The organism is Dyella sp. 2YAF14, assembly GCF_052114725.1.
GTDB lineage: Bacteria > Pseudomonadota > Gammaproteobacteria > Xanthomonadales > Rhodanobacteraceae > Dyella.
Window position 1 is genome coordinate 55,987 of sequence record NZ_JBFRFH010000001.1, and the last position, 112,739, is coordinate 168,725.

General features: G+C 64.5%; 108 protein-coding genes and 1 pseudogene (2 of these 109 only partly in view). 53 read left to right on the top strand and 56 right to left on the bottom strand.

All coding sequences use genetic code 11. The features are described 5' to 3' along the window. Positions 1-96, bottom strand: the start of a protein-coding gene (locus AB4Y82_RS00275) for an acyltransferase family protein (RefSeq protein WP_441603413.1). It extends 1,023 nt beyond the left edge of the window; 96 of the gene's 1,119 nt are visible here — the first part of the coding sequence; its start codon is at positions 94-96; its stop codon lies off the left edge, out of view. 472 nt (positions 97-568) lie between these two features. Between AB4Y82_RS00275 and AB4Y82_RS00280 the strand changes: the two genes are divergently transcribed. From AB4Y82_RS00280 to AB4Y82_RS00295, 4 genes are all read left to right on the top strand, one after another. After that, positions 569-1,654: a catalase family peroxidase gene (locus AB4Y82_RS00280; protein ID WP_441603414.1), complete on the top strand. Its 1,086-nt coding sequence runs from the start codon at positions 569-571 to the stop codon at positions 1,652-1,654. Next, positions 1,654-2,280, top strand: coding sequence for a cytochrome b (locus AB4Y82_RS00285; RefSeq protein ID WP_441603415.1), 627 nt, complete (start codon positions 1,654-1,656; stop codon positions 2,278-2,280). Before AB4Y82_RS00280 ends, AB4Y82_RS00285 begins: the two co-directional genes overlap by 1 nt. Before the next feature lie 83 nt (positions 2,281-2,363). Next, positions 2,364-2,957: a TetR/AcrR family transcriptional regulator gene (locus tag AB4Y82_RS00290; protein WP_441603416.1), complete on the top strand. Its 594-nt coding sequence runs from the start codon at positions 2,364-2,366 to the stop codon at positions 2,955-2,957. 2 nt (positions 2,958-2,959) lie between these two features. Next, positions 2,960-3,403, top strand: coding sequence for a PaaI family thioesterase (locus AB4Y82_RS00295; RefSeq protein WP_441603576.1), 444 nt, complete (start codon positions 2,960-2,962; stop codon positions 3,401-3,403). Between the two features lie 3 nt (positions 3,404-3,406). Here AB4Y82_RS00295 and AB4Y82_RS00300 read toward each other — a convergent pair whose 3' ends face one another. Both AB4Y82_RS00300 and AB4Y82_RS00305 read right to left on the bottom strand, forming a co-directional pair. Then, positions 3,407-3,934, bottom strand: coding sequence for a DUF6496 domain-containing protein (locus AB4Y82_RS00300; protein WP_441603417.1), 528 nt, complete (start codon positions 3,932-3,934; stop codon positions 3,407-3,409). A gap of 131 nt (positions 3,935-4,065) precedes the next feature. Then, positions 4,066-5,922: an ABC transporter ATP-binding protein gene (locus AB4Y82_RS00305; RefSeq protein ID WP_441603577.1), complete on the bottom strand. Its 1,857-nt coding sequence runs from the start codon at positions 5,920-5,922 to the stop codon at positions 4,066-4,068. 302 nt (positions 5,923-6,224) lie between these two features. Here AB4Y82_RS00305 and AB4Y82_RS00310 point away from each other — a divergent pair, with 302 nt between their 5' ends. Further along, positions 6,225-6,869 carry a PadR family transcriptional regulator gene (locus tag AB4Y82_RS00310; RefSeq protein ID WP_441603418.1) on the top strand — a complete coding sequence of 215 codons (645 nt, stop codon included), beginning with the start codon at positions 6,225-6,227 and terminating at the stop codon, positions 6,867-6,869. Between the two features lie 4 nt (positions 6,870-6,873). Then, positions 6,874-7,230 carry a Fur family transcriptional regulator gene (locus AB4Y82_RS00315; protein ID WP_441603419.1) on the top strand — a complete coding sequence of 119 codons (357 nt, stop codon included), beginning with the start codon at positions 6,874-6,876 and terminating at the stop codon, positions 7,228-7,230. Between the two features lie 3 nt (positions 7,231-7,233). Here the strand turns inward: AB4Y82_RS00315 and nfi are convergent, their stop codons facing one another. Continuing rightward, positions 7,234-7,923, bottom strand: a complete 690-nt coding sequence (nfi, locus tag AB4Y82_RS00320) for a deoxyribonuclease V (protein ID WP_441603420.1) — start codon at positions 7,921-7,923, stop codon at positions 7,234-7,236. An 86-nt stretch (positions 7,924-8,009) separates the two neighbouring features. Between nfi and AB4Y82_RS00325 the strand changes: the two genes are divergently transcribed. From AB4Y82_RS00325 to AB4Y82_RS00350, 6 genes are all read left to right on the top strand, one after another. Beyond that, entirely contained in the window at positions 8,010-10,445 is a 2,436-nt protein-coding gene (locus AB4Y82_RS00325) for a DUF3772 domain-containing protein (RefSeq protein ID WP_441603421.1), read from the top strand. 49 nt (positions 10,446-10,494) lie between these two features. Further along, entirely contained in the window at positions 10,495-11,310 is an 816-nt protein-coding gene (locus AB4Y82_RS00330) for a helix-turn-helix domain-containing protein (protein ID WP_441603422.1), read from the top strand. Positions 11,311-11,397: 87 nt separating this feature from the next. After that, positions 11,398-12,240, top strand: coding sequence for a DUF72 domain-containing protein (locus AB4Y82_RS00335; protein ID WP_441603423.1), 843 nt, complete (start codon positions 11,398-11,400; stop codon positions 12,238-12,240). Positions 12,241-12,303: 63 nt separating this feature from the next. Then, positions 12,304-12,729 (top strand): ribonuclease domain-containing protein, encoded by a 426-nt coding sequence (locus tag AB4Y82_RS00340; RefSeq protein ID WP_441611062.1) that lies wholly within the window; start codon positions 12,304-12,306, stop codon positions 12,727-12,729. Beyond that, positions 12,726-13,160 (top strand): barstar family protein, encoded by a 435-nt coding sequence (locus AB4Y82_RS00345; protein ID WP_441603425.1) that lies wholly within the window; start codon positions 12,726-12,728, stop codon positions 13,158-13,160. The genes AB4Y82_RS00340 and AB4Y82_RS00345 overlap by 4 nt, the downstream gene beginning before the upstream one ends. A gap of 14 nt (positions 13,161-13,174) precedes the next feature. Then, positions 13,175-13,396 carry an RNA-binding S4 domain-containing protein gene (locus tag AB4Y82_RS00350; RefSeq protein WP_441603426.1) on the top strand — a complete coding sequence of 74 codons (222 nt, stop codon included), beginning with the start codon at positions 13,175-13,177 and terminating at the stop codon, positions 13,394-13,396. Here AB4Y82_RS00350 and AB4Y82_RS00355 read toward each other — a convergent pair whose 3' ends face one another. Continuing rightward, a complete protein-coding gene (locus AB4Y82_RS00355; protein ID WP_441603427.1) occupies positions 13,397-14,221 on the bottom strand; it encodes an arylamine N-acetyltransferase family protein in 825 nt (274 codons plus the stop codon). It lies immediately after the preceding gene. A 176-nt stretch (positions 14,222-14,397) separates the two neighbouring features. Between AB4Y82_RS00355 and msrA the strand changes: the two genes are divergently transcribed. Continuing rightward, on the top strand, positions 14,398-15,102 hold the full coding sequence (msrA, locus tag AB4Y82_RS00360; RefSeq protein ID WP_441603428.1) for a peptide-methionine (S)-S-oxide reductase MsrA: 705 nt from the start codon (positions 14,398-14,400) through the stop codon (positions 15,100-15,102). Positions 15,103-15,105: 3 nt separating this feature from the next. Here the strand turns inward: msrA and AB4Y82_RS00365 are convergent, their stop codons facing one another. From AB4Y82_RS00365 to hutU, 5 genes are all read right to left on the bottom strand, one after another. Further along, on the bottom strand, positions 15,106-17,856 hold the full coding sequence (locus AB4Y82_RS00365) for a putative bifunctional diguanylate cyclase/phosphodiesterase (protein ID WP_441603429.1): 2,751 nt from the start codon (positions 17,854-17,856) through the stop codon (positions 15,106-15,108). 71 nt (positions 17,857-17,927) lie between these two features. After that, a complete protein-coding gene (locus AB4Y82_RS00370; RefSeq protein WP_441603430.1) occupies positions 17,928-18,701 on the bottom strand; it encodes a TenA family transcriptional regulator in 774 nt (257 codons plus the stop codon). 340 nt (positions 18,702-19,041) lie between these two features. Then, the gene (locus AB4Y82_RS00375) at positions 19,042-19,437 is read right to left on the bottom strand and encodes an MAPEG family protein (RefSeq protein WP_441603431.1); all 396 of its coding nucleotides are present in this window, start codon (positions 19,435-19,437) and stop codon (positions 19,042-19,044) included. A 69-nt stretch (positions 19,438-19,506) separates the two neighbouring features. Then, positions 19,507-20,529 (bottom strand): class A beta-lactamase, encoded by a 1,023-nt coding sequence (gene bla / locus AB4Y82_RS00380; RefSeq protein ID WP_441603432.1) that lies wholly within the window; start codon positions 20,527-20,529, stop codon positions 19,507-19,509. 124 nt (positions 20,530-20,653) lie between these two features. Next, positions 20,654-22,324: a urocanate hydratase gene (gene hutU / locus AB4Y82_RS00385; protein WP_441603433.1), complete on the bottom strand. Its 1,671-nt coding sequence runs from the start codon at positions 22,322-22,324 to the stop codon at positions 20,654-20,656. A gap of 157 nt (positions 22,325-22,481) precedes the next feature. Here hutU and AB4Y82_RS00390 point away from each other — a divergent pair, with 157 nt between their 5' ends. Further along, a complete protein-coding gene (locus AB4Y82_RS00390) occupies positions 22,482-23,021 on the top strand; it encodes a YybH family protein (RefSeq protein WP_441603434.1) in 540 nt (179 codons plus the stop codon). A gap of 14 nt (positions 23,022-23,035) precedes the next feature. On the opposite strand, the gene AB4Y82_RS00395 is transcribed toward AB4Y82_RS00390, so the two are convergent. Next, entirely contained in the window at positions 23,036-24,697 is a 1,662-nt protein-coding gene (locus AB4Y82_RS00395; protein WP_441603435.1) for a tetratricopeptide repeat protein, read from the bottom strand. A gap of 144 nt (positions 24,698-24,841) precedes the next feature. On the opposite strand from AB4Y82_RS00395, the gene AB4Y82_RS00400 reads away from it, so the two are divergent. Then, entirely contained in the window at positions 24,842-26,332 is a 1,491-nt protein-coding gene (locus AB4Y82_RS00400; RefSeq protein ID WP_441603436.1) for an AlkA N-terminal domain-containing protein, read from the top strand. Next, positions 26,332-26,859 carry a methylated-DNA--[protein]-cysteine S-methyltransferase gene (locus tag AB4Y82_RS00405; protein WP_441603437.1) on the top strand — a complete coding sequence of 176 codons (528 nt, stop codon included), beginning with the start codon at positions 26,332-26,334 and terminating at the stop codon, positions 26,857-26,859. The genes AB4Y82_RS00400 and AB4Y82_RS00405 overlap by 1 nt, the downstream gene beginning before the upstream one ends. Positions 26,860-26,882: 23 nt before the next feature. On the opposite strand, the gene AB4Y82_RS00410 is transcribed toward AB4Y82_RS00405, so the two are convergent. Beyond that, entirely contained in the window at positions 26,883-27,155 is a 273-nt protein-coding gene (locus AB4Y82_RS00410) for a hypothetical protein (RefSeq protein WP_441603438.1), read from the bottom strand. 108 nt (positions 27,156-27,263) lie between these two features. Between AB4Y82_RS00410 and AB4Y82_RS00415 the strand changes: the two genes are divergently transcribed. After that, positions 27,264-28,553, top strand: a complete 1,290-nt coding sequence (locus tag AB4Y82_RS00415) for an alkaline phosphatase family protein (RefSeq protein WP_441603578.1) — start codon at positions 27,264-27,266, stop codon at positions 28,551-28,553. A gap of 45 nt (positions 28,554-28,598) precedes the next feature. On the opposite strand, the gene AB4Y82_RS00420 is transcribed toward AB4Y82_RS00415, so the two are convergent. Next, a complete protein-coding gene (locus AB4Y82_RS00420) occupies positions 28,599-29,816 on the bottom strand; it encodes an MFS transporter (protein WP_441603579.1) in 1,218 nt (405 codons plus the stop codon). A 303-nt stretch (positions 29,817-30,119) separates the two neighbouring features. On the opposite strand from AB4Y82_RS00420, the gene AB4Y82_RS00425 reads away from it, so the two are divergent. Further along, positions 30,120-31,832 (top strand): sensor domain-containing diguanylate cyclase, encoded by a 1,713-nt coding sequence (locus AB4Y82_RS00425; RefSeq protein ID WP_441603439.1) that lies wholly within the window; start codon positions 30,120-30,122, stop codon positions 31,830-31,832. A 6-nt stretch (positions 31,833-31,838) separates the two neighbouring features. On the opposite strand, the gene AB4Y82_RS00430 is transcribed toward AB4Y82_RS00425, so the two are convergent. The 4 genes from AB4Y82_RS00430 to AB4Y82_RS00445 all read right to left on the bottom strand — a co-directional run bounded on the left by AB4Y82_RS00430 (position 31,839) and on the right by AB4Y82_RS00445 (position 35,956). Continuing rightward, complete coding sequence (locus AB4Y82_RS00430; protein WP_441603440.1) at positions 31,839-32,846, bottom strand: alpha/beta hydrolase; 1,008 nt, start codon at positions 32,844-32,846, stop codon at positions 31,839-31,841. Further along, positions 32,843-33,829, bottom strand: coding sequence for a multidrug resistance efflux transporter family protein (locus AB4Y82_RS00435; RefSeq protein ID WP_441603441.1), 987 nt, complete (start codon positions 33,827-33,829; stop codon positions 32,843-32,845). Before AB4Y82_RS00435 ends, AB4Y82_RS00430 begins: the two co-directional genes overlap by 4 nt. 79 nt (positions 33,830-33,908) lie before the next feature. Then, the gene (locus AB4Y82_RS00440; protein WP_441603442.1) at positions 33,909-35,273 is read right to left on the bottom strand and encodes a sensor histidine kinase; all 1,365 of its coding nucleotides are present in this window, start codon (positions 35,271-35,273) and stop codon (positions 33,909-33,911) included. Further along, positions 35,270-35,956, bottom strand: a complete 687-nt coding sequence (locus AB4Y82_RS00445) for a response regulator (RefSeq protein ID WP_441603443.1) — start codon at positions 35,954-35,956, stop codon at positions 35,270-35,272. The genes AB4Y82_RS00440 and AB4Y82_RS00445 overlap by 4 nt, the downstream gene beginning before the upstream one ends. A gap of 161 nt (positions 35,957-36,117) precedes the next feature. On the opposite strand from AB4Y82_RS00445, the gene AB4Y82_RS00450 reads away from it, so the two are divergent. Further along, positions 36,118-36,609, top strand: a complete 492-nt coding sequence (locus AB4Y82_RS00450) for a Spy/CpxP family protein refolding chaperone (RefSeq protein WP_441603444.1) — start codon at positions 36,118-36,120, stop codon at positions 36,607-36,609. Between the two features lie 206 nt (positions 36,610-36,815). Here AB4Y82_RS00450 and AB4Y82_RS00455 read toward each other — a convergent pair whose 3' ends face one another. Next, the gene (locus tag AB4Y82_RS00455) at positions 36,816-37,922 is read right to left on the bottom strand and encodes an aldo/keto reductase (RefSeq protein ID WP_441603445.1); all 1,107 of its coding nucleotides are present in this window, start codon (positions 37,920-37,922) and stop codon (positions 36,816-36,818) included. A gap of 106 nt (positions 37,923-38,028) precedes the next feature. On the opposite strand from AB4Y82_RS00455, the pseudogene AB4Y82_RS00460 reads away from it, so the two are divergent. Next, positions 38,029-38,162 (top strand): annotated as a pseudogene (locus AB4Y82_RS00460) (LysR family transcriptional regulator); the annotation flags it as partial. Continuing rightward, the gene (locus tag AB4Y82_RS00465; RefSeq protein WP_441611131.1) at positions 38,163-38,963 is read left to right on the top strand and encodes a LysR substrate-binding domain-containing protein; all 801 of its coding nucleotides are present in this window, start codon (positions 38,163-38,165) and stop codon (positions 38,961-38,963) included. Here the strand turns inward: AB4Y82_RS00465 and AB4Y82_RS00470 are convergent. Together AB4Y82_RS00470 and AB4Y82_RS00475 are read right to left on the bottom strand one after the other, a co-directional pair. Beyond that, on the bottom strand, positions 38,948-39,118 hold the full coding sequence (locus AB4Y82_RS00470) for a hypothetical protein (RefSeq protein ID WP_441603447.1): 171 nt from the start codon (positions 39,116-39,118) through the stop codon (positions 38,948-38,950). The two genes, AB4Y82_RS00465 and AB4Y82_RS00470, sit on opposite strands and share 16 nt — an antisense overlap. Positions 39,119-39,251: 133 nt before the next feature. After that, entirely contained in the window at positions 39,252-40,622 is a 1,371-nt protein-coding gene (locus AB4Y82_RS00475; protein ID WP_441603448.1) for a formimidoylglutamate deiminase, read from the bottom strand. A gap of 81 nt (positions 40,623-40,703) precedes the next feature. Here AB4Y82_RS00475 and AB4Y82_RS00480 point away from each other — a divergent pair, with 81 nt between their 5' ends. The 3 genes from AB4Y82_RS00480 to hutI are packed head-to-tail and all read left to right on the top strand — an operon-like array spanning position 40,704 to position 44,988. After that, positions 40,704-42,278, top strand: coding sequence for a GNAT family N-acetyltransferase (locus AB4Y82_RS00480; RefSeq protein WP_441603449.1), 1,575 nt, complete (start codon positions 40,704-40,706; stop codon positions 42,276-42,278). Beyond that, complete coding sequence (locus AB4Y82_RS00485) at positions 42,275-43,759, top strand: chloride channel protein (RefSeq protein WP_441603450.1); 1,485 nt, start codon at positions 42,275-42,277, stop codon at positions 43,757-43,759. Before AB4Y82_RS00480 ends, AB4Y82_RS00485 begins: the two co-directional genes overlap by 4 nt. Continuing rightward, entirely contained in the window at positions 43,756-44,988 is a 1,233-nt protein-coding gene (hutI, locus tag AB4Y82_RS00490; RefSeq protein WP_441603451.1) for an imidazolonepropionase, read from the top strand. Before AB4Y82_RS00485 ends, hutI begins: the two co-directional genes overlap by 4 nt. A 60-nt stretch (positions 44,989-45,048) precedes the next feature. Here the strand turns inward: hutI and AB4Y82_RS00495 are convergent, their stop codons facing one another. From AB4Y82_RS00495 to AB4Y82_RS00515, 5 genes are all read right to left on the bottom strand, one after another. After that, positions 45,049-45,210, bottom strand: coding sequence for a 30S ribosomal protein THX (locus AB4Y82_RS00495; protein ID WP_121879330.1), 162 nt, complete (start codon positions 45,208-45,210; stop codon positions 45,049-45,051). Between the two features lie 71 nt (positions 45,211-45,281). Continuing rightward, positions 45,282-46,256 (bottom strand): cation diffusion facilitator family transporter, encoded by a 975-nt coding sequence (locus tag AB4Y82_RS00500; RefSeq protein ID WP_441603452.1) that lies wholly within the window; start codon positions 46,254-46,256, stop codon positions 45,282-45,284. Positions 46,257-46,316: 60 nt separating this feature from the next. Continuing rightward, entirely contained in the window at positions 46,317-46,742 is a 426-nt protein-coding gene (locus tag AB4Y82_RS00505) for a MerC domain-containing protein (RefSeq protein ID WP_441603453.1), read from the bottom strand. Between the two features lie 114 nt (positions 46,743-46,856). Continuing rightward, the gene (locus AB4Y82_RS00510) at positions 46,857-47,363 is read right to left on the bottom strand and encodes a transcriptional repressor (RefSeq protein ID WP_441603454.1); all 507 of its coding nucleotides are present in this window, start codon (positions 47,361-47,363) and stop codon (positions 46,857-46,859) included. A 46-nt stretch (positions 47,364-47,409) separates the two neighbouring features. Next, entirely contained in the window at positions 47,410-47,694 is a 285-nt protein-coding gene (locus AB4Y82_RS00515; protein ID WP_441603455.1) for a hypothetical protein, read from the bottom strand. A 269-nt stretch (positions 47,695-47,963) separates the two neighbouring features. Here AB4Y82_RS00515 and AB4Y82_RS00520 point away from each other — a divergent pair, with 269 nt between their 5' ends. Next, positions 47,964-48,194 carry a hypothetical protein gene (locus AB4Y82_RS00520; RefSeq protein WP_441603456.1) on the top strand — a complete coding sequence of 77 codons (231 nt, stop codon included), beginning with the start codon at positions 47,964-47,966 and terminating at the stop codon, positions 48,192-48,194. 26 nt (positions 48,195-48,220) lie between these two features. Here AB4Y82_RS00520 and AB4Y82_RS00525 read toward each other — a convergent pair whose 3' ends face one another. From AB4Y82_RS00525 to AB4Y82_RS00535, 3 genes are all read right to left on the bottom strand, one after another. Further along, a complete protein-coding gene (locus AB4Y82_RS00525; RefSeq protein ID WP_441603457.1) occupies positions 48,221-48,484 on the bottom strand; it encodes a PAAR domain-containing protein in 264 nt (87 codons plus the stop codon). 58 nt (positions 48,485-48,542) lie between these two features. Further along, positions 48,543-49,862, bottom strand: coding sequence for a type VI lipase adapter Tla3 domain-containing protein (locus AB4Y82_RS00530; protein WP_441611063.1), 1,320 nt, complete (start codon positions 49,860-49,862; stop codon positions 48,543-48,545). 161 nt (positions 49,863-50,023) lie between these two features. Next, the gene (locus AB4Y82_RS00535) at positions 50,024-52,189 is read right to left on the bottom strand and encodes a T6SS effector phospholipase Tle3 domain-containing protein (protein ID WP_441611064.1); all 2,166 of its coding nucleotides are present in this window, start codon (positions 52,187-52,189) and stop codon (positions 50,024-50,026) included. Positions 52,190-52,216: 27 nt separating this feature from the next. Between AB4Y82_RS00535 and AB4Y82_RS00540 the strand changes: the two genes are divergently transcribed. The 3 genes from AB4Y82_RS00540 (at position 52,217) to tssM (ending at position 57,404) form a co-directional block, all read left to right on the top strand. Then, the gene (locus AB4Y82_RS00540) at positions 52,217-52,831 is read left to right on the top strand and encodes a DUF2931 family protein (RefSeq protein ID WP_441611065.1); all 615 of its coding nucleotides are present in this window, start codon (positions 52,217-52,219) and stop codon (positions 52,829-52,831) included. A 118-nt stretch (positions 52,832-52,949) separates the two neighbouring features. Next, positions 52,950-53,588 carry a DUF2931 family protein gene (locus AB4Y82_RS00545; RefSeq protein ID WP_441611066.1) on the top strand — a complete coding sequence of 213 codons (639 nt, stop codon included), beginning with the start codon at positions 52,950-52,952 and terminating at the stop codon, positions 53,586-53,588. Between the two features lie 105 nt (positions 53,589-53,693). Continuing rightward, entirely contained in the window at positions 53,694-57,404 is a 3,711-nt protein-coding gene (gene tssM / locus AB4Y82_RS00550; protein WP_441611067.1) for a type VI secretion system membrane subunit TssM, read from the top strand. 149 nt (positions 57,405-57,553) lie between these two features. Here tssM and gltX read toward each other — a convergent pair whose 3' ends face one another. After that, the gene (gene gltX / locus AB4Y82_RS00555) at positions 57,554-58,954 is read right to left on the bottom strand and encodes a glutamate--tRNA ligase (RefSeq protein ID WP_441603460.1); all 1,401 of its coding nucleotides are present in this window, start codon (positions 58,952-58,954) and stop codon (positions 57,554-57,556) included. A 118-nt stretch (positions 58,955-59,072) separates the two neighbouring features. Here gltX and AB4Y82_RS00560 point away from each other — a divergent pair, with 118 nt between their 5' ends. After that, on the top strand, positions 59,073-59,816 hold the full coding sequence (locus AB4Y82_RS00560) for a transporter (RefSeq protein WP_441603461.1): 744 nt from the start codon (positions 59,073-59,075) through the stop codon (positions 59,814-59,816). Here AB4Y82_RS00560 and AB4Y82_RS00565 read toward each other — a convergent pair. Continuing rightward, positions 59,803-60,237 carry a DUF4399 domain-containing protein gene (locus tag AB4Y82_RS00565; RefSeq protein ID WP_441611068.1) on the bottom strand — a complete coding sequence of 145 codons (435 nt, stop codon included), beginning with the start codon at positions 60,235-60,237 and terminating at the stop codon, positions 59,803-59,805. The two genes, AB4Y82_RS00560 and AB4Y82_RS00565, sit on opposite strands and share 14 nt — an antisense overlap. A gap of 170 nt (positions 60,238-60,407) precedes the next feature. On the opposite strand from AB4Y82_RS00565, the gene AB4Y82_RS00570 reads away from it, so the two are divergent. Together AB4Y82_RS00570 and AB4Y82_RS00575 are read left to right on the top strand one after the other, a co-directional pair. Continuing rightward, positions 60,408-61,568, top strand: a complete 1,161-nt coding sequence (locus AB4Y82_RS00570) for a glycosyltransferase family 4 protein (RefSeq protein WP_441603463.1) — start codon at positions 60,408-60,410, stop codon at positions 61,566-61,568. Further along, positions 61,537-62,109: a phosphatase PAP2 family protein gene (locus AB4Y82_RS00575; protein WP_441603464.1), complete on the top strand. Its 573-nt coding sequence runs from the start codon at positions 61,537-61,539 to the stop codon at positions 62,107-62,109. Before AB4Y82_RS00570 ends, AB4Y82_RS00575 begins: the two co-directional genes overlap by 32 nt. A 616-nt stretch (positions 62,110-62,725) precedes the next feature. Here the strand turns inward: AB4Y82_RS00575 and accD are convergent. Genes accD through trpB form a run of 3 tightly spaced genes read right to left on the bottom strand, consistent with a single transcriptional unit; the run spans position 62,726 to position 65,658 of the window. Continuing rightward, positions 62,726-63,598, bottom strand: a complete 873-nt coding sequence (gene accD, locus AB4Y82_RS00580) for an acetyl-CoA carboxylase, carboxyltransferase subunit beta (protein WP_441603465.1) — start codon at positions 63,596-63,598, stop codon at positions 62,726-62,728. Between the two features lie 54 nt (positions 63,599-63,652). Then, complete coding sequence (gene trpA / locus AB4Y82_RS00585) at positions 63,653-64,453, bottom strand: tryptophan synthase subunit alpha (RefSeq protein ID WP_441603466.1); 801 nt, start codon at positions 64,451-64,453, stop codon at positions 63,653-63,655. Then, complete coding sequence (gene trpB / locus AB4Y82_RS00590; protein WP_204635509.1) at positions 64,450-65,658, bottom strand: tryptophan synthase subunit beta; 1,209 nt, start codon at positions 65,656-65,658, stop codon at positions 64,450-64,452. The genes trpA and trpB overlap by 4 nt, the downstream gene beginning before the upstream one ends. Before the next feature lie 109 nt (positions 65,659-65,767). Between trpB and AB4Y82_RS00595 the strand changes: the two genes are divergently transcribed. Next, on the top strand, positions 65,768-66,664 hold the full coding sequence (locus tag AB4Y82_RS00595; protein ID WP_441603467.1) for a LysR family transcriptional regulator: 897 nt from the start codon (positions 65,768-65,770) through the stop codon (positions 66,662-66,664). Between the two features lie 245 nt (positions 66,665-66,909). Here AB4Y82_RS00595 and AB4Y82_RS00600 read toward each other — a convergent pair whose 3' ends face one another. The 10 genes from AB4Y82_RS00600 to prmB form a co-directional block, all read right to left on the bottom strand. Next, positions 66,910-67,914, bottom strand: a complete 1,005-nt coding sequence (locus AB4Y82_RS00600) for a cupin-like domain-containing protein (protein WP_441603468.1) — start codon at positions 67,912-67,914, stop codon at positions 66,910-66,912. A 50-nt stretch (positions 67,915-67,964) separates the two neighbouring features. Then, positions 67,965-68,594, bottom strand: a complete 630-nt coding sequence (locus tag AB4Y82_RS00605; protein WP_441603469.1) for a phosphoribosylanthranilate isomerase — start codon at positions 68,592-68,594, stop codon at positions 67,965-67,967. Continuing rightward, a complete protein-coding gene (truA, locus tag AB4Y82_RS00610) occupies positions 68,591-69,358 on the bottom strand; it encodes a tRNA pseudouridine(38-40) synthase TruA (RefSeq protein WP_441603470.1) in 768 nt (255 codons plus the stop codon). Before truA ends, AB4Y82_RS00605 begins: the two co-directional genes overlap by 4 nt. Positions 69,359-69,475: 117 nt before the next feature. Continuing rightward, complete coding sequence (locus tag AB4Y82_RS00615) at positions 69,476-71,836, bottom strand: FimV/HubP family polar landmark protein (protein WP_441603471.1); 2,361 nt, start codon at positions 71,834-71,836, stop codon at positions 69,476-69,478. 182 nt (positions 71,837-72,018) lie between these two features. Further along, positions 72,019-72,309: a hypothetical protein gene (locus AB4Y82_RS00620; protein ID WP_441603472.1), complete on the bottom strand. Its 291-nt coding sequence runs from the start codon at positions 72,307-72,309 to the stop codon at positions 72,019-72,021. Continuing rightward, positions 72,309-73,337 carry an aspartate-semialdehyde dehydrogenase gene (locus tag AB4Y82_RS00625; RefSeq protein WP_441603473.1) on the bottom strand — a complete coding sequence of 343 codons (1,029 nt, stop codon included), beginning with the start codon at positions 73,335-73,337 and terminating at the stop codon, positions 72,309-72,311. Before AB4Y82_RS00625 ends, AB4Y82_RS00620 begins: the two co-directional genes overlap by 1 nt. 113 nt (positions 73,338-73,450) lie before the next feature. After that, entirely contained in the window at positions 73,451-74,470 is a 1,020-nt protein-coding gene (locus tag AB4Y82_RS00630) for a 2-hydroxyacid dehydrogenase (protein WP_441603474.1), read from the bottom strand. Positions 74,471-74,519: 49 nt separating this feature from the next. Continuing rightward, on the bottom strand, positions 74,520-75,608 hold the full coding sequence (aroC, locus tag AB4Y82_RS00635) for a chorismate synthase (RefSeq protein WP_441603475.1): 1,089 nt from the start codon (positions 75,606-75,608) through the stop codon (positions 74,520-74,522). Between the two features lie 34 nt (positions 75,609-75,642). Then, a complete protein-coding gene (locus tag AB4Y82_RS00640; RefSeq protein ID WP_441603476.1) occupies positions 75,643-76,206 on the bottom strand; it encodes a GNAT family N-acetyltransferase in 564 nt (187 codons plus the stop codon). A 6-nt stretch (positions 76,207-76,212) separates the two neighbouring features. Next, a complete protein-coding gene (gene prmB, locus AB4Y82_RS00645; RefSeq protein WP_441603477.1) occupies positions 76,213-77,139 on the bottom strand; it encodes a 50S ribosomal protein L3 N(5)-glutamine methyltransferase in 927 nt (308 codons plus the stop codon). Positions 77,140-77,372: 233 nt separating this feature from the next. On the opposite strand from prmB, the gene AB4Y82_RS00650 reads away from it, so the two are divergent. From AB4Y82_RS00650 to AB4Y82_RS00660, 3 genes are all read left to right on the top strand, one after another. Continuing rightward, positions 77,373-78,503, top strand: coding sequence for an FG-GAP repeat domain-containing protein (locus AB4Y82_RS00650; RefSeq protein ID WP_441603478.1), 1,131 nt, complete (start codon positions 77,373-77,375; stop codon positions 78,501-78,503). Between the two features lie 92 nt (positions 78,504-78,595). After that, positions 78,596-79,441 (top strand): archaetidylserine decarboxylase, encoded by an 846-nt coding sequence (asd, locus tag AB4Y82_RS00655; RefSeq protein ID WP_441603479.1) that lies wholly within the window; start codon positions 78,596-78,598, stop codon positions 79,439-79,441. A gap of 152 nt (positions 79,442-79,593) precedes the next feature. Continuing rightward, entirely contained in the window at positions 79,594-80,028 is a 435-nt protein-coding gene (locus AB4Y82_RS00660; protein ID WP_441603480.1) for a hypothetical protein, read from the top strand. Positions 80,029-80,106: 78 nt separating this feature from the next. Here the strand turns inward: AB4Y82_RS00660 and AB4Y82_RS00665 are convergent, their stop codons facing one another. Next, complete coding sequence (locus AB4Y82_RS00665; RefSeq protein ID WP_441603481.1) at positions 80,107-81,615, bottom strand: transglycosylase SLT domain-containing protein; 1,509 nt, start codon at positions 81,613-81,615, stop codon at positions 80,107-80,109. 141 nt (positions 81,616-81,756) lie between these two features. Here AB4Y82_RS00665 and AB4Y82_RS00670 point away from each other — a divergent pair, with 141 nt between their 5' ends. From AB4Y82_RS00670 to greB, 5 genes are all read left to right on the top strand, one after another. Beyond that, positions 81,757-83,262, top strand: coding sequence for a helicase HerA-like domain-containing protein (locus AB4Y82_RS00670; protein ID WP_441603482.1), 1,506 nt, complete (start codon positions 81,757-81,759; stop codon positions 83,260-83,262). Positions 83,263-83,272: 10 nt separating this feature from the next. Beyond that, positions 83,273-83,431: a hypothetical protein gene (locus AB4Y82_RS00675; RefSeq protein ID WP_441603483.1), complete on the top strand. Its 159-nt coding sequence runs from the start codon at positions 83,273-83,275 to the stop codon at positions 83,429-83,431. A gap of 39 nt (positions 83,432-83,470) precedes the next feature. Beyond that, positions 83,471-84,745 carry a hypothetical protein gene (locus AB4Y82_RS00680; RefSeq protein ID WP_441603484.1) on the top strand — a complete coding sequence of 425 codons (1,275 nt, stop codon included), beginning with the start codon at positions 83,471-83,473 and terminating at the stop codon, positions 84,743-84,745. Positions 84,746-84,890: 145 nt separating this feature from the next. After that, on the top strand, positions 84,891-85,322 hold the full coding sequence (locus AB4Y82_RS00685; protein ID WP_441603485.1) for a hypothetical protein: 432 nt from the start codon (positions 84,891-84,893) through the stop codon (positions 85,320-85,322). Positions 85,323-85,421: 99 nt separating this feature from the next. Then, positions 85,422-85,919, top strand: coding sequence for a transcription elongation factor GreB (gene greB, locus AB4Y82_RS00690; RefSeq protein WP_441603486.1), 498 nt, complete (start codon positions 85,422-85,424; stop codon positions 85,917-85,919). Here greB and AB4Y82_RS00695 read toward each other — a convergent pair whose 3' ends face one another. The 4 genes from AB4Y82_RS00695 to rimO form a co-directional block, all read right to left on the bottom strand. After that, positions 85,920-86,411 (bottom strand): hypothetical protein, encoded by a 492-nt coding sequence (locus AB4Y82_RS00695; protein ID WP_441603487.1) that lies wholly within the window; start codon positions 86,409-86,411, stop codon positions 85,920-85,922. Positions 86,412-86,482: 71 nt separating this feature from the next. Beyond that, the gene (gene phnD, locus AB4Y82_RS00700; protein ID WP_441603488.1) at positions 86,483-87,526 is read right to left on the bottom strand and encodes a phosphate/phosphite/phosphonate ABC transporter substrate-binding protein; all 1,044 of its coding nucleotides are present in this window, start codon (positions 87,524-87,526) and stop codon (positions 86,483-86,485) included. Positions 87,527-87,606: 80 nt separating this feature from the next. Next, a complete protein-coding gene (locus AB4Y82_RS00705) occupies positions 87,607-88,410 on the bottom strand; it encodes a DUF3025 domain-containing protein (protein ID WP_441603489.1) in 804 nt (267 codons plus the stop codon). 13 nt (positions 88,411-88,423) lie between these two features. Continuing rightward, positions 88,424-89,743 carry a 30S ribosomal protein S12 methylthiotransferase RimO gene (gene rimO, locus AB4Y82_RS00710; protein WP_441603490.1) on the bottom strand — a complete coding sequence of 440 codons (1,320 nt, stop codon included), beginning with the start codon at positions 89,741-89,743 and terminating at the stop codon, positions 88,424-88,426. 117 nt (positions 89,744-89,860) lie between these two features. On the opposite strand from rimO, the gene AB4Y82_RS00715 reads away from it, so the two are divergent. Then, positions 89,861-90,532, top strand: a complete 672-nt coding sequence (locus AB4Y82_RS00715; protein WP_441603491.1) for a dienelactone hydrolase family protein — start codon at positions 89,861-89,863, stop codon at positions 90,530-90,532. Further along, positions 90,529-90,945, top strand: a complete 417-nt coding sequence (locus AB4Y82_RS00720) for an HIT domain-containing protein (RefSeq protein ID WP_441603492.1) — start codon at positions 90,529-90,531, stop codon at positions 90,943-90,945. The genes AB4Y82_RS00715 and AB4Y82_RS00720 overlap by 4 nt, the downstream gene beginning before the upstream one ends. A gap of 67 nt (positions 90,946-91,012) precedes the next feature. Here AB4Y82_RS00720 and AB4Y82_RS00725 read toward each other — a convergent pair whose 3' ends face one another. From AB4Y82_RS00725 to apbC, 3 genes are all read right to left on the bottom strand, one after another. Beyond that, on the bottom strand, positions 91,013-91,474 hold the full coding sequence (locus AB4Y82_RS00725; protein ID WP_441603493.1) for a hypothetical protein: 462 nt from the start codon (positions 91,472-91,474) through the stop codon (positions 91,013-91,015). A gap of 131 nt (positions 91,475-91,605) precedes the next feature. Further along, entirely contained in the window at positions 91,606-92,172 is a 567-nt protein-coding gene (gene dcd / locus AB4Y82_RS00730) for a dCTP deaminase (protein ID WP_441603494.1), read from the bottom strand. 675 nt (positions 92,173-92,847) lie between these two features. Next, complete coding sequence (gene apbC, locus AB4Y82_RS00735; RefSeq protein WP_441603495.1) at positions 92,848-93,936, bottom strand: iron-sulfur cluster carrier protein ApbC; 1,089 nt, start codon at positions 93,934-93,936, stop codon at positions 92,848-92,850. A 148-nt stretch (positions 93,937-94,084) separates the two neighbouring features. Here apbC and AB4Y82_RS00740 point away from each other — a divergent pair, with 148 nt between their 5' ends. Continuing rightward, positions 94,085-94,531 carry a DUF2147 domain-containing protein gene (locus tag AB4Y82_RS00740; RefSeq protein WP_441603496.1) on the top strand — a complete coding sequence of 149 codons (447 nt, stop codon included), beginning with the start codon at positions 94,085-94,087 and terminating at the stop codon, positions 94,529-94,531. Positions 94,532-94,643: 112 nt separating this feature from the next. Here AB4Y82_RS00740 and AB4Y82_RS00745 read toward each other — a convergent pair whose 3' ends face one another. The 3 genes from AB4Y82_RS00745 to AB4Y82_RS00755 are packed head-to-tail and all read right to left on the bottom strand — an operon-like array spanning position 94,644 to position 97,256. Next, a complete protein-coding gene (locus tag AB4Y82_RS00745) occupies positions 94,644-95,450 on the bottom strand; it encodes a DeoR/GlpR family DNA-binding transcription regulator (RefSeq protein ID WP_441603497.1) in 807 nt (268 codons plus the stop codon). Continuing rightward, positions 95,443-96,087, bottom strand: coding sequence for an HAD family hydrolase (locus AB4Y82_RS00750; protein WP_441603498.1), 645 nt, complete (start codon positions 96,085-96,087; stop codon positions 95,443-95,445). Before AB4Y82_RS00750 ends, AB4Y82_RS00745 begins: the two co-directional genes overlap by 8 nt. Further along, positions 96,084-97,256, bottom strand: coding sequence for an MFS transporter (locus AB4Y82_RS00755; protein ID WP_441603499.1), 1,173 nt, complete (start codon positions 97,254-97,256; stop codon positions 96,084-96,086). Before AB4Y82_RS00755 ends, AB4Y82_RS00750 begins: the two co-directional genes overlap by 4 nt. 250 nt (positions 97,257-97,506) lie before the next feature. On the opposite strand from AB4Y82_RS00755, the gene metG reads away from it, so the two are divergent. The 10 genes from metG (at position 97,507) to AB4Y82_RS00805 (ending at position 110,789) form a co-directional block, all read left to right on the top strand. Continuing rightward, positions 97,507-99,606: a methionine--tRNA ligase gene (metG, locus tag AB4Y82_RS00760; protein WP_441611069.1), complete on the top strand. Its 2,100-nt coding sequence runs from the start codon at positions 97,507-97,509 to the stop codon at positions 99,604-99,606. A 33-nt stretch (positions 99,607-99,639) separates the two neighbouring features. Beyond that, entirely contained in the window at positions 99,640-100,338 is a 699-nt protein-coding gene (locus tag AB4Y82_RS00765) for an alpha/beta fold hydrolase (protein WP_441603501.1), read from the top strand. A gap of 9 nt (positions 100,339-100,347) precedes the next feature. Continuing rightward, positions 100,348-100,971 carry an electron transport complex subunit RsxB gene (locus AB4Y82_RS00770; protein ID WP_441603502.1) on the top strand — a complete coding sequence of 208 codons (624 nt, stop codon included), beginning with the start codon at positions 100,348-100,350 and terminating at the stop codon, positions 100,969-100,971. After that, positions 100,968-101,603: an endonuclease III gene (nth, locus tag AB4Y82_RS00775; RefSeq protein WP_441603503.1), complete on the top strand. Its 636-nt coding sequence runs from the start codon at positions 100,968-100,970 to the stop codon at positions 101,601-101,603. Before AB4Y82_RS00770 ends, nth begins: the two co-directional genes overlap by 4 nt. A gap of 512 nt (positions 101,604-102,115) precedes the next feature. Continuing rightward, entirely contained in the window at positions 102,116-102,424 is a 309-nt protein-coding gene (locus tag AB4Y82_RS00780) for a hypothetical protein (protein WP_441603504.1), read from the top strand. Positions 102,425-102,678: 254 nt separating this feature from the next. After that, on the top strand, positions 102,679-103,344 hold the full coding sequence (locus AB4Y82_RS00785; RefSeq protein ID WP_441603505.1) for a response regulator: 666 nt from the start codon (positions 102,679-102,681) through the stop codon (positions 103,342-103,344). Beyond that, the gene (locus AB4Y82_RS00790; protein WP_441603506.1) at positions 103,341-104,741 is read left to right on the top strand and encodes an ATP-binding protein; all 1,401 of its coding nucleotides are present in this window, start codon (positions 103,341-103,343) and stop codon (positions 104,739-104,741) included. Before AB4Y82_RS00785 ends, AB4Y82_RS00790 begins: the two co-directional genes overlap by 4 nt. Before the next feature lie 148 nt (positions 104,742-104,889). Further along, on the top strand, positions 104,890-108,129 hold the full coding sequence (locus tag AB4Y82_RS00795; RefSeq protein WP_441603507.1) for an efflux RND transporter permease subunit: 3,240 nt from the start codon (positions 104,890-104,892) through the stop codon (positions 108,127-108,129). Beyond that, the gene (locus AB4Y82_RS00800; protein WP_441603508.1) at positions 108,119-109,300 is read left to right on the top strand and encodes an efflux RND transporter periplasmic adaptor subunit; all 1,182 of its coding nucleotides are present in this window, start codon (positions 108,119-108,121) and stop codon (positions 109,298-109,300) included. The genes AB4Y82_RS00795 and AB4Y82_RS00800 overlap by 11 nt, the downstream gene beginning before the upstream one ends. Before the next feature lie 4 nt (positions 109,301-109,304). Beyond that, on the top strand, positions 109,305-110,789 hold the full coding sequence (locus AB4Y82_RS00805) for an efflux transporter outer membrane subunit (protein ID WP_441603509.1): 1,485 nt from the start codon (positions 109,305-109,307) through the stop codon (positions 110,787-110,789). Positions 110,790-110,886: 97 nt separating this feature from the next. Here AB4Y82_RS00805 and AB4Y82_RS00810 read toward each other — a convergent pair whose 3' ends face one another. Both AB4Y82_RS00810 and AB4Y82_RS00815 read right to left on the bottom strand, forming a co-directional pair. Next, positions 110,887-112,449, bottom strand: coding sequence for a SulP family inorganic anion transporter (locus tag AB4Y82_RS00810; protein ID WP_441603510.1), 1,563 nt, complete (start codon positions 112,447-112,449; stop codon positions 110,887-110,889). Next, positions 112,412-112,739: the 3' portion of a carbonic anhydrase gene (locus AB4Y82_RS00815; RefSeq protein WP_441603511.1), read on the bottom strand. The gene runs 356 nt beyond the window's last position; 328 of the gene's 684 nt are visible here — the last part of the coding sequence; its start codon lies beyond the right edge, outside the window — the gene reads right to left on this strand; its stop codon occupies positions 112,412-112,414. The genes AB4Y82_RS00810 and AB4Y82_RS00815 overlap by 38 nt, the downstream gene beginning before the upstream one ends.

Genomic DNA, 112,739 nt, shown 5'->3' on the forward strand with positions numbered 1-112,739 from the left:
GCGCACGCCGGGCGCAAAGAAGATGCCCCAATAGTGGTTGATGACCACCGATAGCGCCGCAATCGCGCGCAGCTGATGGGCAAACCTGACCTTCATGCGGGCTGCCGATGGCTCGACGCGTTCAACATGTCGCTATCCGAACGGCGAGCTTGAAACCCGGTTGAGCCGGCATTTTCGGCTTCCTCCCAATGTGGGCACGCACACTGGGCGTCACCATACATCGGTGCTGCTCGCGACGGTGGGACTGCTTCATCGCTACGCTGAGTGAGTGCCCGGCACGATCGAATGCGTTGCCATGCCGCTACCCCACGATGGGCGGTAGCTCGGTCATTGGACTTCAAATGGCTCTTGGCCGCGGCACTGAGGCTCCGACTCGGACGTTCACTCGGCCAAAATTCCTCGCTTTGACATCAACTTGCAACCGGTGGCAGGTTTTAACCACTACGACCCCTTCACTGCCCCGGAGCCTATGCTCAGCCGGCGTGGAGACGCCGCGTGGCACCGAGGTAACCGGCTGCTGCCGTCCGACGAAGTGAGGATATCCAACCTGCGATCCCGGGAGCGCCGCATGACCGATCCATCTCGTCAGCCACCTTCACATCAACCCTTGAGGTGGCTGGTTATCGGCCTTGCAGTGGCCGTGCTCGCCGGCGCGTTTGCCTATGTGGCCGGCTGGCTGACGCCGCAAAGACTGACGTCGCGTCGATTGGTGGATACGCTGCAGGAAGGCGGTGGCGTGCATCCCGGCTTCCGGCGCAATCACGCCAAGGGTGTGTGCGTGGCGGGTTATTTCGAAAGCAATGGTGAGGCCGCGGCGTATTCCACGGCCAGCGTGTTTACGGCCGGTAGTCGCACGCCCGTGGTGGGCCGTTTTGCCCTGCCCGGCGGCAATCCTTATGCGCCCGACAGCAGCGTGCCGATCCGCAGCTTTGCGCTGCGCTTTGCGTTACCCAATGGCCAGCAGTGGCGCACTGGCATGAACAGCATGCCGGTGTTCCCGGTGGCGACGCCGCAGGCGTTTTACGAGCAACTGGTGGCCACCCTGCCCGACCCGGCAACCGGCAAGCCCGATCCCAAGAAGGTTGGCGCCTTCTTCGCCTCACACCCGGAGACCGGTGCATTTCTCGCCTGGGTGAAAACGGCCAAGCCCTCGGCGAGTTTTGTCACCGAGACCTACGAGGGGCTCAACGCGTTCTATTTCGTCGATGGCACCGGCAAGCGCCACGCGGTGCGCTGGAAAGTCACCCCTGTCGCGAACGACGATGCCGGCACCGGCCCGCAAGCCGGCGACCCGGATTATCTGGCCAAGGACTTGCAGCAGCGATTGGCGCAAGGACCACAGCGTTGGCAGCTGCGCGTAACCCTGGCCGAGCCCGGCGATCCCACCAATGACGCGACCAAGCAATGGCCCGCCGATCGCCACACGATCGACGCGGGCACGCTGGTGATCGAAAGCGAGCAGCCGCAGGACAGCGGCCCCTGCCGCGATGTGAATTACGACCCGACCATCGTTCCCGCAGGCATCGAAATCTCCGACGACCCGCTGCTGCCAGCGCGCTCCGCGGCCTATGCCGTGTCCTATCTGCGCCGCACCAGCGAAGAAGCGCATGTCCCCGGCGCCGCGCGCGCGACCACGCCCTCGGAGCACCCGTGATGAATGCCAAGCACGCTACCTATCCCGGCGCGTTTCATCCGCTCGCGCGCCTGCTGCACTGGCTGATGGCCTTGCTGATCCTCACCATGCTGTTCGTTGGCGTGGGCATGGTGTCGACCGTGTCGGAAAAACACCAATGGCTGCTCGCCCTCCACAAGCCGCTGGGCGCCACCATCTTCGTGCTGGCGCTGATCCGCCTTGCCGTGCGCTGGCGCCACCCGCCGCCGCCCTTGCCGGCCGATATGCCGCCGTTGATGCAGTGGGTGGCGCATGCCTCGCATTGGGTGCTGTATGCGCTGATGCTCACGCTGCCGCTGGTGGGCTGGGCGATGCTTTCGGCGGGCGGTTACCCGATTTCGCTCGGTGGTTCGTTGCATCTGCCGCCGCTGCTTTCGTTCGACGGCGAAACCTATGCGTGGCTACGAGTCACGCATCGATGGTTGGCCTATCTGCTGTTCGTCACCGTACTCGGACATATGGGCGCCGCGCTCTACCACGGGCTGATCCGACGCGACGACGTGCTGCCCAGCATGACCTTCCCGCGGCGTGAAACGGTGATCGTGGAACCGGTGGTCGTGGCCCCTGCCGCGACCGAACCGCCGTCGAACGAGCCGCCCCGTGCGTGATTCGGCGGCGTCTCAGGCGCTGCCACTTGCGATGTCCGCTGTCAATAGTATGATTGAAATCATACAAACTACGTGGAGCGGCCATGCGTTACGACGCCGAACACAAACAGAAAACCCGCAGCAAAGTACTGGAAGTGGCGGCCAAGGCGATCCGTCAGGACGGTCCTGACCGCATTGGCGTCGCCGGCGTAATGGCCGAGGCCGGTCTCACCCACGGCGGCTTCTATGCCCACTTCAAGTCCAAGGATGAACTGGTCACGGCGGCGATCGAGCAGATGTTCGAGGAGTCGCGTGCGCGCCTGAAGCATGAGATGGAAGGCCACGCCCCCGCCCAGGGGCTGGCCAACTACATCGATTTCTATCTGTCGAAAAAGCATCGCGACGCGCGCGCCAGCGGCTGTCCCATGGCTGCGCTGGCCTCTGATCTGCCGCGCCTCCCCGAGCAGACCCGTGCGCTGTTTGCCGACGGCGCGCGCCGTCTCACCGACGCCATGGCGGAGCGATTCACCGCCTTGGGCTATAGCGATCCGCAGACCCTGGCTCGTTCCACCGTGTCCGAATTGGTCGGCGCCTTGTCGCTGGCCAGGGTGGAGACGGACGCCAAGCGTTCTGATGCGATCCTGGCCGATTCGCGGCACCTGCTGAAACAGCGCCTGGGCCTGGAGTCCGCATCGTGAGCATGATTACCGAGATCGGCCAGGGCCTTAGCGGGCTGGAGCAATTGCGCGCATTCATCGCCTCGGGCCAGCGCCCGGGCATCGGCGACTCGCTGGATTTCGATCTCGTGGACGTGGGTGAAGGCTACGCGGCATTCGAAGGTGTGCCCGGCGTGCATGCGTACAACCCGATGGGCATCGTCCATGGCGGCTATTTCGCCACGCTGCTGGATTCGGCATGCGGCTGCGCGGTGCATTCGCGGCTCACCGCGGAGCAGGCGTATACGTCGCTGGAGCTCAAGGTCACCTTCCAAAAAGCGATGACACGCGATACGGGTCGCGTCCGCGCCGAGGGCCGCGTGCGCACCATGGGGCGCCGCGTGGCCTTCGCGGAAGCCAGCCTGATGGACGCCCAGGGCCGCCTGTACGGTACGGCCACCTCAACCCTGTTGGTCTTCGACCGCTAGCAGTCAGCGCGCGCGTGAGCGCATGGCGCGCGTACGTGCTGCACGCACGGCGCCCGCCGCTCGGCTGCTGGTCGCAGCGGCCTTCTTCGCCGCGGCCTTGCGTACTGCAGGCCCCTTGGTTCGCGAGGCCTTCTTGGCCGCGGCGGAACGTTCGGCTGGGGTGCGGGCAGCGGCGGCCTTGCGCGCGTGCTTGGACAGCGCGGCATGCGAAGCCGACGCCGTGCTCTCGCGCTTGAGCGCCTGTAATGTCGCTCGACTGCGCTTGGCTGAGGCGGCCTTTGTCATCGCGCGCTTCTTGGCGACCGGTTTCTTGCGGGTGCTCTTGGCGCCCTTCTGCGCCGGCACATCGATGCCCGCGCGGCGCGCCTGCGACAGGCCAATCGCAATGGCCTGTTCCGGCGAACGCGCGCCATGCACACCTTCGCGGATGCGCTCAATTTCCTCGCGCACGAACTCGCCGGCCTGGGTGCTGGCCGACTTGCCCTGGCGTTGATCTTTGCGGGCGCGAGCCAAAGCGCGTTCGGTAGGCATGTCGAAACTCCACTGCGTGTGCACCGACCATGCTGCGGTGATGCCCGTGAAATGCAGAACAAAATAAAGCTCAGGCCACTGGCGAATATTCACAGCGATGGCAGCAGTGGCTGCGACATGCTCGCCCGCTTTCACGCCAGCGCGTTGTCCTCGGCCGGATCCTCCGCCGCCACGAAACCACCGGTCTGGCGCTGCCAGAGACGCGCATAGAGGCCGCCACGCATGATCAGTTCCGCATGTGTGCCGGTTTCCACGATCTCACCCTTGTCCATCACCACCAGGCGATCCATGCGCGCAATGGTGGACAGGCGGTGGGCGATGGCGATGACGGTCTTGCCGCGCATCAGCACTTCCAGACTGTCCTGGATCGCCGCTTCGGCATCCGAATCCAGTGCCGAGGTCGCTTCGTCCAGGATCAGGATCGGCGCATCTTTCAGCAGCACGCGAGCGATGGCGATGCGCTGGCGCTGGCCGCCGCTGAGCTTCACGCCGCGCTCGCCCACGTGCGCGTCGTAACCCACGCGGCCTTCGCCATCGACCAGTTGCGGAATGAATTCCTCGGCGCGCGCCTTGCGCACGGCTTCGATCACCTGCGGCTCGGTGGCATCGGGTCGGCCGTACAGCAGGTTGTCGCGTATCGGGCGATGCAGCAGCGAGGTGTCCTGCGTGACCACGCCGATCTGCGCGCGCAGGCTTTCCTGCGCCACCTGGGCGATGTCCTGGCCATCGATCAGGATGCGCCCCGCTTCAAGGTCGTACAGGCGCAACAGCACATTCACGAGAGTCGATTTGCCGGCGCCGGAGGGGCCGACCACGCCGATCTTCTCGCCACCGCGCACCTTGAGATCAAGGCCGGCGATCACGCCGCCCTTCTTGCCGTAGTGGAAGTGGATGTCTTCGAAGTGCACGGCGCCTTCAGTCACTTCCAGCGGCATGGCGCCGTCGCGGTCCTGCACGGTGCGGGGCTTGGAGATGGTCTCGATGCCGTCCTGCACGGTGCCGACGTTTTCAAAGATGCCGTTGATCACCCACATGATCCAGCCGGACATGTTGTTGATGCGGATGACCAGGCCGGTGCTCAGCGCAATCGCGCCCACGGTGACCTTGCCCTGGCTCCATAGCCATAGCGCCAGCGCCGAGGTGCCGACGATCAGAAAACCGTTCAAGGTGGTGATGGTCGCGTCCATGGCCGTGGTCAGGCGCGTCATCGCGCGCATGCGCCTGATCTGTTCGCCCATCGCATCGGCCACATAGGCCTCCTCGCGCTGCGTATGCGCAAACAACTTCAGCGTGAGGATGTTGCTGTAGCCATCGACGATGCGCCCCATCAGGCGCGAACGCGCCTCTGACTGGCGCCATGAGCGCTCCTTGGTGCGCGGCACGAAATAGCGCAGCGTGGCCACATAGGCGATGAGCCACACCACCAGCGGCACGGCGAGCCACACATCGGCCTTGGCGAACATGAAAATGGCGCTGCCGGTGTAAATCGCCACGTACCAGATCGCATCCACGATCTGCACCGCCGATTCACGCAGCGCGCCTGAGGTCTGCATGATGCGGTTGGCGATGCGACCGGCATAGTCGTTCTGGAAAAAGCCCAGGCTCTGGCGGATCACATAGCGATGGTTCTGCCAGCGGATGCGGTTGGTGAGGTTGGGCACGATGGCCTGGTTCACCAGCAGGTCGTGCGCGCCGATCAGGATCGGGCGTGCGATCAGCGCCACGAAACCCATCCACAGCAGTTCGTTGCCGTGCAGGTGGAAGAAGTCGGCGACCGGCGCACCCTTGGCCATATCCACGATGCTGCCGATGAAGCCGAACAGCGACACCTCCACCAGCGCCACGCCAAAGCCCACCACCAGCGCGGCGGCGAACACCGGCCACACCTGGCGCAGATAAAACACGTAGAAGCGCCAGACCGACGACGGCGGCATGCCGTCGACGGGTTCGCGGAACGCGTCGATCAGCGATTCGAACCAGCGGAACAGCATGGGGAGGTCGTCCTTGGGAGGCGGCGGCGCGGGAGGAGGCGCTTGATAGCACTTGGGTGAAGGCAAGTCACGGGAGTTTCAAGGCGCGGCGCCCTCCAGGCCCGCCGTGCCTTTGTGGGAGCGCACCCTGTGCGCGACTGCGGCGGCGGGTCGATCGGGGCGGCGCTCTCGCGCCGCGTTCGCGCACAGGGTGCGCTCCCACAAGGGGGGACAGGGGCGCCGTCATGGGCGCGCACTTGCATTTTTCGAAACTCACGATATATCTTAAGACTGTTACTTACGATATATCGGAGTTAGTCATGGGATTTCGTCATTTGTTCGATCGGCACCACGCGCACCATCACCACCACTGCCACGAAGGCCGCGATGCCTGGGCTCGCGAGGCCATCGGCATGGGCCGTGGCCGGGGACGCGGTCGGGGCTTCGGGGACGACGAGGGTGAAGGCGGCTGGGGTGGCATGGGTGGACGTTTCCGCGGGGGCCGCGTGTTTGGCCACGGCGACCTCAAGCTGATCCTGCTCGCCTTGATCGCCGAACAGCCGCGTCATGGCTACGAACTGATCCGCACCATCGAGGAGATGTTCGACGGCGCCTACTCGCCCAGCCCCGGCGCGGTCTATCCCACCCTCACCCTGCTCGAGGAGCTGGGTCACGCGAGCGTGGAAAACGACGGCGGCAAGAAGCTCTACACCATCACGGCCGAAGGCAAGGCGTTTCTCGCCGAAAACAAGGAAGCCGTGGACACGGTGATGTCGCGCATGGAGCAGACCGCCAAGATGTTTGCCCGCGCTGCCGCCCCGATGGCCTTGCGCGAGGCCATGCACAGCCTCAAGCGTGCGCTGTTCATGCACGGCGGCCCGTGGAACGCGGATGAAGTGAAGCGCATCGGCGACATCATCCGCAAGGCCGCGGAAGAGATCGCCAAGGGCAACAAGGATGCCTGACGCCATGTCCACTGCGCCGGCCGACGTTCATCAGCTGCTGGCGCAGGCGGGCATGCGTGCCACGCCACCGCGCCTGGCGATCTGGCGGGTGCTGCACGAGGCGAGTGACGAGCCGGATGCGGTGGAACTGATGTGTCGCGCGCAGGCGCTGGAGCCACACACCAGTCTCGGCACGGTGTATCGCTTTCTGCGCGAACTGGAGCAGCACGGGTTGGCCAGTTCGCGTGCCGTGGCGCACGAGCGAGCGCGTTGGCGACTGGGCGCATCGAGCGGATCAGTGTCGCGGCAGCCCGAAGCGATCGCTGCCGTAGCCCGGCTGGCGGCGGCGTTTGGTTATCGCCTGGTTCGCGCGACCAGCTGAAAGTCAGCGGCGCACGGTTCCTCGCCGCGACGCCAGCCGATCAGCCAGCCTCGTAGGCTCGGGCAACCGATACTTCGTACCAAACGCCAGCACCAGTTCCGGCGCAGTGGCCATGCTCACTCTATGCCCCGGCGAAATGATCAAGGGCCGGATGCGATCCTTGCTGCGCAGGACGCAGCCGATCACTTCGCCCTTGTACTCCAGCGGCTGACGGTCGCCACGGTGCGGCCCCACTTCCTCGTGCACACCCACCAAGATCGATTTCGCCACGCCGATGGTCGGCAGGCCGGTGACCACGCCCAGGTGCGCGGCGATGCCGAGTCGTCGCGGATGCGCGATGCCGTGGCCGTCGACGAACACCAGATCCGGCGATTCCGGCAGTTCCGACAAAGCTTGCAGCAAGGCAGGCAGCTCGCGAAACGAGAGCAGCCCGGGGATATAGGGCATGCGCGTCGGCTGTCGCGCGACCACTTCGGCGATCGGCGCCAGCGTCTGCGCATCGATCAACACCGCCGCCGCGCGCGTCACCGCACCGCTCTCTTCAAAGCCCACATCGACGCCGGCGACATGGCGCAGTGGCGGATAGTCGTCCACCAGCCGCACCTGCGCGGCCAGTTCGGACTGAAGCAGGCGTGCCTTGGCGACGTTTCCGTCCCAGGGCGGCATGGTGTTGGCGAGGTCGAAGGCGCTCATCAAGAGAGCGTGAATGCCCGGGCCTGAACACACCGTCAAAACATTTATTCATTGACCGGTTCAGGACCGGTCGGGATCATGCCCGCATGCCTATCCTGTCTCGTCTGCTGCTGATCCTTCTATTCGCCGTCGCTGGCGCCTCTCCCGTCTTGGCCCAGGACACCCAGAACAACGGGCAGATCCAGCAGACCGTGCTCGCCACGCCTGACCAGTTGAGCACACAGCTCGACCAGATCAAGAAGACGCTGACCGACAAGACCAAGCTCACCGACGACATCCTCACCGACGCGCGCAGCAAGACGCAGGCGATCCAGCAGCAAGCCGACCAGTTGACCACCAGCCTCGCTCCGCAGGCTGATGCGCTCAAAGCCAAGCTCGATGTGCTCGGCCCGGCGCCGGCCAAAGGCGCCCCGGCGGAAACGCCGGAAGTGGCGGCCCAGCGCAAACAACTGAGCAAGGACCAGACCGACCTCACCGGCCAGCTCACCCAGTCCAAGCTGCTCAGTCGCGAGAGCCAGCAGCTGCTCACCGAAATCGCCGCGCTGCGCCGCAACTTGTTCCAGGCGCAGATCAGCCAGCGCAGCGCATCGCCGCTGAGCATGGCGTTCTGGAGCCGCTTCGCGCAGAACCTGCCTGATGACAGCGGCAACTTCCGGCAGCTCTCACAGTCCGTGCAGGGCGCGCTCGCCCAGGCCTGGCAGCCGGGCAATCGCCTGCCCTTCATCCTGTGCCTGACTGCCGCCGTCGCGCTGCTCGCGGGTGGGCGGCGCGTCTTCGAATACAAGATGCTGGACATCGCGGCGCGTTACCTGCCGTCGGGTCATCTGCGCCGCAGCGCCATGGCGGTGGTGGTCACCGTCGGCACGACCCTGATCTATGGCATCGCCGCGTGGCTGATCTATCTGGCGGTGAACTGGAACGGCGTGTTCGACGAGGAACTGGACGAGCTGGTGCGCCCCATTGTTCGCCTGATGTTCTACGTCGCGACCATGGCGGGCCTGGGCCGTGCCCTGTTGATGGTGAAGCATCCATCCTGGCGCCTGCCGCCGATCTCCGACAACCTCGCGACCCGGCTGTGGCCCTTCCCCAGCCTGATGGCGTACAGCGCCTTGCTGCTGGGCGTGATCGAACGCGTCACCAACGACATCAGCGCCAGCCTCTCCACCGCCATGGCCGCCAATGCGCTGGCGGCCACGCTGATCGGCGGCCTGGTGGCCTATGCGCTGGTGCTGATGAGCCGCGCGCGCCGTGCCCTGCTCACCAGCGGCGCCACACCCGCAGCCCGGCCGCTGTGGGTGGGTGTGCTGGTGCTGTGCGCGTTCCTGGGCATGTTGATCACCCTGATCTCGGTGTTCACGGGCTATATCGCGCTCGCCTTCTATGTGGCGCGGCAGATGCTGCGCGCGGGTTTCTTGATCGCCGCGCTGTATGTGGTCATGCACCTGATCAACGATCTGTGCGAATCGGTGCTCTCGCCCGACTCCCGCACCGGTGTACGACTGCAGGAAAATTTCGGCATCGCGCCGGCCCGCCTCGAACAGACCGCGACCGTACTCTCCGGCGTCGGCCGCGCCTTCCTGTTGATGTTCGCCATCCCCTTGATCCTGGCGCCCTATGGTGCGGGCGCCAACGAACTGATGGATCGCGGCACGCGCATCTTCAATGGCCTCTCGCTGGGCACGCTTACCATCAATCCCACCAGCATCTTCAATGCGATGGTGGTGCTGGTGGTCGGTTACGTCGTCGTGCGCCTGATCAAGCGCTGGCTGAGCAAGCAGCTGCTGCCGAAAACGTCGCTGGATGTGGGCATGCAGATGTCCATCGTGACCTTGCTCGGTTACGTGGGCGGCATCCTGGTGTTCGTGCTGGTGCTGGGCGCGCTCAAAGTGGACGTGCAAAGCATCGCCTGGGTGGCCAGTGCGCTGTCCGTGGGTATCGGTTTTGGCCTGCAGGCGATCGTGCAGAACTTCATCTCCGGCCTGATCCTGCTGGCCGAGCGACCGGTGAAGGTCGGCGACTGGGTGAGCATCAGCGGCGTGGAAGGCGACATCAAGCGCATCAATGTGCGCGCCACCGAGATCCAGCAAGGCGATCGCTCCACCGTGATCGTGCCGAACTCGCAGCTGATCACGCAGAACGTGCGCAATGTGACGCTCGCCAATGCGCAAGGCCGCGTTCAGATCCGCCTGCCGATGCCGCTGGGCACCGATCCGAACAAGGTGCGGCAGATCATCTTCGACATCCTGCGCAATCACTCGGTGACGCTCAACACGCCGGCGCCCACCGTGCAGCTGGACAGCATCGATTCCGGTTCGATGATGTTCGTGTGCACCGCCTACGTGAACAATCCGCGCGACTCGGGCACGGTCAAGAGCGACCTGCTGTTCGAGATCCTCGATCGCCTGCGCAAGGCCGATCTGCCGCTCACCACGCCGCAGGACATGGTGGTACGCACCATGCAGCACGATCCGGCGACGGCGCCGAGTCCGTCGACCACCGTCTTTCCCGGCAAGCCATCCTGACAGCCATGCCGCATCGGCCTAAACTCCGGGCGTCACCCGGAGTCAGCCGATGGGACACCACGTCGTCGTACCTGCGCCGCCGCTCAACGCCCTGATTTCCCGCCTGTGGGATTGGGACATGCCGCCGGCTGCGCATCATTTCGAACGCGTGCTGCCGGTGCCGGGCGCGGCGCTGATCATCAACCTCCATGAGAACGAGACCCGCGTCTACAGCGACGACGCGGATCGCCGCTGCCTGCGCGCCGCCGCCTCGGTGATCGGCGGACCGTGCCTGCGCAGCCAGATCATCGACACTGCCGAACAGGTACGCGTGATGGGCGCGGTGTTCCATCCCGGTGGCGCGCATGCCTTCACCGGCGAAGACCACGAAGCGCTGGTCGGCCAGGACATCGGCCTGGAAGACATCTTCGGCCACAGCGCCCACCGCCTGCGCGAGCAGTTGCTGGACACGCCCTGCCCGCACGAGCGACTCGCTCTGCTGGAGCAATGGCTGCTCGCCCATATGCGCAAACCACAACTCGCCCCCGAGGTGTTGCATGCGCTGGACCAGATCAGCGCACGGCCGCAAGTGGCACGCATTGGTCCGCTGGTGCGCGATGTCGGGCTGTCGGAATATCGCTTTGGCCGTCTATTTCGCCGGCAGGTGGGCATGGGGCCGAAGCGCTATGCGCGACTGATGCGTTTTCGCCACGTGGTGGATGCGGTCTATCGATCGACCGCCGTGGACTGGAGCGGCGTGGCGATCGACGGCGGCTACGGCGACCAGGCGCATTTGGTGCACGAGTTCCGCGACTTTGCCGGCATGACGCCAACGGCATTCATGGCGGCACGCGGACCGTATCCCAATCACCTGCCCCTGGACTGAAGGCGGTATCCGCTACCATCACGGCGGATTGATGCCTCTCTTCATCTCGCCCGTGGCATGATCGGCCATCCCCTCCGAGTCCCCGCCATGTCTGCCGACCTGTTCTCGCCTGCTCCCGCGCAGGGCCTTGCATCGCGTATCCGCGTCGGCATCGGCGGCTGGAACTTCGCCCCGTGGCGCAACAACTTCTATCCCACCGGCCTGGTGCAGCGCCGTGAACTGGAATACGCCAGCCGCCATCTGCGCGCCATCGAGATCAACGGCACGTATTACGGCGCGCAAAAGCCCACGACGTACGCCAAGTGGGCGGCTGAAACGCCGGCAGGTTTCGTGTTCTCGCTGAAGGCGCCGCGCTACGTCACCGAAGGCAAGCGACTGGCCGATGCCGGTCGCGGTATCGATGGCTTCGTATTTGGCGGCCTGGCCGAGTTCGGCGATCGCCTGGGACCGGTGCTGTGGCAGCTCAGGCCGACGCGCCCGTTCGATGCCAACGACCTGGCCGCCTTCCTCGATCTGTTACCGCGCGAACTCAATGGCCAGCCGATGCGCCATGTGCTGGAGGTGCGCCACCCCAGTTTTCTCGACGAGCGCTACGTGGAACTGGCGCGTTCGTATCGCATCCCTACCGTATTCACCGATTCGCCGGAGCATCCGTCGCTGGCCGACCTGACCGGCGACTTCGCCTATGCGCGGCTGATGCGCAGCGAAGCGCAGCTGGAGACGGGCTATCCATCGGGCGACCTGGATATCTGGACCACGCGCGCACGTGCCTGGGCCGAGGGCCACGACCTGCCGGATCTGCCGCACGTGTCGGCGCCCTTGAAAGCTCAGGCGCCGCGCGATGTATTCATCTACTTCATCAGCAGCGCGAAGGAACGCAATCCCGCCGCGGCCATGTCGCTGCAGCGGCGGGTGGACAAAAAGGGCTGATGCCCGCGTGCCTGGGCACGCCGAAGGATCTACACTCGCGCCACTCTGACCAGGCGTTTCGTGATGCGCGCACTCAAACCATTGCTTCTGCTGGTCGTGCTGGCCGTGGCGGCGCTGCTGTGGGGTCGCCACACCTCGGAACCCGCGCCCCCCGGCAGCGTGGCGTCGCAAAGCGCGGCCGCGCCAGGCGCCGCACCGACGCGCAGCGACTCGCTGCCTTCGTTCCTGCCGCCGGAAGCGGCCGACATCCTGCGGCGCATCGCCAACGGCGGTCCGTACGAGCATCGCCAGGACGGCGTGGTGTTCCAGAATCGCGAAGGGCGCCTGCCGGCCAGGCCCCAGGGGTATTACCACGAGTACACGGTGGACACGCCGGGACTCGATTACCGCGGCGCGCGGCGCATCATCACCGGCGGCACGCCGCCGCAGACCTACTACTACACCGACGACCACTACCGTACGTTCCGCCAGTTCGAGGTATCCCGATGAGCGCGCAATTTGATCTCGATTTCGGCGATGCCGAAGACGGCGGCATCTTCTTCGTCACCAGCGAGGATCTGGAGCCCCTGGCCGAAGCGGCCGGCATGCAGGGTCTGCGCGTATGCCGCATCAGCCTGGCTGACTACACCGATCACGAGGCGCTGTTCGATCGCCTGACCCGGGCGCTGCAGCTGCCCGCCGACTTTGGCCGCAACTGGGATGCACTGGCCGACAGCATGCGCGACCTGTCCTGGCTCAAGGCCAGCGGCTATATCCTGCTGTTCGACCACGCCGAACAGATGCGCAGCCGCAACGAGGACGACTTCGACACCTTGCTGGATATTCTCGAGGAAGCGGTCGACTACTGGCAGGACGCCGGCGCCCCGTTCTTCGTGTTCTTCGCGCTGCCCGAAAGCGCTTTCGACGATACCGACGACTGAGTAAGCACATCACCATGCAAGACATCGATTTCGACCTGGACCGCGACTACGTGGAACTCAACCAACTGCTGAAGCTGGTCGGCCTGTGCGACAGCGGCGGCGCGGGCAAGGCCATCGTGGCGTCGGGCGTGGTCTATGTGGACGGCCAGCAGGAGCTGCGCAAGACCTGCAAGATCCACGCGGGCCAGGTGGTGCAGCTGGAAGACTTCGTCATCCACGTGAACGCGCTGGACTGATCACGCCTCCGGCATCGGCAGCGCGGCGAGCCTGGCATCGAGCAGCGACGATGCCGGCAGGCGGATGCCAAATTGCTCCGCGATCACTCGCTTGATCTCGTCCGTCGTCTGCAGCGTGCGGCGTACCGATTCGTGCCCCAGGGCATGCACGGCGAACTCGCGGTTGCGCAGGGCGAGCCGGCGATCGGCGAGGGTGCGCGCCACGATGAGATTGTGCCGGAACAGCGACGAGGGATAAGTCGAGGTGAAGTGGTTGCCGACCACATAATCGATCGGCTCCGCGGGCTGCAGGCGAAACCGGTACAGCGTGCGCCACTGTTCGCCCACCCGTGCCTGCATGCGCCACTGCACGCCGTCGGTGATGAGCCGGAACGGCTCCAGCGAGGTGGGTTGCGCCTCATCGACCACCAGGCGCAGCGCGCCGCCCAGCGCCATGCTGCCGAAGCCCACATCGGCCAGCCAGCTCTCGCCCTCCACTTCCACACGCAACAACATATGCGTTTGCGGGCTCTCGGCATCCTCTGGCTGGTTCCACAGCACGCGGGCGATCAGCCCGGTGACATCGAAGCCCACCGCCTTCAGCACGGCGGTGAACAACGCATTCTGTTCAAAGCAGTAGCCGCCGCGCTGGCCGTTCACCAGCTTGTCTTCGATCGCCGCCAGCTCCAGCGACACCGGCGCGTCCAGCAGCGGATCGAGATTCTCGAACGGGATGGCCGCGATATGCGCCGTAGCGAGCGCGCGCAGGGTCGCTACATCTGCCCTGGGCTCGCCGACAAACCCGATGCGTTGCAGGTAGCCCTCGAGATCAAGCTGGTGCGGCATGGCGGCCTCCATGGCGAGAAAGCCGCACGATAACACCGCCTTGGCGAGGCCTTTGCACCCGGCCGGACGCAAGCTGTCAGGATGCAGGTAACCGGAAGCGACCCGGCGGCGAATAAGGAAGCAAGGCCCGCGATCCTACGGGCATGCCGTCCCCCTCCTCGATGGAGCGTTCGTTCATGAGCATCCGCCGATTCAAGCTGTTCCCCACCCTCGCTGGGCTAGTTCTGATGGCAGGCCTCGGCGCCTGCACGCTGGCCGCCGCCGGCGACAACACCGTGATTCCCGACCCGGCGGTCGATGCCGCGCCCGCCCAGGGCGATCAGGTGGCCGTGTTGGCCGGCGGCTGTTTCTGGGGCCTGCAGGCCGTGTTCGAGCACGTCAAAGGCGTGAAGAAAGTGTGGGCCGGTTATTCCGGCGGCGCCGCCAATACCGCCGACTACGATCGCGTGAGCGACGGCGACACCGGCCACGCCGAGTCCGTGAAGATCGTCTACGACCCCAGCAAGGTCAGCTATGGCCAGTTGCTGAAGGTGTACTTCTCGGTGGCCACCGATCCGACCCAGCTCAATCGCCAGGGCCCGGACGTGGGCACGCAGTATCGTTCGGCGATCTTCTATGGCAACGACGACCAAAAGCGCGTTGCCACCGCGTACATCGCCCAGCTGAGCGCCGCGCATGCCTATGCCGATCCCATCGTGACGCAGGTGGTGCCGCTGAAGGGTTTCTATGTCGCCGAGTCCTATCACCAGGACTATGCGAAGCGTCATCCGAACGAACCGTACATCGTGTTCAACGATGCACCGAAGGTCACGCATCTTCAGCAACAGTTTCCGACGCTTTATCAGCCTGACCGCGAAATAGTCAGCGTCACGCTGCACTGACGATCAGCCAGCCTCGGGCGGCACCAGGCGCAGGTGGGAATTGCCCTGGCGCCGGCCGGGGCTGAGCAACTGGGCGATCACATCGGGTTCGACCGGACGCGAATACAGGAAGCCCTGCCCTTCGGTGCATCCGGCACGCAGCAGGAAGCGATGTTGTTCTTCGGTTTCGATGCCTTCGGCGATCGGGCTGATATCCAGACGGCGGCACAACGTCAGCATGGACTCGACGATGGCGCCATCGCTGACGTCGTCAGGCAGGCCGGCGACGAAGCTCTGGTCGATCTTCAGATAATCGATGGCGCGCAGTTTCAGATAGCTCATCGACGAATAGCCCGTACCGAAATCGTCGATCGCCACGCCCACACCCAACGAGTGCAACGCGTGCAGGGTGCGCTCCATCTCCTCGCCCAGGCGAAGAATGGCGCCTTCGGTGATCTCCAGCATCAGCCGCTCGGGCGCGAGGCGGCGCGCTTCAAGGAGCATGCGGATTTCGTCGACGAAGTTGGCCTGTCCAAACCAGTTCGCCGACACATTCACCGCCATGCGCAAGGGCGGCAGTCCGGCCTTGTCCCACGCGGACATCTGCTCGCAGGCAGCCTGCAGCACCCATTGGTCGATGCGCCGGATCAGGCCGAGCTTCTCCGCCATCGGGATGAATTCGCCCGGCGCGATGAGCCCGCGCTGCGGGTGATACCAGCGCAACAGCGCCTCGACCGCCACGATGCGGCCTGTGCGCATTTCCACCGTGGGCTGGTACATCAGGCGGAACTCGTTCTCCGACAGCGCCTTGCGCAGTTCCGAGGCCAGCGCGATACGGCGCCGTGCGTCGGCCTGCATGCGCGGCGAGTAGAAGCGGAACGCATTGCGCTCCTCGGTCTTGGCCGCGTACATGGCGGCATCGGCATTGGTGATCAGGGTGGGCACGTCGGTGCCGTCGAGCGGGAAGCAGGCAATGCCGATACTGGCGCTGAGCGCAAGCTCGTAGTCGCCCACCGCAAACGGCGTCGACAGCACCGTCAGCAGGCGACCCGCCAGCGCGCTCGCCTGCTCGCGCGAATGCAGGTCCGACAGCAGTACGGTGAACTCATCGCCGCCGATGCGGCCCGCCACGCCGCGATCGCCCAGCTCATAGACGATGCGCTCGGCCACCTTCACCAGCAGGTGATCGCCGATGGCATGGGTGTAGCTGTCGTTGACCGCCTTGAACGCATCCAGGTCGATGAACACGACGGCCGCCATGCCACGCTCCCGCTCGGCAGTCGTCACCGCCTGCACGCAGCGACGCTCGAACTCGGCCCGGTTGGGCAGGCCGGTGAGCGTGTCGTGCGCGGCCATGTATTGCAGGCGCTGCTCGTTCGCCTTGGCGGTGCTGATGTTGTTGATGACTGCCACGTAATGCTGCACCTCGCCTTCCGGGTTGCGGATGGCGCTGATGCTGAGCAGCTCGGGATAGCTGGTGCCATCCATGCGGCGGCTGCGTACCTCGCCGACCCAGTTGCCCTCGGCCTCGATCACGTCCCACACCGAGTTGGGCAGCGGCGAACCGTCGGCCAGGCAGCGCAGGTCGTCGAAACGCAGCCCCTGCAGGGCCTGCACGGTGAAGCCGGTCATGCGGATATGCGCGGCGTTGACGCGCGTCACGCGCCGATCCGCCTCGGCGATGATCACGCCCTCGGCAATGCTGGCCAGCGCCTCCGACGCGATGCGTCGCTGCTGCTCCAGGTTCACCCGTTCGGTGATATCGCGCAGGATCGATTGGCGAACGCTCTGCGCCCCCCAGTGGGTCACGCTGCTGCGCATCTCCACCGGGCGCAATTCGCCGTCCGCCATGCGCAGCTCGCCGGTGATGGCGCCATCGGCGCGGTGCAGCAGCGGCGTAAAGAACGTGGACAGGGCTTCGCCGGTGAGCTTGTCCTCGTCACGACCGGTCCATTGCAAGGCCGTGCGGTTCGCCTCCAGGATGCGGCCGCTTTCTTCGTCCACCATCAGGATGGCATCGGCGGCGCTGTTGAACAGCATGCTGTAGCGCTCCTCGGTGCCGCGGATCCGCGACAGGATGCGCTGGGCCATGCGCAGCCACAGCAAGGAGGCGATGCACGCGGTGAGGAACACCGCCGCGAACAGCACCTTGCCGAGCCAGATCGCGCCCTGCGCCACTTCCAGCGAGAAACCGTTGGTGAGCGGCTCCAGATCGTTGTTGAGCCCGTTGATCCGATCGAGCTGCCACTGCAGCCATGCCGGCTCGGGCTGGCCGCGCGCATAGGCTTCGCTCAATTCCTTGGCCACGCCATCGAGCTGGCCCAGCGGACCATCGGCGGCACGCCATAGCGAAACGGCTTCGTGCATGTGCTGCACATCGGTGCAGCAGCGCAGCATGAAGATCATACCGGGCTCGGCCTGCGGCAGGATCTTGCCGCGCTGGAACGCATCGTGGATGAGCTTGCGGTCGTAATGGCCCGAGGCGATCGCGTCGCGCGCCCAGCCATCGGACGTCAATAGTCCGTAGTTTCGGCGAAAGGCCGCCAGCCGGGCCGCATCGCCGGACTGGGCATAACCGAGCAGGTCCACCACCGCCTGCTTCTGCGCCTTGCTCCAGACACTCTCGCCGTTGAGGAAACCGGCGAGAGTGACCTGGACCTGGAGGGCTCCCCAGGTAAGCATGAGAATCAGGCCGATGACGGCCACCAGCCCATAGGCCAATGGCCTCAAGCGCCGGGACAGCGGTCTTGGAGAGGTGCTACGGATCAAATCCATGGCGTCCTTTTACACGACCACTCCATAAAGCTACATCTCGTCCCGTCACGCTGTCGACGACGAGATCCCCGTTATGCCGCTTGCTCTGCCACTTCGTTCATCGTGTGCTGCACCAGACAACGCTCCAGACCGTAGTGCAGACTCACGTAGCTACGCTCGATGCATTCGCGCAGATGCTCCACTTCCTCCTCTGCGGGCTGGCTGCCCATCAGGGTGCAAACGATCTCCAGCGCCTCCCACGGATGAGTATCGTCATAAGCGGCGTGTAGCTGAAGCCAACGCAGGGTGGACTTGCGACCGGCAGCCGGCAGGCTGTTGGCGTAGGCCACGCTGTCGAACACCTTCTGGGACCACTCGCCGGTGACGCCTTCGATGGCGTAGTTGGTGGCGGCGATGCCGGCGGCCAGCGTGTCGCGGGCACAGACGTCATGGCACCACTCCGCGGCAGTCTGGGTGCCGCGCGGCGGCATGCCGTCGAGCACCTCCTCACGCGACACACCCGAGCCCTCGGCCCAATCCAGCCAGTACTCGGCATGGTTCTGCTCCACGCGGATGTTGCGGACCAGCCAGCGTCGAGCCATGTTGTCGCCGGCACTGCGTCCATAACGCGTCTTGAGCAGGCTCAATGCCATGAAGCCCGGGAAGCGCTCGATCAGCGACCAGGTGCCGACCATGAAGTTGCGCACGGTAGCCAAGTCGATACTACCTTCGCTCATCATGTCCCACATCACGTGGTCGCGGACGCTCCGGCGGGCGGGTTCGCAGGCTTCGATCATTTCGCGCGCCCATTTGGGGTAGCTCGACAGTTCGGTCAGCGAGCCGGTGCGTACAGTGTTGGTGTTCATGCAGTTTCTCCAGTCGTCAATCAAGGAAACCGCCGGACCCTGCCCGGCGGCCCGACACAAGCCGTGCCGGACCACCAGTGTGGTCACGCCTCGAATGGCTTGCGAACGCCCGTTGCGAAGCAACCTGGAAAAACCTGCGCAAGTGATTGACTAAAAGAGGAAAAGCGAAAATAAGCCAGCTGGCTGCCGACCCGGAACTGGCGGAAAACTGACGTCGGAATTCCGGCGCACGCCAAGTCTTTGACGCTAAAGCGGGAGCCATGAGCAGCACGACCCGATAGACACGCGCACACAAACGTGGCCCGCCATTGGGCGGGCCGCGGCATCAAGCGCCGTTCCGTTAGTGCGAACCCAATACGCCGGACAAGACCATCAACAGGCCTGCGATCGACACCGCCCACACCAGGGTGCGCAGATAGGGAATGCCGGCCGCATAGATCGGCAGGTAGACCACGCGCGCCCAGAAGTAGATCTCGGCGCCAAGCGCGGTCGTGCCACTCGCGCATTGCCCCACCACGACCACCAGCACGGCGGCCGCGAAGAACGCAAAGGTCTCGAGGAAATTGCGGCTGGCGCGGCTGGCCCGATCGGCGACGCCGGTCAGCGGGGCTTCGCCGGAGCGATTGCCGGCATTCCAGGCCATGCCTCGCTGCATGGTGGCCAGCGTCACCGCAAACACCACATAGACCAGGCCCAACACAATCGACCACGCCAACATCTTCAGTTCGACCGGCATGTCGCCACTCCTCGTTGGATGTGGCGACATGATGCGCCCGGGCGCGGCCCTGCACCACCGGTGGGCGTCTTATGGATGTACCGAGGACGCCACGCTACGCGCGATATCGGCGAACAGCGCGGCGCGCTGCTGATCGCTGGCCGACGAGTCCATCAGAAACGCGGCCACCAGCACAGTGTGCCCATCGGGCCAGCGGATGATGCCGATATCGTTGAATGCAGCCGTGCGCTTGCCCAGCGCGCCGGACGTGCCGGTCTTGTCGGCAAAAGTCAGGCCTGCCGGCAAACCCGCGCGCAGGCGGTTCGGGATGGTTTGCGCTTCCATCAGCGCGAGCAGGCGCTGGGTCGATACCGGCGACAGCAGCTCGCCCTGGACCAACTTTCCAAGGAACGCGATCGCCGCATGCGGCGTGCTGCGATTGCGCGGGTCGGCGAGAAAGGCCTGATAGCCCGACTGGTAGCGCAGGTCCGCGGCCGCACTGCTTTCGTGCGCCGGCGCCTGTTCGCCCGGACGCAGACCGTGGAACACCTGCGCGATGTCTGCCTCGTCCACGTCCACGCGCATGCCATCGATGCCGTGCGCATGCAAATACGTCGTCACCACGACAGCACCACCGACGGCGCGGATCAAGGCATTCACGGCCGTGTTGTCGCTTTCGGTCACCGCGGCTTTCAACAGCTGCTCGATGGTGAAGCTCATGCGCTCGCCGTGGAAGTGTGCGCCGATGGACGGTATCGCCGAGCCGCCCATCACCTGATCGCGCGTGACCGTCACTGTCTGCTGCAAGGACAGCGATCCATCGTCAATCCGCGACAGCACCGCAGCGGCGACCGGCGCCTTGAACACGCTCATCATCGGGAATGCGCGATCCGCGTCGACGCCGGTGGTAGCGCCCGACTTCAAATCGAGCACGGCCACGCCCAACGTGCCCGGTTGCGCGCGCTGCGCCAAGGCATCCAATGCGTGTTGGAGCGCCTCGTTGGTTGAGGCTGACGGTTGTGGGCTGGCCGCGGGCGAGACGCCCGAGACAGCCGAGCATGCGATCGCGAACATCGCCGTGCACCATGCACGGCGGGCAGTCGAAAAAGCCATGGAGAGTCCTTTCGAGTGGGGTGACCCGGGCACTTTCTCAGCCGACTATGGCAAATCTCGGGCGCTCACCTGTCCTTGGCGCGACAGCAGTGCCCTGCGCCGTCCGCAAGGCACCGCGATTCGATCAGATCATCGGCAGGTTGAGGCCTTGCTCTTTCGCGCACTCGATGGCGATCTCATAACCCGCATCGGCATGACGCATCACGCCGGTGCCCGGGTCATTCCACAGCACGCGCGCAAGGCGCTGGTCGGCCGCTTCGCTGCCATCACATACGATCACCACGCCCGAATGCTGCGAGTAACCCATGCCCACGCCGCCCCCATGGTGCAGCGACACCCAGGTCGCGCCGCCGGCGACATTGAGCATCGCGTTCAGCAGCGGCCAATCGCTCACCGCATCCGAACCGTCGCGCATCGCTTCGGTCTCGCGATTGGGGCTGGCCACCGAACCCGAATCCAGATGATCGCGGCCAATCACCACCGGCGCCTTCAGCTCGCCATTGCGCACCATCTCGTTGAACGCGAGGCCCAGCTTGTGGCGCACGCCCAGACCCACCCAGCAGATGCGCGCCGGCAGGCCCTGGAAATTGATGCGTTCCTTCGCCATGTCCAGCCAGCGATGCAGGTGCGGATCATCGGGGATCAGCTCCTTCACCTTCTGGTCGGTCTTGTAGATGTCTTCCGGATCGCCCGACAGCGCCACCCAGCGGAACGGGCCCACGCCACGGCAGAACAGCGGACGCACGAAGGCCGGCACGAAACCCGGGAACGCGAACGCATCCGCGCAGCCTTCGTCCTTCGCCATCTGGCGGATGTTGTTGCCGTAATCGAACGTCGGTACGCCCTGCTGGTGAAACGCGAGCATCGCTTCCACGTGCGTCTTCATCGACTGCTTGGCCGCCTTGGACGTGCCGGCCGGATCGCTCTTGCGGCGCTCGAACCACTGCTCGACCGTCCAGCCCTGCGGCAGGTAACCATTGACCGGATCGTGCGCGCTGGTCTGGTCGGTGACGGCGTCCGGACGCACGCCGCGGCGCACGAGTTCCGGCAGCACATCGGCGGCGTTGCCAAGCAGCGCGATCGACTTTGCTTCACCGGCCGCGGTGTATTTCGCGATGCGCGCGAGCGCGTCGTCCAGATCGGTTGCCTGCTCGTCGACGTAACGCGTCTTCAGGCGGAAATCGATGCGGCTCTGCTGGCATTCGATGTTGAGCGAGCACGCACCAGCCAGCGATGCAGCCAGCGGTTGCGCGCCGCCCATGCCGCCCAGACCCGCGGTGAGGATCCACTTGCCCTTGAGGCTGCCGCCGTAGTGCTGGCGACCCATTTCCACAAAGGTCTCGTAAGTGCCCTGCACGATGCCTTGCGAGCCGATATAGATCCACGAGCCGGCCGTCATCTGGCCGTACATCATCAAGCCCTTCTTATCGAGCTCGTTGAAGTGCTCCCAGTTCGCCCACGCCGGCACCAGGTTGGAATTGGCGAGCAGGACGCGCGGCGCATCCGGATGGCTGGGAAACACGCCGACCGGCTTGCCGGACTGGATCAGCAGCGTCTCGTTGTCGTTGAGCTCGCGCAGGGCGCGCAGGATTGCGTCGAAGCATTCCCAGTTGCGCGCCGCCCGCCCGATGCCGCCGTAAACCACCAGTTCCGCCGGATTTTCCGCCACTTCCGGATCGAGGTTGTTCTGCAGCATGCGGAACGGCGCCTCGGTCAGCCAGCTCTTGCAACTCAACTCGGTGCCGCGCGGCGCGCGGATGGTACGGGTGGTGTCGATGCGGGTGGGAGCGTTCATGGGAAGCGTCACAGCCAGGGGAAAGTGCCATTGTGACGAGGCTGGCCGGCGCCCGCAAACCGCATTGCGGCAAAGTCCCGCCCATCCACCTTTCGGCACTTTCGCGACGCGCAAGGCGAAATCATGCTTGCCGCACTCCCCCCCTGAGGTTGCGCCCATGCAGCGTTTCCTGATTCTGGCCGTGCTGGGTGTGGCCGCGTTCGTTGGTCATGCGCAGGCTGCTGAAACATCGCGTTGCGCGGTGTGGCAACGAGAACTCTCGTTCGCCGCGTCAGTGGATCGGCACGACGAGAAGGCGTTTGCCGAGCATATCGACAGCGATGCCGTCTTCGCGGCGAACACTGCCCATCCGCAGCGCGGCCGGGCGGCGATCGTCAAGCAGTGGAAGACGTTGCTCGAAGGCAAGAGCATGCGCGTGCGCTGGTACCCCGCCTGGGTGGTGCAGGCAGGCGATCCATCGACCGTGCTGTCGAGCGGACCGGCCCTGCTGGAAAACCTCGCGCCGAACGCGAATCCGCGCTACACGCTGATCGCATTCAGCACGGTATGGCATCGCGGCAATGACGGCGTATGGCGCGTGATGTTCGACGGCGGCGACGAAGGACGCGCAGCGAGCGCCCAGGACGTGGCGAATTTCGAGTCAGGGCGCCGTGCGGAGTGCGCGCCCGATCTCGTGTCGCTTGCCATCGTCCGCTGAGCACCCCGCACCTTTCATTGCAATGATGCGTGGTGGGGTGATGGCGCCGATTTCGCGGAAGCCTTGGCGGCGCCGTCCTGCAGTGCCTGCTCTGCCCTCATTCGCAACAGCGCGCGATGCATCTCGGGCGTGGTATCGAAGTGGGCCGCGAAATAGTCCGCGGTATCCTTCAAGCCCTTCCTTGGCTGGCGCATCTGAATCTCGGCGCGCAACCACCAACCATAAGGCTCGCTGGGCGCTGCCTGCACCAAACGCTCGTCCAGCGCCCAGGCCTTGTCCCAGTCATGCGTCTGGTTCATATAGAGGTTTGCCAGTGCGGCAACTGCCTGCCTATGGTTTGGCGACAAAGCGAGCGTGGCCAGATAGTCCTGCTCGGCATGCGGATAGTCGTTCAACATCTCATAGGCGTTGCCGCGCGCAACCACATAGTCGGCATTGCCGGGCTCCTCACGCATCAGCTGGCTGGCCTGCGCGACCGCCCATGCTGATTCATCGAATTCGTTGAGGTTGTATACCCGACGCGCGCGGGCGCTGCGGTCTTCGGGATAGAAGCGCAAATCCTCGGAGAAATACACGGTCGACAGATCCAGGTGGTTGCATGCCTCGGCGGACTCGGCGGCCGTGGACAGCTGCGAGGCTACGGCAACCTGGTCGAATACGAGACGGAACTGCTCGAACCGGCCCGGTACGTTGCAGTCATCGCCATCGAGATCCACTTCCTCCGCAACCGCCTTTTCCGGCAGCAGCATAAGCAAGGGATTGTCGGATGCATGCTTCAGCGCCGCCTGCCCGTTCTGCTTCATCTGCTGGATCGAGCCGCCCCAGCGGGGTTGCAGGGCGCGCATCATTTCGCTGTAGATCGCAAAGTTTGCCGGATCGGTGTGCAAGCCGGCATCGGCCGCGTTTCTTACATAGGCCGAGCCCAGGCTGAGTTGCCCTGCGTCGATCATGGCGACGTACGCAGGCGTCATGCGCGGATCGAGTGATACGGCATGGCGCAGGTCCGCATCCGCGAGCGCCAGCAAGCGTTCCATCGCGTCGATGTTGCTGCGCGGCGTGTCCTGTATGTATTCCTTTCCGCGTGCATGCCACGCCATGGCGACGTAGGAGACGCCACTGGCGGTGTATGCAAACGCACTGTGCGGGGACGCCTGCTTCCAGTGTTCCAGCAGGGGACGCAAATCAAGGTCGCTGCGGTTGAACCAAGTTTCGAACGCATGATCCATCACGCCTGCCACGTCCGGCTTGTGCAACTTGTCGTCGAGCATCCCCGCCAATCGCCGGTCCAGCTCGACGTACTGGCCCTGCTCAAGCAGTGCATGTACCTGTTCAAACGACATCGACGGATACGTTCGATAGCGGCAATACGCCGCGACGGCGGCCGGCGACCAATGGCTGCCGGGTGGATCCGGATATGCGAGACAGCGCTGCAGCGGATCGGTGATCGCTTCGGCACGTTTGGCGCCGGCGAGGAATCTGTAGACGCTGTTGCGGTCGAACACATGCGCATTGGCTCTGTTCGGCAGAGCCACGGTCGGCGCCAGCTTGGGCGCGGGCCGATTGATGCGAGCGACCATTGCATGCTGCCAGCTCGCAGCCATTGCCCAGACGCCGCCGCCAACGGCCAAACCGAGTCCGGCCGCCGCGGCGAGCCACCACTTGTTTCCGACGTTCATTCCCTGGCCCCCCAGTGATTGCGCAAAACCCTAACATTGACGCCCATGTTCGCCAATCACGGGGCGGCCGTGCAGGCTGAACCTCCCGGCATTGATGTCCGAAAACGGCCAGTTTGAGCCTGCCCCCGGTGCTAATCTCGCCGCATGGCCCCCCAGACCGCCCCCTTGCCCGACGACCGCACCTGCGAGCAGGCGCGCCTCAGCCGCGATGCACGCTTCGACGGACTGTTCTTCACCGCCGTCACCAGCACACGCATCTACTGCCGCCCGGTATGCCCTGCCCCGTCGCCGAAACCACAGAACGTGCGCTATTACGCGAGTGCCGCGGCGGCGGAAGCGGCCGGGTTTCGTCCATGCCTGCGTTGCCGGCCCGAACTGTCGCCTGGCAATGACGCGTGGCAACGCGGCGACCACGTCATTGCACGCACGTTGAAACTGATGGACAGCGGCGCGTTCGACGAATTATCCGTGGATGCGATGGCTGAGCGCGTTGGCGTCGGCGCGCGACAGCTGCGCCGGCTGTTCGTGGAACGTCTTGGTGCGCCGCCGATCAGCGTCCATACGACGCGACGCCTGTTGTTCGCCAAGCAGCTGCTCACTGAAACGACGATGCCTGTCACGGAAGTCGCGCTCGCATCCGGCTTCGGCAGCCTGCGCCGTTTCAATGCGGCGTTCCTGCAAGCGAACCGCATGGCGCCACGCGACTTGCGTCGCCACCCCGGCGCGGCGACCGGCGATGCGATCACGCTGCGGCTCGCGTATCGGCCGCCTTATGACTTCGAAGCGATCCTCGCGTTCCTGCGCGGACGCGCGCTGCCCGGCGTGGAGCACGTAGACGAGCACAGCTACGCGCGTGTATTCGGTACGCCTGAGGCACCGGGCTGGCTGCGCCTGAGCGCATGGCCCGGCCACGATCATGCGCTGCGACTGCAACTGCACTGCCCGCAGCCGGCGCAGATGCTCGGCGTGGTGAACAAGCTGCGTCGCATGTTCGACCTCGACGCGAGCCCGCAATCGATCAGCGATGCACTGAAGGAAAGTCCGGTGCTGCGACCGCTGCTGCGCAAGCGCCCGGGTTTGCGCCTGCCCGGCGGCTGGGACGGCTTTGAAATCGCGGTGCGCGCGATCCTCGGGCAACAAGTTAGCGTGGCCGCCGCGCGTACCCTGGCGACGCGCATCGTGCAGCACTTCGGTACGCCGGTTGTGTCGCCGGTGGCCGAACTGCAACGCTTGTTCCCGGGCCCGGCATTGTTGGTCGATGCAGATCTCCGCTCGATTGGCCTCACCACTGCCCGTGCGGCGACGGTGCGCGGCGTCGCACAGGCGCTGCTGGACGGGCGCATCGATTTTCGCAGCGAGCAGCCGCTGGAAGAATTCGTCGAACGCTGGGTCGCGCTGCCAGGCATCGGCGAATGGACTGCGCATTACATGGCGATGCGCGCGCTCAGCCACCCGGATGCCTTCCCTGCGGCCGATCTTATTCTTCGTCGCGTGGCCGCCGGTGACGGTCCTGAATTGTCGACGAAAGCGCTGACCTCGCTCGCCGAGGGCTGGCGACCGTGGCGCGCCTATTCCGTCATGCATTTGTGGCGCAGCGCCAGCGACGCTGCTGCATCGAGCAAGAAGGTGGCCTGATGAACGAGATGATCTGGCACGACGAGATGGACACGCCGATCGGCCTGTTGCGTTTGGTCGCGGACGAAGCGGGCTTGCGCGAGATCTGGTTTTCCACCGGCCGCCATCAACGCGCGCCGAACCCGGCCTGGATACGCGCACGCGAACCACTCGCCCAGGCAAGACAGCAGCTCGAAGAATACTTCGCCGGCGTACGACAGCAATTCGATCTAAAACTGCATCCCCTCGGCACGCCGTTCCAGCAGGAGGTGTGGTGGGAGCTGGCGCGCATTCCTTACGGCGCCACCATCAGCTACGGCGAACTCGCGCGTCGCATCCAGCATCCGCAGGCCGTGCGCGCCGTGGGCGCTGCGAACGGACGCAATCCGTTGCCGATCGTGCTGCCCTGTCATCGCGTGATCGGTGCGAACGGCAGCCTCACGGGGTTCGGTGGCGGCCTGCCGACCAAGCAGTTTCTGTTGTCGATGGAAAGCCGCATTGCCGAAGGCGACCTGTTCGGCGCCCAGTTGCATCTCGCGGCACACTAGGTGCCGCGCAGGCACCCTATCGATCAGCGCTCGTTCGCCGCCGGCGGCGGCGTCAACGCGTTCTGGTAGGAATCGAGCTGATGCGGCCGATGCGATAGATGATACGTATCCGTCGTGGACGGCGCCGGCGTCGGCTTGGTCTTGCTGGCCTTAGGCGCGGGCGTGGCATTCGCATCAACATGCGATGCTTTCGTATTCGCCTGCGATGCCGGCTTGTACGCCGACATTGCCGCGGGCGCGGCAACGGTGGAAGCACTCGCAGGCGCACCACCCGTTTCCGGATGCGCCGCTGCCATACCGGCCCAGCACGAGCAAGTGACGAAAGTTGCGCAAAGAAAAAGACGTGTAATGGTCATACGCCTGGGCGATCATACGGACTTTGTACCCATGATAAGTCCTTGCGCATGAAGATCCTGTTTCGCCCGCTGCTCTGTGCGCTAGTCGCGCTCGGAGCAGCTTGTGCCACGCCTCACCCGCAACCGGTTTCCACGCCAGCGCCGCAGCCTGCTGTCGCAGCAAAGCCCGCTCCCGTGCCCGCACCGCTGCTGCTGATCTCGATCGACGGTTATCGCACCGATTACATCGAACGCGGACTGAGCCCCACGCTTGCATCGCTGGCCAAGCAAGGCGTGCGCGCCACCGACGGCATGCAGCCGTCGTTTCCGTCGCTGACGTTTCCCAATCACTACACCATCGTCACCGGCCTGCGCCCGGATCACCACGGCATCGTCAACAACACGATGACTGATCCGGTGCTCGGAAAATTTTCGCTGGGCAATCGCGATGCGGTCAGCAATGGCCAGTGGTGGGCTCAGGGCACGCCGCTGTGGGAAACCGCGCAACAGCACGGCATGAAGACGGCCACCATGTTCTGGCCGGGTTCCGAAGCGGATATCCACGGCGCCCATCCGAATTTCTGGAAGCCGTACGACGGCAATGTCACGCCCGACCAGCGCGTGGACCAGGTGCTGGCGTGGCTGGATCTTCCCGCCGGCGAGCGCCCGACCTTCCTCACGTTGTACTTCGATGAGGTGGATCACGCCGGCCATCATTTCGGACCCGATTCGCCGCAGGTCAACGAGGCGATCGCGCATACCGATGCGGCGCTGGATCGTCTCGTCAAAGGCCTGCAGCAACGGGGCCTGCTCGATCGCATCAACATGATCATCGTGGCCGACCACGGCATGGCGAGTTCTCCGAAGGCCAACGTCGTGGTGATCGACAAACTCATCCCGCTCAAGCAGGTGGAGCTGGTGAGCGTGGGCGTGCTGGCCGGTTTCAACCCCAGGCCGGGGTTCGACTTCGCCAAGATTGAAGCCAGGATGGAGCAGCCCCAGCAGCATATGACGTGCTGGGACAAGACGCGCGTACCCGAGCGCCTCGCCTATGGCAGCAATGCGCGTGTGCCGCAGCTGCTGTGCCTGGCCGATGTCGGCTGGCGTATCTCGACCCGCGAGTACCTGGCGAAGAAGAAAGAGCCCATGCGCGGCGACCACGGTTACGACAACGCCGCGCCGCAGATGCAGGCGCTGTTCGTGGCGCATGGCCCGGCCTTCCGCGCAGGCGCCGAGATCCCGTCGTTTCCGAACGTGGATGTCTATCCGCTGATGACCCATCTGCTCGACCTGCCGGCCGCCGCCAGCGATGGCGACTACGACGCGGTGAAGGGCATGCTCAAGCCGGACGCGCAGTAAGCCGGCAACTCACGCTGCGGAGGCGTGCAACGCGCTTCCGCAGCCTCACTGGGGAATCGGCGGTTCCGTTTCCGGTCGGGACGGACTGACCAGCGGCGGCAGCCGATACAGGCGCCACGCAATCAACAGTCCGGCGACGACCAGCGCGCCGACAAACACCGCCACGCCGTTCCAGCCGTGCGATGCGTAGAACAGGCCACCGCTGGCGCCAGCCAGACTGGAACCCATGTAATAGGAAAACAGATAAAGCGACGAGGCCTGCGCCTTGTTGTCGCCGGCGCGACGCCCCACCCAGCTGCTGGCGATGGAATGCCCGCCGAAAAAGCCAAACGTCACTGCGACGATGCCCAGCACGATCAACCACAGTGGCCGCGTGGCCGTGAGCGCCAGCCCCACGAGCATCAGCGCGAAGGCCGTCCACAACACCTTGCGTCGCCCGAGCTTGCCGGCGAGATGTCCCATCCAGGCCGAGCTGAAGGTGCCGATCAGATACACGCTGAAGATCGCGCCCACCACTGCCTGGTTTAGCCCATAGGGTGGCGCCAGCAAGCGGTAGCCGATGTAGTTGTACAGCGTGACAAAGGCGCCCAGCAGCAGGAAGCCTTCGGCAAATAGCCACGGCAGGCCGGCGTCGCGAAAGGTCGAGGCGAAGCGCCCCATCAGCGCGCCCAGGTGAAACGGACGACGCACGTGATGACGCGACGGCGGCAGACTGCGCCAGAACACCACGCCGGCGATCAAGCCGATCACGCCGACCGTGGCCACACCCACGCGCCACCCGAAGAACTCAGCCAGCACGCCTGCCACCAGTCGTCCGCCCATGCCGCCAATGGCATTGCCGCTGATGTACAAGCCCATGCCCAGGCCGATCGATTCGGTGTGCATTTCTTCGCTGAGATATGTCATCGCCACCGCAGGCAATCCACTGAGGGTCAATCCCAGCAGCGCACGCAGTATCAGCAACATGTGCCAGTCGGGCACCAGCGCGGTCAGCACCACCAACACGGACGAGGACAGCAGCGAGGCCGTCATGATGGTCTTGCGGCCCCGGGCATCGGACAGGCCGCCGGCAAACAGCATGGCGAAGGCCAGCACGCCCGTGGTCAGTGAAAGAGAGAGCGCCGCGGCAGCCGCGCTGACGCCATAGTCCTTGCTGAATTCGGGCATCAGTGGCTGGGTGCAATACAACAGCCCGAAGGTGGCCAGGCCGGCGGCAAACAGCGCCAGATTGGTCCGTCGAAACGCCGGTGTGCCGTGGCGGATAAAGTCGTGCGACTCAAGTTCGTCGGCCCCGGGCCGATGATCTGCCTGAGTGACCGGTTTCACACTTTCCCGCCTTGCCATGCCACCACCGCCAACGACTGCCGAGGTGATAAGCATAAGACTTGCCGTGATTGTGTTCGACCGCCGCTCATGGCCGACCCGGATCGTGAAGACCCAGGCCCGGGCTGGCCAAAAAGATCCATATCGCGTGTGGAACGTGATACATAAAGACGCCGGGGTCGCTGTCCGAAGGAAGGACCCGCCCCGCACGCCGGTAACAGGGGACCGGCAGCAAGGGGGGATATGTCGATACGCGGGCTCATCGTGGTGTTGTTCACCTGGATGTGCGCCATGTGCTTTGCACTGGCCGCACAGGCGACGCCTGCGCGCTCCGCTATGCCGACCCTGCAGGTAGCGTCGCTGGTGCCGCTCAAGCCGGCGCCCACGCCAGCACAGGTTATCCACGGCGGCATGGATGGACGTTTCCTGCCCAGCCGCTCGACGCATACGCCCAATGCGGTGGAGACGCAGCGCTGGTATCGCCTGACCATCGATCGCGACTGGCACGAGACCAGTTCGCCCGTGCTCAATTTCACCGGCGCCACCTATATACGCATCACCGTGTATGCGCCGCCGGACTATCAGCCGCACGAGCTGTGGTTTGCCCAGACCGATCAATTGGCGCGTTACTCGCGCCATCACCTGGCGCTGGAATTGCCGCATGACTTGCGCGCCGACCAGCCGATCTATGTGCAGATCGCCGCCGACAACTTCACGCGGCAGATCCGCGCCGACATCACCGACATGGCCACGTATCAGGCGCAGGACCTGACCCACGTGCGCCTGACCACGCTGTTCTCCAGCGTGCAGTTCACCATGATTCTTGCCGCGCTATGCCTGTGGCTGGTGTTGCGCGATCGCGTGCTGCTGTATTTCATCGGCTACACCGGTTGCCAGCTGATGAACCAGCTGCTGATGAGTGGCGAGATGTACGAACTGCCCGGCGGTTCGCTGCTGGTGCCGCTGGGCACGCATGCGCCATGGCTGTTCGTGGCGCTCAGCGCGCCGCTGCTGTTCTCCTTCATCCTGGAATTCTGCGAGCTGCGCCAGATCACCCCGCGCCCGGCGCGCGCACTGGGTTATATGCGCTGGCCGTACGTGCTGATCGCCGCCCTGCTTTGTTTCCCGTTTGCGGAGCGCATGCATCTGCTGGCCAGTGCGTACAACCTGTGGTTTATCGTCACCTCGCTGTGGGCCTTGGGCACGATCGTGCTGGCTGCGTCCCGGCATGGGCGGCAGGCTCGTTTTTTCCTGGTGGCGTGGTTGCCCCAGGTGCTGCTGACCGTCATGCGACTGGGCCAGATCTTGCTGGCGCTGGACCAGCCTCGCTGGCTGGAATACGGCCTCCCGTTTGCCACTGCGTTCTGCAGCATCGTGGTGACCATCGGTTTGGCTGATCTGTCCTTGCGCGCGCGGCGCGAACGCGACGTGGCGCACCACCTGGCCGACCACGACGCGCTCACCGGCCTGCTCAACCGGCGCGCCCTGGTCGCCAGGCTGCATGAGGCCGTCACGCAGGCAAGACCAAAGCATCAGCCACTCGCGCTGATCTTCCTGGACTTGGACCACTTCAAGTCGGTGAACGACCGCTATGGTCACCAGACGGGCGATGCCTGTCTGCGCGCGGTGGCCGCTGCCATCGCCGACGAACTGCGCCCGACGGACAGCCTGGGCCGCTACGGCGGCGAAGAGTTCGTGGCCTTGCTGCCGGCCACGACGCATGAGCAGGCGATGGCGGTGGGCGAGCGTATCCGCCGCAGCATCGAATCACTGCATGTGCACTCGCGCGGCAACTCGCTGCAGACCACCATCAGCATGGGCGTGGCCAGTCTCACCGGACCTGCCGATACGGCGGACGATCTGATCGCCCGCGCGGATGCGGCGCTCTATCGTGCGAAAACCCAGGGACGCAACTGCGTGGTTGCGCACTCGCCGTTGACCGCCGTGGCGGGCTGATTCCCGTTACGGCGTGACGCCATAGGCCCAGCGAAGGAACACCGGCAACATGCGCTTCCAGGTGGCCTGGTTGTGTTCCCCATCGGGCAGCAGATCGTAGACGACCTCGTCCGCTTGCGACGGCTGGTCGGGGTGATCCGTCTCGATGCGATAGCCCAGATCGCGCAGACCCCGCCGGTGCCTGCCATCGGGTGCCGCAAAACCGTTGATCACGTCCTGCAGATCTTCGACGGCATCGATGGTGCCGTTATGGTTGCGGTCATTGGTTTCTTCATGGCCGCCCACGGCAAACCAGAAACGCAGCGGCTTGCGCTGCCCGGCACGATCCACCATGGCCTGCGCCAGGCGCGTGCTTTCCACCGCCTGCGCATCGCTGCGATCGGCCGCCAGCCAGAACGATGGCGAGAACGCGCCCACTTGTCCGAACACGTCCGGGTACTCCCAGCCCAGGCTGAACGCATTGAGCGCACCCAGCGACCAGCCGAGCATCGTGCGCCCTTGAGCCGAAGCCTGCGTGCGGTAATGCGCGTCAACATAAGGCACCAGCGTGCCGGCGAGCCATGCCGAGTAATCGTACGCACGCGCTCCGATCGGGCCGATGCGCGAGCCTCCCACGATGCTTTGCCGACGTGCACGATCGAACAGCCCATAGCCCGACGCACGATCCTTGAGCATGTCCACCGCCACCACGATCACCGGATGGATCGCGTGTTGCGCGTAGAGCGTTGCAAGCGTCTGTTGCAAGCCAACCGCGTCCATGTCCTGCCCGTCGTTCGCGTACAGCACGGGATAACGCGCGTCCGAACGCGTGTAGCCCGGAGGGAGGTAGACCGTCACCTTGATCTGCTCGGGCGCGAACGCCTTCGCGTCCAACACGAGTTTTACCGGCGGAGGCAGCGCTTGCTCCTCGGCCTGTACCGGCAGCGGCCTGACCAGCGCTCCAGCGAGCAGGCAAATCGCCACACTTTTCCAAACTGCACGCATCACCATCGCTCCGCCGCCCTCAGCGCTCATGCACCACGATCCGTTTCCAATGTGCGCACCTCGTCCCGGTGCCCGGCCGCCGATCGACCACTTACCCAACCGAACAATGCAATGCCAACGATGATCATCACCGCGCCAAACGCTGAGTAACCATGCGGCCACGCCTCGCCCAGAAAGCTCGCACCAATCACCGTGGCGAACAGCAGCTCGGCCGCCTGCATCGCTTCCACCGCCGCGAGTGCGGTGGGCTCCGAACGAACCATCGCCGTGGCGCGGAAAAACAACACCGTGGCAATCACGCCCGACGACAAGGCCACGCCACCCGCGAGCAGGATTTCGCGCCAGCCCGGCGGGCCCACCGCGATCCACGTCACCACGGCGAGGATCAGCCACAGCGGCCAGCTGCACAGCGTCATGCCGAACACGCGCTGGGTGGCGCCTATCTGCGCGCCGCTGTGTTCCAGGTGCAGCAGCACCATGCGGTTGCCCAGCGGATACATGAAGGCCGAAAACACCACGGCCGCCATCGCCAGCCAGTCGCTGGCGCGCAGCTCGCCTTGCGCGTGCCCCCATTGCAGCGCGAACACGCCGGCCACGATCAACACGCCGATCGCCACGCTGCGCCATGCCAGATGCCGGCGTGCGTCGCGATAAATCAATGGCGCTAGCAAAGGGCCCGCCAGCACGGTGGTCTGGAAACTGCCTGCCACCAGCCAGGACGGACCGCTATTGGCCGCCCACGTCAACGGCAGACCGAACAACACGAATCCCACCGCGCTCCATAACAGCCATGCGCGCGGATAGCGCTTCAACTCGTTCGGCAATTCGCCCAGGCCACCCTGCCAGGGCAAGGCAATGGCCAGCAACGGCAAGGTGATGAGATAACGCAGGATCACTGCCCACGCCCAATGACCGCCGCCTGCCACCAGGCTGCGGTTGAGTACATAGGTCATGGTGAAGAACAGCGCCGCGCACAGCGCCAGTCCCACCGCGGCGATAGCGTTGGAGCGCATCGGCAGGCCGTGGTCGAAAACACCGAGTGTCGCAGACGCGCGGGCGTTTTCGAAGGCCGCTGGCGGCCCGAAGCTCGAATCAGCCGGCAGTGGCCGGCGCCAATGGCAGTTGCAGAGCGACCCGCAACCCGCCGCCGTCGACATTTTCCGCGTGGATGTCGCCGCCATGCGCTTTGACCACGCGCTGGACGATGGCCAGCCCCAGCCCGTGCCCGTCGGCGCGCGATGCATTGCTGCCGCGGAACAATGGCCGGAACAGCGAGCCAAGCTCCGCCTCCGGCACGCCGGGCCCGTTGTCGCGCACGGAAACGTCGACACGTGCGCCCACGGTCTGCGCCATCAGTTCGACCCGCCCGCCTTCGGGGCTGAACTTGATCGCGTTCGCGATAAGGTTGTCCAACGCCCGCTCCAGCAGCAGCTCGTTGCCGGATACCACGACCGGTGCGCCGTCGAACAAGGCCAAGGTGATATGGCGCGCGGCGGCTTCCAGTTCGGCGCGTCGCACGCTTTCGCGCAAGAGCGCGGCCAGGTCCACCGGTTCGCGGTTCACGCCGGGGATACCACCTTCGAGCCGCGACAGCGCCAGCATCTCGCCGGTCATATGGTCGAGGCGGCCAATTTCCTGTTCCGCCTGCAGGAAATATCGCGCGGCTTCTTCAGGCGTGCTGCGCTGGGCGAGATCGAGGATCAGGTGCAGACGTGCGAGCGGTGAGCGCAATTCGTGCGAGAGGTCTTGCAGCACGCTGCGATCGTGGGCGACCAGGGCCTCGATGCGTTCGGCCATCGCATCGAAATCGCTCGCGAGCTGGGTGAGTTCCTCCGGCGCGCGGCGCCCCTGCCCTTCGACGCGCGCGGACAATTCGCCCGCCGCCATGCGCCGCGTGGCCTTGCTGATCGCTTCCACCGGCTTGGCCACGCTGCGCGCCACCCACCAGCCGACGAAGCCGATGAAGAGCAGCGAGAGCCCGCCCTGGAACGCCAGGAAAATCGTCTGCCGCGTCTGCTGGCGCAGGCGCGAATGCGTGCGGCTCAGCGCCACCAGTTGGCGAACGCGGCCGTCGCTGCCACGTATCTGCTGCACGGCGAGATAAAGATTCGGCCATGGCTGCAGCACCATGTCGCGCTTTTCTTCCAGCCAGCTCGGCAGCGATTCCTGCATGGACGGGGGCATGCGGATCGGCGACAGCGCCTGTCCGTTTTCGTACAGCGTCGCCTCGATGCCTTCGCGCCGCTGTTGCAGCGACCACTCGGTGAGCGCCGTCGGGCCGCCCGCTTCAAACGCCTGATCCGCGCCTTGCGCCACGGCGGACCAGTTGATCTCCACCGCGGTGCTGTATTCGATGAAGCTCTGCGTGAGAAAGATACCCAGGGCCAGCGCCAGCAGGTTGGCGGCGCAGAAGCTGATCAACACGCGCCAGTAAAGCGAGCTCTTGAACGGACTCACGCGCCACCCGCCACGAGGCTGTAGCCCGCACCGCGCACGGAATCGATGCGTGGCGCCTGCGGCGACGCTTCGGCCAGCTTGTGGCGCAGACGGCTTACGTGCACGTCGATGCTGCGATCGAAACGCTCGAGCTCGCGGCCCAGCGCCATGCGCGTGAGCGTGGACTTATCGACCAGCTCGCCGGTGCGTTGAGCGAGTGCGAGCAGCAGCTGGAATTCCGCGCCTGTGAGCGACAACTCCTGCTCACCCACATAGGCGCGACGCTCGCCCGGCTCCAGTCGCAGCACGCCCACTTGCAGCGTGCCCGCCGTGGCCGGCGTATTGCGTCGCAGCTGGGCACGCACGCGCGCCAGCAATTCACGCGGCAGGCAGGGCTTGGTGAGGTAATCGTCCGCGCCCAGTTCCAGACCGATTACGCGATCCACCGGCTCGCCCTTGGCCGACAGCATGATCACCGGCAGGCGATGCTTGAGGCGCAGCTCGCGCAGCGTGTCCAGGCCGTCGCGCCCCGGCATCATCACGTCGAGGATCAGCAGGTCCGGGCGCGTCGACGGGTTGTGAAGCTGCGCAAGGCCGGCCTCGCTGTCGTGCGCGACATCCACCACGAAGCCCTCGCGCCGCAGGTATTCAGCCAGCAGTTCAGCCAGTGCGCGGTCGTCGTCAACGATGAGGATTCGGGGCATGTCGGGGATTTTTCTGGTGCCTGGAGGGCCATTCAAGCGGTGCGAAGGAACTTGCTCCACCGGCTTTACCGTTCTTTACCTTCCCGCAAAGAACATACACATAGCGCTGTCGTCAAATAGGCACCACGCAAGACCCCTCCACCACGACACAGGTAATCCCCATGCGCAAGAACATCTCTCTCGCTCTGGTGCTCGCTTCGGCTGTTGCTCTCGCTCCGTTCGCCATCGCCTCCGCTCAGGACGGTGGCCCGCACGGTGGTCACGGTCATGGCCACGGCGCGTTTGAGGCGTACAGCAAGCTGAACCTTAGCGACGCCCAGAAGGCCAGCATCAAGCAGATCATGCAGAGCTCCTTCTCGCAGGGTAAGGCCCAGCGTCAGGCGCTGCGCCAGCAGCGTGAAGCGTTCGAGCAGATGGCTCCGAATGCTTCCGGTTACCAGTCCGCGGCTACCGCCCTGGCCCAGGCCGAAGGCGCCGCCACCACGGCCCGCGTGCAGCAGCGCGCCGCGATCCGCGCCCAGGTCTACGCCATCCTCACCCCCGCCCAGCAGGCCCAGCTGGCCACCTTCAAGGCCCAGCAGGTTGCACGTCACCAGCAGTGGGAACAGTTCAAGGCCACGCACCCGACCTCGGGTTCGTCCTCGGCCCAGTAACGGTTCGGACGACGGCATAACAACGTAACGGCGCCTTCTCCGCGCCAGGTAAGAAACTCGGCGCCAGCCTGCATGCTGGCGCCGTTTTTTTGTGGGACCTCAATCCCCTTGTAGGAGCGCACTTGTGCGCGACCGCGGAGTCACGTGGGTACCGCTCCGTAGGTTTGTCGCGCACAAGTGCGCTCCTACAACAGGCTAATCGGCGATCAATCGGCCTTGAAGCCTGCCTGTTGCGCCGCCGGCACGAAGACCTTGTGCGCATAACTCTCCGGCTTGCTGCCCACGGCCACGCCGCCATGGATGCGCGACTGCTGCACGTCGCCGAAGAACCAGTACGGGAACGTCGGCTCCAGAGCGCTCGCTTCGTTCAAGCGGGCACGCAAGTCGGCCGGGATGTCGAACGACAGCGCAGCGAGGTTGTCATCCAGTTGAGCCAGCTTGGTGGCGCCGACGATCACCGAGGCGATGCCCGGCTGCGTGGCCACCCAGTTGAGCGCGACCTGCGCCATCGGCTTGTCCAGCTTGGCGGCCACCTCTTCCAGCGCGGCGACGATCGCCCAGTTGCGTTCGGTGAAGCGGTCGAAACCCGGTGCGCCCGAGATCTTCGCCAGGCGGCCGTCGCCCGCTGCACCGGGCTTGTACTTGCCCGACAGCAAGCCCATGCCGAGCGGACTCCACGCGGTGATGCCCATGCCCAGTTCGGCGGCCATGGGCACGAATTCGTGTTCCATGTGGCGCTCGATCAGCGAGTACTCCAGCTGCAGATTCACCAGCGGAGTCAGCGCATGCGCCTCGGCATACGTCTGCGCGCGCGAGGCGTACCAGGCCGGCACATCCGACAGGCCCGCGTAGCGGATCTTGCCGGCGCGCACCAGATCATCGAGCGTGCGTACGACCTCTTCGGCGGGCGTCAGCCGGTCCCATGTGTGCAGCAGGTAGAGATCGATGTAGTCGGTGCGCAGCCGGCGCAACGAGCCTTCCACGGCGCGCAGGATGTTCTTGCGGCCGTTGCCGCCGGCATTGGGGTTGCCGGGCTGGGCGTTGTAGCTGAACTTGGTCGACAGCACGACGCGGTCGCGGGTGCCGCTATCGGCCACGAACTGGCCCAGCAGCTCCTCGCTGGCGCCATCGGTATACAGGTCGGCGGTATCGATGAAATTGCCGCCGGCCTCCAGATAGCGGTCGAACATGGCGCGGGCGGTGTCCTGCGCCGCTCCCCAGCCCCAGTTGTCACCGAAGGTCATGGTGCCCAGGGCGAGGCGGCTAACGCGCAGGCCGGAGCGACCGAGGGTGTAGTAGGCATCGAGCGACATGGCGAACTCCCGTGATGGTGGCTGGTGCGGATGGGCAGAGCATGCGCCTTGCCATTACGGGGAAAAATCCGCATCTTGTGCATGCTTTATTAAGCGAGGCTAATTAATGGCTCAGGACCACGCCACCGCCCTGCGCGCCTTCCGCCTGATCGCCCGCCATGGGAGCTTCACCCGCGCCGCCGCTGAGCTGGAGGTCACCCCTCTGCGCTCAGCCAGACGCTGCGGCAGCTGGAAGACCATGTGGGCGTGCGCCTGCTGCACCGGACCACGCGCCGCGTGGGGCTGACCGAGGCGGGCCACGCCTTCCTCGAACGCATCGCCCCCGCCTTAAGCGAAATCGACGACGCCATCGACGCCTTGCGCCAGCACGGCGACCGGCCCGCCGGCACGCTGCGCATCGCCGTACCGCAGATGGTGCTCGATCACCTGATCGCCCCCTGCGTGGCCTCCTTCATGCGCGCATGGCCGGAAGTGAAGCTGGATATCCAGGTCGAGAACCGCCTCACCGACTTGATCGCCGATGGTTTCGACGCCGGCATCCGCCTGGGCGAACGCCTGGCGCGCGACATGGTGGCCTTGCCGCTGGGCGGCCCGCAGCGTGCCGTGGTGGTGGGATCGCCTGCGTACTTCGCCGCGCACGGACGCCCCATCCATCCGCGCGACTTGTCCACGCACGACTGCGTGCGCTTCCGTTTCAGCAGCAACGCGATCTATCGCTGGGAGTTTGCGCACCCGACGGGCGCGTCCAAGGGACAGTGGTTCGAACTGGACGTGGACGGCCCCATCACCACCAACGACCCCAGCATGGCGATACGCGCTGCCATCGACGGCCTGGGGCTCACGCATATGGTGGAACCCTCCGTGCGTGCAGCGCTGGCCGATGGCCGCCTGCAAAGCGTGCTCGACGACTGGTTGCCGCCGTTCGACGGCTTCTATCTCTATTACCCCAGCCGGCTGCAGGTGCCCCCGAAGTTACGCGCCTTCATCGAGCACCTGCGCCAGCACTGCGCTGTCCTGGCGACGGCTCACGAACGCCAGTGACCGGAAATATAGACATTGCCCGGGGCGTAGTAAGCCGGCACCCAGACCCGCGCTGCATAGTGCGGTCGCGGCGCCACCACCACGCAGCCGGTGAGTGACACGCTCGCGCTGAACATGACGGCGAGGCCGAGACCGATCAGCATGAGTCGACGCATGGTGTTCTCCTTCGGGTGGGTTTGATCCGGAGAACGCCGGTCTCGAAAAACCCGATGACGCGAACACCCGCTTTTGATGGCTGCGATTCATCGAAATCGCAGCCACCGTTCATGCTGACTTGATCCTTGCGCGTCAGTGCTGCTGGGCGAGCCGTTCCATCACCGTGCGGTAGCGCGCGGCGATGCGGTCTTCATCGCGATGGGTGAAGCCACGCACCATCCATTCGCCGCCCACCATCACATCGCGCACCAGCGGCGCGTTGCCGGCGAACAGGAAGCTGTCGATCAGCGAACGTTCGTCGCGTGCGGCAAGCAAGGGTGCGCGATCGTCCAGCACGATCAGATCGGCGCGTGCGCCCGGGCGCAATTCGCCGATCGGCAATCCCGAAGCCGTTGCACCGCCGCGCAAGGCGGCGCGCCACAAGGTCTCGCCCACGCTGTCGCCCTGATGACGTCCGGCGATATTGCGATGACGCGTCGCCAGGCGCTGGCCGTATTCCAGCCAACGCAATTCTTCCACCGGCGACACGGAGATATGCGAATCGGAACCGATGCCCAGCGTGCCGTTCGCATCCAGATAAGCCGCCAGCGGAAACAACCCGTCACCGAGATTCGCTTCCGTGGTGGGGCACAGACCAGCCACGGCGCCGCTACGCGCGATCTGCAGCGTTTCCTTGTCGGTCAAATGCGTGGCGTGGATCAGCGTCCAGCGTGCATCCACCGGGGCGTGATCAAACAACCATTCCACCGGACGCGCGCCGCGCGTGGCCAGGCAATCCTGCACCTCGCCGATCTGCTCGGCGATATGGATGTGGATGGGGCACTTACTGGCCGCATCGTTGGCGAGCACCGTACGCAAGGCATCCTCCGGCACCGCGCGCAGCGAATGCAAGGCGATGCCGACACGCAGCTTGTCGCTCTCGTGCTTGCGCAGGCTTTCGAGCAGGCGCAGATAGGACGGCACGTCGTGGCCGAAGCGGCATTGCCGCGGCGCCAGCGGACGGCCATCGAAACCGCCGCTCATGTACAACACCGGCAACAAGGTCAGCGCGATGCCTGCCTCGCGCGCCGCTTCGATCAAGGCCAGCGACATCGCCTCGGGCTGCGCGTACGGCGTGCCATCGGGCTGGTGATGCAGATAGTGGAATTCGCAGACCTGCGTGTAACCGCTCTTGACCATCTCCACGTAGAGCTGCGCGGCGATGGCCTGCAATTCGTCCGGGCCGATGGTGGCGGCGAACGCATACATGGTTTCGCGCCAGGTCCAGAAGCTGTCGTCGCTCTTGCCCTTGCGTTCGGCCAGTCCCGCCATGGCGCGCTGGAACGCATGCGAATGCAGGTTGGGCATGCCGGGCAGCACCCAACGGCCGAGGCGCTCGGCGTGCCCTCCCGATCCCTCGACCAGCATGCCGCCATCATCGATATCCAACACGGCGTCAGAGCTCCAGCCCTGCGGCGTCCAGAGTCGGTCGGCGGCGTAGCGGGTCGGGATGGTGGCTGCCATGAGCAAGCTCCGTAAGGACAGACTTCGAGTGTAACCGCTCGCCACCCCGCGCCGTTCACATCGCTGCGGCATAATGCGGCAATGGCCAAAAAATCTCAGGAACGCACGCCCAAGCTGCTGGTCAGGCAGGCCAAGGCCGCCGATGTACCCGCACTGGTCGACCTCACCGCCCGCGTCTATACGCCCGAATGGGGACACTCCGCGGAAATGCTGCGCTCCCAGCAGACGCACTTCCCGGAAGGCCAGTTCGTGGTCGAATACGAAGGGAGGATCGTCGGCTATTGCGCCACGTTCCGCATCGACGAGAAGACCGCGCTCGCCCCGCACACATGGATGCAGATCACCGGCGGCGGCATGGCCTCACGCCATCGCCGCGACGGCAACTGGCTGTACGGCATGGAAGTGGTGGTGCATCCCGATTACCGCAATATGCGCATCGGCCAGCGTCTATACCAGGCGCGCAAGCGGCTGTGCACTGATCTGAAACTGCGCGGCATCGTGTTCGGCGGACGCATTCCCGGGCTTGCGCGCAATCTGCATCGCTACGGCAGCGCCGAGGCCTATGTGCAGGCCGTGGTCGAAGGCAAACGCCGCGACCTCACGCTCAGCTTCCAGCTCAGCAACGAATTCGAAGTGGTCGGCTTGCTGCGCGGCTATGTGCCGTCGGACTATGAGTCGCTGGGCTATGCGGCGCATCTGGTGTGGCGCAATCCGCAGCTGCTCGATCACCCGGATATCCCCTCGATTCCCTCGACGCAGCGCCTGCCCGACATGGTGCGCGTCGCCTCCGTGCAGTACCAGCAGCGGCGCATCCGCTCGTTCGAGGAATTCGCCACCCAGGTCGAATACTTCACCGACATCGCCGCCGACTACAACGCGGACTTCGTCACCTTCCCCGAACTGATCACGCTGCAGTTGCTGTCGATCGAGAACGAGGAGCTGTCGCCGGTCGATTCGATCCGCATGCTCAGCCAGTACACGCCGCAGGTGAAGGAGCTCTTCAGCCGGCTGGCCGTGCACTACAACATCAACATCGTGGCGGGATCGCACCCGACCGAACAGGCCAACGGCGACATCCACAATGTCTGCTACGTGTGCCTGCGCGACGGCTCGATCCATGAGCAGGAAAAGATCCACCCCACGCCCAGCGAACGCACCGTGTGGAACATCACCGGCGGCGACACCGCGGCCACCATCCAGACCGACTGCGGCCCGATCGGCGTGATGATCTGCTACGACTCGGAATTCCCCGAAGTGGCGCGTCATCTCACCGACCAGGGCGCGCTGATTTTGTTCGTGCCGTTCTGCACGGACGTGCGCGAAGGTTACCTGCGCGTGCGCTACTGCTCGCAGGCGCGGGCGATCGAGAACCAGTGCTACGTGGTGCTGTCCGGCAACGTGGGCAACCTGCCAGGCGTGAACAACTTCGATATCCAGTACGGCCAGAGCTGCATCCTGACGCCCAGCGATTTTCCGTTTGCACGCGACGGCATTGCCGCCGACTCCACCCCGAATATCGAAACCGTGCTGTTCGCCGATCTGCACCTGGAAAGCCTGGCGCGCGCACGCAATGCCGGCGCCGTGCAAAACCTCAAGGACCGCCGTTTCGATCTTTACGAAACCCGCTGGACCCGCAAGTCCGAGCCGTCCTCGTGAGCGACGCCGACAAAGAACCCGCCCGCCCGTCGCCCGTCGCCGGGCGTTTCCAGCAACTGGCCGGATCGGAATTGTTTTCGCCGATCCAGTGGCGGCGTCGCGTGCTGTTCTGGGGCGGCGCGGTGCTGGTCGGACTGGCGGCAATCGGCTTCACCCAGGCGGCCGACTGGGCGTTCAACACGTTCCACGGTGTGGTCACGCGCAACCGGTTCTGGGCTTTCCTGATCACACCGGTCACGTTTGCCCTGCTGGCGTGGCTCACAGAAGGAGCACTCAGGCCAACGCGAGGCTCAGGTATTCCTCAAGCGATTGCCGCGCTGAAAGTCGAGGACGAAGGTTTTCGGCAAAGCCTGCTTTCCTTGCGCATCGCCATCGGCAAGATGGGCCTCACGCTTGCCGCACTGCTTGGCGGTGCATCGGTGGGACGCGAAGGTCCAACCGTGCACGTGGGTGCGGGTTTGCTGTACTCGCTGGGACGTCGCTTCGGTTTCGACGAACCTGCTGCCGCCGGGCGTTTCATCCTCGCCGGCTCCGCTGCCGGCCTGGCGGCCGCATTCAACACGCCGCTGGCGGGCATCGTGTTTGCGATCGAAGAGATGAGTGGCTCGTTCGAACATCGCGTGAGCGGCATTCTGCTCACCGCGGTCTTCATCGCCGGCCTCGTTTCGCTGGGTATCCTCGGCAATTACGCCTACTTCGGCCATTTCGACATCGGCCTGCCATTGGGCAAGGCATGGTGGGCGGTGCTCGCCACGGGCATCGTGTGTGGACTGGCCGGTGGTTTGTTCGCGCGCCTGATTCTGCCCAGCGATACCGGCTTGCGCGGTGTCGTCGGTCGGCTGCGCGCACGCCAGCCGGTGCTGTTTGCGGGAGCTTGCGGGCTTGCGCTGGTCTTGCTCAGCCAGCTGACGAATACCGGTTTGTACGGCACCGGCTATGCGCAGGCCAAGGACATCCTGCAAGGCCACGCCGATACGGTGTCCAGCTTTGGCGTGCTGAAGTTTCTCGGCAACATCGCTTCGTACTGGGCAGGCATTCCCGGCGGCATCTTTTCGCCGGCGTTGGCCGTGGGTGCGGGGCTGGGCAATAACTTGTGCGCCATCCTGCCGGGGGTTGATCCGTCCGCGGTCGCCCTGCTCGCCATGGCCGCTTATCTGTCCGGCGTCACCCAAGCGCCGCTCACCGCCACGGTGATCACGATGGAGCTTACCGACAACCAGCAGATGGTCTTGCCGATCATGGCCACTTGCCTGCTGGCGCGCGCTGCTTCGTCGCTGCTGTCGCGCAAGCCGGTCTACCGCGCGCTGGCGGACAAGCTGATCGAAGGCTATGAACTGGAGCGCGCGCGACGTGCCGCTGAAGAAGCGCATGACGACGAAGTCTTCAACGATGCGCCACCGATCGTGGAAGATCCCGCGACGCCCCTGCTTCCGCCGGAATCCACTTCTCCTGACAAACCCACTGATCACCGACCGTCATGACGCCACGCTGGGACTCTCTGCTGATCAACGCAACGCTGGCCACTTTCGCTGGCGATAAACCGTATGGCTTGATCGAACACGGCGCCATCGCGATGCATCAAGGTTGCATTGCATGGGTAGGACCGGAGGCGTCGCTGCCAGGCGATGCCAGCTCGCTCGCATCGCAAGTGGAAGACCTCGGCGGCGCGGTGGTCACGCCCGGCCTGATCGACTGCCATACGCATCTGGTGTTCGGCGGCAACCGCGCGCATGAGTTCGACCTGCGCCTCAATGGCGCCACCTACGAAGAGATCGCGCGCGCCGGCGGCGGCATCGTGTCCACGGTGAAAGCCACCCGCGCTGCCAGCGAGGACGAGCTGTTTGCCCAAGCGTTGCCGCGCGGCCATGCATTGATGGCCGATGGCGTCACCACGCTGGAAATCAAATCGGGCTACGGGCTGGATCTGGAAACCGAGCGCCGCATGCTGCGCGTGGCGAGGCGTCTGGGCAAAGCGCTGGGCATCACGGTGCGCACAAGCTTTCTGGGCCTGCATGCACTGCCGCCCGAATATCGCGAAGATCGCGAGACCTATGTATCCCTGGTATGCGACGAGATGCTGCCTGCGCTTGCCGCCGACGGCCTGGTCGATGCGGTCGATGCCTTCTGCGAAAACATCGGCTTCACGCTCGAGGAAACGCGCCGCGTATTTGATCGTGCCACGCAGCTGGGTTTGCCCGTGAAGCTGCATGCCGAGCAGCTTTCCGATCTCGATGGCGCGGCGCTGGTCGCCCGTTATCACGGTTTGTCCGCCGACCATCTCGAATATCTCAGCGACAGCGGCATGCGCGCCATGACTGCCGCGGGCACGGTGGCGGTATTGCTGCCGGGAGCGTTCTACGCGTTGCGCGAAACCAAGCTGCCGCCCATTGCCGGCTTGCGCGAACATGGCGTGGCCATGGCCGTCGCTACCGATTGCAATCCGGGCACCTCGCCCCTGCTCTCGCTGCGGCTCGCCGCCGGCATGGCGTGCACGCTGTTCCGTCTCACGCCTGAAGAGGCGCTGCGCGGCGTCACCGTCCATGCAGCGCGAGCGCTCGGTCTCAGCGACCGTGGCACGCTTGCGCCCGGACAGCGGGCGGATCTGGCCGTATGGAACGTGAACCAGCCTGCGGAGCTGTGCTACTGGATCGGCGGCAGCCATGCCCTGCGCAAGGTGTTCATCGGCGGCGAGGCCCAGGCGGCCGCCTGAGCGGTTTTCAGGCAAAAAAAAGCCCCCGCTCAGCGGGGGCCTTCTTGTGAAGTCAGGCGCTTAGGCCGACTTCTTCTTCGGCGCGGCCTTCTTGGCGGCAGCCGGCTTGGTCACGGTCGTCTTGCTACCGGCTACGGCCGGCTGCAGCGAGTGAGCGCGGCTATTGCCGTAGCTGCCACGGTAGGTCTTGCCACGACGGGTCCTGCGATCGCCCTTGCCCATGAGGGAACTCCTTGATTCGTTAGGGTGAATACGGCCAACCATCGTATCAGCGACGGCCCAAAGCGCAATAGTCAGCGACAACCGGGGCCAGCGCAGCCGCGCAGCTCGTCGGGACAGCGCTCGACGTCGATCTGCACCGTAACGTGCTGAATGCCGAAGCGTTCGGCCAGCACGCCGTTGATGGATCGGATCGCCGTCACACTGCTCGCACCCTCGTGCAATTCAGCGTGCAAGGTTGCCATGCGCGAACCCGAAGCGAGCTGCCATACGTGCAGATGATGCACATCGCGGATGCTTGCGTCGGCGCCACGCAGCGCCTCCGCCACATCGCCGGTATCCATGCCCTCGGGCACGCCTTCCAGCAAGATGTGCGCGGAACGGCGCAGCAGGCGCCACGCGCTGTTGAGGATCAGCAGCGACACCAGCAGCGACAGCACCGGATCGGCCCAGTTCCAGCTCAGCCAGCGCACCAGCAGCGCGGCAGCGACCGCGCCCACCGAACCGAGCAGGTCGCCCAGCACGTGGAGCGTCGCGCCAGCGAGGTTGACGTCGTCGTGCGCGTGTCCGTGCAGCGTGCTCAGCACCAGCACATTGGCCACCAGGCCGATCAGTGCGACCACCAGCATCATGCCGGACAGGATATGGGTGGGCTCGAACAGGCGCGTCACCGCTTCGTACGCAATAAACGCCACCAGTACGAACTGGGTGAGTGCATTGACGAAGCCGGCGAGCACTTCAAGACGCCCGTAACCGTAGCTGCGACGCGCGTCGGCCGGTCGACGGGCAAACCATGCGCCGGCCACGGCCAGCAGCAGCGCCAGCGAGTCGATCAGCATATGGCCGGCGTCGGCCACCAGCGCCAGCGAGCCGGACCAGAAACCGCCAACCGCTTCCACCACCATCATCACGGTGGTGAGCACGAATGCGAAGATCAGTTTCTTCTCGCGACCACTGATGCCGCCATGCGCGTGGTCGTGACCATGCGCATGACCGTGGGCATGGTCATGGGCGGAATGATCGTGGCTGTGGGCGTGGGCGGAACTCATGCGCAAATGCTAGGAATCACGGGCCCCGTTACACAATCACGGCGGCTTTTGCCGCGATGATCAGTGAGCACACTGCGGACCGTGAATATGCAGCGCACGCTGCGTGCGCAAGTTCACGAAGTGCGCGCTTGCCACGAGCAAGCCGCCGCAGGTGACCATCACGCTGTGCACGCCGATGCCGAATTTCTCGGCGAAGGTGACCCCGAAGATCAACAACGCCAGGCCCGGCAGCGCCAGTAGCAAAGGCACCGGCCGGTGGTGATGTCGATAACCGCTGACCAGGCTGATCAGCGCCAGCGCGCAGGCAAACATCACGAAGCCACGCTCGAACGCGTGGTCGGCAAGGAAACCCAGCCCAATGAACGGAAGTATCGCCAGCACGAACGGAAGCGCCGCGCAGTGGATGGCGCAAAGGAAGGATGCTGTCGCACCCACCCGGTCAGCCAGAGACCAAAAGCGATTGTTGTGCTGCTGGGGAGCTGCCATCGGATCGGGGACCGGCACGGAGCATAGGGGTCGTCAGGTGACCCATTGACGCCATGTTACATTATAACGCCATGAACGCAAACCTTCCGGCCACGGTCATTCAGGCGGAGGCAGTCAGCTCTTGCGGCAGTGTTTGCACAGACCGTGCACTTCCAGCGTCTGCGCCTGGGGCCGAAAGCCAAAGCTCTTGGCCTGTGCCTCGATCAGCTCCGCCACGCGTTCGTCGCACACTTCCTGGGCGCTGGAACAGTTGTCGCAGATCAGGAACGGCACCTGGTGCGCCTCGGCCGGGTGATGGCAGGAGACGAAGGCGTTGATCGATTCCAGCTTGTGGATGAAGCCGTGCTCGAGCAGGAAATCGAGCGCGCGATACACCGTGGGCGGCGCTGCGTTGCCGTGACGCTCGCGCAGCTGATCGAGCAGGTCGTACGCCTTCACCGGCTTGCCGGCGGCGGCGACCAGTTCGAGCACCTCTTTGCGCAGAGGGGTCAACCGGAGACCGCGTTCCTCACTGGCATGCTCCACCGCACGCACGAAGCTTTGCGCGTCGTCGTGGTGATGGTGATGCGTGTGCGGTTTGTCTACGGCATGACTCAATGGATTCACCTCGGAAACCATCATACACCGACGTCTATGTGAGGCCTGTTGCAGCCCATCGCAAGCCGGCTCAGCGTCGCGACGGCAACGGCGGCGGCACGGCTTTGGGCTTAGGCCGCGGCCTCAACACAATGACCACCCAGCCAATCGGGCCGAGCACGGCCGCCAGCACGACGCCCTCCACCGTGCGCCCACGCCACCAGCCCAGCAGCGCGCCCACCACCATAAACAGCACGCTCCACCAGAACAGCGCCACCCACGGCACCAGGCCCATCAGGTTGAGGAAGATGTGCAGGAAGGCATCAGGACTGTCCGGATCCACCCCTTGCGTCGCTTTTTCCAGCCATTGTTCCACGGGCGCTCCACGAAGGCGTAAAGAGGGGCCGACTCACTACGATAGACCGTTCAAACGGTGTCCGCGCGTGGCATGCACCCGCCACCACTACCGTTTCTCCAGCGGATCCAAACCATGCGCTGCCTGCTGATCGAAGACGATACCCAAACCGTTGCCTTGATCCAGGAAGGTCTGATCCAGGCCGGCCACGAGGTCACGGTCTGCCATGACGGCGCCAAACGGACTGGCGCACCGCCAGCGAACAATGGGATGTCGTCCTGCTCGACCGCATGCTGCCCGGCGGCCTGGATGGGCTCGATCTCCTGGCGACGATGCGCCTGAGCGACGATCGCACGCCGGTGCTGGTGCTCAGCGCACTGAGCAGCTTCGATGAACGCATCCGCGGCCTGGGCAGCGGCGGCGACGACGACGACGACCTGACCAAGCCGATTGCGCTGGATGAATTGCCCGTCCGCGTCGAGGCCTTGGCGCGGCGCGCCGGCCAGCGCAGCGGTAAGTAATGAAACATTTCCGGCATGCGAGCTCCTTAAGCCGGCAGGCTTGCAATTAACGTAGCACCGCAACTGGTGTGATGACCGTGCAAAGCGACCGCTGCGCCAGCAAAGCGCAAGGTGGCATCCCCCTCCACGATGGTAGTGGGCCCGCACCTTGGGCACATCACGGCGTCACCAACACGAGCAATACGTCGGCCGTCGATCCTCCATGTGTGCAAGACCGGCATGACAGTGCCGCCATGGGTGGTTCTATCGCCCTCACGCACAGGGCGCTTGCCGGGAAAGCGCATCATCATCTCCTGATATGGATGCCATGAGTCATGGGCGCAAACGCCCGCAGAGGTTGATCAAGGGCTATTTGCCACCTGCCGTCTGCGGCATCAGCGTCACGCCAAAGGGATTGCCGGACGGCTTCTTGCCTGGCGTTGGCGAAGTGATGGTGATCAGGGTCACCTCATCCTTGTTGCGCATCGGCACCACCACGCTGGTATCACCCTCGAGGTAACTGGCCATAGTGGCTAGCGCGATGCCGACGAAGGGCGAGGCGGCACCCGTATCGCCCAGGCGTTGCGTGAGGTCGTAGCTTTCCTTTGATTCGAGCAGATCGACGGGGCTGCCGGCGGCTTTCAATGCGGGCATCAGTTCGGCCAGGGCGGGCACGTCCGGTTTCTGTCCGGCGTCGTAGAACACGCGGGCGGGCGACGGATCGATCGTTTCGGTCGCCTTATTCCAGCCTTCGGCCAACACGGCGGTCAACGCCTCATTCTTCAACCGCGTGCCCGGCTTGGCCGGATTGTCGAGCGGAACGGTGACCGGACGGTGCAGCACGGCAAGCGTCTTCAAGGCGTCCCACTGCTCGAGTTCCCGCTTCGTAAATGGCTGGGGAATAAAGGGCGATGGAACAAAGTCCTGCTTGGGCGGGCGTGCCCAGCCGGTGAACTCCGGATCGATCGGGTTCTTGTTGATTTTGGTGTAGGGAGCGTAGAAACGCAGCCAGTTGATGCGCTCGGGGCGGCCGACGACGAGGGCGACCATGCCGTCGGTGAGCCTTCCTGGCGGGCGGCCATCGACTCCGCCGCCCATCGACTTCAGCGTCACGTCTTTGCTCGAAAGCGCGGCCTGCATATTGAATCCGTCAACAGTGTAGATCAGCACGGCCGGCAAATCGGGATTTCTCTCGAATAACTGGAAGATGCTCTCGATCACAAATTCCGGAGTGTCATCGCAGGCGATGCCATTGGGAAGGTTGAGGATGCGGTGCCAATGCAGCCCTGCGTCTGGGCGAAGACCGTTCACCATCGTGCTAAGCATCTCATCGACGTCACCAGCCCTCAGACGAGGATTGGGAACTTCCGAATTCCAGCCGCGCACAACCGTCACGGTTGGAATTGGCCACTTCTCGGGGAAATCACGCAGACCCAACTCCAACGCATCGAGTTTGCGCTTGCTATAGGCCATGTTCCTATCGTCACCAGTGAAGGGATATTTTTTTGGATCAGTCGGCAATGCCGAACCCACATGCAGTCCTGTTGGCTGCACGGCATCCTGCGTTTGAAGCGCCGCCCATGCCTGTCCTTGACGAAAGACATCCACGCTCAACCCAATGCTAAGCACATCCAACGTTTCCAGGCGCGCAGTATCGGTGGGTGCTTTGTAGAGTGGCGAGTTGAGCATGGAAATGGCCTCCGTGGCCGGTATAGCGGATGGAGATGACGTACTTACACAAGCGAGATTGGACAGCGGAGCGGAAGACGGCGTCGCCGCATGTCCCTTCATCAAGGCAAGCAAACAAAGGGCCCCTGCGCCGAAGCGGCGCCATTGCCATAACCAAGGGGTCATGACTTACTCCCCTCGGGTGGTGTGCCACCGTTTTGCAGAGGTCTGCCTAAGAGGCGTCCACCGATGGTCTGGCTGGCCACCAGTTCTGGCATGTCGATGCTCATCTGCACTGGCTGCTGGCCGGTTTGCCGATAATTGACCGTGTCATCAATTAATTCCTTGAACCCATGGCTGGTCAACTGCTCGTCGTTGTAAAACGCCAGCACGTCTGCGGCGGGCAAGTCCTCCAAAACATTGGCGACCGAATTCCCACCTGAGTCATCCCAATTCTCGTCCTTCTTCTTCCAATCCAACCTCCAATCCGCCACCCGACACAGATACGCATAAAACCCCTCCTCCATCACGCTGCGCGTCGGCCCGATCGCGAGGTCATAGGCCATCACGTATTGGCTATGCATCGGGTTGGCCGGGATGGCTGAGTGGAACGACAGCGGCTCGTCCGTGCGTTGCCAGCGCCTGGCCGCTTCGTTGGGTGTCTCGCTGTGAATGATGTTGACCTTGCCGTTGCCCAAGACGATGACCCGCTTGACCTGAGTGCGGTCGGCGACGTCTTTGCCTTGGTTGAGCATGGCCTCGACATCCTGCGCGCTCCGTCCCCTGGCAAAGGCGGCGCCTTCATCCATCTCGGTGGTGAACAAGTCCTTGTCGGGGTTCCAGCCATCCGAACGGGTGATGGCGATGCGGGCATCGATCGGGTCCAGTTGCTGCTTGGCCTGATAGACGCCGCTGGGGGTGTCGCGCTGGGCCACTTCGGCACCGTTGGCGAAGTCGGCGGTGACCGGCAGCGGCAATGGGGCTCCGTTGAGGGTAACGGCCTGCCCCTTTGAGAAGTCGGCGCGTCCAAACCGCGCCTGCCAATTCATGCCAGTGTCCTCCCACGTTCTTTCTCCGTCGCGCAGCAAGGTGTAGCGATAGCCAGCCGGGTAGACGCCTACTTGCTCGGGGGCGCCGTCGCGATGGCGCAGCGTAAATACTCTCTGGTTGAAGCGCGTACCCAATTGCGACAGCACGCGTTGCGAGCCGCGGGCATCGGGCACGCCCTGCCAGCCGATTCCCTGCACATTGGACAGCCCCACGGTTTGGTCTTGGGGGGTGAAGTACAGGCTGACCAGGCCGCGGTTATCGCGCTCGGTGACAGTGACAGCTTGGCCACCAATGGTGGTCTGGCAGGTATGTCCGTTCCAATTGGCGCCGCCAACGCGCGTGTTGATGTCGTCGCTGGCCATCTGGGGGAGAGAAACGGCGGTGTTGGCTTGTCCGGTGATGAATTGAACAATGCCGCTCAAGGTCGTCAGGCGTGCCTCACGGGTCTGCTGTTTGCTGAAGTTTTGCAAGGTTTCGTTGAACGGCTCCTCCAGGCTGTAGGGCGAGTTCAACATCACGAACCCGTCGATCGGCGGCTGTCCCTTGTCCTTCAGCAAAGCATTCGCCAACAGGGTAAGCATGGTCCCCTGACTATGCGCGACGACGTTGATTGTGTCGCCCGGGTAACGCTTGCGGATGATTTGCACCAGCATGGCCAACCGTTGCGCGCCAAGCACCATGTAACGGCGATGCGCGGCAGGCAATAGTGGATGCGTGGCGGTGCCGGCCAAGGCATCCACCGGCACAAAGCCAAAGAGTTTTCCCGTGAAGCCGTTACCCCACATGTCCGGCAAGGTGGTGGTGGCATTGGCGAAGGGGCCGCCCTCCTTGGTGCCTGCCTTGTCCAGCCGATTGCCATGGCGATCCAGCCATTCACCATGGGGCTGGTTCTTGTCGATAGCCGCCTCTTCCTCGCGGTAGCCCCAGTAGAACGGCACCACGACACTGCATATGCCATCGTCGCCACGGCGAGCGCTGCCGAATTTGCGGCGGTAGTAGATGGCATCGGGGTTGGCCGCCTGGCCATCGTCGTCTTGAGGCAGGCTGTATTCCGCCGCTTTCAGGCGGCCGGGATTGTTGCCGGTGAGCTTGCCTGGCGTGAGCAGGTCCAGCCGTTCGTTGAGGCCGTCGCACAGACCTTTTTCGATGGCTGCGTATACCCCAGCCAGATCGTTGACACCGTGCACCAGAATCGTGACGCACGGGCGCTTGGGCCCCACCGGTATGGGGATATCGCCTCCCTTCGGAAGCGTGTTGCCTTTGGCGCTGGCCAGCGCGATGGATGGAGGGTTGAGCATGACGATGAATCTCCAGAGACGTGCTGGATGATCGCGCTGCTTGGTTTGTCGGCCTGTGGCGACACCACCACGGAGCCTACGGCCGGCACCTGCCCGCATTGGGTTATCACGACGGTAGCGCCCAAGCATTTGGAGGCTTGGATAGAAACGCTTTACGTCAAGGACAGCAACGGCAACTGGTTGCATATCCCGCAGGGAGTGGTGGGGGAATTGCCGGATACCGCTGGCTGGAGCGGCCTTCGTTACGGTGGCGGTGGCCCGAACTTTCGCGACGCAGGCGCGCCCATGGAAATCTACGTGCGCTGGCAGTCGCTCGTCGAACCGCAGACCTACAACTGGCGCTTCACCGTGCCCGAATCCATGCGCCAGCTGTTGCTAAAGCGCGAGATGGGCAAGGTCTGGTACAAGCCCCAACCCGAAATGGCCTGTCGCAGCGATATCACAGTAGGCGTGGCACCCGGTGGCCACACCATCTTGTGGGTGGATGGCCAAGGACTAGCTTCCGTGGAAATTGCGCGTGGCCGCGGCACAGCCGAACCTCTAGGACCGGACCAAGGACGTCACGAAGGACGTTACGTCCGCATCTCGGACGACGCCAAGAAATACGTCGAAGAGCACGGCATCCCCTACGACAGCTGGTAACCGCCCCTCCCTTTGATGACTGGATGCCACACCCAACGCCCTCTCTTTCACAGACGAAACGTCATGACCCAAGCCAACCCTCCCAAACGCAAAAAGCATCCATTGACGGAGTGCGTGCATGATTTTCCGTTTGCTTATATCGCTGGCCTCGTTGCTTGGTTTGTCAGCCTGTGGCGACACCTCCACAGAGCCTACGGCCGGCACCTGCCCGCATTGGGTTATCACGACGGTAGCGCCCAAGCATTTGGAGGCTTGGATAGAAACGCTTTACGTCAAGGACAGCCACGGCAACTGGTTGCATATCCCGCAGGGAGTGGTGGGGGAATTGCCGGATACCGCTGGCTGGAGCGACCTTCGTTACGGCGGCGGTGGCCCGAACTTTCGCGACGCAGGCGCGCCCATGGAAATCTACGTGCGCTGGCAGTCGCTCGTCGAACCGCAAACCTACAACTGGCGCTTCACCGTGCCCGAATCCATGCGCCAGCTGTTGTTAAAGCGCGAGATGGGCAAGGTCTGGTACAAGCCCCAACCCGAAATGGCCTGTCGCAGCGATATCACGGTAGGCGTGGCACCCGGTGGCCACACCATCTTGTGGGTGGATGGCCAAGGCCTCGCCTCTGTGGAAATTACGCGTGGCCAGGCCACCGTGGAACCTTTGGGTCCGTATCAAGGATTTTCAAAGGGGAAGTATCGGCCGATGCATGAGCCCGCGAGTCAATACATCAAAGAACACAGCATCCCCTACGACAGCTGGTAACACCATTTTTCCGAGCAACGCTGGCTTCGCTGTTTTGCAGCGCTCTCACACGCTTGGAAAACAGATCACTTCAGGAAAGCAAGCAGGACATCCAAGGACGTTTCCATGACCAACTATCTGTCCCCCGTCAAACGCTACGGCCCCGCCCTGTTGCGTCAGTTCAAAAGCGCGACGCCTGTGCTACTGCTGCTCGGCATGGCCTTTCTGTTGATCGCCATCTGGTGGCTGGGTCCCCAATGGACATGGCATGACAAGAAGCCACTGGCCCCGCTGTCGGTGCGCATCCTGCTGACGGTCCTGCTTTTGCTCGTACCTGCGCTGGTGTGGGCGACAAGGTTGCGCCGCCGCAACAAGGCGCTTGAGGCCAAAGAGCAGAAGGCCCAGGCACATTTGGATGACAAGCGCCTGAAACACGTCGAAGCCCAGCAACGATCGCTCAACCAAAGCCTGGCCGTGTTCAAGACGAGCGTGCCTGGCCGCCAGGGCTTGTACAAACTGCCGTGGTATCTGGTGATGGGCGCGGAGGATGCGGGCAAAACCAGTTTCATCAACCGCTCCAACCAGGACTTCTACCTCACCGGTGCCACCAAGGCATCGAGCAAGCGGACGGACGATCCAGATCTTGCCTACGCCATTGACTGGTGGATGGGCGACCAGGCGGTGCTGATCGATGTACCGGGCCAGCTGATCGATCAAAATGACGCGGGCGCTCCGGCCGACCTCATCGAGAGCTCGACACCCCCGGATGCCTCGCCCGTTGCGCAAAAGCCCGCGCCGAATACAACGTCCGCTTCGAACAAATCGGAGGTTGTCCTGCCGGCAGGCACGCTGCCTCTGCTTTGGGAGAACTTGCTTGACTGGCTGGGGCAACATCGAAGCCGCCGTCCCCTGAACGGCGTGGTGCTGGTGATCGACCTGATCGCCCTGCTCAATCAAAAGCCGAGCGACCGCAAGGCCCAGGCCACGCTACTTCGCTCGCGCCTGCTCGACCTGGGTGCCCACCTGGGTACGCGGCCGCCGGTTTACGTCGTGTTGACCAAGGCGGATCAGCTCGACGGCTTTGCGACATTCTTCTCGCGCCAGCCGCGCGCCGTGCGCGAAGACATCCTCGGCTTCACCTTTACCTTGGATTCGGTAAAGGACTTCGATGCGTGGATCGCAGAATTGTCCCAGAGCTATGGCCAGATGGTGGCTCGTCTGAACGAGCAAGTGTTCGATGCGCTGAGCGAACCGTTCGAACGAGAGCAGCGTGAGGGTTTGTTCTCACTCACCCGCGAACTCAATGGCCTGCTTCCCCTATTGCTTCGCCATCTCTCCGACGTTCTTGCCAGTGATCGATCGGGTGCGCCGGCACTGCCGCGCGGCGTCTATTTCTCCTCCGTCTTCCAGGAGGGTGCACTCAATAACGCATTCGTGAATGCCGCAGCGGAGGCGTTTGACCTTAAGGCAGATGTACCGCGTGCTCAGCCCGCGGGACGCGGCTCGGTGTATTTCGCCCAGCATATTTTCCAGCGCATCATTTATCCCGAAGCGGGGCTGGCAGGTGACAACGTCAAAGTCATCGCCGACAAGAAGCGCGCCTTGCTGATCCACCTTGCCGTGGCAACGGTGGGTGGCCTGTTGGTCACGGCGGGCTGGTACCACTACTACACGTTGAACCGCGATCTGGCGTTGAACGTATTGGCCAAAAGCCGGGATTTCAGCGGCAAGCACGTCGATACTGCGTCGGACCCCACCGGGCGGAACCTGCTGGTGCCGCTGGATCAGATTCGTGACGCAGTGACGGTCTATGGCGACTACCGCGACGCGTGGCCGATCGTTTCCGACATGGGCCTGTATCAAGGCCGCAAGATCGGCCCCAAGGTGGACGAGGCCTATCTGCAATTGCTGTCCAAGCGCTTCCTGCCGGAGCTGGCAGGCGGCGTCATGAGTGCCATGAACGACGCACCCGCCAACAGCAACGAGGAGCTGGCCGCTCTACGCGTCTACCGCATGATGGAGGACCGCCAGAACCGCCGCGCGCCCATCGTGGAGGACTGGATGGCCAGATACTGGCATCAGGCCTTTCCAGGTGATGGCACCGAACAGAACGCCCTGATGCGTCATCTTGACTACGCCATGAAGTATGTCGATGCGGAACTGCCCCAATACCGCGAGCGTGTGGCGGAGGTGCAGCAGGATCTGCGGCAGATTCCCACGCCGCAACGTGTCTACATGGGCATGCAACAGCAGGCGGGTGACACCTTGCACGCACCCTTGGACTTGCGCCGAGAGATCGGTCCGGCGTTCGATGTCGTGTATCAGGCCCGCGCAACGGATGCCGCCAAACGACCCGCCACACAGATCGACGCGCTGCTTACCGCTCGCGGCTTCCACGAATATTTCGAGCCTCGCAGCCAGGACGTGACGGAACTGGCGATGATCGACGAGTGGACGTTGGGCCAGCGCAATCACATCGACTACTCCGAGGCCGACAAGCAAGCGTTGGCGGGCCGTGTTCGCACGATTTACACCGCGGACTACATCGCGAACTGGCGCCAGGGGATCAACCAGCTCGACGTCGTGGATTTCAACGACATCGGCCAGGCGGTGACCGTACTCGAAAGCATCACCAGTGCTGCCGCACCGATGCGCCGCCTTGTCGAAACAGTGCGGGACAACACTCAGCTCAACCCGCCGGTGCCGTCAGACGGCAAGCTCAAGGCGCCCACCTCCGCCAACGAAGCTGCCAACCGCCAGTTGGCCGCGGACGTCGCCCGATCATTCGCCCCGCTGACCGATTTGCTGACGGCCAAGGGGGACAAGCCCTCGTATCTGGATGAAACCATGGCTGCCGTCGGCAACGTTCGCGATGCGGTCAAGAGCGTCCAAGACAGCCCGGATCGCGGCAAGGCAGCTCTGGCCATGGTGCTGGACCGCTTCGCCTTGAAGGGCCAGGACCCCATCGGGATCCTGCAGCGCTTCGCGACGGGTCTGCCAGAACCACTCAACGGCCAAGTTAAAAAAATCGCCGACGAATCGTCACAGGTGCTGCTCGTCGAAGCCCTGCGCGAACTGGAGCGACGCTGGGATGCGGATGTGTACAGCTTTTATAGCGAGCATTTGGCCGGACGCTATCCGTTCAACCCGGCCAGCGCTTCCGATGCGTCGCTGGAGGACTTTGAAGTCCTGTTCGGACCGCAGGGCCGACTGCAGCAGTTCCGCGACAAATACCTCAAGATGTTCCTCGAGGACAATCTCGATGCGCTGTACTCCGAGCGTCGCGGAGGGTATCTGGTGCGCACCGATGTACTCACTCAGCTGGAAGCCGCCAACCGTATCCGCGACGCATTCTTCAACAATCGCGGCGCGCTGAACGTGCAATTCAACGTGACGCCGCTGGGGCTGACGGCCAATCGCCGCAGCAGCGTGCTCGGTATCGAAGGCCAGCTGATTTCCTACGATCACGGCCCCAGCAACAGTGTTGGCTTGATGTGGCCAAACGGCCTGGGTAGCAGCACCGACAGCCGCGTCACCCTGGTCAACAGCAGTGGCAACAGCAGCAGCCTGGTATTTCGCGGCCCCTGGTCCATGTTTCGCCTGTTGAGCCGCGCGCAGCTCACGGGCACTACACCCACTACGGTCGATTTGAGCTTTACCGCCGACGATGGTGGCGCGATGCGCTATCGCATCAGCGCTGAGAAGGCCAACAACCCGTTTACCCAACGCATCTTTAATAACTTCGCGCTGCCGCGCACCTTGTTGCGGGATGACGCGGCATCGGTCTCTCCGGGCACACAACCTATGGCGCCACCCGCCAAACCCGTGGCGAATTGAGTGTGCTGTCCACGCTCCATCAGACGCCGCAGGGCGCCGTTTGATGGAGCGTGGTTCTGGCTACTAGGTGGATGCACCAGGTCACACGTCCGCATTCCCTTTCTTCGGGAATAGCGGCTCATTAATGCAGGTTACGAACCAAACCGGACTTAGCCCTTCGCCTTGGCGATGGCGTCGTCGATACGCTGCAATGCCACCTCGCGACCCGCGAGATAAATGGTGTGATCGATCGATGGCGACACCTGCGTGCCGGTCATCGCCACGCGCAGTGGCTGGGCGATCTTGCCCATGCCGAGTTCGAGCTTGGCGGCGATCTGCTCGATCACGCCGTGGATGGGCTCGGGCTTCCATTCGACATCCGCGATCAGGCTCTTTGCTTCGGTGAGCACCGCCACGGCGCTGTCGTTCTGCAGATGCTTGGCGACTGCCTTGTCGTCCCACTCGGTGATCGGGCCGTACCAGATCTTGGCGCGCTCGGCCATTTCCTTCAGCGTCTGCACGCGATCGCGCAGCGCGACGATGACGTCGGCGGGGTTCGGGCCCTTGCTGAAGTCGATGCCGGCCTGCGTGAGGTGCCATTCGAATTCCGGCGCAATGGACGCGGGCTCTTCGGTCTTCAGGTAATGCTGGTTGAGCCACGACAACTTGGTGACGTCGAAGCGAGAAGCGGCCTTGTTGACGTCGCCGATGTCGAACAGGTTCACCATCTCCTGCTCGGAGAAGATCTCCTGATCGCCATGCGACCAGCCCAGGCGCACCAGATAATTGAGCAGCGCGTGCGGCAGGAAGCCGTCGTCGCGGTATTGCATCACGCTCACCGCGCCGTGGCGCTTGCTGAGCTTCTGGCCATCCGGGCCGAGGATCATCGGCAGGTGCGCGAATTCCGGCACGGGCTTGCCGAGTGCCTTGTAGATATTGATCTGGCGAGGCGTGTTGTTGACATGGTCGTCGCCACGGATCACCTCGGTGATGCCCATGTCGATATCGTCGACCACCACGGCGAAGTTGTAGGTCGGCCAGCCATCGGAGCGGAAGATCACCAGGTCATCGAGCTCGGCGTTGGCCCACTCGATGCGGCCCTTCACCTTGTCCTCGAACACCACGGTGCCTTCCAGCGGATTCTTGAAGCGCATCACGCGGTTCGGATCGTCGCGGTAGGGCTCGTTGCGATCGCGGTAGTAGCCGTTGTAGCGGGGCTTCTCGCCCTTGGCGTAGGCGGCCTCGCGCATGGCCTCGATCTCGTCCTTGGACTCGTAGGCGTAGTAGGCCAGACCTGCTTTCAACAGCTCGTCGGCGACCTGCTTGTAGCGCTCCAGGCGTGCCGTCTGGTAAACCGGACCCTCATCGTGCGTCAGCCCGAGCCAATTCATGCCATCGAGGATGGCTTGCACGGCCTCTTCGGTGGAGCGCTCGCGGTCGGTATCCTCGATGCGCAGCGCAAATGCACCACCGCGGCGGCGTGCCTCCAGCCAGCAGTACAGCGCCGTGCGGGCACCGCCGATATGCAGGAAACCGGTGGGACTGGGGGCAAAACGGGTGCGGACGGTCATGGGCTGCTTGGACGGGGACGATAAGGAAGTGGGAAATTTTAGCCGATACCGCAGCAAGAACCGACCACGGATCACCGTGGTCCCACGCGCAGTCGCTTTTTTGGCGGCATGGGCGTGCTTGCTGGCAATCAACGCCGCCCACGCGGACGACAATCCAGGCTATGACCGCCCCGGCCTTGGCTTCACGCCGGTAGCGCTCAATGCCGGGGACGTGACCATCGAGCAAGGCCTTCCGACCTGGACCCGGGACAACCTGGGCAGCGGCCATATCCAGTCCCAATACACCACGGACAGCCTGGTCCGACTCGGCCTTGGCGGTCCGTTCGAGGCCCAGCTGGGTACCTCGCCGTTCAATGCGATCCACACCACCGGCCCCGGCCTCGACAGCTGGGACCACGGCCGCGGCGACACCATCCTCGCGCTCAAATTCGCGCCCGACAAAGCCGATGCGAAGTGGACCTGGGGCGTGCTGGGCAGCGTGGAATTCACCGATGGCAGTCGCGCCGTGCGCAACGAGCAGCGGCAATACCTGCTGGGCGTGGACATCAACCGGCAGATCACCGACAACGACGGCGTCGGCGCCTATCTCGAACAGACCGCCAGCGGCAGCGATGGGCAAAGCACGTTCGCGCTCAACGAGAGCCATGTGCTCAACCCCTCGATGGTGGGCTATGTCGAGCTTGCCCAGGTGCACGAACGGGGCGAGCGCAGCGGCACGGAGGCGGGCTCCGGCGTGGCCTGGCAGGTGAACCGCCGCGTGCAGCTCGATGGCGGCCTGCGCGCTCGCGTGGCCGGACACGCCCAGCTGTGGATGGTCAGCCTGGGCGTGTCGGTGTTCCTGGGGCGGTTTACTTCACCGTGACGGTGATGGCCTTGGAGACGATCGCCGGTTCGAACGGGATGTGGTTTTCATCGGCCATCTCTAGCTGCAGCGTGTGCTTGCCCGGAGCCAGCTTCAGCGTGGTTTCGGTCTGGCCGTTGCCGAAGTGCAGGTGCTGATCGTCCTTCGGGATGGGCTGGCCAGCGGCCGGCAGCTCCTTCACATCCACCAGCAGGTGGTGATGGCCGGTGCCTTCCTTCTTCACGCCCGCCGGTGCCACGCCCATGCCCTTGAGGCCGAACTGCACGGTCACTTCCTGGCCGACGATGGCGCCGTCCTTGGGTGAAATGATGTAGACCTCGGCGCCCACCGGCGCCTTCGTCACGGGCAGGCCCGGTGCATCGGCAGCAAACAGACCGCCGGTGAGGCCGGCAAGCGCAACAGCGAGCAAAAAGCGTTTCATCGGCATGTCTCCTTCATGACAAGAGGGTTGGAGTGTACCCATGGAAACGCTAAGGGCGCGTGCGCAGACGACACCTGCCGCGACGGCCGTCATGTGGGCGTCATACCTGCGCCACGACCCCGCAACGCCACCAGAGGAATCTGCACCGGGCCAGCAAACGGTACTCCCTAGTGCGCATCGGCATAGTCAGCGAAACCTATCCACCCGAAATCAATGGCGTGGCACTGACCGTGCACAGCCTCGCCGCCGGACTGGCGTCGCAGGGACACACGGTCGACCTGATACGTCCCCGTCAGCAAACCCCCTTCAAAGATGAGCCCGGCATCGTCACACTGGAAGTGCGCGGCGCATCGCTGCCACGCTATCCGGGCCTGCGCTTTGGCCTGCCGGCCGGTGGCCTCCTGCGTGACCGCTGGACGCGCCTGCGCCCCGATGCCATCTACGTTGCGACCGAAGGTCCGCTGGGCTGGTCAGCCGTACGCACCGCCAAGCGCCTGGGTATTCCGACCGCCACCGGTTTCCACACCCGCTTCGACGCGTATGCCGACCACTACGGCGTAGGCTTTCTCACGCCGATCGTGCGCAACTATCTGCGCAACTTCCATCGTCGCGCCGCCGCCACGCTGGTGCCCACCGAAGCGCTCGCCAACGAACTGAACGCGCTCGGCGTGGATACCGCCCGCCTGCTGCGCCGCGCGGTCGACACGCAGCTGTTTCATCCGCGCCATCGCAATGCGGCCTTGCGCGAGCAGTGGAACGTGGATGGCAACACGCCGGTCGTGCTCTACGTCGGGCGCATCGCGGCGGAAAAAAACCTCGGCCTGGCCGTGCGCGCATTTCGCGCCGTACAGCAGCAGATTCCCAAAGCACGCTACGTGTGGGTCGGCGATGGTCCGGCGCGCGCCGCACTGCAGGAGGCCAACCCCGATTTCATCTTTGCAGGCATGCAGCGCGGCGAAGCCCTGGCTCAGCACTACGCCAGCGCGGATCTGTTTCCGTTCCCCAGCCTGAGCGAAACCTTCGGCAATGTGATCCTCGAAGCGCTGGCCTCCGGCCTGCCGGTGGTGGCCTATGAAGAAGGCGCCGCGCGCGAGCATCTGCACACCGGCCAGAACGGTTATCGCATCGATGCCGGCAACGAACGCAGCTTCATCGAATCGACCGTGATGCTTGCCTCCAACGCCAGCCTGATCCGGCACATGGGTCGCGCGGCGCACGCAAGCATCGCCAATCTCTCGCCCGACGCGGTCATCAACGAGTTCGAGCATCTTTTGGCTGAGCTGGCTAAGGAGAACGCGCATGAGCACGCTGCCGCCCCTGCACACGCCTGAACTTCCCGCCGGCCCGCGCTTCGCCATTGATCGGCGCATGTGCGTGGCGGCCAACCGCTGGGGTACGCGCCGCGCGGTCGGCGTGTTCTTCGGCATCATCAGCCGACTCGGCGATGGTGTGTTCTGGTATTCGCTGATGGCGGTATTGGCCCTGGTCGACGGCCGACGCGGCTTGCTGGCTGCCGCGCAGATGGCCCTTACCGGTCTTACCGCCCTGCTGCTCTATCGCCTGCTCAAGCGCTGGACACGCCGCCCTCGCCCGTTCCGCGCCTGCCCCGGCGTGATCGCGCATGTGCCGCCGCTGGATGAATTCAGTTTCCCCTCGGGCCACACGCTGCAGGCGGTGAGCTTCACCGTCGTGGCGCTGGCCTGGTATCCGCTGCTCGCGCCGCTGCTGCTGACCTTCACCGCACTGGTGGGTGCATCGCGCGTGATCCTTGGGCTGCACTATCCGAGCGACGTGATTGCCGCGACGGTGATCGGCAGTGCGCTCGGCGCATTGTCGTTGTGGCTGCTGCCGCTGCACGTGCTGGTGGCGTAAAGCCCGCTTGCCCACCAGCGCAGCGTGCGTTGCGCATTTCGCCATCACTGCGTCGCCATCGCTTTGGCATCAGTGAGATAGGTCATCTATCCACAGGCTTTGCTCGCGACCATCCACATCAGCTGTGGAAAACCGGCCTGTCATGCGCCGGCATCACTGGTCACTATTTCGTCATCGCGTAATGACTTCCTTGCGCAGCAACGAGTTGCGTTGCTTATCCACAGGTTTGCGCGAGTGACATCCACAAACGCTGTGGAAAACATCGGCGCAGCTGAGCAAAAGTTCAGCACGGTGTCGCAAGTCGTTGTCGACAAAGCCATGGCATGCAGTTGTCCACAGGCTTATGCAGGAGCTATCCACGAGAACTGTGGAAAAGATTCGAGACTGCACTCCTGTGTAGCACTTCCCTGTGCGCGACACATGCTGCCTCAGTATCGATCAGGCGCGCATCCCGCATCCGTTTGCTGTCGGCTTCGATGGAGCATGTGGAAGGTGCGAGTTGTGCGCGCTGCACCGTCGCGCACAGGGTGCGCTCCCACAGGGAGGTCGCGAAGGCTTGGCACAAAAAAACAGCGCCACGTGGGCGCTGTTTTTTTATATCAACGCAGCGTAGCGCTTACGCGACGCGCGGCGCCTTCATCAGGATGCCGAGCAGATCGGCCAGCTTGTCGCGCATTTCGCGGCGATCGACGATCAGGTCGATGGCGCCGTGCTCGAGCAGGAATTCCGAACGCTGGAAGCCTTCCGGCAGTGTCTCGCGCACGGTCTGCTCGATCACGCGCGGACCGGCGAAGCCAATCAAGGCCTTCGGCTCGGCGACATTGATGTCGCCCAGCATGCCCAGGCTTGCCGACACGCCGCCCGTGGTGGGATGGGTGAGCACGCTGATGTACGGCACGCCGGCATCGCGCATTCGCGCCAGCGCGGCGGAGGTCTTGGCCATCTGCATCAGCGAGAACAGCGACTCCTGCATGCGTGCACCGCCGGTGGCGGCGAAACACACGAGGGCGCTGCGCTCGGCCAGGGCGCGTTCGGCGGCGCGGGTGAACTTCTCACCGACCACCGAACCCATCGAACCGCCCATGTAGCTGAACTCAAAAGCCACCGCCATCAGCGGGCGGCCCTTGAGGCGACCGCTCATGGCGATCAGCGCGTCCTTCTCGCCGGTGGACTTCTGCGCCGCCACGATGCGGTCGCGGTATTTCTTGGTGTCGCGGAACTTGAGCGGATCGCTCGGCTCCATGCTGGCCCAGTGTTCCTGCGCCGAACCCGGATCAAGCAAGGCATCCAGGCGCAGGCGCGCCTCGATGGTGTGGTGGTGGCCACACTTGGGGCAGACCATCAGGTTGCGTTCGAGCTCCGGACGGTAGAGCACCGTGCCGCAGCCACCGCACTTCTCCCACACGCCTTCCGGCACCTTGCCCTTGCCGGCGTTGCCGGTGGCATCCGTGCGGGCACGGGGAGTCATGATTTTCTGGAGCCAGTTCATCGCAACACCTCAAACGTTCATGACGCGACGCCGCGTCATGAACGCAGCGTGTTCTCAATGCGCATCCAGCGCGGCGCGGATGGGCGCCAGGAAATCCTTCGCCCGCGCGGTGATGTCAGCGACATCGTCCGCGCCGGCCAGGCGCTCCACGAGCGCGCTGCCGATCACCACCGCATCCGCGAAGCCGGCAATGGCCTTGGCCGACTGCGCGTCGCGCACGCCAAAACCCACGGCCACCGGGGCCTTCGACATCGACCGGATATCGGCCACGCGGGCTGCGATATCGCCAGTGCTCAGTCGTGCCGCGCCCGTGATGCCGGCGAACGATACATAGTACAGGAAACCCTCGGCCGACCCGCACAACCGCACCATACGCCCGGGTGCGGTGGTCGGCGCGGCCAGCAGGATCTGCTGCAGACCGGCCTGGCGCAACGGCTGCAGCACGGCCGATTCCTCCAGCGGGCAATCCACCACCAGCACGCCGTCCACGCCGGCTTGTGCTGCCTCAGCGGCGAAGCGCGCATAGCCATGGATTTCGATCGGGTTGAGATAGCCCATCAGCACGATGGGCGTGTCGGCATCGCGTTGGCGGAATGCCGAGACCCAGCCAAGCACGTCGGCCAAGCCGACGCCTTTCTCAATGGCTCGCTCGCTGGCGTGCTGGATCACCGGGCCATCGGCCATCGGATCGGAGAACGGCACGCCCAGCTCGATCACATCGGCGCCGGCCTCGACCAGCGCATGCATCAGCGCCACGGCGTGTTGAGGCGAGGGATCGCCGGCGGTGACGAACGGGATGAGTCCGGTGCGCTGGTCGGCCTTCAAACGGGCGAAGCGGCGGTCGATGCGGCTCATACCTGCACTCCTTCGCGCGCGGCAATCGTGTGCACGTCCTTGTCGCCTCGGCCAGACAGGTTGCACAGCACCAGGCCATCCTTTGGATATTCACGCGCAAGCTTGATTGCCTGCGCCACGGCGTGGCTCGATTCCAGCGCGGCAAGAATGCCTTCGGTGCGCGCCAGCAGGTGGAAAGCTTCCAGCGCTTCGTCGTCGGTGACGCCCACGTATTCTGCGCGGCCGGCATCTTTCAGGAATGCATGCTCCGGGCCCACGCCCGGGTAGTCGAGACCCGCGGAGACCGAATGCGTTTCGGTGATCTGACCGTTGTCGTCGCACAGCACATAGGTGCGATTGCCATGCAGCACGCCCGGGCGACCCGCTGCCAGCGAAGCGGCGTGATGTCCGGTGGCGATGCCCTCGCCTGCCGCTTCCGCGCCGACAATTCGAACGCCTTCGTCGTTGAGAAACGCGTGAAACAGGCCGATCGCATTGGAACCGCCGCCGACGCAGGCCGTGAGCACATCCGGCAGTCGACCGAATTGTTCCAGCACCTGCTCGCGCGCCTCGCGTCCTACGATCGCGTTGAAGTCGCGCACCATCAGCGGATACGGATGCGGGCCGGCGACGGTGCCGATGATGTAGAAGGTGTCGGCCACGTTGGTGACCCAGTCGCGCATCGCTTCGTTGAGCGCGTCCTTGAGCGTCTTCGAACCCGACGTCACCGGCACCACCTCGGCGCCCAGCAGCTTCATGCGGTAGACGTTGATCTTCTGCCGCTCGATATCCACCGCGCCCATGTAGACCACGCACTTGAGGCCAAAGCGCGCCGCCACCGTGGCGCTGGCCACGCCGTGCTGGCCGGCGCCGGTCTCGGCGATGATGCGCGGCTTGCCCATGCGCTTGGCCACCAGCGCCTGGCCGATGGTGTTGTTGATCTTGTGCGCGCCGGTGTGATTGAGGTCCTCGCGCTTGAGCAGGATGCGCGCGCCGCCCACGTGCTGGCTCAGCCGCTCGGCGTAATACACCGGGCTGGGACGGCCCACGTAGTACTTCAGATCGCGATCGAGTTCGGCGATGAACTCGGGATCCTTGCGCAGGCGCAGATAGGCCTCGGTCAGTTCGGCCAGGGGCGCCATCAGGGTTTCGGCGACGTAGCTGCCGCCGTAATTGCCGAAGCGCCCGTGTTCGTCGGGATAGGCGCTGAAGTCGATCTTGCTCATGGATGGCACTCGGTAAAGTCACAGAAAGACAGCGCCCAAACTAACCGAAAGCGCCGACCGCAAAAAGCGATATCATGGCTACCACTTGTCAGGAAAACTCACAGGTCCCATGCCCCGCGCCCTGCCCTCGCTGAACGCCCTGCTCGCCTTCGAGGCCGCCGCCCGCCTGGGCAGCGTGAGCCGGGCCGCGGCCGAGCTGCATGTCACGCACGGCGCGGTAAGTCGGCACATTCGCGCACTGGAAGAAGACCTGCGCACGTCGCTGTTCCAGCGCCAGGGCCGCGGCCTCGTACTCACCGCAGCAGGCCAGCGCCTGCGCGATACCAGCACGGCGGCCTTCGGCCAGTTGCGCGAAACCTGCGACGAGCTGCGCACCGGCACGGCGCATGCGCCGTTCGTGCTGGGTTGCCCGGTGAGCCTGCTGGCCCGCTGGATGATTCCCCGCCTCGAACGACTGATGGAGGAGCTGCCGGAACTGGACCTGCATCTGCGCCCGCAGGAAACCAGCTTCGATGAAACACTGGCCGGACTCGACGCGGCGATCATGGCAGGCGAACCGCCGTGGCCGGCCGGCTGGCAGGTGACTGTGCTGGCGAACGAGCGCATCGGCCCCGTGGCGAGCCCGGGCTACGCCAAGGCGCAACGATTCACACGCAGTCGCCCGCAGGCCGTGCAGGAGCAGATGCTGCTGCATACGCAATCGCGTCCCGAGGCCTGGGACCACTGGGCGCAGAGCATGGGCCTGCCCGCAAAACAGCTGACGCTGGGACAGGGCTATCCGCACCTGTATCACATGATCGAAGCCGCGGTGGCGGGACGCGGACTGGCTATCGCGCCGGCGCAACTGGTGGCGGGCGATCTGGCATCGGGACGTTTGCTGGCGCCGTGGGGGTTCCACGAGATACGCCCTCAGTGGGTGTTGGTCACGTCCGCCCGCGTTTCCGATGCGCGAGTCGCACCGCTCGCCGAGTGGTTGAAGGCCGCCTTCGCCGAACAAGGCAGCTGACCCGCTGTGCAATTGCGCATCAATGCGTGCCGAGTGCTTTTGCGTCAGTGGGATAGCCCACCTATCCACAAGCTTTTCCCGCAGGCATCCACATGCGCTGTGGAAAACCTGCGCGACGACGATGGAAGCGATGCGCAAACTCGCATCAACGCGTCAGGACATCTTTGCCGTCAACGAGATAGGACACTTGTCCACAAGCTTTGTCTGTGTGCATCCACATTGGCTGTGGAAAACATCACGCAAGCTCACAGGTACTGGCGAATACGCTCAAGCAGCTTGCGCGATTGTTCCTCATCGAGCTCGCCCAGCCAGCCGCGACGTTCCTCGGGAATATGCGCCGCAGGGTCTTCGTCATCGAACACGTAGTAATCGAGCAGCTCGCGCCAGGCGGCGCGCTCCGCGGGTGGCAGCGACTTGAACAGCAGGATGCAATGCAAGAGCCCGCCCAGGCGCGTGTTCGGCGCCAGTGCGCTGCCGTGCGTGCGCTTCCACCAGTAGTTCACCAGCGCATTGAGCTTGCCGAGCGAGGCGACGTGATGCCACCACATCGGCGGGATATAGATCGCATCGCCCGGCTCGAGCTCGGCCTCCAGCGCATGCGCCATCGCCTCCTGCAGGCGCGGATAACGCGGATCGTCCAGTTGATCCAGGCGCGCCATGCTGATGGCGGCGCCGGTCGGCGCGAAGTCCAAGGGGCCGATATACAGGTTGCGCACCTGCTCCGGCGGAAACAGCGTGAAACGCCGCACGCCGCACACGACGCAGGCGATGTTCTCGTACTCGTCGAAGTGCGCAGGCGTGGTGACGCGATTGCCGATCCACAGGCGCGGCTTCACCGCGTCGTCGAGCAGCGGCAAGCGGTGATGCTCAAGCAGACCCGGCAGACAGCCGGCGATGGGAGCGCTTTGCAAGGCCATGCCGGGTGCGTCAGCGGCCTCGGCAAATTGCAGCAGGCGCTGCAGCACCTGCGTGACGGACGCCCGGTGATGGGTGAAATTGAATGCCTCGGCGTCGCCGCGATATCCGACCACGCCATCCGCCTCGGGCGGCATCAACAGCGCATCGACCGGCGAGCCGTTGTCCGCTGCCATCAGCTGCCCGGCAAACGAGCGGTCCGACTCGCGCGCCGCCTGGACCAGCGGCCAGTGTTTCACCAACCCACGAATGACCCGCGGACGATCGCCTCCGACGATGGCTTGCAGCGCATCGGGCTGGCCTTCGTAGTGGAATGCTTCGATGGGTACGGGCATGCGAAACCTGGGCGGCAAGGCTGGCGGCCATGCTAGCAGCGGGCCGGCGTTTACATGCGCTGGTCGTCGGCCCGGCGGACTGCCGCGATGAAATCCGCCAGCTTGTGCGCATCCTTGATGCCCGGCGCCGACTCGATGCCGCTGGCCACATCGACGCCCCAGGGCTTGGCGATGCGCATGGCTTCGGCAACGTTGGCAGGCGTGAGGCCGCCGGCGAGAATCAGTGGCTGCGTCAGGTCACGCGGCATCAGCGACCAGTCGAACGACTTGCCGCTACCGCCGGGTTCGCCCAGGCCGTGACCATCCAGCAGCAGTCCCGACGCACCGGGATAACGACGCAGGCCGGGCAATGCGGCAGCGCCCTCGCCCATCGCGATGGCCTTGAGATAGCGACGCCCGAACTGCGCGCACCAGTCATCCGACTCCGCACCGTGAAACTGCAGCAGATCCGGCTGGATCGCCTCGATCGCCTCGCGAACAAAGCCCGCTTCGTCGTCCATCAACAACACCACGGAACTCACGAACGGCGGCAAGTCACGCACGATGGTCTGCGCCTGTTCGAGCGTGACACGGCGCTTGCTGCGCGCCGTCAGCACCACCCCGATGGCATCGGCACCCAATTGCGCCGCGAGGAGTGCGTCCTCAATGCGGGTCATGCCGCAGCACTTGATGCGGGTCATTGCGTCACCTCCGCGGGCAGGTTCCATTGCGCCTCGTAGCGCGGCCCGATAAAGGTAAGCCCCGAGGCAGGCGCGGTCGGGCCAGCCACGTCGCGACTGCGGCCTTCGAGCAGCTCGTGCATCCAGCGCACCGACTGTTCGCCGCGACCGATCGGCAGCAGCGAACCGACGATATTGCGCACCATGTGATGCAGGAAGGCGTTGGCCTCGATCTCGATGATGACGTGTTCGCCTTCGCGTCGAACGCTCACCGCATGCACCTGGCGACGCGCATGCGCGGCCTGGCAGGAAATGGCGCGGAACGCGGTGAAGTCGTGTTCGCCCACCAAGGCCTGCGCCGCCTGATGCATGCGCTCGGCGTCGAGCGGCAGGCGTTCCCAGGTGACATAGCGCGCGTCGAGCGCGGCGCGCACCTGGCGATTGAGGATGCGATAGCAGTAGCGGCGGCTGCGCGCGGAAAAGCGCGCATGGAACATGGGATCGACCGGCTGCGCCCACAACACGGCAACCGTGCTGGGCAGGTTGGACGAGGTACCCAGTGTCCAGCCGCGCATATCGCGCTGCACGTCGGTGTCGAAATGCACCACTTGGCAGCGGCCATGCACGCCGGCATCGGTGCGCCCGGCACAGGTCACTTCCACCGGTTGTGCGGCCACGAACGACAACGCCCGCTCCAGCGCACCCTGCACGGTCTCGCCGTGGGTCAGCCGCTGCCAGCCGGAGAACTCGGTGCCGTCGTATTCGATGCCTAGAGCGATGCGCATGGGAGAGCAGTGAAGGGTAAAGAGTGAATAGTAAAGGGAAAAAGCAAAACGGCGCCCAGAAGGCGCCGTTTTTCACTATTTACCCTTCACAGGCGGCGCAGCCGCCGGCTTCACTGCTTATCGGATGCTCTCGAGCAAGCGCTTGGCCACGTCCTTCTGCATCTGCGTGCCTTCGTGCAGGACTTCGTCCAGCATGGCCTGTGCGCCATCCGGATCGCCCATGTCGAGGTAGGCGCGCGCCAGGTCGAGTTTGGTATCCACCGGATCGTCGGTGAAATGACCGCCGAGCTGGTTGCCCAGGGTGTGCTCGCCTTCCGCTTCCAGATCATGGTCCAGGCCGTGATTCACGCTATGCGCGTGCTCTTCGACCAGGGGCTCGCCTTCGGGCTCTTCGAAGTGCCAGCTCGTGTCTGCCGGTTCTTCCTTCGCGGCGGACGATGCCGCGGCGCCAGCCTGCCCCTGCGCCGGGCGCGGGGTCAGGTCAAAGTCGAAGTGATAGCCGCTGACCTTCGGCGCATGCTGCACGGACGGCGTCGGGATCGGCGGGATGTCGTTGTGATCCTTGGCATAGTTGCCGAGGTCGAACTGATCCAGTGCCTCGTGCTCGTCGTCGGCGTGTGCATGTACAGCGCCATGGGCAAACAACGGATGCTCCGGCACCAGGTCTTCGCCCATGTGCATCACATCCACCCACTCCGGCTGCTGCTCGTCGGAGATATGCGCATGCATGGCTTCGGCGGCGGCTTCGAAATGATCGACGTCGCGACGGCTGTAGTACAGGCTGACCAGTTCCAGGTGCAGGCCGATGTCATCCGGATGCTCGGCGAGCTGGTCGAGCAGCTCGTCCTGATCGGGATCGGCACTGAGGCCCTCGCCGTTGGGGACGGTGCCGAAGCGATCGGCCAGCGACGAAGCGCCTGCCGCTGCCGGGGCTGCCGTCTTGCGGCTGCGTCCACGCAGCGCAGCCAGCAGGCCGAGCACGACCACCGCCGCACCCGCACCCCAGGCCCAGGTCTGCATGAACCAGGGTTCTTCATCCGCCACGGGAGCGGGCTTGGCCTGGATTACAGGCTTGGCCGCCGCGGGCTTGGCGGCGGCGAGCGCTGCCGTGCTGGCATGGGCCGGTGCGCTGGTGCTGGCAGCCGGCGTGACGCCGGCAACGGTTGCAGCTGCCGCCGGCGTGGTGGCCGGCTCGTTGGCCTTCACCACGGTATCGGCTTCGGCGGTCTTCACCGAGGCAGCCTTGGCGGGTGCCGAGGCAAGCGCCGTGGCCGCTGCGGCCGGCTGGCCACCCGTCTTGCGGGCGTCCGCCAGCTTGTGCTGCAGCTCGGCGATCTCGTTGTCCTTGAGCGACAGCAAGCGTTCGTTCTTGCTGTTGATGTCTTCCAGGTCCTTCAGGCGCGACTTGAGCTCATCGCCCTGCTTGGTCAGCGAGGTGAGGGCTTCCTGGCTGCGCAGGAGGTCCTGGTGCAGCGCCGCCATGCCCTTCTCGGCAGCGGCCTTGTCAGCCTTGCTGCCGCGACCGGCGGCGTTGTCCGAGCCTTCCTTCGCGGGAACCAGGGCCAGGTGATCGCCACCGGCCGCACCCGAGGTCGGCGCCGACGAGGCGTTGGCCCGGGTGCCGGCATCGGCGACCGTGGTCGGGGTGCGGGCAGCGCCGGAGCGCCAATCGCTGTTCTGGCGACGCACTTCGGCCACCGCGGCTTCCGCGGTCATGGACTGGGCGTCTTCCTTGGACGGTACGCGCAGCACCGCGCCGCTCTTCAGGGCGTTGATGTTGTCGCGATAGAAGGCGTCGGGATTGGCCGTCTTCAGGGCCACCAGCATCTGGTTCATGTCCACGCCCTGCGGCGCGGTCTCGTGGGCGATGGCGGACAGCGTCTGGCCGCGCTCCACCGTGAACGTGCCATTGGCGGCCACGCGCGGCGTCGGCGCGGGCTTGGCCGGCTTGGGTTCTGCGGCCGGCGCGGGAGCGGCGGCGGTGGATTCGGTGCTGGTCGCGGCCGGCGGGCTCGCCGTGGCGCGGCGGGACGACTTGCCGGTGGACTGGGTCGGCGCGCGCGTTGCCGGCACGCTGCTGACAGCGCTGCCCGGCGGGTCGAGCAGGATGGTGAACTCGCGCAGGCTCTTGCCCGAGGCGTTGTTCACCTCGACCAGCAGGTCGAGATAGGGGTCATTGACGGGGGCGGCGCTGGTGATGCGGATCACCTTCTTGCCGTTGGCGCCATCCACCACCGCGAAGGAAAGGGGAACCGTGGGACCGGCCGCGACGCCGGCCTGGGCCGCATCCTCGGAGGAAGCCAGCCGGGCCGTGAGATTCTCCAGCTCGGCCGCGTTGGCGGGATTGAGCGGAATTTCGGCCAGCAGCGGCTGCCCGAGGGCGGATTTCACTTGGATCTGACCCAGTTCCAGCGCGGCTGCCTGGCTGCTGCCGAGGGCAAGCGCCAGCAGCATCGACAGCTTCAACGAACGATTCATCGTGTTTCCCCCGAACGACCCCGTGACGTTTTCTTATCCGCATGCCGAAAAACGGCAGCGCCTGCAACGAGGCGTCACTTTAGTTAGATACAAGCCAATCAACAATAGCGTTGATCAGTATTTACAGCACTTTGCAAGTGCTTGTTCTCGTAAAACGGTGACCCGGGGGTCGCCGCCTGCCCTCAATGCCCGGTGGACGGGGGTGCCGCCTTCGCGGCCTTCAGCTGGGCCTGGAGCTCGGCAATGGTCTGATCCTGCTGCTTGAGCTTGGCATCGGTGTCGTGAGACTTGCTTTCTTCACGCGCCACGTCGCCCTGCAGCTGCTTGAGCGCGGCCTGCTGCTTCTCGATGGCCTGATCCAACTGTTTCTGATCGGCGGCCTGTGCGGCCGGCGAGGTTGACGGCTGTGCCGCCCGAGCGGGTACCACGGATACCAGAGCGCACATCACCAACCCGGTCAGCACATGCTTCATTACAGATAGTCCTCGATCAGAAGTTCTGCGATTTGAACGGCGTTGAGCGCCGCACCCTTGCGGATGTTGTCCGCGACAATCCACAGGTCCAGGCCGCGCTCGTGCGAGATGTCCTCGCGGATGCGGCCGACGAACACCGGGTCCTGCCCGGCGGCATCACCCACCGGCGTGGGATAGCCACCGGCTTTGCGCTCGTCCATCACCACCACGCCGTCGGCGCTTTCCAGCAGTGCGCGCGCCTGCTCGGCGCTGATCTTCTCGCGCGTCTCGATGTGCACCGCCTCGGCATGGCCGTAGAACACCGGCACGCGCACCGCGGTGGGGTTCACCTGGATGGTGCGGTCTTCGAGGATCTTGCGCGTCTCCCACACCATCTTCATTTCTTCCTTGGTGTAGCCGTTGGGCTGGAAGTCGTCGATGTGCGGGATCACGTTGAAGGCGATCTGCTTGGGGAATTTCCTGGTTTCCACTTCCTGGAAGCTGAGCAGCGCGGAGGTCTGCTTGCCCAGTTCTTCCATGCCGCTGCGACCGGCGCCGGATACCGACTGGTAGGTCGCCACATTGATGCGCTCGATGCCCACGGCGCGATGGATCGGCGCCAGCGCCACCAGCATCTGCATGGTCGAGCAATTGGGATTGGCGATGATGCCGCGCGTGGTGTACTCGGCGATGGCGTGCGGGTTCACTTCGCTCACCACCAGCGGGATATCGTCCTGGTAGCGGTATTCGGAGGTGTTGTCGATCACCACGGCGCCCGCGGCAGCGGCGCGCGGCGCGTGCTCGCGGCTCACCGAACCACCAGCCGAGAAGAAGGCGATATCGACGCCGTCGAAATCGTAGTCGGCAAGGTTGCGCACGGTGACCTGTTTGCCGTCGAAGCTGATTTTCTCACCGGCGGAGCGCTCGCTGGCCAGAGGGACCAGTTCGCTGATGGGAAATTCGCGCTCGGCCAGGATCGCCAGCAGGGTCTCGCCCACGGCGCCGGTGGCGCCGACCATTGCCACCTTGTAGCTGCTCTTCTTGCTCATGTTCCGTAATCAGGTAGGAGGAATCGGAAAACCGTCCCCGATCTCCGCTTCAGCGGAAATCTAGCCGGGGCGGCGCGCAAAACAACCTGCGACACGCGCGGGCGTGAATGTCATCACGCTTTATGTGCAGACCAGCGTGCCAAAACCGCCGGATTGAGCGCGGTCGGCGGTTTTCCCGCCGCCTCGCCCAAGCCAAGCGCTGCGATCACATTGTCCGCCGCCAGGTTGGCCATCGCACGGCGGGTTTCTTCGCTGGCGCTGGCGATATGCGGGCTGAGCACGGCGTTGTCGAGCGCCAGCAGGTCCGCATGCACGGCCGGCTCGCCCTCGAACACGTCCAGTCCGGCCGCCGCCAGCTTACCTTCCCGCAGCGCCAGCGCGAGCGCCGCATCATCGACGATGCCGCCGCGGGCGATGTTCACCAGCACCGCCGAGCGCTTCATCTGGGCCAGCTCCGGTGCGCCGATGGCATGGCGGTTCTCCGGCGTGAACGGCAGCACCAGCACCAGGTAATCAGCCTGGCGCAACAGCTCGGCCTTGCTGACCAGGGTGGCCTGGCACTCGCGCTCGACCAGCTCGGGGAGGCGCGAGCGGTTGTGATAGAGCACGCGCATATCGAAGCCCGCAGCGCGGCGGGCAATACCCTGCCCGATCCGGCCCATACCCAGGATGCCCAGCGTGCGGCCATGCACGTCCAGGCCTAGCCAGTCGTCGAAACGCATATTGCTGCCCGGCCACTGTCCGGCCCGCAGCCAGCGTTCGGCGGCGCCCACGCGACGGGCCGCGGCGAGCATCAGCGCCCAGGCGTAGTCGGCGACGCTTTCGTTCAATACGTCCGGCGTGTTGCTGGCGAGGACGCCGGCGCGGGTCAGCGCGTCCACATCCAGGTTGTTGTAGCCCACCCCAAGGTTGGCGACCACTTTCAGACGCGTATTGCCCTCGAGCACGCCGGCATCGATGCGATCGGCCAGGCCGACGATGGCCGCATCGACGCCGGCAAGCTTGTGCTTGAGCTCATCGGCCGAGTGGCGATGCTCCACAGCTTCCGCGTCGACGTCGAAGTATTCGGCCAGGCGGGCCAGCACATCGGGAAACAGGGGGCGCGATACCCAGACTTTCGGTTTGGCAGTCATCAACGATCTTCTTCGTACGGGGCCCGGCCCCAACAGAGACCGGGAGAGCTCAGGGAATACGCGGCAATACCTCGCCCACGTCGCCGCATTGGGCGCGATGGCGTAGCGCGTGGTCCATCAGCACCAGCGCCATCATCGCCTCGGCGATCGGCGTGGCGCGGATGCCGACGCAGGGGTCGTGGCGGCCCTTGGTCACCACGTCCACCGCCTCACCCGCCAGATTCACGCTGTGGCCGGGAATAAGAATGCTCGAGGTCGGCTTGAGCGCGATCGAGGCCAAGACTTCTTGCCCCGTGCTGATGCCGCCGAGAATGCCGCCGGCGTGATTGGACGCAAAGCCGTCCATCGCCATCTCGTCGCGATGCTGGCTGCCGTGCTGGGCCACGACGCCGAAGCCATCGCCGATCTCCACGCCTTTCACCGCGTTGATCGACATCAGCGCCGAGGCGAGGTCGCCATCGAGCTTGCCGTAGATCGGCTCGCCCCAGCCCGGCGGCACGCCGTCGGCCACCACGTTCACGCGCGCGCCGACGGAGTCGCCGGATTTGCGCAGCGCATCCATGTACGACTCCAGCGTGGACACTTCGTGTGCATCGGGCCAGAAAAATGGATTCTGCTCGACCACATCCCAGTCGAACGAACCGGGCGTGATATCGCCGATCTGCGCGAGATAACCGCGCACGCGCACGCCGTAGCGTTCGGCCAGCCACTTCTTGGCGATGACCGCAGCCGCCACGCGCATGGTGGTTTCGCGCGCCGAGGAACGACCGCCACCACGCGGATCGCGGATGCCGTATTTCTGCCAATAGGTGTAATCGGCGTGTCCCGGACGGAAGGTCTCGGTGATATTGCCGTAATCCTTGCTGCGTTGATCCGTGTTGCGGATCAGCAAGGCGATCGGCGTGCCGGTGGTCTTGCCTTCGTAGACGCCCGAAAGAATCTCCACCTCGTCCGCCTCGCGGCGCTGCGAGGTGTGGCGGCTCTTGCCGGTGGCGCGGCGATCAAGATCGGTGCGGAACTCTTCCGCGTCGATCGACAGGCCGGGCGGGCATCCGTCGATGACGCAGCCAATGGCCGGACCATGGCTTTCGCCGAACGTGGTGACGGTGAACAGTTTGCCGAAGGAGTTGCTGGACACGAGGCTCGATCGTCTGCGGGATAACCGCCACAGCTTAGCGCGATGCAGCAAATCCTGCGTCGTTTACGCCGCGATCGCGCCATTCGCGCGCCAGCAGGGCGAACACCACGTCGTCCACCCATTCGCCGCGAAACAGCAGGCTCTCGCGGAAATGGGCTTCCTGGCGCATGCCGACGGACGCCAGCAAGGCCATGCTGGGCGTATTGCGCGGGTCGACCGAAGCGTAGATGCGATGGACGGCCAGGCTGCCGAACAAGGCATGGAACAGTGCCTGCAGCGTCTCGCCGGCGTAGCCCTGCCCCTGCGCAAAGGGCGCGATGGTGATGCCGATCTCGGCCTGTTCGTCGGAGAGGCAGAAGCCAACATCGCCAAGCAGCACGCCGTCATCGCTGCTACGGATGGCGCGCTGAAACCAGCGGCACTGCGGCGGCTTATCCAGTGCCATTTGGGTTCGAATGAAACTATCCGCATCGGCCAGCGTCTGCGGACACCAACCCTGGTAGCGGGACACCTCGGGGTCAGCGCGATACCCAAACAGCGCGGCCGCATCGCCCTCATGCAGGGCATCGATACGCAACCGCGCCGTGGTCAGCCGCATGATCGCTCAGCGACCCTTGCGCGCCTCGGCCGCCGCGCGAATCGCCTCGGCGTGCTCGATCAGGTCGCGACGTTCCAGGGCGAACACGCCCATGGGGCCGACCTTGAACTCGATCCACACGAACGGGACTTCCGGCAGCAACTCGCCCAGCTGACGCTCGCTCTCGCCCACTTCGACGATCAGCAGGCCGTCTTCGGTGAGATAGTCGGCCGCTTCATTGAGCATCCGCACGCAGATGTCCAGGCCATCTTCGCCCGAGGTCAGGCCGAGCTTCGGCTCGTGGCTGTACTCGCCCGGCAGCGCGGCGTATTCGTCTTCGGTGACATACGGTGGGTTCGACACGATGAGGTCGTAGCGACGGCCCTTCAGGCCGTTGAACAGGTCCGACTTCACCGCCTCGACGCGGCCTTCCACGTGCTGGAACGCGATGTTCTCGCGCGCCAGCGACAGAGCGTCATCGCTGATGTCGACGATGTCGACCTGCCAGTCCGGATTGAACTCTGCCATGGCGATGCCAATGCAGCCCGAGCCCGTGCACAGGTCCAGGGCGCGCTCGACATGGCGATGATCGAGCCACGGCTGGAAACCCGACTCGATCAGCTCGGCAATCGGCGAACGCGGTACCAGGGCGCGGCGATCACTCTTGAACTTCAGGCCGGCAAACCAGGTTTCACCCACCAGATAGGCCACCGGCAGACGCTCGTTGACGCGGCGCTCGATCAACGCCAGCACGCGCTCGCGCTCCTCGCTGGTCAACCGGCCCGCGCCATAGGCCGGCGGGATATCCGGCGGCAGGTGCAGGCTCGCCAGCACCAGATGGGTGGCCTCGTCGATGGGATTGTCGTGACTGTGCCCAAAGGTCAGCCCGGCCGCCGAAAAGCGGCTGGCGCCGTAGCGGATGAAGTCGATGATGGAGGCGAGTTCGTGGGTCACGGCGGGCACATGGGCGTGAAGGGGTCGCACAGTATAGCCGCTGCCGGCCAGCGGCCGCCCGCTGCTGCCGGGGGCCACCCCGGCCGTCCAAAAGTGGATGGAATTCACAGTTAGCGGCCAGCACCCCCTTTGGCCAATTGTGGGCCGCCGAGCGCGCTCGCAAAAATCCGCCCGCGACCAGCCATGGGAGGGGACCTGTCCGCTGGGTCGCACTCACTCAACAAGGGGAAAACATGAACGTAAGGAAGCTGGTCATCGCGGCCGCATTGGCTGCGGGTTTCTCTATGCCTGCGATGGCGCAAACCGACACGGGTGGCTCAACGGCGGTGACGCCCTGGCCTGCTTTTCTGCAGGAAGCCAATGAAGTGTTTCGCGCGGACTACTCCTATGTCGCGCCAAACGACGTCGATGGTGACGGCCTGAGTGACCTGCTCTGGGTCAACGCCGAGAAAAATGAGGTGGGCTATTGGCTGTCAGGCTGGGGCGACACCTATCCCCAGCCGTACATCGCAGGCGCACGCAAGGCATTTCACGTGCCCGCCGGCTATTACGTCGGCGCCACGGGCGACCTCAACGGCGATCGCATGGTCGACCTGGTACTCACCAACGCCGACCGCAAACTCTTCTTGTGGGCATCCAACGGTACGGGCTTCGACTCCACCCACATCGGCACGTACCCGGAAGGCTGGCAGTTGCTGGGCGCAGGCGACATCGACGGCGACAACAACGCCGATCTGCTGTGGTGGAACGACAGCAAGTGCGAGTTCGGCTACTGGCGCATGCAAGGCGCCACCGTGCTGGAAAGAAAGGTAATCAAGGCGACCTGCGGCTATCACGTGGCCGGGTTCGGACACTTCCTGCTATCCAATCACCTGGACCTGCTGTGGACCAGCGACGCCCATGACGTCTACCTATGGGCAGGCACGGATTCGGGCTTCACGTCCACTTTCCTGGGCAACTACGACCCGCAGGGTCACATCATCGGGACGGCTCTCGCCGGCGACGGCGGCGGCATCAACGTGTATGTGCAGAACGATGCCGCTATGCAGTTCACGCAGTACGAATGGGTACGCTACTACGACCAGCAAGGCAATGTAGGACTGACCACGTTCAATGCCATCCGTAGCCTGCCGATCAACCAGGGTGACTACTTGGGCGCCACCGGCAATATGGATGGAGCGAACGAAGCCGTGCTGCTCTGGGGCAACGACACCGCCAACGCGGCCACCACGCCGAAGGCGCCGGGACGCCTGACCTGGTACACGAGTACGTACGGGGCCTTCACGCCCGGGAGCAACATCTGGCAGGCCACCGCCATCGCCAGCTATCCGACCGGCTGGGCTTTGCTGGGGTCAGGTCACTAAGAAACGAAGGTCGGCGGCCCGCCCGGTCGCCGACCTTCCCCGATGCGCCCCGGCCCGAGGCAATCGACGCCGTCATCGTTCATACTTGCGGGATGACCTTCAACGTACTCCTGCAATACATCCTGCCCCACCGCGCGCTGTCGCGGGTGGTCTACTGGGCCACGCGCTGGACCTTCAAGCCGTGGAAGAACTTCCTGATCAGCACCATCGTGCGCAACTATCAGGTCAATATGGCCGAGGCGGCGCAGCCCGATCCGCTCGCCTACCAGCACTTCAATGCGTTCTTCACCCGCAAGCTGCGGGCCGATGCACGCCGTGCCGATGCTGATCCGAAGGCCCTGATTTCGCCGGCCGACGGCAAGATCAGCCAGATGGGCAAGATCGTTGATGGGCGCATCTTCCAGGCCAAGGGCCAGGAGTACACCGCCGCCGAACTGCTCGGCGACGAGGCCAGTGCCACGCCGTATCGCAACGGGCGCTTCGCGACCATCTATCTGTCGCCGCGCGACTATCACCGCGTGCACATGCCGCTGAAGGGAACGTTGAAGGAGACCGTGCATGTGCCCGGCCGCATCTTCAGCGTCGCACCGTTTGCAGTGGAAGCGATTCCGCGCCTGTTCGCGCGCAACGAGCGGCTGGTCTGCCATTTCGATGGCGAGCACGGCCCGTTCGTGGTGGTGATGGTGGGCGCCATCCTGGTCTCGAGCGTGGCCACCGTATGGGACGGGCTGGTGATACCGCCGTATGCCTCGTCGATCCGTCGCAAGTCGTTCGCCGGCCAGCAGATCACGCTGGAGCGATTCGCCGAGATGGCCCGCTTCAATATGGGCTCGACCGTGATCATGCTGTTCCCCGAAGGCATGGCGGAACTGGATCAGCTGGCCTCGCAGCAGCATGTGCAGGTGGGCCAGCGCCTGGGCGTGGAAGTCGGGGCTTAAGCAAGCCGCCCGTCAATTTATTGACGCCGCGAGTGACGCGTTTCGTCGTTTTGTGACCTTTTTGGCGCATTCCCCGCGCCGGGCGCGGCTATGCTCCCGCTCGGCGACGCCCCTGCGCGAGCGCCATCCCCAGGCCAGACCGAGGACCGTCCATGCGCATCGTCACCCGACTCATCGCGATGAACCGCAGTCGCCAGCTAGGCAGGCAGCTGCGCGAAATCGAGCGCCAGATCCATGCCCTGCCCAAGCGCAGCCGCGCCCGCCTCGGCACCATGGCGCTACGCGAAATCGGCCAGGCCTCGCGCGGCGACTTTCCGCATCTGTACGGCACGCCCCCGGAAGAGCGTTACCTGCCCTGGGGCCAGGGCACCGAGATCGGCCTTGCCCGCGCACGCTCGGACAACCCCGAGGTGGCCATGCGCGGCATCGCACTGTGGCTGGCCGTGGCCTACCACGAGACCAAGAACACCCCGCACCCGAACCTGCAGCCGCACCACCGCGACCTGATGCGGCTGCTGCGCGGGCTGAAGGAAGATCATCGCGCCGATCCCATGCAGACCTGGATGCAGGCGCCTGCCGCGGCCTGAGTCCTCCCACTCGCCCATGAAAAAACGCCGCCCTCAAAGGCGGCGTTTTTCGTTGTTGCGATGGCTAAGGCGCAGTCATCACCGACAAGTCGGCAACTTGAGCACCTGCCCCGGCTTGATCTGGTGATGCCTGAGGTCGTTCATCTCCGACACCTCCTGCACCGAGGAGCAGCTCGCCTTGCTGACGATGCTGGTGAGGGTGTCGCCGCGCCTGACCGTGTAGTTGCGCGTGCGCGACGTGCTGGAACTGCGCGAGGGAGCCGCAGGCGGCGGTGACGGCGAGGAAGGCACCACCGGGATCACCGCGGTGTGCAGGTCGTTCGCCAGGATCGGCCAGGGACCCGTGGTGCAACGCGCTTCGTAAGACTTCTCCAGCACCTTGGGCAGCATGATGCGCACGCCGGTGGGCTGGCTGACCTGCGGATCCAGCCGCGGATTGAGGTTGCGCAAGGTGCGGAACCAGCCATCCTGCATGCCGGCGGCGGAGCCCAGGCAAACGGTGAGCTCGGTCAGCGACGCGGGACGCTTCAACACCACGCTGCCCTGCGCGCCATCCACGTGCGGAAAGCGCAGGTTGTAGCTCTCCGGATGCAGGAACAGCCATGCCGCCGCCAGCACGGAGGGCACGTAGTCGCGCGTCTCCTGCGAGAGCTGGTTGTAGATGGTGGGGTCGTACAGGCTCACCGTGGTGTTGTCGCCGACCAGTCGGCGCATGCGGCCCTCACCGCCGTTATAGGCGGCCAGGGTCAGCTCGAGGTTGTTGTTGAACGCCTTGAGCTGCTCGTCCATGTATTCCGCGTTGGCGCGCGCGGACTCGGCAGGATCGAAGCGCGAGTCGAAACCATCTTCCGTATTGAGGCCAAAGCGCAGGCCGGTGGCGTACATGAACTGCAGCGGCCCGGCAGCGCCGGAGCGCGATATCGCATGCACCTTGCCGCCCGATTCCTTGGCCATGATGCCGAACAGCAGCGCCTCGGGCAGATCCTGCTTCTGGTATTCCGGCCACATCTGATAGCGCAGGAACTGGTAGTTGACGTAGGCATCCATCAGGTTGCCGCGCCACTGGGTGAGCCACATCTCCAGCGCCGCTTTCACCGGACCATTCATGGCGATCAGCTGGGACAGCTGCTGGCCGCGCAGCAAGGTCACGCTGCGCTGCGCCTCGGGCAGGCTGGCCGCACCGGTCTTGCCGGCTTCGCTGCCTTCGGGCAAGTCGTCGCCCATGCTGCCCATGTCGTCGCCCAGGTCGAAGTTGCCATCCTTCAGGCGCAACAGGCGATCGAACGCCGAGAAGAAACGCTGCGGATCGCAGCCCGGCGTCGACGGGCAATGCGCGGAGGCACTTTGCAGTTGATCCAGCGCCGTGGTGAGCGTCTGCTGCGAGGCCTGGGCGTTGCCGGCGCGCGCCTGCGTCAGCGCCGTTTCATAGCCTTTGCTGGCCTGGTCCAGCTGCGCGTAAAGCTGATTGGCCTGCGGCGTGGGAGCGACGGGCTTGCTGCCGCCGCCACTGGAACACGCAGCCATCAGCATCGCGGCAACGGCAAGAGGCGCCATGCGCAGGGAGCGGTATACGACGGGAAAAACCATGAATGACTTCACTACCTGGCTGAAGCGGCGACCTTACTGCGCACGGAGCAGGGACTCAACCGGAAATGTCCTGATTCAATGGGCGACCGCAAGAAGCTGACGCATGGCTACAATCGCGGTGCACCCTATGGATGGAACGCCATGACTGAGATCTTGATCGGCAGCAACGACAGCAGCAGCGTTAGCCTGGACCCGCGCTACGGCAATCGCCACGGCATGATTGCGGGCGCCACCGGCACCGGCAAATCGGTCTCGCTGATGGTGCTGGCCGAAGGCTTTTCGAAGCTCGGCGTGCCCTGTTTTCTGGCCGATGCGAAGGGCGATCTGGCCGGTCTGTCGATGGCCGCGGGCGAACCGGGCGACAAGCTCAAGGCGCGCCTGGCCAAGCTGCATCTGAACGACTGGAAGCCGCAAGCCAACCCGGTCATTTTCTGGGACATCTACGGCAAGCTCGGCCATCCCGTGCGCGCCACCATCAGCGAGATGGGCCCTACCCTGCTCGGCCGCATCCTGGAACTCAACGACACGCAGGAAGGCGTGCTCGAAGTGATCTTCAAGGTGGCCGACGACCAGGGCTGGCTGCTGCTCGACCTGTCGGATCTGCGCGCCATGCTCGGCTTCGCCAGCGAAAACGCCAAGGACATTTCCACCCACTACGGCCTGATCAGCACGCAGAGCATCGCGGCGATCCAGCGCGCGGTGCTCAAGCTGGAGCAGGATGGCGCCGACCAGTTCTTCGGTGAGCCCGCGCTGGAACTGGCCGACCTGATGCGCCAGGACATGAGCGGCCGCGGCGTGATCAATGTGCTGGCCGCCGATCAGCTGATTCTCAAACCGCGCCTGTATTCCACCTTCCTGCTGTGGCTGCTGTCGGAGTTGTTCGAGCAGTTGCCCGAAGTGGGCGATCTGGATCAACCCAAGCTGGTGTTCTTTTTCGACGAGGCGCACTTGCTGTTCGACGACGCGCCGCCCGCCTTGCTGCAACGGGTGGAACAGGTCGTGCGCCTGATCCGCTCCAAGGGCGTGGGCGTGTACTTCTGTTCGCAGAATCCCGATGACGTACCGGGCAATATCCTCGGTCAGCTCGGCAATCGCGTGCAGCACGCGCTGCGTGCGTTCACGCCGCGCGATCAAAAGGCAGTCCGGGCCGCCGCCGAAACGTTCGTGGCCAATCCCAAGATCAACGTAAGCGAGGCCATCACCCAGCTTGCGGTGGGCGAGGCGCTGGCGTCGACCTTGCGCGACGGCGGCGTGCCCTCGCCGGTCGAGCGCGTGATGGTGACCACGCCCACGGCACGCATCGGTGCGATCACCGAGCCGGAGCGCGCCACCGTGCGTCAACGCTCGCCGGTGGGCGGCAAGTACGACACGGCGATCAATCGCGAGTCGGCCGCCGAAATGCTCGCCAAACGCGCCGCGGAAAAGGCCGCCGATCCGCAGGTGGTGGCCAGGCAGGCACCGGCCGGTGCGGCGCCCCAGCAAAGCGGCGGCTGGACGGATGCGGCACGCGAGATCCTGCTGGGCAACAACCGCCGGCAGGGCATGGTCGAAGCGATGGCCAAGTCCGCCGTGCGCGCGGCCGGTTCGCGCCTGGGCCAGCAGATCGTGCGTGGCGTGCTGGGCGGCATTTTTGGCGGCAAGCGCTGAGGGATCCGTCATGTCGCAGACACGCATCATCGCCGTCGTCCTGGTAGCCGCCCTGCTCGTGCTCTTGCTGCTTTATGCCAACGGCTCGATGGGACGATTCCTGTGTCGGCACCACAAAGATGGCTGGCTGGAAAAGCATGGCTTCATCACCTGCGTTCGCGCTCCCTAGCATTCAAAGCACTGCCGCCTGAGGTTAAAACGCTTGCGCATGCCGCGACCTAAACCCGTATCGCCACGTGCGCCGCTGGCGGACCGCTTGATCGCGGGCTTGTCCTATCCGTTGCGTGGCACAGCGCTGGCTACCTGTGTGCTGCTGGGGTTGGGCCAGTGCCTGACGATACTGCCCGGCATCATCGGCATGTGCTTCGCTTTCTTCCTGTGGTTGGCGCGCTGGCGCTACGCGGCGGCCTGTCTGGTACATACGGCCAATGGCTTTGCCGAGCCGCCCGATGTCGGCATGGATGAAAACGCCGCGGCCGGCCGCGCGCTCACCTTGCTGCACATGCTGGTGGTCCTCGCCTGCGTCGCCTGCAAGCTGATTTATGCGCCGATGTTCTGGCCGCTGATCCTGTTCTTCTCGCTCACCCTGCCCGCCATCGACATGTCGCTGGCCTTCGGCGACGAGGCCAACGCGTTCAATCCGCTGCATTGGCAGAAGGTGATCGGTCGGCTGGGCGCGGGTTATTTCCTTCCGGTGGTCATCAACCTCGTCACCGGCCTGCTGATCATGCTGCCATCGCTGCTGCAGCCGAGCCTGCTGGCCATCCTGTGGCAACCGCTGTTCGCGTTCAGCTACACCTACCTGATCATCTTCAACCTGCATCTGATGGGCGTCATGATCCATCGGCATCACGAGCGTTTCGATCTGCAGCCGGAAGCCGACGTGCTGGCGCGCGAAAGCGGCCAGGACGAAGACGAGCGCCTGCTGATCGCGGTGCGCGACATGGCGAAGGTCGATCGTCGCGCTGCCATCGGCATGCTGGTGGAACGCATGCAGGGACACAGTGCGCCGCCGTCGCTGCATCAGGCGTATCGCGAGCTGTTGAAGCAAGAAGGCCTGACCGCCGGTTTGCTCGAGCATGGGCAGATCTGGATCGCGGCGCTGATGGCCAACGGCGAGCCACGTCGCGCGCTTGGGCTGGTGCAGGAATGTATGGAGATCGATCCGAACTTCCTGCCCGATGCGCCGGAAAGCGTTGCCACGCTGGCCGAACTCGCGTCCAGCGCGGGCATGACGCGATTGTCGCTGAAGCTAGGCCGCGGCTACCTTGCGCGCTGGCCGCGCTCGTCCGAGTGCCCGCGCCTGGGCCTGCTCGCCGCCAGGCAGATGGCCGAGCGGCTCGGTCAACACGCCGAGGCAGCCGTGCTGCTGGGCAAGCTGGCAGCAACGTGGAGCGGGCATCCGCTGCATCCATCGCTGGTGGCGTACGCAACCCAGCTGCAACAGGGGCCCGGCATCTCCCGGACACCGGCGCTCGACTAGTCGCAAGTCGTGTTGCGGCTCGCCCGGAAGCGGGTGTAGCGTGCGCAAGCCAACTCCTTTGGTGCACCGCCCCGTCCGCAAGCGATTCCGGCGCTCCGCGGCCGTCGACACGACCGGCTCACACCTGGTGCACAAGGAGAGTTTCATGCGTCACTTCATCGGCAAGTTCGTATGGCTGGGCCTGATGCTGGCGACCCCCGTCGCCTTCGCCCAAAGCACCTCGGCGGCCAAGGAGCCGCCCCGCGCGGTCATTTCGCTGTATCGGGTCGCTCCCGGCAAACACGAAGCCTTTCTCAAATGGATGGCCGATCGCGACGCCATCGACAAGCAGCTCGGCCTGCCGCGCGCGCAGTGGTATGCGCACTACCAGGGCGACTCCTGGGATTACATCGCCATTGCACCTGCATTGACCGATGCGCAGCAGAAGAAAGAAGACGATGCGGCCAAGGCCAAGGGGCTGACGATAGGCGCCAAGTCGTCGATCGAATTCCGCCAGTTCATCGCCTCGCACACCGACACCGTCGCCTTTGGCCCGATGAATGTCAGCGACATGGACGCGATGGTCAATTCGCCCTGAAACTACTGACGGGAGTGCACGGACGTCGCTCCCGTCACCGCTCAGGCGCCAGTCCAGCTAAAATCGGTGCGATGAGCAACCCAACGCAATGACCCACGCATGAGCCGCTGGCGCCCACCCTCGCCTTCATCCACCGCCATCATCACGCGCGAAGGCTTCGAGAAGCTCAAGGCCGAGCTGGATCATCTTTGGCATACGCTGCGCCCGGAAGTGGTCAAAGCGCTGGCGGCCGCGGCGGCCGAGGGCGATCGCTCGGAGAATGCCGAATACACCTATCGCAAAAAGCAGCTCGGCGAGATCGATCGACGCGCGCGCTATCTCAGCAAACGCATTCCGTCGCTCAAGGTGGCCGAGGGCTCGCCGGCAGATCAGGAGCTGGTGTTTTTCGGTGCGAGCATCGAGCTGGAGAACGTCGACTCCGGCGAAAGCGTCGTCTACCGCATCGTAGGGCCGGACGAGACTGACGCCCGCCGGGGCTGGATCAGCATCGACTCGCCGCTGGCCCGCGCGGTGTTGAAGAAACGCCTGGACGACGAATTCGAAGCGGAGCTGCCCAGTGGCCGCACGCGCTTCGTGATCGTGGCGGTGAACTACTGATCATCGCCCCTGCAGCAGCGCCTGCACGTCTGCCTGATGCGATTCGACAAAACGGATGTTGTCCGCGTTGACCCATACCTGGTTGAGATTGCCTGACAAGGCGGGATCATTGCGTGCCTGCACCGCCATCACCGCATTCATCAAGGCGATATTGGCGAGCATGAATTCGCGCGGCGTGAAGCCATATTTCTTCACCAGGGCCGGGATGCGCGGATCGGCCGCCATCGCCTGATTGGCCAGGTCGTCCAGGCTGTGCACCTTGCTGGCATCGGGAGCCGCCTGCGGCGGAATGCCGGTGGCGCGGGCTTCGCGTGTAGCGGCGGCAAGGCGCCCGAAGGCGTCTTCGCTGAGCGTGTATTTCTTGATCTGCTGCTTGTCCGCATCCGGCAATGCCGGCAGTGTCTCCTGCGCGTGCACCAGCGTCGTTGCGCCCAACACCAGGGCGAATACGGCCACGCGGCACGCAGAAACGACACGATCAAAAGCAGGCATAGGTATCTCCGGGAAGCTGCCATTCTAGCTGGCAAAGGCGTCACCCTGGCATCGGGCAGTTCAATGACCGCTCAGTCGTGCAGAAGTTGCTTCATCGCGTGCTGATAATCCGCATCGATCTGCTTGAGCCGCATCGTTTTAGCCTGATCGTTGACCCAACGGGCGTGCATGGCCTGCTCGCGCATCAGGCGAAATTCCAGATCAACGAAAGGCCGCAGCACGTTGTTGTCGGCTTTGGCAAAGCCGGCCAGGTCGGGAATGCGGGCGAGATTGGCGCGCTCGCGATCGCCGGCAGCGCCAGGCGCCCGGCCATAGCCGCGCATGAAAGCGATCAGCTGGCCACGCAGCGGCTCACTCATGCCATCGCGCACCACCAACACGCCTGAAGGGATCAGCGGGGAACGCCAGATCACCCGCAGCTGCGTTCCTTCCGCCGGAAAATTGCGGCGGAACAGATCCAGATCGGGGTTGTTGCAGGTCGCCACGTCCACCTCGCCGTTGGCCACGGCAAGGATATTGTTCTGATGGTTGCCCACACGCACATGGGCGAAAAACGTATCGGAGTTGAGCCCCTTGGCTGCAAACACCTCCGCTTCCGGCGCCACATAGCCCGTGACCGACAAGGTTTCACCACGCGCATAGCGCCAGCGTCCGGGCTTGGCGAGCAGATCCTTGAGCGAGTGGATGGGACTATCCGCTCGCACGATCAGCATGGCGTTATTGCCCTTCGCGCCATCGTTGCGCAGGAATTGCGCCACCACGCTCATGTGCTGGTGTTCCACCGCTTCGATGGCCAGACGCCCGGACAGGAACGCGATGTCCACGCGCTGGTCGCCAATGGCTCCCGAAAGGCCCGCATAGCTGCTGACGGAAACGGTGGTGACGGGGTGGCCGAGCTTGCGCTCAAGGTCTTCCAGCAACGGGCGCCATTGCTCGCGCGATTCCGCGGCGCTGCCGATCGGCAAGATCCCGAAGTGGATGGCTGGAGCGACTGCGCCCTGCACCACCTCGTCGGCGCGTATGCGCGCGACAGGCACCAGCAGGCAGGCCGCACAAAGTGTGCGGAGCCACCATCCAGGTCCCCGTCCAACGCGTGCCCGCCCAGCCGTTTCCATGCGCGCTCCCCAGCCCCGCTGGGTTCGTTGTAGCGCGATTGGCAGGCCGCCGCAATTTGTTGCAGGGACGTAACGGTCGCTCAGAGCTCGACCGGCGAGGGATAGGCGCGCCCTTCGCGACGCGGCTGGTAGCACTCGGCGTGGCGATGAAACGACTCCACTTCGCTGTCGGCACGCCATCCCGGCAGGCCCGACAGGGGCAAGGGGCGCAGGTCCAGGGGATCGCGCAGCAGCTTTCCCGCGCCGATGCCATCGGCTGCGGCGGCCACCATCTGGTCCCCACTGCCAGGCCCAAGGAAGACCAGCGCCTTCCCCACCAGCAGCTTGCCCGGGCTTAGCGCGTGTTCGAGCAAGGCATGGCCAAACACCTGCACGCAGGCCCGGCCGTCCGTCCAGGCACAACGCTCGCGCCAGAACAGCCCATGCCAATCGTGGCTGTCCCACAGATCGAGCAAGTGGCGATCCTTCAGATTCACGATCACGCCAGCCTCGTCGAAGTGCGTCATCGCATATTGGGCGCGCGATCGATCGCGCGTGCCCATGATTGCAATCTCTGCCATCTGCTGCGCATTGAGCGCGCGCTTCAACGAGGGGTAACGCAACCAGGCGTAGGCATTGAACAGATCGTGCCAGTTCGCCTCGCGCGTGGCGATGGCGCCACGCTCGGCAATGCGCTGTTCGTAGTGCAAGCCGTCTTCGAGCAAGGCGGCTGTCTGCGCCACGAAGCGCTCGCGCTGGCCGACAGGCCTGGCTTCGTTGAGTTCATCGATGGAGGGCCAATGTGGCCCCTGCATCCAGCTCGCATATTCACGCCAGCCGACCAGCGGCCAGCGCGCGAACACTGCGGGATCGACGCTTTCGCGGGATGGCGCGACGTAACGCATCACGCCACCGCGTTTAGCCGGCCAGGCGGGCGTGCAGGTCGTGCTCGTCGGCGGCTTCAATCACCACGTCGACAAACTGCCCTGCCTTCAGCAACTGACCGTTGGCGATGTGCACCACGCCATCGATCTCCGGTGCATCGGCGGCCGAACGTGCCACGGCGCCGTTCGCACCAGCCTCGTCCACCAGTACCTTCATGTTGCGGCCGATCTTGCGCTGCAGCTTGGCGGCGGAAATCTCTGCCTGCACCGCCATGAACTGTTCCAGGCGGTCTTCCTTCAGCTCTTCGGACACCGCACCCGGCAGTTCATTCGCCTTGGCGCCATCGACCGGCGAATAGGCAAACGCGCCGACGCGATCGAGCTCGGCCTCGCGCAGGAAGTCGAGCAGCTCTTCGAACTCCGCATCGGTCTCGCCGGGGAAACCCACGATGAAGGTGCTGCGGATGGTGAGATCAGGCACGACCTTGCGCCAGTTTCGGATGCGTTCCAGCGTCTTGTCGATATTGCCCGGGCGCTTCATCAGCTTGAGGATGCGCGGGCTCGCATGCTGGAACGGGATATCGAGATACGGCAGGATCTTGCCCTCCGCCATCAACGGCATCACTTCGTCCACGTGCGGATACGGGTAGACGTAGTGCAGGCGCGACCACACGCCGAGTTCGGACAGGCCTTCGCACAGCTCGGTCATGCGCGTGCGGTAGCTCTTGTCGCGCCACTGGCGCTCGGCGTACTTCACGTCCACGCCGTAGGCACTGGTGTCCTGCGAGATCACCAGCAATTCCTTCACGCCGCCCTTGACCAGGCGCTCGGCTTCCAACAGCACTTCGTCGACCGGACGCGACACCAGGTCGCCACGCATCGAGGGAATGATGCAGAAGCTGCAGCGGTGATTGCAGCCTTCGGAAATCTTCAGATACGCATAGTGCTTCGGGGTGAGCTTCACACCCGTGTCCGGAATGATGTCCAGCAGCGGATTGCGCTTGGGCGGCAGCGCCGCATGCACCGCCTGCATCACGCTCGCATAGTCCTGCGGACCGGAAATGGCGAGCACATCCGGATAAGCCTCGCGGATCAGCTCCGAGCGCTTGCCCAGGCAGCCGGTGACGATCACCTTGCCGTTCTCATGCAGCGCTTCGCCAATGGCGTCCAGCGACTCCTGCACGGCGGCATCGATGAAGCCGCAGGTGTTCACCACCACGGCGTCGGCAGCGCCGTAGCTGGGCACGATCTCGTAACCCTCGACCTTGAGCTGGGTGAGGATGCGTTCGGAATCGACCAGCGCCTTGGGGCAACCAAGACTGACGAAACCGACTTTGGGCGAGACCTGCGACATGGCGTGGGGACCGTAACTATGCGGAAAACGGGAGATTGTATCGCACACCCGGCCGCCACACCGGCTTGACTTGCTGAATGGCTAGAATTGCCTTTTGACGCCTCAGGAGCACGCCCCATGGGTCAGCACATCAATCTCAACACCACGCGCATGCAGTGCATCGGCGCCTATCTTGCCCAGCCCGAGGGCAAGCCCAAGGGCGGCATCGTGGTGATCCAGGAGATTTTCGGCGTCACCGAGCATATCCGCCATGTCGCCGATGGCTTTGCGCAGGCGGGCTATACCGCCATTGCCCCGGCGTTCTTCGATCATCTTGAGACCGGGGTGGATCTGAAATACGACAACGAAGGCATGCAGCGCGGCCGCGAACTGGTGACCGAGCTAGGCCTGGACCGCGCGGTGGAAGACGTCGCCAGTGCCGCCGAGGCGATCAGCTCGGCCGGACGCATCGGCACCGTGGGTTACTGCTGGGGTGGCACCGTCGCGCTGCTGGCGGCGCTGCGACTGGGTCTGCCGTCGGTCAGTTACTACGGCGCCCGCAATGCGGCATTTCTTGGCGAAAAGCCCAAGGCGCCGGTGATGTTCCACTTCGGCGAAAAGGACACATCCATTCCGCCGGAAACGGTGCAGAAGCACCGCGACATGCTGCCGCAAATGGAAGTGTTCACCTACCCCGCCGGCCACGCCTTCAACCGCGATGTGGGACCGCAATACGACCAAGCCAGCGCCAGGCTCGCCTACCAGCGCACGCTGGCCTTCTTCGACAAACACCTGGTGCAAGGCGCATGAGCGATGCGGGGTTTGTGCTCGATTCGCGCCTGCGCAATGACACGCGCCATGTCGCCTCGCTTGAGTTGTGCGACGTGTTGCTGATGAACGACACGCGCTTTCCCTGGCTGGTGCTGGTTCCGCGCGTGCCCGGTATGGTGGAGATCTGCGATCTCCCCATCGAGCAGCAGACCATGCTGTGGCGCGAAGTGAGTCACGCCTCGCAGGCGCTGCGTTCGCTTGGGGCGTTCGACAAGCTCAATCTCGGCGCCCTGGGCAATATCGTGCGCCAGCTGCACGTGCACGTCGTCGGCCGACGCGAAGGCGATGCCGCGTGGCCGGGCCCGGTATGGGGCAGCGGCGCGGCAGCGCCTTATGGCGACGAAGCCATGGCGTCGCTGCAGACGAGGCTGCGCGACGCGCTGGAGGGCTGAGCGATCACTTCCAGCGGCACAAAAAAAGCCCGCGAAATCCGCGGGCTTTTTCAATGCAACAGCGAGCTTACATGTGCTGCTGCGGCGGCGGGGCTTCGGCCTTCACCGGCGCCTTGTAATCTTCAAGATCACGCGCCTTGGTGTCGACCACGCTGATCTTCTTCAGCGTGCCGCCGTCGTCGTAGTACACGGTGAAGCCGTAGTCGATCTGCAGACGGGCCATGTACTGCAGATGCTGCTTGCGCACCTTGGAGTCGTCGCTGGGCTCCAGCAGCACCGTCTTGGGCAGCTTGCCCTGGTCCTTGAGGTAGGCGAAGTGGCTGCCGGTATCCAGTGCCGAGAGCACCGCGCCGTCGACGACGAACTGGCCGCTCTTATAGGCCTGGATCACCGCGTCGAACTGGCTCTTCATGTCCGCGGTGCGCACTTCATCCTTGGCGCTGCCGCGGTGGCAGCCGGCCAGCACCAGCATGCTGCCCAGCAGGATGGCTGCGCCGGCGCGGGTCAGCAGCGTGGAAAAACGGGTCATGCGGGATCTCCTGCAAAGGCATCGATGTGAACAAAAAGAGTGTAGCGCCGCCCCGGCCTGATGCATCGAACCCGGACGGCAACCATTCAGGTGAACGTGACGGCGATCGCAAAGAACTGCGAACGACGGCTTCAGGTGCGCGGCAACGTAACGCCTTGCTGCCCCTGGTACTTGCCGCCGCGATCCTTGTAGCTGGTCTCGCATTCCTCATCGGACTCGAGGAACAGCATCTGGGCCACGCCCTCGTTGGCGTAGATCTTGGCAGGCAGCGGGGTGGTATTGGAGAACTCCAGCGTCACATGTCCCTCCCACTCCGGTTCCAGCGGGGTCACGTTGACGATGATGCCGCAGCGGGCATAAGTGCTCTTGCCCAGGCAGATGGTGAGCACTTTGCGCGGAATGCGGAAATACTCGACCGTGCGTGCCAGCGCGAACGAGTTGGGCGGAATGATGCACACATCCGCCTCCACGTCGACGAAGCTGGTCGGATCGAACGCCTTCGGGTCGACGATGGTGGAGTTGATGTTGGTGAAGATCTTGAACTCGCGCGCGCAACGCACGTCGTAGCCGTAGCTCGACGTGCCGTACGACACCAGCCTGGTGTTGTCGCGCGTCTTGACCTGGCCGTGCTCGAACGGCTCGATCATGCCGTGCTGCTCGGCCATGCGGCGGATCCACTTGTCGGATTTGATGCTCACTCGTGCTCCCGAGGGGCTGATCTGTCGCGCCGGATGGCGTAAAGGTTGGGAAAATAGCGGAAAGTGATGGTTGGCCGCCAGTCGGAACTGGATGAGACGGGGTTTTGTGGGGATTTGGCTAGCCAGTGGAGCCGAAGATGTACCTGTTTGTCTGTGGGAGCGCACCCTGTGCGCGACAACCCTACGAAGCGGTACACCTCAGCGTGGCTGTCGCGCACAGGGTGCGCTCCCACAGAAGTGCCCTGCCGTGCCGCTCCCCGCCTCGGCTCCGCTCTAGGCTCCGCTCTAGGCTCCGCTCTAGGCTCCGCTCTAGGCTCTTGCCCCCGGGGTCCCCGTATGACGCGGCGGGCGGGTGGAGGAAAGCCCGCAGGGTGGCCGCATGGATGCGGCCAGTTTTTCGACAGGACAGGGATGTCCTGTCGAAAAACCCCGTAACCCGCACGCGCACCTGGAGGGCCGAAGGCCCGGAAGGCGCGTCATCCGGGGGGCCCTTCTCTTTGGTTACTTTCTCTTGGGCAAGCAAGAGAAAGTGACCCGGCCTCCGGCAGGAGGACGGAAGCCCGCGGCAGGCGAGCCAGATCGCGATTAGGCGACAATCAAGCGCACTGCCCTGGATGACCAGCTTCGCTGTTGAGAAGCGCCTCCGGCCTACGCCGGGATGACGGGCAAAAGCCCCTACGGCGCCCCCTGCACCATGATCTTCCCCAACCCCAACGACTTATTCCGCGGCATCCGCGACAACCGCCCCGCCACATTCCGGGCCATCTCCCGATAGCGCGCAGCAAGATCGGAATCGGGAATTGCGGCCACCGTCGGCGTGCCGCCGTCGGCTTGTTCGCGAATGCGGATGTCCAGCGGCAGCGAGCCCAGGTACGCCACGTTGTACTGCTCGGCCATGCGTGCGCCGCCGCCCTCGCCGAAAATATGCTCCTCGTGGCCGCAGTTCGAGCACACGTGGGTGGCCATGTTCTCCACCACGCCAAGCACCGGCACCTCGACCTTCTCGAACATCTTCAGCGCCTTGCGTGCATCGAGCAGGGCGATGTCCTGTGGCGTGGTGACGATCACCGCGCCCGACACCGGCACCTTCTGCGACAGCGTGAGCTGGATGTCGCCGGTACCCGGCGGCAAGTCGACGATAAGGTAATCGAGCTGTTCCCAGCGGCTGTCGTTGAGCATCTGCATCATGGCCTGGGTGACCATCGGGCCGCGCCAGATCATCGGCGTCTCCTCCTCGATGAGGAAACCGATCGACATGATCTGCAGGCCGTGCGATTGCAGCGGAATGATGGTCTTGCCGTCCGGCGACTGCGGCTTGCCGCTGATGCCGAGCATGCGCGGCTGGCTGGGACCGTAGATGTCGGCATCGAGCACGCCCACTTTGGCGCCTTCGGCGGCCAGAGCGAGCGCCAGATTGGCCGACACCGTGGACTTGCCCACGCCGCCCTTGCCCGAGGCGACCACGATCACGTTCTTCACACCCGGCTGGGGCGCCAGCGTGCCCTGCACCTTGTGGGAGTGCACGCGTGTACTGATCGACACCGACGCCGCGGCGATGGCCGGATCGGCCTCCAGCACGCGCTTGGCGTTGGCGGCCAGTGCATCGGCCACGCTCGCGGCCGGGTAGCCCAGCTGGATGTCCACCGAGACGCGATCGCCATCCACGCCCACGGCGCGGATCGCCTCGGCCAGGGGGGCGCCGGTATGGGTATCAATAAGTTCGCCAAGGATATGGCGGACCAGGGCCTCACTCGCCTGCGTCATAGGGATTCGATGCGATGTCATGGGGGTCACCCATTATGCCAGTGTGCGCAGCCCCCAACGGCCTGCGGCGCTTTCGCAATGCAGCTTGACGGCTTTGCGCCCAGTCGGTCAGGCTCGGAACATACGCTTTCGTACGGGAGGAGCATCCATGAAGTCATTGCTACGCATCGCTGTAGTCACTGCGCTAATGCTGGGTACCAGCGCCGTGTTTGCCGCCGAGGTCACCCCGGTAGGCACCTGGAAAACCATCGACGATGAGACCGGCAAGCCCAAGTCCATCGTGAAGATCACCGACGAAGGCGGCGAACTGAAGGCCACGGTGGTGGAAGTGCTGCAGTCCGACGAGGGCCCGCACCCGATCTGCAAGAACTGCGACGGCGAGCGCAAGAACAAGCCCGTCGAAGGCATGAACATCATGTGGGGCGTGCACAAGGACGGCGACATCTGGGACGGCGGCAAGATCCTCGATCCCAAGACCGGCAAGATCTACAAGGTGAAGCTGCAGCCCAGCGAAGACGGCAGCAAGCTGACCGTGCGCGGGTATATCGGGTTCTCGCTGCTCGGTCGCAGTCAGGAGTGGCAGCGCCAGCCGTAAGCGGCACTGCTCTTAATTGTAGGAGCGCACTTGTGCGCGACCGGCGTGCGATAAGGCACGTAACGCCGCGGTCGCGCACAAGTGCGCTCCTACACAAGAGGACTGAGACGTGTCAGTCGGCGGTCGCTTCTGCCCGATGCACCGCCACGCCATGCGCCGAAAACGAAGCACGCGTCGCCCGATCCGCCGAATGCTCCACCACCAGATGCTGCACCCGGGCCAGCTCGGCCACTTGATGCGCAGCCACTGCGCCCAGTTTGTCGTCGGTCGCCACGACCACGGTTTCGTCGCTTGCCTCGATCATCGCGCGCTTGAACAGCGACTCCTCGCTATCGAAGCCCCACAGGCCGTGCGCCGCATCGATGGCGCAGGCGCCGGGAAAACACAGGTCGGCACGCACCCGGCGCACCTGGTCCACGGCTTGCGCGCCAGTGGCCCCGCCAATGGTGGCGTCGATGCGTCCGCCGATCAGCAAGACATCGAAGCCCTCGCGATCGAGCAGCACCTGGGCGATATGCGGGGCATTGGTGATCACGGTCAGCCGCGCATCGCGCGGCAAGGCGGCCGCAATCGCCGCATTGGTACTGCCCGCGTCGATCAACAGCGTCTGGCCGGCCTGCACCAGACTCGCCGCCTTGCGCGCCAGCGCTTGCTTGCGTGCGGAATGTTCGTTGCGCCGCTGCTTCAGCGGCGTCAGCGTCACCGTGGGCAAGAGCGCGCCGCCATAGACGCGCTTGCACAGACCCAGCGCCGCCAGCTCGCGCAAGTCGCGGCGAATGGAGTCTTCCGATACTTCGAAGGCGAGCGCCAATTCCGCGGCCACTACGCGTCCTTCGGCACGCAGGCGTTCGAGGATGCGTTGCTGGCGTTCTTCCGGAAGCGCGTTGCTGTCGACACTGGCGATGGGCGACTTAGCCATGGGATGCCTCGCGCGCGGATGCTTCAAGCAATTCCAGTTCCACCAGGCGCTGGCGCAGGCCATCGGCATCGCGGAACCACCAGCCCTGCATGCCCAGCGCTTCGGCGGCGGCCACATTGCGGGCCGAATCGTCGATATACAGCGCCCTCGACGGATCGACCGCGTAGCGTTCCAGAAGTCGCTGGTAGATGCGCGAGTCGGGCTTGATCAGGCCCTCCTCGCCGGACACGACGATGCCTTCGAACCACTGCAGGAACGCAAAGCGCTGCCGTGCGATGGGAAAGGTTTCCTGCGACCAGTTGGTCAGCGCCAGCAGACGCACGCCGCGCGCACGCAATTCGGCCAGCAGCGCGACCGTGGCTTCCATCGCGCCGACCAGGGTTTCTTCCCAGCGCAGGTGGTAAGCATCGATCAGCTCGGCGTGTTCGGGAAAACGACCGCGCAGCAGCGCGGTCGCCTCCGACCACGGGCGTCCTGCATCCTGTTGTTCGTTCCACTCGCTGTTGCAGACCTCGCGCAGGAACCAGTCCATCTGCGCCTCGTCGCCGATCAGCTGGCGATAGAGCCGGCGCGGGTCCCAGGCAATCAGCACGTTGCCCAGGTCGAAGATCACGGTGTCGATGGCGGGGCTGGTCACTTCACGATCCTCGCGGAGAACGACACCAGCACCAGCAGGCCGGCCACGCCGGCAAACGCCATGGGCAGATTGCTGATATGGGCCACCAGACCGATCAACGCGGGGCCGCTGAGCAAGCCCACGTAACCGAGCGTGGTCACCGTGGCAATGGCAATGGCCGGCGACGTATTGGGGAGGCGGCCTGCCGCGCTGAACATGACCGGCACGATGTTGGAGGCGCCCAGGCCGATCAGCACGAAACCCAGCAGCGACATCACCACGCCCGACACGCAGGCCACCAGCAGGAACCCTGCCGCAGCCAGCGCGGCGCCGAAGCGCATGGCCGACTCGGGGCCATAGCGTCCGACAAAGCGGTCGCCGGAAAAACGCCCCACCACCATCGCGGCCGAGAAGAACGCATAACCGAAGCCCGCCGATGCCGCCGATACGCCGCGGACGTCGCGCAGGAACACCGCACTCCAGTCCAGCATGGCGCCCTCGGCGAGAAAGCTCACGAAGCACAGCAAACCAAGCAGCCATGCCAGCGCGTGCGGCATGCGCATCGGTTCCTTGCGCGGTGTATCGGCCGTCGGCGCGTCATCGAGCAGGTCGCTGCGCAGCCACAGCACCACCGCGGCGAGCAGGATCGCCAGGACGCTGGCGGCCGCCGTGAGCGGCACGCCCATGGCCAACAACGCGCTGGTCAGGGCCGCGCCAGTGAGGCCGCCCACACTGAACAAGCCGTGGAAACCGGACATCAGTCGCCCGCCGTCGAGGCGTTCCACATCGACAGCGTGCGCATTCATCGCGACATCCACCGCGCCCAGCACCACGCCGAAATACAGCAGCACGGCAATCAGCGCGGTGATGTTGGTGACCATGGCCAGCGCCGGCAGCGCCACGCACATCAGCAGGCCCGAGGCGACGATCAGCGTGCGATTGCCCAGCCGATGGGCCAGCCACCCCACGAACGGCATGGAGAGCATGGAACCGCCGCCGAACGCGAGCAGCGCCAAGCCGAGCTGGGCATCATCCAGCCCGAGTCGCGCCTTGGCATAAGGCACCATCGGCGCCCAGGCGGACATGCCGATGCCCGACACCAGGAAGATCAGCCGCGTCGCCCGTCGGGCGCCCGCGAGTGAGGCCGTATCGGGCTTGCCGGCAATCGCAGCGTCGGAAGTGGAGTTCACGGCATTCCTGTTGATGGGAAGATTCGGACTAAATGTACATAAACGTGCAAGATCGTGCAATCACGGATTGGCGGCGATGTTCCGCGCCCGGTATCAGGCTGCCATGTTCGCGCAATCGGGCGAGCTAAGACACGCGTGATGCCATCGGCAGCGAGGGGCGGGCTTCGCAGACGTCCAAACGACGGCATGCGCCGGTGACACGCCCACCCCATGTCATAATGGACAACCCCCTCAAGACCGTTGCCGCCCCATGAGCCGACGCCTCCTCGTCACCAACGCGCTGCCCTATGCCAATGGCCCGCTCCACCTGGGTCACCTGCTGGGTTACATCCAGGCCGATGTCTGGGTACGTGCGCAGCGGATGCAGGGCAACGAGACCATCTATGTATGCGCGGACGATGCCCATGGCACGCCGATCATGCTGGCAGCGGCAAAGGCCGGTTTGTCGCCGGAAACCTATATCGAAGGCATCCGCGTCGGCCACGAAGCGGACTTCGCGGCCTTTGGCGTTGCGTTCGATCATTACCACTCGACGCACTCGGAAGAAAACCGCGAGCTCGCCTCGCTGATCTACACGCGCCTGCGCGACGGCGGCTACATCGGCCGCCGCGATATCCAGCAGCTGTACGATCCGGAAAAGGACATGTTCCTGCCCGATCGCTACATCAAGGGTATCTGCCCCAACTGCAAGACGCCCGACCAGTACGGCGACAACTGCGAGAACTGCGGCGCCACTTACGCGCCCACCGATCTGATCAACCCTTACTCGGTGATGTCCGGCGCCACGCCGGTGCTGCGCGACTCGGAGCATTACTTCTTCGAGCTGGGCAAGTTCGAGCCGCTGCTGCGCGACTGGTTCGCCGGCAAGTTCACCGATGGCCAGCCCGTCGCCAACAGCGGCGTCACGGCGAAATTGCGCGAATGGCTGGACAGCGGCCTGAAGGACTGGGACATCTCCCGCGATGCGCCCTACTTCGGTTTTCCGATACCCGATGCGCCCGGCAAGTACTTCTATGTGTGGCTCGATGCGCCGGTGGGCTATCTGGCCAGCTTCAAGGCCTTGTGCGATCGCACCGACCTGCACTTCGAGGATTTCCTCGCACCCGACAGCCGTGCCGAGCTGCACCATTTCATCGGCAAGGACATCATCAACTTCCACGGCCTGTTCTGGCCGGCGATGCTGCACGGCGCGAATTTCCGCACGCCGACGGCGCTGCACGTGAACGGTTATCTGATGGTCAATGGCGCGAAGATGTCCAAGTCGCGCGGCACCTTCATCATGGCGCGCACGTACCTGAATTCGGGCCTTAACCCGGATTTCCTGCGCTATTACTTCACCACCATGCTCAGCGACACGCCGGTGGACGTAGACCTTGACCTGAAGACCTTCGAGGAACGCGTCAACTCGCACCTGGTCGGCAAGTGGGTGAATATCGCCAGCCGCACCGCGGGCTTCGTGCACAAGTATTTCGACGGCCGTCTCGCCCCGGCCTTCAGCGCTGAAGAACAGGAGCTGTGGCGCGAACTGCTCTCGCTCTACGGCGACGTTCCCGCCTTGTACAACAGCGGCGAGTTTGCCGAAGTAGCGCGCCGCTTCGTGACCATGGCCGACATGGTCAATGGCTACATCGCCGCCAAGGCGCCGTGGGCCATGGCCAAGGACGAGTCGCGCCGCGACGAACTGCATCAGGTCTGCTCGTTTGCGCTGGCGGCGTTCCGCCTGCTCGCCGGCCTGCTGAAGCCGGTAGTGCCGGCCACGGTGGAAGCAGCCGAGCGTTTCCTCGCCGCCCCGATCAACGGCTTCGACGATGCACGCGCCGAACTGCACAACCACACCATCAACGCGTTCGAGCCGCTGCTCGGCCGCATCGATCCCAAGCAGGTCGAGGCCATGGTGGAAGCGTCCAAGGATTCGCTTGCACCTGCCGAAAGCAAACCTGCCCCCAAGAAAACCAAAGAACCCGCCAAGACCATGACTGAAGCCAGCACCGCACCGACCGCCGCACCCGAAGCCCCTGCCCTCATCGGCATCGACGATTTCGCCAAGCTCGACCTGCGCATCGGCAAGGTCACCGCCTGCGAATTCGTGGACGGTTCGGACAAGCTGCTGCGTTTCGAACTGGATGCCGGCCCGCTGGGCACGCGCCAGATCTTTTCGGGCATCCGCGCGGGCTACGGCGAGCCGGAAAAGCTGCTCGGCCGCAACGTGGTGTTCATCGCCAACCTGGCGCCGCGCAAGATGCGCTTCGGCGTGTCCGAGGGCATGATCCTGTCCGCCGGCGACGGCGGCAGCGACCTGTTCCTGCTCGACGCCGACCAGGGCGCCAAGCCCGGCGCTACCGTTCGCTGAGTGCCGCCCACCATCGACACAACGTGGGTGCTGATGCCAGGCATTGATGGCACGGGCAACATGTTTTCTTCGTTGACGTCGCACTGGTGCAGTAGGGAGCCTTATCTATCTATCGCCTATCCGGCCTCGCTGTCCGCGAGGCTGGAAGCTTACGTAGAGCACGTGGCTCAGCAGATCACATCGTTAGATCGCGTGGTGCTCGTCGCCGAATCTTTTTCCGGCCCGATTGCCATCCTGTTGGCAGCCAAACTGGGACCGCGGCTTGCCGGCCTCGTGCTGTGCGCGAGTTTTGCCACCACTCCCCACCCACTCGTTGGGCTTGCTCGCCGCTGTCCCGCTATGCTGATCGAACACGGCAAGCGCCAGGCTTTTCTTTTGCGCCGTTATTGCGTTGGCAGCAATGCCGAACCGGACCTCGTCCAGCGACTCTCCAACACACTGAGGGGAATCGATAGCGCGACGCTGGCGCAGCGTTTGGCTGCGCTAGAGCGTCTGGACGTCAGGGCATCCCTGCGAGAGCTGGTAGCGCCCATTCTTTTGTTGCAAGCGGGCCATGAGCGTCTGCTGAGTGGACCTGCCGTGAGGAACCTTGTGCTTGCCGCACCACAAGCCACCGTAGAGTCGATTGATGGGCCACACCTGCTCCTGGAGGCGAAGCCGAAGGCGTGCTTCCAGGCCATGGCCCGATGGAGCGCCGGCTACGACTTCGCCCTTGGCACCTTCGCCGCTTAAACTAACCCCATGACTTTGGCTACACCCTCCCTCGCCGACCGCATCGATGCCCTGCTGCCGCAGACGCAATGCGAGCAATGCGGTTACCACGGCTGCCGTCCGTATGCGGAGGCGATCGCCAGCGGTGAGGCGAAGATCAACCAGTGTCCGCCCGGCGGTGCCATCGGCATCGCCAGGCTCGCCGCGCTGCTCGATGTCCCCGTGCTCCCGCTCGATCCGGAACACGGCATCGAGAAGCCGCGTACGCTCGCCCGTATCGTCGAGGCCGATTGCATCGGCTGCACGAAATGCATCCAGGTGTGTCCGGTGGATGCGATCGTGGGCGCGTCCAAAGTGATGCACACCGTGATGATCGATGACTGCACCGGCTGCGAGCTGTGCGTACCGGCCTGCCCTGTGGATTGCATCGTGCTCGAACCGATGCCGCTGGCACAGGTCGACGACCCGGCTCACGCCGACGCATCGCGCGAGCATTTCCAGCGCCGCGAAGCGCGGCTGACACGCGAACGTCTGCACCGTGACAACGAGCTTGCTGCGCGCAAGGCCGAGGTGGCCGCCATGACCACGCCGACCAATCCCGTGCTCGCCGCGCTCGCGCGGGCCAAGGCCAAACAACAAGGAAAGACCTCGTGAAGAAGGCCGACATCGTCGAGCTGTTCACCCGTCTGCGCGAAGTCGATCCGCATCCCACCACCGAACTCCACTACACCACGCCGTTCGAACTGCTGGTGGCGGTGGTGCTGTCGGCGCAGGCGACCGACGTGGGCGTCAACAAGGCGACCAAGAAGCTGTACCCAGTGGCGAATACGCCGCAGGCGATCCTCGATCTGGGCGAGGAGAAGCTCAAGCAATACATCAGCACGATCGGCCTGTTCAACAGCAAGGCCAAACATGTGATGGCCTTGTGCAGGATCCTGGTCGAGCAATACGACGGCGAGGTGCCGCAGACGCGCGAAGCGCTGGAGGCGCTGCCCGGCGTCGGCCGCAAGACCGCCAACGTCGTGCTCAATACCGCCTTTGGCCACGCCACCATCGCGGTGGACACCCATATCTTTCGCGTCTCCAACCGCACCGGTCTCGCCCCGGGCAAAGACGTGCGCGCGGTGGAAGACAAACTCGAAAAAGTGGTGCCGCTGGAATTCAAGCAGGACGCTCACCACTGGTTGATCCTGCATGGACGCTACGTGTGCAAGGCGCGTAAACCCGATTGTCCACAATGCGTCATTCGCGATTTGTGCCGTTACAAGGACAAGACGAAGGCCTGACCACTTGCTTCGCTGAAAGGCCATGCGAGCAATCCACTTGATTGCTCACGCCTCATCAGTTACGCCGGTAACGACTTCGCTGCAGCGTCGCAGCGGTCAGGTACGCGCAAGCGCAATGCGATGTCGATGAGCGCGCCGATGACGATGCCGTGACGAATATAGGTCACTAGTCACGGCGCACGCTGTCGTCGTATCGACATCTTGTGTGCAAACCATCCGTTTCGTTGGCAACCACCATCGCGCTGCACGCACACGTTGATGTGCCCATGTCATCGACGCGACATCTCGCACGTCGATGCCTCCACGCCGTTCGTCACATGCAAGCGGCAAGGTCTTGCAGTCTTCAGTCATGCAGGCAAGAAATACCTGTGACTAGTGGCATAGAACATGTGGCGAGGGCCTTTAAACCTCATAAATTCCTCAGTGTTTCGTGCGAGTTCCTCAAGCATGAAACGCTGCATCGACCTAACGTTGAGCCTCCCCCGGAACTCCCCCCGTTAGGAGGCACCACCATGAAGCGCTTCATCCTCCCCGCTCTCGTGGCTGCACTAGGTTTTGCCAGCGTCGGCACTGCATACGCCTCGGTCGAAACCTATACTGTCAGTATGAATGGCTACGCCGTCATTGGTTTCGTTGGAAACACTCCGGCCGATTTCGCTCGCGCCCAACAGAAGGCGAATGGTTGGGAAACACAGCGTCACCTGATGTTGAAGCCGCAGTCGATCAAGGCTGTTGCCATCGACCAGTCGTCGGGCGTCGCCCTCAACCAGACTGAGCTGCGCGCAGCCATCGTGCAGGCCGCCCTGGCCAAGACGCCCTGAACGCACGTCATTCACACTTTTATCGGCGCCACCCCCATACGCGTCGAAACAGGAAGGAAAACGGCGAGCGAGCAGACTCGCCGTTTTCCTTTTTTGTCGTGCCTGATTGACGCCAGCCGTCTCACTTGCCACCGTGACGCCTGGGCAGGCTCAAAGCGGCCCGGGAAAAGATCCACAAAAGGTAGAGCACGGATCATGCGTCCAGGCGGCGGCCCGGACCGTGCCGCCGCCAAGTCCGTCACGGGTGCGAAGGCATGCATATTCTGCTGGTCGAAGACGATGCCGAGCTGGGCGGTGCGATCAGGCACGCGCTGGAACACCAGTCCTATGCGGTGACCTGGCTGCGCGACGGTCGCCAGGCCATGGAAGCGCTGCGTGGCGATCCCGTCGACCTGGTCCTGCTCGATCTGGGCCTGCCTGGCAAGGATGGCCTGGAAGTGCTCGCCGAGGCCCGGCGCTCCGGCGTGAAGACACCGGTGCTGGTGATGACCGCCCGCGACGCGCTCGAAATGCGAATCCGCGGCCTGGACCTGGGCGCTGACGACTACCTGGTGAAGCCTTTCCACCTGGGCGAGCTCGCTGCCCGCATCCGTTCTCTCACGCGCCGTACACAAGGCCTTGCCGACAACATGGTGGAAGTCGGCGGCCTGCGTCTCAATCTGGCCACGGCCGAAGTGGAGTTTCGCGGCGAGCGCGTCACCCTGACGCGCCGCGAGTTCGCCCTGCTCCGCGTGTTGATGGAGCGCGCCGGCCGTATCGTGCGTCGTGAGGCGCTGGAAAACTCAGTCTATGGGCTCGACACCGTGGTGGAACGCAACGCCATCGAAGTGCAGGTGCACTGGCTGCGCCGCAAGTTGAGCCCCGAGGTGATCCATACCGTGCGCGGCATCGGCTACATGATCCCCCGCGAGCCGCAATGATCACTCAGCCGATCAGCCTGCGCACCCGCCTGACCTGGCTGATCATCGCCGTGATGGTCGCCGTGCTGATACCGCTTGGCTGGATCAGCTATCGTCGCGAACTGCGCGAGATGAACGAGCTGCTTGACGGTCGTCTCGCCCAGGCTGGCCGCACGCTGGGCACGCTGATCGCGCACGGGCAACTGCCGCTGCACGAGGCGGACCTGCCATCCATCGCGCAGGGCACCACCAGCCATCGACATGGCGTGGTGGTGTCGGTACATCCGCACAACTACGAGCCCGAGGTCGGGTTTCAAGCTTACGATCCGCAGGGCGAGCTGATTGCCGCCACTTCGAATTTCGCCGACCTGCCGCCGCCGACCCGCGAAGAGCGCGGCTTTCGCGACATCCAGCGCGAAGGCAAGCAGTGGCGTACGTTCACCCTGCAGAATCGCGCTGACCTGGTGATCCGCATTGGTGAACAGTCCGACAACCGCGCGGACATTGCGCGCGGGCTGGTGATCGAGCACACGCTGCCGCTGCTGGTGGGACTGCCGTTGCTGGCGCTACTGGTGAGTCTCGCCGTCAAGCGCGGCCTGCGCCCCGTCGCCGTGCTCACCGAGATGCTGGATCGTCGCACTCCCGGCAGCCGAAAGCCGATGCCTGCCGATGTGGCGCCCGGCGAAATCAAGCCGCTGATCGTGGCGCTGAATCAGCAACTGGAACGGCTCGAAGACGCACTGGACCGTGAACACCGCTTCGCCACCGATGTCGCCCACGAACTGCGCACGCCGCTGGCGGCGACCATGATCCATCTCGAAAGCGCCATGATCGCGGACGACCCCACTGAAGTGGAGTTCACCGTGCGCCACGCGCAGCAGAGCATGGCGCGGCTGGGGCGACGCATCGAACAGATCCTGGCGATGGCCCGGCTCGAAGCCGGCGCCGCCTCGCAACAGCGCACGCCGATGGACTTGATACGCATCGCCACCGAAGTGATCGAGGAGCTGGCGCCGCTGATCGCCGAAAAGGACATCTCGCTCAGCCTCACGCACGACGATGACATGGCTGTCGTGCTTGGCCACGAGGTGGCGCTCACCGCCATGTTTCGCAACCTGATCGAGAATGCCTTGCGCTATACGGAAACTGAAGGCCAGGTGGATGTTTCCGTGCGCCGGGATGGTGCGCAAGTGGTGATCGATATCTCCGACAACGGTCCGGGCATACCCGAGGATCGACGACAGGCGGTTTTTCAGCGATTCCATCGCGAAGTGGAAAGCGCGACGCGCGGTTATGGTCTGGGGCTGAGCATTGTGCAGCGAGCAATCGAGTTGCACGAGGCGTCCATTGAGTTGCTGGAGTCACCGTTGGGGCGGGGGTTGCTGGTGCGTATCCGGATGGCCGCAGCGTCGGGTTAAGCGGCATCGCCCGCTGCTTTTGCTCGTCATTCCCGCGCAGGCCGGAATGACGAGCTGGAGAGCAAGCCGCGCCTGCCAAAAGGTTTCCACAAGATTGCCTTGCCATCATGGCCAGCGTCGGGCCTCAGGCCTCCAGGCTGCAACGTCCATGCTTGCTCTTGTCCGAATCGCCCTGTCACGACCGCTGACCTTCATCGTATTGGCCGTGCTTATCCTCATCGCCGGCCCCTTGGCCGCGTTGCGCACGCCGACCGATATCTTCCCGAATATCGGCATTCCGGTGATCAGCGTGGTGTGGAGCTACAACGGGCTGCCGCCCGATCAGATGTCCGGCCGCGTCGTCTACTACTACGAACGCCAGCTCAGCACCTCGGTCAACAATATCGAGCACATCGAATCGCAGTCGCTGCCCGGCATGGGTATCGTCAAGATTTTCTTCCAGCCCGGCGTGGATATCCGCACGGCCACGGCGCAGGTGACCTCGATTTCGCAGACGGTGCTCAAGCAGATGCCGCCGGGCATCACGCCGCCGCTGATCCTCAATTACAACGCCTCCACCGTGCCGATCCTGCAGATGGCGCTGTCGAGCACGAGCCTGTCCGAGGCGAAGATCCTCGATCTCGGCCTCAATGTGATGCGTCCGATGCTCACCTCGGTGCCGGGTGTCGCCGTGCCCACGCCCTACGGCGGCGCTGCCCGCCAGGTCACGCTGGATCTTGATCCGCGTGCGCTGGCGGCGAACGGTTTGTCCGCGCAGGACGTGAGTAACGCGCTGGCCGCGCAGAACCAGATCATCCCGGTCGGCACGGCCAAGATCGGCATGGCCGAGTACCACGTGCAGCTCAACAACAGCCCTGACGCGGTCGACGAGCTCAATCAGCTGCCGGTCAAAACGGTGCATGGCGCCACCATCACCATCGGCGACGTGGCCCACGTGCGCGACGGCGCCGCACCGCAAACCAATGTGGTGCGCGTGGATGGCAAGCGCGCCGTGCTGATGCCGGCGCTCAAGGTGGGCGATGCATCGACGCTGGCCGTGGTGTCCGGCATCAAGCAGCTGATGCCGCGGGTGCTCGAATCGCTGCCTGCCAATCTGAAGGTCTCGTTGCTCAGCGATCAGTCGATCTTTGTGAAGGCGGCGATTTCGTCGGTGGCGCGCGAGGGCGTCATCGCGGCCCTGCTTACCTCGGTGATGATCCTGATCTTCCTGGGCAGCTGGCGGTCCACCGTGATCATCGCGGTGTCGATCCCCCTGGCCATCCTCTCGGCCATCGCCCTGCTCTCGGCCACGGGGCAAACGCTCAACGTGATGACGCTGGGCGGACTCGCGCTGGCAGTGGGCATCCTGGTTGACGATGCCACGGTGACTATCGAAAACATCAACTGGCATCTTGAGCAAGGCAAGGACGTCCGCACGGCAATCATGGACGGCGCCCGACAGATCGTGACGCCGGCCTTTGTATCGCTGCTGTGCATCTGCATCGTATTCGTGCCGATGTTCCTGCTGGACGGCATCGCGGGTTTTCTGTTCCGGCCGATGGCGCTTGCGGTGATCTTTGCGATGGTGTCGTCCTTCGTGCTCTCGCGCACCCTGGTGCCGACGCTGGCGATGGCCCTGCTCAAACCCCACCACATCGAAAAAGGCCCGGGCGACCACCCGGAAGACGACTATCTCAACCATCACGAAGGCGACCAGCCGGCGCGACGCACCCGGCGCGCACTGGTGGCTTCCATGGTTCGCTTCCAGCAGCGCTTCGAGCACCGTTTTTCGCAGGCGCGTGACGTGTACCACGCCACCCTGACAGTGGCGCTTGCCCATCGCCGCCGCTTTGTCATCGGCTTTCTTGGTTTCGTCATCGCATCGTTCGCGCTGATGCCCCTGCTTGGTCGCGACTTCTTCCCTGACGTGGATGCCGGCGCCATCGCCCTGCACGTGCGCGCCCCCATGGGCACGCGGGTCGAAGAAACCGCGGCCGAGTTCGACCGCATCGAACATGCGATACGCCAGGTCATTCCAGCCGACCAGCTGGACACGGTGATCGACAATATCGGCCTGCCGCTGTCGGGCGTGAACATGGTCTACAACGCCAGCGGCACCATCGGTCCGCAGGATGGCGACATCCAGGTCGTGCTGAAAGAAGACCACGCGCCGACCGCCGATTTCGTGCGCGAGCTGCGTGCGCAGCTGCCGCGCGAATTTCCCGGCACGCAGTTTGCGTTCCTCCCGGCCGACATGAGCTCGCAGATCTTGAACTTCGGCGCGCCGGCGCCGCTGGACATTTCCATTGCCGGCCGCGACCTCAAGGCCAATGAAGCGTACGCCAACGACATCCTCAAGCGCCTGCGCAGCGTGCCCGGCATCGCGGACGTGCGTCTGCAGCAGAGCAGCAGCTATCCCCAGCTCAACGTGACAGTGAACCGCACCCGCGCCGACCGCCTGGGCGTGACCGAGCGCGACGTCACCAACAGCATGGTCGCTTCGCTGGCCGGCAGCTCGCAGGTGGCGCCGACGTTCTGGCTCAATCCCAGGAATGGCGTGTCCTATCCCATCGTGGCCGCCACGCCGCAATACAAGATGGACAGCATGGCCGACCTGGCCGGCCTGCCGGTGACGCCGGCCGGCAAGGGCGCCAGCCAGGTGCTGGGCGGACTGGCCACGTTCACGCGCGTGCCCAGCGCGGCGGTGGTTTCGCATTACAACATCCTGCCGTCGTTCGACATCTATGCGGCCGTGCAGGATCGCGATCTGGGCGCCGTAGCGGGCGACGTGCAGAAGGTGCTGGACCAGTTTGCCGCTTCGCGTCCCAAGGGCACGCTGGTCAGCCTGCATGGCCAGGTGGGCACCATGAACGAGGCCTTTGGTGGATTGGCCTTCGGCCTGGTCGGGGCGATCGTGCTGATCTATCTGCTGATCGTGGTGAACTTCCAGTCGTGGCTGGATCCGTTCGTGATCATCACCGCCCTGCCCGCCGCGCTCGCCGGCATCGTGTGGGTGCTGTTCCTCTCGCACACCACGTTGTCGGTTCCGGCGCTGACCGGCGCCATCATGTGCATGGGCGTGGCAACGGCCAACTCCATCCTCGTCGTCAGCTTCTGTCGCGAGCGCCTGGCCGAACATGGCGATGCAGTGAAGGCCGCGCTCGAAGCCGGCTTCACGCGCTTTCGTCCGGTCTGCATGACCGCGCTGGCGATGATCATCGGCATGTTGCCCATGGCGCTGACGCACGAACAGAACTCGCCGCTGGGCCGCGCCGTGATCGGCGGTCTGCTGTTTGCGACGTTCGCCACCCTGCTCTTCGTCCCTGTGATCTTCAGCATCGTGCACGGCCGCACGCAGACACAGCTCGCATCCGATTCCGCCTCTGGAGTACCCATCCATGTCGCATGACGCCACCATCGGCACGTCCACGCGCACGCCCAGGCTCGGCCGCGCCGTGCGCATCGGGCTCGCGCTGGCCCTGCTCGCCACCATCGCCGGCATTTCCGTGCGCGCTTATGACTACCACCGCGTCGTGAAGTGGACGAACGCCCAGGTCACCCCAAGCGTGCAGCTGGTCACCCCGGAGGGAGGCCATGGGCAAGCGAGCATGACGCTGCCCGGTCGTCTGGATGCGTGGATCGGCGCGCCCATCCACGCGCGCGTCAGCGGCTACCTCAAGAGCTGGAGCCACGACATCGGCAGCCAGGTCGCCGCAGGCCAGTCGCTGGCCGAGATCGATACGCCGGAACTCGACCAGCAGTTCGAACAGGCCAAGGCCAACCTCGCCCGCGCACAGGCGAATGCACGACTGGCCGCGCTCACCGACAAACGCTGGAAGAACCTGCTCCAGTCCAATTCCGTCTCCAAGCAGGAAGCCGACGAAAAAGCCGGCGAAGCCGAAGCTGCGCAGGCCAACGTGCTCGGCGCGCAGGCAGATGTCGATCGCATCGCCGCGCTGGAAGCGTTCAAGCACATCACCGCGCCGTTCGCGGGCACGGTGACCGCACGCAACACCGATATCGGCGACCTGATCAGCGCCAACAGCGAGAACGCGCCGGCCCTGTTCACCGTGTCGGACACCACGCGCATGCGCCTCTACGTGGAAGTGCCGCAGGGTTATGCCGACGCCATTCGCCCGGATATGAGCGTTCAACTGGACGTGCCCGATCACCCGGGCGAGCAGTTCACCGGGCGCCTGATCGGCAACTCCGGCGCGGTGAGCCAGACATCCGGCTCGCTGCTGGCGCAGTTTGAAGTGGACAACCGCAAGGGCGAGCTGCTGCCCGGCGCCTATGCCGAAGTGCATCTGCCCATGACTGGCAACAGCCATGTGCTTACCGTGCCGGCAACCGCTCTGATCTTCCGCGCACAAGGACCCCAGCTCGCCGTCATGGGCGCCGACCACAAGGTCCAGCTGCGCGATATCCACATCGCGATGGATCTCGGCGACCGCTTGCGCATCGACAAGGGCCTCAAGCCCGGCGATCGCGTGATCAATCATCCGTCCGACTCACTGACGCAGGGCGATCTGGTGCAAGTGGCGGCCGTGGACAATGACGGCGCAGCCAAGCCGGAGTGAAGCCATGATGCCCGTGCTCTCCTCCCTGCGTCGACTCGCGCCGCTGGCACTGGTGGCGCTGTTGCCGGCCTGCTCGCTTGCACCGGCCTACACCAAGCCGGACGTCGGTACCGTACCTGGCAGCTACGCCGGCCAGACTTCCGACGGCCTGTGGTCACCCGCGCATCCATCCGACATTGCGGCGCGTGGACCGTGGTGGTCGGTGTATGCCAACCCGACGCTGGATCGCCTGGAGCAGCAACTCGATGCCTCCAATCCAACGCTTGCCGTCGCCCTGGCGCGCTATGACGCAGCACGCGCGCTGCTGGGCGAAGCGCGTTCGGACCTCTATCCCACGTTGGGCGTAGTAGCCGCCGATTCGCGCAATCGTCAGTCGAATAACCGTCCGCTGCGCGGCAGCGGCCAACCCAACGAATACAGCGCCGAGACCTTGGGTTTCGGGCTGGGTTACGAGCTCGATCTCTGGGGGCGCGTGCGCAACGAAGTGGCTGCCGGCAAGGCGAACGCGAACGCAGCGCAAGCCGATCTCGCGTCGGTGAAGCTGAGTCTTGAAGCACAGCTTGCCGATCTCTACCTGCGGCTGCGCGGCTACGACGTACAGGAGCGCATCCTCACGGACACATTGGATGCGTACCAGCAAGGCCTCGACCTCACCCAGCGGCGATTCCAGGGTGGCGTGGCCTCGGGCCTCGATGTGAGCCGCGCGAAGACACAACTGTCAGATGCCCAGGCACAGGTATCGGACGTGCAGGCGCAACGTGCGTTGACCGAACACGCCATCGCCACGTTGGTGGGCGACTCGGCGTCGCGCTTCTCGCTGCCGGTCGACAACGCACCCATCAAGGTGCCCGCGATTCCGCTTGGCGTGCCGTCGCAATTGCTGGAGCGTCGCCCCGATATTGCCGCCGCCGAACGGCGCGTGTTTGCCGCCAATGCCGAGATCGGCGTGGCGCGTGCGGCATTTTTCCCTCGCTTGAGCCTTTCCGCTGCCTTGGGTTGGCAGGACACCGGCATGGGCAATCTGTTGAGCGCCGGCAACCGTTACTGGGCGCTCGGCCCGGATCTGGCGATGACGCTGTTCGATGGTGGCCTGCGGCGCTCCAAGGTGCAGGCCGCGCAGGCGAACCTGGATGCGGCGGCGGGCCTCTACCGCGGCGTAGTGCTCGACGCGTTCCAGCAGGTGGAAGACAACCTCACCCTGCTGCAACAGCTCGGCAAGGAGGCACATCAGCAAGACGATGCCGCCAGTGCCGCAGGCGATTCGCAGACCATCGCGATCAATCGCTATCGCGAAGGCGCAGTGAATTATCTCGACGTGGTGAGCGCGCAGACGGCCGAACTGCAGGCCGAACTCAGCGCGGAACAAGTGCGCACACGACGTCTGCAGGCCAGCGTGGATCTGATCCGCGCGCTTGGCGGCGGCTGGGATGCAGCCCAGCTGTCGACCACCGCCAACGCGGTGGCCGACAGCACGACCCAGGCCCGCTGACGCGACGGTACCTACTCCGTCGCGACCGCCCGGGGACCCAAGGAGCCCTCATGTGGAGAGAGGGGAGGCACGAGGGCTCCTTTCATGACGAGCGAGCCTATGCCGCCCGTCGTACGCCTTCGACGCGTTGATTGAGCTGCTGCCAGTCCACAATCAGCTCACAACCGCGTGCCGACGCGTTCCTGCTCCATTCGCGCAGCAATTCCAGGCATGCCTGATCGACGTGATGCAGTCGATCCACCTGCAGTTGCAGGCGCGTGTTCGGCGGCACGCTTTCCAAGGTACGCGCCACCGACGGCACGCGCAGAAACGTCGCCGAACCTTCCAGGCGCAGCGATGCCGTGCCTGGTTCCTCGTGATGATGCAGGCCCACCTTGAGTCGCGACGAATGCAGCGCGAGGCGGAACAGCGACAAAGCGAAGCCGATCAGCACGCCGGCCAGCAGATCGGTGGCGACAATGGCCACGGTGGTTGCGACGTAAATCCATGCGGTGCCCTTGCCGTACTGCGCCAGCGAGATCACCTGCCTGAAGTTCACCATCTTGACGCCGGTGTAGACCAGGATGCCGGCCAGGCAGGCTACCGGCGTCATGCGCATCAACCATGGCAGCAGCATGGCAAACACGAGTAGCCAGCTGCCGTGCAGGATGGTCGCCATGCGCGTGGCCGAACCGGCCTGCACATTCGCCGCGCTGCGCACGATCACGCCCGTCATCGGCAATGCGCCGAACAAGCCGCAGATGGTATTGCCGATGCCTTGAGCGGTGAGCTCGCGGTCGTACCTGGTGCGGGCGCCGTCGTGCATGCGATCGACCGCAGCGGCGGACAACAGCGTCTCGGCGCTCGCGATGAAGGCGAACGTCAGCGCAGCGATCAGCAGCGACGGTTCCAGCAGGCTGGAAAGACTGCTCCATGTCGGCATCGATACGGCGGCCATCAGGTTTGATGGCACATCCACCGTTTTCACTGCCAGCCCCGCGAACTGCACGGTCGCCGTCAACGCGATCACCGCCAGCAATGCGCCGGGAACGAAGCGCAGTTTCACCGGCCGCAGTTTTTCCCAGCCAAGCATGATCGCGATGGTGGCCACGCCGACGCCCAGGGCCGACAGACTGCCCACCTCGCCCTGCACCGCGTCGATCACCGCTCCCGGCAACGCAACGAAGTTCTCCAGGCCTCGCGCCTTGGGCAAGCCATCCATCAGCACGTGCAGCTGCGAGGCCACGATCAACACACCGATACCCGACAACATGCCCGCCACCACAGCCGGCGAACACATGCGGAACCACACGCCGACGCGACACAAGCCGGCCGCGATCTGGATCATGCCGGCCAGCAGTACGACCGGGCCCAAGGCGGCTACGCCATGCTCGCGCACCAGTTCGAACACGAGCACGGCAAGGCCCGCCGCCGGTCCACTCACCTGCAATGGTGAACCGGCGACGGCGCCCACGACGATGCCGCCGACGATGCCGGTGATGAGTCCTGCCGCTGGCGGCATGCCTGAGGCGATGGCGATACCCATGCACAAGGGCAAGGCCACCAGGAACACCACGATGGAACCGAGCAGGTCACGCCCGAACAGTCCCTGCTTGAAGTAGTTGCTGATCACGACGACGTCCTCAGGCAGCCGACGACGCAGGCACAGCGAAGCGCGCATGCGGCGTCGCTTCCGGAAAGCCCGCCGTGCCGGGCTCGATCTGCACGAAGCGACCCTCAAGTGCATCAAAGCCCTTCAAACCGGCATGCTCGATGTCATACACCCAGCCGTGGATGCGCAGTTGTCCGCTGGCCATGGCGGCCGCCACGGTGGGCAGCGTACGCAGGTGTTCGAGCTGGCCCACCACGTTTTCTTCGGTGAGGCGACGCAGACCTTCCGAGCCCTGCAGGCCCGGTCCGTTCTGATCTACCACGTAGCGCGCAACATCCGCATGTTTCATCCATGCCGCG

Coding starts and splice junctions, on each gene's coding strand:
- AB4Y82_RS00280 (WP_441603414.1), top strand. CDS start 569: ATGACCGATCCATCTCGTCAGCCACCTTCACATCAACCCTTGAGGTGG.
- AB4Y82_RS00285 (WP_441603415.1), top strand. CDS start 1,654: ATGAATGCCAAGCACGCTACCTATCCCGGCGCGTTTCATCCGCTCGCG.
- AB4Y82_RS00290 (WP_441603416.1), top strand. CDS start 2,364: ATGCGTTACGACGCCGAACACAAACAGAAAACCCGCAGCAAAGTACTG.
- AB4Y82_RS00295 (WP_441603576.1), top strand. CDS start 2,960: ATGATTACCGAGATCGGCCAGGGCCTTAGCGGGCTGGAGCAATTGCGC.
- AB4Y82_RS00300 (WP_441603417.1), bottom strand. CDS start 3,934: ATGCCTACCGAACGCGCTTTGGCTCGCGCCCGCAAAGATCAACGCCAG.
- AB4Y82_RS00310 (WP_441603418.1), top strand. CDS start 6,225: ATGGGATTTCGTCATTTGTTCGATCGGCACCACGCGCACCATCACCAC.
- AB4Y82_RS00315 (WP_441603419.1), top strand. CDS start 6,874: ATGTCCACTGCGCCGGCCGACGTTCATCAGCTGCTGGCGCAGGCGGGC.
- nfi (WP_441603420.1), bottom strand. CDS start 7,923: ATGAGCGCCTTCGACCTCGCCAACACCATGCCGCCCTGGGACGGAAAC.
- AB4Y82_RS00325 (WP_441603421.1), top strand. CDS start 8,010: ATGCCTATCCTGTCTCGTCTGCTGCTGATCCTTCTATTCGCCGTCGCT.
- AB4Y82_RS00330 (WP_441603422.1), top strand. CDS start 10,495: ATGGGACACCACGTCGTCGTACCTGCGCCGCCGCTCAACGCCCTGATT.
- AB4Y82_RS00335 (WP_441603423.1), top strand. CDS start 11,398: ATGTCTGCCGACCTGTTCTCGCCTGCTCCCGCGCAGGGCCTTGCATCG.
- AB4Y82_RS00340 (WP_441611062.1), top strand. CDS start 12,304: ATGCGCGCACTCAAACCATTGCTTCTGCTGGTCGTGCTGGCCGTGGCG.
- AB4Y82_RS00345 (WP_441603425.1), top strand. CDS start 12,726: ATGAGCGCGCAATTTGATCTCGATTTCGGCGATGCCGAAGACGGCGGC.
- AB4Y82_RS00350 (WP_441603426.1), top strand. CDS start 13,175: ATGCAAGACATCGATTTCGACCTGGACCGCGACTACGTGGAACTCAAC.
- AB4Y82_RS00355 (WP_441603427.1), bottom strand. CDS start 14,221: ATGCCGCACCAGCTTGATCTCGAGGGCTACCTGCAACGCATCGGGTTT.
- msrA (WP_441603428.1), top strand. CDS start 14,398: ATGAGCATCCGCCGATTCAAGCTGTTCCCCACCCTCGCTGGGCTAGTT.
- AB4Y82_RS00365 (WP_441603429.1), bottom strand. CDS start 17,856: ATGGATTTGATCCGTAGCACCTCTCCAAGACCGCTGTCCCGGCGCTTG.
- AB4Y82_RS00370 (WP_441603430.1), bottom strand. CDS start 18,701: ATGAACACCAACACTGTACGCACCGGCTCGCTGACCGAACTGTCGAGC.
- AB4Y82_RS00375 (WP_441603431.1), bottom strand. CDS start 19,437: ATGCCGGTCGAACTGAAGATGTTGGCGTGGTCGATTGTGTTGGGCCTG.
- bla (WP_441603432.1), bottom strand. CDS start 20,529: ATGGCTTTTTCGACTGCCCGCCGTGCATGGTGCACGGCGATGTTCGCG.
- hutU (WP_441603433.1), bottom strand. CDS start 22,324: ATGAACGCTCCCACCCGCATCGACACCACCCGTACCATCCGCGCGCCG.
- AB4Y82_RS00390 (WP_441603434.1), top strand. CDS start 22,482: ATGCAGCGTTTCCTGATTCTGGCCGTGCTGGGTGTGGCCGCGTTCGTT.
- AB4Y82_RS00395 (WP_441603435.1), bottom strand. CDS start 24,697: ATGAACGTCGGAAACAAGTGGTGGCTCGCCGCGGCGGCCGGACTCGGT.
- AB4Y82_RS00400 (WP_441603436.1), top strand. CDS start 24,842: ATGGCCCCCCAGACCGCCCCCTTGCCCGACGACCGCACCTGCGAGCAG.
- AB4Y82_RS00405 (WP_441603437.1), top strand. CDS start 26,332: ATGAACGAGATGATCTGGCACGACGAGATGGACACGCCGATCGGCCTG.
- AB4Y82_RS00410 (WP_441603438.1), bottom strand. CDS start 27,155: ATGGCAGCGGCGCATCCGGAAACGGGTGGTGCGCCTGCGAGTGCTTCC.
- AB4Y82_RS00415 (WP_441603578.1), top strand. CDS start 27,264: ATGAAGATCCTGTTTCGCCCGCTGCTCTGTGCGCTAGTCGCGCTCGGA.
- AB4Y82_RS00425 (WP_441603439.1), top strand. CDS start 30,120: ATGTCGATACGCGGGCTCATCGTGGTGTTGTTCACCTGGATGTGCGCC.
- AB4Y82_RS00430 (WP_441603440.1), bottom strand. CDS start 32,846: ATGAGCGCTGAGGGCGGCGGAGCGATGGTGATGCGTGCAGTTTGGAAA.
- AB4Y82_RS00435 (WP_441603441.1), bottom strand. CDS start 33,829: ATGCGCTCCAACGCTATCGCCGCGGTGGGACTGGCGCTGTGCGCGGCG.
- AB4Y82_RS00445 (WP_441603443.1), bottom strand. CDS start 35,956: ATGCCCCGAATCCTCATCGTTGACGACGACCGCGCACTGGCTGAACTG.
- AB4Y82_RS00450 (WP_441603444.1), top strand. CDS start 36,118: ATGCGCAAGAACATCTCTCTCGCTCTGGTGCTCGCTTCGGCTGTTGCT.
- AB4Y82_RS00455 (WP_441603445.1), bottom strand. CDS start 37,922: ATGTCGCTCGATGCCTACTACACCCTCGGTCGCTCCGGCCTGCGCGTT.
- AB4Y82_RS00470 (WP_441603447.1), bottom strand. CDS start 39,118: ATGCGTCGACTCATGCTGATCGGTCTCGGCCTCGCCGTCATGTTCAGC.
- AB4Y82_RS00475 (WP_441603448.1), bottom strand. CDS start 40,622: ATGGCAGCCACCATCCCGACCCGCTACGCCGCCGACCGACTCTGGACG.
- AB4Y82_RS00480 (WP_441603449.1), top strand. CDS start 40,704: ATGGCCAAAAAATCTCAGGAACGCACGCCCAAGCTGCTGGTCAGGCAG.
- hutI (WP_441603451.1), top strand. CDS start 43,756: ATGACGCCACGCTGGGACTCTCTGCTGATCAACGCAACGCTGGCCACT.
- AB4Y82_RS00495 (WP_121879330.1), bottom strand. CDS start 45,210: ATGGGCAAGGGCGATCGCAGGACCCGTCGTGGCAAGACCTACCGTGGC.
- AB4Y82_RS00500 (WP_441603452.1), bottom strand. CDS start 46,256: ATGAGTTCCGCCCACGCCCACAGCCACGATCATTCCGCCCATGACCAT.
- AB4Y82_RS00505 (WP_441603453.1), bottom strand. CDS start 46,742: ATGGCAGCTCCCCAGCAGCACAACAATCGCTTTTGGTCTCTGGCTGAC.
- AB4Y82_RS00510 (WP_441603454.1), bottom strand. CDS start 47,363: ATGATGGTTTCCGAGGTGAATCCATTGAGTCATGCCGTAGACAAACCG.
- AB4Y82_RS00520 (WP_441603456.1), top strand. CDS start 47,964: ATGCTGCCCGGCGGCCTGGATGGGCTCGATCTCCTGGCGACGATGCGC.
- AB4Y82_RS00525 (WP_441603457.1), bottom strand. CDS start 48,484: ATGATGATGCGCTTTCCCGGCAAGCGCCCTGTGCGTGAGGGCGATAGA.
- AB4Y82_RS00530 (WP_441611063.1), bottom strand. CDS start 49,862: ATGCTCAACTCGCCACTCTACAAAGCACCCACCGATACTGCGCGCCTG.
- AB4Y82_RS00535 (WP_441611064.1), bottom strand. CDS start 52,189: ATGCTCAACCCTCCATCCATCGCGCTGGCCAGCGCCAAAGGCAACACG.
- AB4Y82_RS00540 (WP_441611065.1), top strand. CDS start 52,217: ATGATCGCGCTGCTTGGTTTGTCGGCCTGTGGCGACACCACCACGGAG.
- AB4Y82_RS00545 (WP_441611066.1), top strand. CDS start 52,950: ATGATTTTCCGTTTGCTTATATCGCTGGCCTCGTTGCTTGGTTTGTCA.
- tssM (WP_441611067.1), top strand. CDS start 53,694: ATGACCAACTATCTGTCCCCCGTCAAACGCTACGGCCCCGCCCTGTTG.
- gltX (WP_441603460.1), bottom strand. CDS start 58,954: ATGACCGTCCGCACCCGTTTTGCCCCCAGTCCCACCGGTTTCCTGCAT.
- AB4Y82_RS00565 (WP_441611068.1), bottom strand. CDS start 60,237: ATGAAACGCTTTTTGCTCGCTGTTGCGCTTGCCGGCCTCACCGGCGGT.
- AB4Y82_RS00575 (WP_441603464.1), top strand. CDS start 61,537: ATGAGCACGCTGCCGCCCCTGCACACGCCTGAACTTCCCGCCGGCCCG.
- accD (WP_441603465.1), bottom strand. CDS start 63,598: ATGAACTGGCTCCAGAAAATCATGACTCCCCGTGCCCGCACGGATGCC.
- trpA (WP_441603466.1), bottom strand. CDS start 64,453: ATGAGCCGCATCGACCGCCGCTTCGCCCGTTTGAAGGCCGACCAGCGC.
- trpB (WP_204635509.1), bottom strand. CDS start 65,658: ATGAGCAAGATCGACTTCAGCGCCTATCCCGACGAACACGGGCGCTTC.
- AB4Y82_RS00595 (WP_441603467.1), top strand. CDS start 65,768: ATGCCCCGCGCCCTGCCCTCGCTGAACGCCCTGCTCGCCTTCGAGGCC.
- AB4Y82_RS00600 (WP_441603468.1), bottom strand. CDS start 67,914: ATGCCCGTACCCATCGAAGCATTCCACTACGAAGGCCAGCCCGATGCG.
- AB4Y82_RS00605 (WP_441603469.1), bottom strand. CDS start 68,594: ATGACCCGCATCAAGTGCTGCGGCATGACCCGCATTGAGGACGCACTC.
- truA (WP_441603470.1), bottom strand. CDS start 69,358: ATGCGCATCGCTCTAGGCATCGAATACGACGGCACCGAGTTCTCCGGC.
- AB4Y82_RS00615 (WP_441603471.1), bottom strand. CDS start 71,836: ATGAATCGTTCGTTGAAGCTGTCGATGCTGCTGGCGCTTGCCCTCGGC.
- AB4Y82_RS00620 (WP_441603472.1), bottom strand. CDS start 72,309: ATGAAGCATGTGCTGACCGGGTTGGTGATGTGCGCTCTGGTATCCGTG.
- AB4Y82_RS00625 (WP_441603473.1), bottom strand. CDS start 73,337: ATGAGCAAGAAGAGCAGCTACAAGGTGGCAATGGTCGGCGCCACCGGC.
- AB4Y82_RS00630 (WP_441603474.1), bottom strand. CDS start 74,470: ATGACTGCCAAACCGAAAGTCTGGGTATCGCGCCCCCTGTTTCCCGAT.
- AB4Y82_RS00640 (WP_441603476.1), bottom strand. CDS start 76,206: ATGCGGCTGACCACGGCGCGGTTGCGTATCGATGCCCTGCATGAGGGC.
- AB4Y82_RS00650 (WP_441603478.1), top strand. CDS start 77,373: ATGAACGTAAGGAAGCTGGTCATCGCGGCCGCATTGGCTGCGGGTTTC.
- asd (WP_441603479.1), top strand. CDS start 78,596: ATGACCTTCAACGTACTCCTGCAATACATCCTGCCCCACCGCGCGCTG.
- AB4Y82_RS00660 (WP_441603480.1), top strand. CDS start 79,594: ATGCGCATCGTCACCCGACTCATCGCGATGAACCGCAGTCGCCAGCTA.
- AB4Y82_RS00665 (WP_441603481.1), bottom strand. CDS start 81,615: ATGGTTTTTCCCGTCGTATACCGCTCCCTGCGCATGGCGCCTCTTGCC.
- AB4Y82_RS00670 (WP_441603482.1), top strand. CDS start 81,757: ATGACTGAGATCTTGATCGGCAGCAACGACAGCAGCAGCGTTAGCCTG.
- AB4Y82_RS00675 (WP_441603483.1), top strand. CDS start 83,273: ATGTCGCAGACACGCATCATCGCCGTCGTCCTGGTAGCCGCCCTGCTC.
- AB4Y82_RS00680 (WP_441603484.1), top strand. CDS start 83,471: ATGCCGCGACCTAAACCCGTATCGCCACGTGCGCCGCTGGCGGACCGC.
- AB4Y82_RS00685 (WP_441603485.1), top strand. CDS start 84,891: ATGCGTCACTTCATCGGCAAGTTCGTATGGCTGGGCCTGATGCTGGCG.
- greB (WP_441603486.1), top strand. CDS start 85,422: ATGAGCCGCTGGCGCCCACCCTCGCCTTCATCCACCGCCATCATCACG.
- AB4Y82_RS00695 (WP_441603487.1), bottom strand. CDS start 86,411: ATGCCTGCTTTTGATCGTGTCGTTTCTGCGTGCCGCGTGGCCGTATTC.
- phnD (WP_441603488.1), bottom strand. CDS start 87,526: ATGGAAACGGCTGGGCGGGCACGCGTTGGACGGGGACCTGGATGGTGG.
- AB4Y82_RS00705 (WP_441603489.1), bottom strand. CDS start 88,410: ATGCGTTACGTCGCGCCATCCCGCGAAAGCGTCGATCCCGCAGTGTTC.
- rimO (WP_441603490.1), bottom strand. CDS start 89,743: ATGTCGCAGGTCTCGCCCAAAGTCGGTTTCGTCAGTCTTGGTTGCCCC.
- AB4Y82_RS00715 (WP_441603491.1), top strand. CDS start 89,861: ATGGGTCAGCACATCAATCTCAACACCACGCGCATGCAGTGCATCGGC.
- AB4Y82_RS00720 (WP_441603492.1), top strand. CDS start 90,529: ATGAGCGATGCGGGGTTTGTGCTCGATTCGCGCCTGCGCAATGACACG.
- AB4Y82_RS00725 (WP_441603493.1), bottom strand. CDS start 91,474: ATGACCCGTTTTTCCACGCTGCTGACCCGCGCCGGCGCAGCCATCCTG.
- apbC (WP_441603495.1), bottom strand. CDS start 93,936: ATGACGCAGGCGAGTGAGGCCCTGGTCCGCCATATCCTTGGCGAACTT.
- AB4Y82_RS00740 (WP_441603496.1), top strand. CDS start 94,085: ATGAAGTCATTGCTACGCATCGCTGTAGTCACTGCGCTAATGCTGGGT.
- AB4Y82_RS00745 (WP_441603497.1), bottom strand. CDS start 95,450: ATGGCTAAGTCGCCCATCGCCAGTGTCGACAGCAACGCGCTTCCGGAA.
- metG (WP_441611069.1), top strand. CDS start 97,507: ATGAGCCGACGCCTCCTCGTCACCAACGCGCTGCCCTATGCCAATGGC.
- AB4Y82_RS00765 (WP_441603501.1), top strand. CDS start 99,640: ATGCCAGGCATTGATGGCACGGGCAACATGTTTTCTTCGTTGACGTCG.
- AB4Y82_RS00770 (WP_441603502.1), top strand. CDS start 100,348: ATGACTTTGGCTACACCCTCCCTCGCCGACCGCATCGATGCCCTGCTG.
- AB4Y82_RS00780 (WP_441603504.1), top strand. CDS start 102,116: ATGAAGCGCTTCATCCTCCCCGCTCTCGTGGCTGCACTAGGTTTTGCC.
- AB4Y82_RS00785 (WP_441603505.1), top strand. CDS start 102,679: ATGCATATTCTGCTGGTCGAAGACGATGCCGAGCTGGGCGGTGCGATC.
- AB4Y82_RS00790 (WP_441603506.1), top strand. CDS start 103,341: ATGATCACTCAGCCGATCAGCCTGCGCACCCGCCTGACCTGGCTGATC.
- AB4Y82_RS00795 (WP_441603507.1), top strand. CDS start 104,890: ATGCTTGCTCTTGTCCGAATCGCCCTGTCACGACCGCTGACCTTCATC.
- AB4Y82_RS00800 (WP_441603508.1), top strand. CDS start 108,119: ATGTCGCATGACGCCACCATCGGCACGTCCACGCGCACGCCCAGGCTC.
- AB4Y82_RS00805 (WP_441603509.1), top strand. CDS start 109,305: ATGATGCCCGTGCTCTCCTCCCTGCGTCGACTCGCGCCGCTGGCACTG.
- AB4Y82_RS00810 (WP_441603510.1), bottom strand. CDS start 112,449: ATGCGCGCTTCGCTGTGCCTGCGTCGTCGGCTGCCTGAGGACGTCGTC.